At 44.7% G+C, this 115,343-nt stretch carries 100 protein-coding genes (1 of these 100 cut by a window edge); 69 read left to right on the top strand and 31 right to left on the bottom strand.

What is annotated here, in order from left to right:
- Nucleotides 1-132: 132 nt before the first annotated feature.
- From SK066_RS06565 to SK066_RS06575, 3 genes are all read left to right on the top strand, one after another.
- The gene (locus SK066_RS06565) at nucleotides 133-1,506 is read left to right on the top strand and encodes a GntP family permease (RefSeq protein WP_320544077.1); all 1,374 of its coding nucleotides are present in this window, start codon (nucleotides 133-135) and stop codon (nucleotides 1,504-1,506) included.
- A 42-nt stretch (nucleotides 1,507-1,548) separates the two neighbouring features.
- Nucleotides 1,549-3,129: a gluconokinase gene (gene gntK, locus SK066_RS06570; RefSeq protein ID WP_320544078.1), complete on the top strand. Its 1,581-nt coding sequence runs from the start codon at nucleotides 1,549-1,551 to the stop codon at nucleotides 3,127-3,129.
- A 512-nt stretch (nucleotides 3,130-3,641) separates the two neighbouring features.
- On the top strand, nucleotides 3,642-4,112 hold the full coding sequence (locus tag SK066_RS06575) for a GNAT family N-acetyltransferase (protein ID WP_320544079.1): 471 nt from the start codon (nucleotides 3,642-3,644) through the stop codon (nucleotides 4,110-4,112).
- Between the two features lie 29 nt (nucleotides 4,113-4,141).
- Here SK066_RS06575 and SK066_RS06580 read toward each other — a convergent pair whose 3' ends face one another.
- On the bottom strand, nucleotides 4,142-4,702 hold the full coding sequence (locus SK066_RS06580; protein ID WP_320544080.1) for a GNAT family N-acetyltransferase: 561 nt from the start codon (nucleotides 4,700-4,702) through the stop codon (nucleotides 4,142-4,144).
- 257 nt (nucleotides 4,703-4,959) lie between these two features.
- Between SK066_RS06580 and SK066_RS06585 the strand changes: the two genes are divergently transcribed.
- The 3 genes from SK066_RS06585 to SK066_RS06595 all read left to right on the top strand — a co-directional run bounded on the left by SK066_RS06585 (nucleotide 4,960) and on the right by SK066_RS06595 (nucleotide 8,987).
- Nucleotides 4,960-6,423 carry a carboxylesterase/lipase family protein gene (locus SK066_RS06585; RefSeq protein ID WP_320544081.1) on the top strand — a complete coding sequence of 488 codons (1,464 nt, stop codon included), beginning with the start codon at nucleotides 4,960-4,962 and terminating at the stop codon, nucleotides 6,421-6,423.
- Nucleotides 6,424-7,212: 789 nt separating this feature from the next.
- Nucleotides 7,213-8,274, top strand: a complete 1,062-nt coding sequence (locus tag SK066_RS06590) for an HD-GYP domain-containing protein (protein WP_320544082.1) — start codon at nucleotides 7,213-7,215, stop codon at nucleotides 8,272-8,274.
- Between the two features lie 149 nt (nucleotides 8,275-8,423).
- Complete coding sequence (locus SK066_RS06595) at nucleotides 8,424-8,987, top strand: GNAT family N-acetyltransferase (protein ID WP_320544083.1); 564 nt, start codon at nucleotides 8,424-8,426, stop codon at nucleotides 8,985-8,987.
- A gap of 374 nt (nucleotides 8,988-9,361) precedes the next feature.
- Here the strand turns inward: SK066_RS06595 and SK066_RS06600 are convergent, their stop codons facing one another.
- Nucleotides 9,362-10,075, bottom strand: coding sequence for an S-layer homology domain-containing protein (locus SK066_RS06600; RefSeq protein WP_320544084.1), 714 nt, complete (start codon nucleotides 10,073-10,075; stop codon nucleotides 9,362-9,364).
- A 440-nt stretch (nucleotides 10,076-10,515) separates the two neighbouring features.
- Between SK066_RS06600 and SK066_RS06605 the strand changes: the two genes are divergently transcribed.
- Nucleotides 10,516-10,692, top strand: coding sequence for a hypothetical protein (locus SK066_RS06605; RefSeq protein WP_188776183.1), 177 nt, complete (start codon nucleotides 10,516-10,518; stop codon nucleotides 10,690-10,692).
- A gap of 114 nt (nucleotides 10,693-10,806) precedes the next feature.
- On the top strand, nucleotides 10,807-11,613 hold the full coding sequence (locus SK066_RS06610) for an alpha/beta hydrolase (protein WP_250344619.1): 807 nt from the start codon (nucleotides 10,807-10,809) through the stop codon (nucleotides 11,611-11,613).
- 404 nt (nucleotides 11,614-12,017) lie between these two features.
- Here SK066_RS06610 and SK066_RS06615 read toward each other — a convergent pair whose 3' ends face one another.
- The 3 genes from SK066_RS06615 to SK066_RS06625 all read right to left on the bottom strand — a co-directional run bounded on the left by SK066_RS06615 (nucleotide 12,018) and on the right by SK066_RS06625 (nucleotide 14,864).
- Nucleotides 12,018-13,100 (bottom strand): mechanosensitive ion channel family protein, encoded by a 1,083-nt coding sequence (locus SK066_RS06615; RefSeq protein ID WP_250344618.1) that lies wholly within the window; start codon nucleotides 13,098-13,100, stop codon nucleotides 12,018-12,020.
- Nucleotides 13,101-13,382: 282 nt separating this feature from the next.
- The gene (locus SK066_RS06620) at nucleotides 13,383-13,643 is read right to left on the bottom strand and encodes a GlsB/YeaQ/YmgE family stress response membrane protein (protein ID WP_320544085.1); all 261 of its coding nucleotides are present in this window, start codon (nucleotides 13,641-13,643) and stop codon (nucleotides 13,383-13,385) included.
- Nucleotides 13,644-13,964: 321 nt separating this feature from the next.
- Nucleotides 13,965-14,864 carry a manganese catalase family protein gene (locus SK066_RS06625; protein WP_320544086.1) on the bottom strand — a complete coding sequence of 300 codons (900 nt, stop codon included), beginning with the start codon at nucleotides 14,862-14,864 and terminating at the stop codon, nucleotides 13,965-13,967.
- 453 nt (nucleotides 14,865-15,317) lie between these two features.
- On the opposite strand from SK066_RS06625, the gene SK066_RS06630 reads away from it, so the two are divergent.
- The 18 genes from SK066_RS06630 (at nucleotide 15,318) to SK066_RS06715 (ending at nucleotide 34,225) form a co-directional block, all read left to right on the top strand.
- Nucleotides 15,318-16,256: a DNA-binding transcriptional repressor DeoR gene (locus SK066_RS06630; RefSeq protein WP_188776188.1), complete on the top strand. Its 939-nt coding sequence runs from the start codon at nucleotides 15,318-15,320 to the stop codon at nucleotides 16,254-16,256.
- Nucleotides 16,257-17,043: 787 nt separating this feature from the next.
- Nucleotides 17,044-17,796, top strand: coding sequence for an RHS repeat domain-containing protein (locus SK066_RS06635; protein WP_320544087.1), 753 nt, complete (start codon nucleotides 17,044-17,046; stop codon nucleotides 17,794-17,796).
- Nucleotides 17,797-17,825: 29 nt separating this feature from the next.
- Nucleotides 17,826-23,339, top strand: a complete 5,514-nt coding sequence (locus SK066_RS06640; protein WP_320544088.1) for an RHS repeat-associated core domain-containing protein — start codon at nucleotides 17,826-17,828, stop codon at nucleotides 23,337-23,339.
- Nucleotides 23,340-23,347: 8 nt separating this feature from the next.
- Complete coding sequence (locus tag SK066_RS06645; RefSeq protein WP_320544089.1) at nucleotides 23,348-23,899, top strand: hypothetical protein; 552 nt, start codon at nucleotides 23,348-23,350, stop codon at nucleotides 23,897-23,899.
- A 209-nt stretch (nucleotides 23,900-24,108) separates the two neighbouring features.
- Complete coding sequence (locus SK066_RS06650) at nucleotides 24,109-25,311, top strand: RHS repeat-associated core domain-containing protein (RefSeq protein WP_320544090.1); 1,203 nt, start codon at nucleotides 24,109-24,111, stop codon at nucleotides 25,309-25,311.
- Between the two features lie 8 nt (nucleotides 25,312-25,319).
- Nucleotides 25,320-25,841: a hypothetical protein gene (locus SK066_RS06655; RefSeq protein ID WP_320544091.1), complete on the top strand. Its 522-nt coding sequence runs from the start codon at nucleotides 25,320-25,322 to the stop codon at nucleotides 25,839-25,841.
- A 499-nt stretch (nucleotides 25,842-26,340) separates the two neighbouring features.
- Nucleotides 26,341-26,919: a hypothetical protein gene (locus tag SK066_RS06660; RefSeq protein ID WP_320544092.1), complete on the top strand. Its 579-nt coding sequence runs from the start codon at nucleotides 26,341-26,343 to the stop codon at nucleotides 26,917-26,919.
- Between the two features lie 181 nt (nucleotides 26,920-27,100).
- On the top strand, nucleotides 27,101-27,820 hold the full coding sequence (locus SK066_RS06665) for a colicin E5-related ribonuclease (RefSeq protein ID WP_320544093.1): 720 nt from the start codon (nucleotides 27,101-27,103) through the stop codon (nucleotides 27,818-27,820).
- A 35-nt stretch (nucleotides 27,821-27,855) separates the two neighbouring features.
- Entirely contained in the window at nucleotides 27,856-28,275 is a 420-nt protein-coding gene (locus SK066_RS06670) for an SMI1/KNR4 family protein (protein ID WP_320544094.1), read from the top strand.
- A 549-nt stretch (nucleotides 28,276-28,824) separates the two neighbouring features.
- On the top strand, nucleotides 28,825-29,373 hold the full coding sequence (locus SK066_RS06675) for a hypothetical protein (protein ID WP_320544095.1): 549 nt from the start codon (nucleotides 28,825-28,827) through the stop codon (nucleotides 29,371-29,373).
- A gap of 79 nt (nucleotides 29,374-29,452) precedes the next feature.
- The gene (locus SK066_RS06680) at nucleotides 29,453-29,890 is read left to right on the top strand and encodes a hypothetical protein (RefSeq protein ID WP_320544096.1); all 438 of its coding nucleotides are present in this window, start codon (nucleotides 29,453-29,455) and stop codon (nucleotides 29,888-29,890) included.
- Between the two features lie 86 nt (nucleotides 29,891-29,976).
- Nucleotides 29,977-30,219 (top strand): DUF6953 family protein, encoded by a 243-nt coding sequence (locus SK066_RS06685; protein ID WP_320544097.1) that lies wholly within the window; start codon nucleotides 29,977-29,979, stop codon nucleotides 30,217-30,219.
- Between the two features lie 232 nt (nucleotides 30,220-30,451).
- A complete protein-coding gene (locus SK066_RS06690) occupies nucleotides 30,452-30,625 on the top strand; it encodes a hypothetical protein (RefSeq protein ID WP_320544098.1) in 174 nt (57 codons plus the stop codon).
- 173 nt (nucleotides 30,626-30,798) lie between these two features.
- Entirely contained in the window at nucleotides 30,799-31,449 is a 651-nt protein-coding gene (locus SK066_RS06695) for a YfjL-like protein (protein WP_320544099.1), read from the top strand.
- A gap of 590 nt (nucleotides 31,450-32,039) precedes the next feature.
- Nucleotides 32,040-32,546, top strand: coding sequence for a hypothetical protein (locus tag SK066_RS06700; protein WP_320544100.1), 507 nt, complete (start codon nucleotides 32,040-32,042; stop codon nucleotides 32,544-32,546).
- A 52-nt stretch (nucleotides 32,547-32,598) separates the two neighbouring features.
- Complete coding sequence (locus SK066_RS06705) at nucleotides 32,599-33,048, top strand: hypothetical protein (RefSeq protein WP_320544101.1); 450 nt, start codon at nucleotides 32,599-32,601, stop codon at nucleotides 33,046-33,048.
- 85 nt (nucleotides 33,049-33,133) lie between these two features.
- Nucleotides 33,134-33,760: a hypothetical protein gene (locus SK066_RS06710; RefSeq protein ID WP_320544102.1), complete on the top strand. Its 627-nt coding sequence runs from the start codon at nucleotides 33,134-33,136 to the stop codon at nucleotides 33,758-33,760.
- A 42-nt stretch (nucleotides 33,761-33,802) separates the two neighbouring features.
- A complete protein-coding gene (locus SK066_RS06715; RefSeq protein ID WP_320544103.1) occupies nucleotides 33,803-34,225 on the top strand; it encodes a hypothetical protein in 423 nt (140 codons plus the stop codon).
- A gap of 81 nt (nucleotides 34,226-34,306) precedes the next feature.
- Here the strand turns inward: SK066_RS06715 and SK066_RS06720 are convergent, their stop codons facing one another.
- The 3 genes from SK066_RS06720 to SK066_RS06730 form a co-directional block, all read right to left on the bottom strand.
- Complete coding sequence (locus SK066_RS06720; RefSeq protein WP_320544104.1) at nucleotides 34,307-35,500, bottom strand: DUF418 domain-containing protein; 1,194 nt, start codon at nucleotides 35,498-35,500, stop codon at nucleotides 34,307-34,309.
- Nucleotides 35,501-35,731: 231 nt separating this feature from the next.
- On the bottom strand, nucleotides 35,732-37,552 hold the full coding sequence (locus tag SK066_RS06725; RefSeq protein WP_320544105.1) for an ABC transporter ATP-binding protein: 1,821 nt from the start codon (nucleotides 37,550-37,552) through the stop codon (nucleotides 35,732-35,734).
- On the bottom strand, nucleotides 37,527-39,278 hold the full coding sequence (locus SK066_RS06730) for an ABC transporter ATP-binding protein (protein ID WP_320544106.1): 1,752 nt from the start codon (nucleotides 39,276-39,278) through the stop codon (nucleotides 37,527-37,529). The genes SK066_RS06725 and SK066_RS06730 overlap by 26 nt, the downstream gene beginning before the upstream one ends.
- A gap of 136 nt (nucleotides 39,279-39,414) precedes the next feature.
- Between SK066_RS06730 and SK066_RS06735 the strand changes: the two genes are divergently transcribed.
- The 8 genes from SK066_RS06735 (at nucleotide 39,415) to SK066_RS06770 (ending at nucleotide 47,668) form a co-directional block, all read left to right on the top strand.
- Nucleotides 39,415-40,239: a MerR family transcriptional regulator gene (locus tag SK066_RS06735; protein WP_320544107.1), complete on the top strand. Its 825-nt coding sequence runs from the start codon at nucleotides 39,415-39,417 to the stop codon at nucleotides 40,237-40,239.
- Between the two features lie 302 nt (nucleotides 40,240-40,541).
- Complete coding sequence (gene deoC, locus SK066_RS06740; RefSeq protein WP_188776198.1) at nucleotides 40,542-41,207, top strand: deoxyribose-phosphate aldolase; 666 nt, start codon at nucleotides 40,542-40,544, stop codon at nucleotides 41,205-41,207.
- Between the two features lie 122 nt (nucleotides 41,208-41,329).
- A complete protein-coding gene (locus tag SK066_RS06745) occupies nucleotides 41,330-41,728 on the top strand; it encodes a cytidine deaminase (RefSeq protein WP_250344605.1) in 399 nt (132 codons plus the stop codon).
- A 248-nt stretch (nucleotides 41,729-41,976) separates the two neighbouring features.
- The gene (locus SK066_RS06750; RefSeq protein ID WP_188776200.1) at nucleotides 41,977-43,158 is read left to right on the top strand and encodes a NupC/NupG family nucleoside CNT transporter; all 1,182 of its coding nucleotides are present in this window, start codon (nucleotides 41,977-41,979) and stop codon (nucleotides 43,156-43,158) included.
- Between the two features lie 154 nt (nucleotides 43,159-43,312).
- On the top strand, nucleotides 43,313-44,494 hold the full coding sequence (gene deoB / locus SK066_RS06755; protein ID WP_320544108.1) for a phosphopentomutase: 1,182 nt from the start codon (nucleotides 43,313-43,315) through the stop codon (nucleotides 44,492-44,494).
- A 242-nt stretch (nucleotides 44,495-44,736) separates the two neighbouring features.
- Nucleotides 44,737-45,444, top strand: a complete 708-nt coding sequence (gene deoD / locus SK066_RS06760) for a purine-nucleoside phosphorylase (RefSeq protein ID WP_188776202.1) — start codon at nucleotides 44,737-44,739, stop codon at nucleotides 45,442-45,444.
- Between the two features lie 264 nt (nucleotides 45,445-45,708).
- Complete coding sequence (locus SK066_RS06765; protein ID WP_320544109.1) at nucleotides 45,709-47,010, top strand: pyrimidine-nucleoside phosphorylase; 1,302 nt, start codon at nucleotides 45,709-45,711, stop codon at nucleotides 47,008-47,010.
- 484 nt (nucleotides 47,011-47,494) lie between these two features.
- Nucleotides 47,495-47,668, top strand: a complete 174-nt coding sequence (locus SK066_RS06770; RefSeq protein ID WP_320544820.1) for an aspartyl-phosphate phosphatase Spo0E family protein — start codon at nucleotides 47,495-47,497, stop codon at nucleotides 47,666-47,668.
- Between the two features lie 58 nt (nucleotides 47,669-47,726).
- Here the strand turns inward: SK066_RS06770 and SK066_RS06775 are convergent, their stop codons facing one another.
- Nucleotides 47,727-49,226 carry an RICIN domain-containing protein gene (locus tag SK066_RS06775; protein WP_407673753.1) on the bottom strand — a complete coding sequence of 500 codons (1,500 nt, stop codon included), beginning with the start codon at nucleotides 49,224-49,226 and terminating at the stop codon, nucleotides 47,727-47,729.
- 499 nt (nucleotides 49,227-49,725) lie between these two features.
- On the opposite strand from SK066_RS06775, the gene SK066_RS06780 reads away from it, so the two are divergent.
- The gene (locus tag SK066_RS06780) at nucleotides 49,726-50,757 is read left to right on the top strand and encodes an FIST signal transduction protein (RefSeq protein WP_320544110.1); all 1,032 of its coding nucleotides are present in this window, start codon (nucleotides 49,726-49,728) and stop codon (nucleotides 50,755-50,757) included.
- 11 nt (nucleotides 50,758-50,768) lie between these two features.
- Nucleotides 50,769-51,755, top strand: a complete 987-nt coding sequence (locus tag SK066_RS06785; RefSeq protein ID WP_188776206.1) for a methyl-accepting chemotaxis protein — start codon at nucleotides 50,769-50,771, stop codon at nucleotides 51,753-51,755.
- Between the two features lie 275 nt (nucleotides 51,756-52,030).
- On the opposite strand, the gene SK066_RS06790 is transcribed toward SK066_RS06785, so the two are convergent.
- Nucleotides 52,031-52,738, bottom strand: a complete 708-nt coding sequence (locus SK066_RS06790) for an MgtC/SapB family protein (protein WP_320544111.1) — start codon at nucleotides 52,736-52,738, stop codon at nucleotides 52,031-52,033.
- A 431-nt stretch (nucleotides 52,739-53,169) separates the two neighbouring features.
- Here SK066_RS06790 and SK066_RS06795 point away from each other — a divergent pair, with 431 nt between their 5' ends.
- The 4 genes from SK066_RS06795 (at nucleotide 53,170) to SK066_RS06810 (ending at nucleotide 57,121) form a co-directional block, all read left to right on the top strand.
- A complete protein-coding gene (locus SK066_RS06795; protein WP_320544112.1) occupies nucleotides 53,170-54,015 on the top strand; it encodes an amino acid ABC transporter substrate-binding protein in 846 nt (281 codons plus the stop codon).
- A gap of 226 nt (nucleotides 54,016-54,241) precedes the next feature.
- A complete protein-coding gene (locus SK066_RS06800; protein ID WP_320544113.1) occupies nucleotides 54,242-54,910 on the top strand; it encodes an amino acid ABC transporter permease in 669 nt (222 codons plus the stop codon).
- Between the two features lie 129 nt (nucleotides 54,911-55,039).
- Nucleotides 55,040-55,792 (top strand): amino acid ABC transporter ATP-binding protein, encoded by a 753-nt coding sequence (locus SK066_RS06805; RefSeq protein WP_250344599.1) that lies wholly within the window; start codon nucleotides 55,040-55,042, stop codon nucleotides 55,790-55,792.
- 309 nt (nucleotides 55,793-56,101) lie between these two features.
- Complete coding sequence (locus SK066_RS06810; RefSeq protein WP_188776211.1) at nucleotides 56,102-57,121, top strand: Gfo/Idh/MocA family protein; 1,020 nt, start codon at nucleotides 56,102-56,104, stop codon at nucleotides 57,119-57,121.
- A 337-nt stretch (nucleotides 57,122-57,458) separates the two neighbouring features.
- Here SK066_RS06810 and dctA read toward each other — a convergent pair whose 3' ends face one another.
- A complete protein-coding gene (dctA, locus tag SK066_RS06815) occupies nucleotides 57,459-58,853 on the bottom strand; it encodes a C4-dicarboxylate transporter DctA (protein ID WP_320544114.1) in 1,395 nt (464 codons plus the stop codon).
- 539 nt (nucleotides 58,854-59,392) lie between these two features.
- Here dctA and SK066_RS06820 point away from each other — a divergent pair.
- The gene (locus SK066_RS06820; RefSeq protein ID WP_320544115.1) at nucleotides 59,393-59,623 is read left to right on the top strand and encodes a hypothetical protein; all 231 of its coding nucleotides are present in this window, start codon (nucleotides 59,393-59,395) and stop codon (nucleotides 59,621-59,623) included.
- Here the strand turns inward: SK066_RS06820 and SK066_RS06825 are convergent.
- The 3 genes from SK066_RS06825 to fabV form a co-directional block, all read right to left on the bottom strand.
- Nucleotides 59,620-60,921 carry an MFS transporter gene (locus SK066_RS06825; RefSeq protein WP_320544116.1) on the bottom strand — a complete coding sequence of 434 codons (1,302 nt, stop codon included), beginning with the start codon at nucleotides 60,919-60,921 and terminating at the stop codon, nucleotides 59,620-59,622. The genes SK066_RS06820 and SK066_RS06825 overlap by 4 nt on opposite strands.
- Nucleotides 60,922-61,499: 578 nt before the next feature.
- The gene (locus tag SK066_RS06830; RefSeq protein WP_320544117.1) at nucleotides 61,500-61,823 is read right to left on the bottom strand and encodes a DUF3817 domain-containing protein; all 324 of its coding nucleotides are present in this window, start codon (nucleotides 61,821-61,823) and stop codon (nucleotides 61,500-61,502) included.
- An 823-nt stretch (nucleotides 61,824-62,646) separates the two neighbouring features.
- Nucleotides 62,647-63,840, bottom strand: coding sequence for an enoyl-ACP reductase FabV (gene fabV / locus SK066_RS06835; protein ID WP_320544118.1), 1,194 nt, complete (start codon nucleotides 63,838-63,840; stop codon nucleotides 62,647-62,649).
- A 445-nt stretch (nucleotides 63,841-64,285) separates the two neighbouring features.
- Here fabV and SK066_RS06840 point away from each other — a divergent pair, with 445 nt between their 5' ends.
- Nucleotides 64,286-64,708 carry a LysM peptidoglycan-binding domain-containing protein gene (locus SK066_RS06840; protein ID WP_188776217.1) on the top strand — a complete coding sequence of 141 codons (423 nt, stop codon included), beginning with the start codon at nucleotides 64,286-64,288 and terminating at the stop codon, nucleotides 64,706-64,708.
- A 500-nt stretch (nucleotides 64,709-65,208) separates the two neighbouring features.
- Here the strand turns inward: SK066_RS06840 and SK066_RS06845 are convergent, their stop codons facing one another.
- From SK066_RS06845 to fdhF, 3 genes are all read right to left on the bottom strand, one after another.
- Nucleotides 65,209-65,940 carry a hypothetical protein gene (locus tag SK066_RS06845; RefSeq protein WP_320544119.1) on the bottom strand — a complete coding sequence of 244 codons (732 nt, stop codon included), beginning with the start codon at nucleotides 65,938-65,940 and terminating at the stop codon, nucleotides 65,209-65,211.
- Nucleotides 65,941-66,483: 543 nt separating this feature from the next.
- Complete coding sequence (locus SK066_RS06850; RefSeq protein WP_320544120.1) at nucleotides 66,484-66,975, bottom strand: helical membrane plugin domain-containing protein; 492 nt, start codon at nucleotides 66,973-66,975, stop codon at nucleotides 66,484-66,486.
- Nucleotides 66,976-67,136: 161 nt separating this feature from the next.
- On the bottom strand, nucleotides 67,137-70,079 hold the full coding sequence (gene fdhF, locus SK066_RS06855) for a formate dehydrogenase subunit alpha (protein WP_320544121.1): 2,943 nt from the start codon (nucleotides 70,077-70,079) through the stop codon (nucleotides 67,137-67,139).
- Nucleotides 70,080-70,432: 353 nt separating this feature from the next.
- On the opposite strand from fdhF, the gene SK066_RS06860 reads away from it, so the two are divergent.
- The 4 genes from SK066_RS06860 (at nucleotide 70,433) to SK066_RS06875 (ending at nucleotide 74,061) form a co-directional block, all read left to right on the top strand.
- On the top strand, nucleotides 70,433-70,780 hold the full coding sequence (locus SK066_RS06860; RefSeq protein WP_188776221.1) for a Na-translocating system protein MpsC family protein: 348 nt from the start codon (nucleotides 70,433-70,435) through the stop codon (nucleotides 70,778-70,780).
- Nucleotides 70,781-70,784: 4 nt separating this feature from the next.
- Complete coding sequence (gene fdhD / locus SK066_RS06865; RefSeq protein ID WP_320544122.1) at nucleotides 70,785-71,612, top strand: formate dehydrogenase accessory sulfurtransferase FdhD; 828 nt, start codon at nucleotides 70,785-70,787, stop codon at nucleotides 71,610-71,612.
- A 119-nt stretch (nucleotides 71,613-71,731) separates the two neighbouring features.
- Complete coding sequence (gene moaA / locus SK066_RS06870) at nucleotides 71,732-72,745, top strand: GTP 3',8-cyclase MoaA (RefSeq protein WP_320544123.1); 1,014 nt, start codon at nucleotides 71,732-71,734, stop codon at nucleotides 72,743-72,745.
- Between the two features lie 440 nt (nucleotides 72,746-73,185).
- Nucleotides 73,186-74,061: a formate/nitrite transporter family protein gene (locus tag SK066_RS06875; RefSeq protein ID WP_320544124.1), complete on the top strand. Its 876-nt coding sequence runs from the start codon at nucleotides 73,186-73,188 to the stop codon at nucleotides 74,059-74,061.
- A gap of 174 nt (nucleotides 74,062-74,235) precedes the next feature.
- Here the strand turns inward: SK066_RS06875 and SK066_RS06880 are convergent, their stop codons facing one another.
- Both SK066_RS06880 and SK066_RS06885 read right to left on the bottom strand, forming a co-directional pair.
- Nucleotides 74,236-76,023 (bottom strand): methyl-accepting chemotaxis protein, encoded by a 1,788-nt coding sequence (locus SK066_RS06880; protein WP_320544125.1) that lies wholly within the window; start codon nucleotides 76,021-76,023, stop codon nucleotides 74,236-74,238.
- Nucleotides 76,024-76,065: 42 nt separating this feature from the next.
- Entirely contained in the window at nucleotides 76,066-77,079 is a 1,014-nt protein-coding gene (locus tag SK066_RS06885; RefSeq protein ID WP_373289138.1) for a BMP family lipoprotein, read from the bottom strand.
- A 253-nt stretch (nucleotides 77,080-77,332) separates the two neighbouring features.
- On the opposite strand from SK066_RS06885, the gene thrC reads away from it, so the two are divergent.
- The 5 genes from thrC (at nucleotide 77,333) to SK066_RS06910 (ending at nucleotide 84,014) form a co-directional block, all read left to right on the top strand.
- Nucleotides 77,333-78,733 carry a threonine synthase gene (thrC, locus tag SK066_RS06890; protein WP_320544126.1) on the top strand — a complete coding sequence of 467 codons (1,401 nt, stop codon included), beginning with the start codon at nucleotides 77,333-77,335 and terminating at the stop codon, nucleotides 78,731-78,733.
- Between the two features lie 225 nt (nucleotides 78,734-78,958).
- Nucleotides 78,959-80,272, top strand: coding sequence for an SMI1/KNR4 family protein (locus SK066_RS06895; protein ID WP_320544127.1), 1,314 nt, complete (start codon nucleotides 78,959-78,961; stop codon nucleotides 80,270-80,272).
- A 55-nt stretch (nucleotides 80,273-80,327) separates the two neighbouring features.
- Complete coding sequence (locus SK066_RS06900; RefSeq protein WP_320544128.1) at nucleotides 80,328-80,732, top strand: GNAT family N-acetyltransferase; 405 nt, start codon at nucleotides 80,328-80,330, stop codon at nucleotides 80,730-80,732.
- A gap of 218 nt (nucleotides 80,733-80,950) precedes the next feature.
- Nucleotides 80,951-82,360 (top strand): aspartate ammonia-lyase, encoded by a 1,410-nt coding sequence (gene aspA, locus SK066_RS06905; protein WP_188776228.1) that lies wholly within the window; start codon nucleotides 80,951-80,953, stop codon nucleotides 82,358-82,360.
- Between the two features lie 376 nt (nucleotides 82,361-82,736).
- Nucleotides 82,737-84,014, top strand: a complete 1,278-nt coding sequence (locus SK066_RS06910) for a hypothetical protein (protein WP_320544129.1) — start codon at nucleotides 82,737-82,739, stop codon at nucleotides 84,012-84,014.
- Between the two features lie 180 nt (nucleotides 84,015-84,194).
- Here the strand turns inward: SK066_RS06910 and SK066_RS06915 are convergent, their stop codons facing one another.
- A complete protein-coding gene (locus tag SK066_RS06915; RefSeq protein ID WP_320544130.1) occupies nucleotides 84,195-85,148 on the bottom strand; it encodes an FUSC family protein in 954 nt (317 codons plus the stop codon).
- Between the two features lie 269 nt (nucleotides 85,149-85,417).
- Here SK066_RS06915 and SK066_RS06920 point away from each other — a divergent pair, with 269 nt between their 5' ends.
- Together SK066_RS06920 and SK066_RS06925 are read left to right on the top strand one after the other, a co-directional pair.
- Nucleotides 85,418-85,849 (top strand): MarR family winged helix-turn-helix transcriptional regulator, encoded by a 432-nt coding sequence (locus tag SK066_RS06920; protein ID WP_320544131.1) that lies wholly within the window; start codon nucleotides 85,418-85,420, stop codon nucleotides 85,847-85,849.
- Between the two features lie 40 nt (nucleotides 85,850-85,889).
- The gene (locus SK066_RS06925; protein ID WP_188776232.1) at nucleotides 85,890-86,537 is read left to right on the top strand and encodes a nitroreductase family protein; all 648 of its coding nucleotides are present in this window, start codon (nucleotides 85,890-85,892) and stop codon (nucleotides 86,535-86,537) included.
- A gap of 260 nt (nucleotides 86,538-86,797) precedes the next feature.
- On the opposite strand, the gene SK066_RS06930 is transcribed toward SK066_RS06925, so the two are convergent.
- From SK066_RS06930 to SK066_RS06940, 3 genes are all read right to left on the bottom strand, one after another.
- Nucleotides 86,798-87,559 (bottom strand): YdcF family protein, encoded by a 762-nt coding sequence (locus SK066_RS06930; RefSeq protein WP_320544132.1) that lies wholly within the window; start codon nucleotides 87,557-87,559, stop codon nucleotides 86,798-86,800.
- A 248-nt stretch (nucleotides 87,560-87,807) separates the two neighbouring features.
- Complete coding sequence (locus SK066_RS06935) at nucleotides 87,808-89,094, bottom strand: amino acid permease (protein ID WP_320544822.1); 1,287 nt, start codon at nucleotides 89,092-89,094, stop codon at nucleotides 87,808-87,810.
- A gap of 241 nt (nucleotides 89,095-89,335) precedes the next feature.
- Nucleotides 89,336-90,109, bottom strand: a complete 774-nt coding sequence (locus SK066_RS06940; protein WP_320544133.1) for an exodeoxyribonuclease III — start codon at nucleotides 90,107-90,109, stop codon at nucleotides 89,336-89,338.
- A gap of 438 nt (nucleotides 90,110-90,547) precedes the next feature.
- Between SK066_RS06940 and SK066_RS06945 the strand changes: the two genes are divergently transcribed.
- Nucleotides 90,548-91,534, top strand: a complete 987-nt coding sequence (locus tag SK066_RS06945) for a hypothetical protein (RefSeq protein WP_320544134.1) — start codon at nucleotides 90,548-90,550, stop codon at nucleotides 91,532-91,534.
- 91 nt (nucleotides 91,535-91,625) lie between these two features.
- Here SK066_RS06945 and SK066_RS06950 read toward each other — a convergent pair whose 3' ends face one another.
- Complete coding sequence (locus SK066_RS06950) at nucleotides 91,626-92,555, bottom strand: helix-turn-helix transcriptional regulator (protein WP_320544135.1); 930 nt, start codon at nucleotides 92,553-92,555, stop codon at nucleotides 91,626-91,628.
- A gap of 656 nt (nucleotides 92,556-93,211) precedes the next feature.
- On the opposite strand from SK066_RS06950, the gene SK066_RS06955 reads away from it, so the two are divergent.
- Nucleotides 93,212-93,910, top strand: coding sequence for a cell wall hydrolase (locus tag SK066_RS06955; RefSeq protein WP_188776239.1), 699 nt, complete (start codon nucleotides 93,212-93,214; stop codon nucleotides 93,908-93,910).
- A gap of 351 nt (nucleotides 93,911-94,261) precedes the next feature.
- On the opposite strand, the gene SK066_RS06960 is transcribed toward SK066_RS06955, so the two are convergent.
- On the bottom strand, nucleotides 94,262-95,695 hold the full coding sequence (locus tag SK066_RS06960; protein WP_188776240.1) for a glycoside hydrolase family 1 protein: 1,434 nt from the start codon (nucleotides 95,693-95,695) through the stop codon (nucleotides 94,262-94,264).
- Nucleotides 95,696-95,908: 213 nt separating this feature from the next.
- On the opposite strand from SK066_RS06960, the gene SK066_RS06965 reads away from it, so the two are divergent.
- From SK066_RS06965 to SK066_RS06975, 3 genes are all read left to right on the top strand, one after another.
- Nucleotides 95,909-96,877 carry a LacI family DNA-binding transcriptional regulator gene (locus tag SK066_RS06965; protein WP_320544136.1) on the top strand — a complete coding sequence of 323 codons (969 nt, stop codon included), beginning with the start codon at nucleotides 95,909-95,911 and terminating at the stop codon, nucleotides 96,875-96,877.
- A gap of 219 nt (nucleotides 96,878-97,096) precedes the next feature.
- Nucleotides 97,097-97,408 carry a hypothetical protein gene (locus SK066_RS06970; protein ID WP_320544137.1) on the top strand — a complete coding sequence of 104 codons (312 nt, stop codon included), beginning with the start codon at nucleotides 97,097-97,099 and terminating at the stop codon, nucleotides 97,406-97,408.
- 201 nt (nucleotides 97,409-97,609) lie between these two features.
- Entirely contained in the window at nucleotides 97,610-98,686 is a 1,077-nt protein-coding gene (locus SK066_RS06975) for a DUF4236 domain-containing protein (RefSeq protein ID WP_320544138.1), read from the top strand.
- Nucleotides 98,687-98,866: 180 nt separating this feature from the next.
- Here the strand turns inward: SK066_RS06975 and SK066_RS06980 are convergent, their stop codons facing one another.
- The 4 genes from SK066_RS06980 to SK066_RS06995 form a co-directional block, all read right to left on the bottom strand.
- Nucleotides 98,867-99,625 carry an SDR family NAD(P)-dependent oxidoreductase gene (locus tag SK066_RS06980; RefSeq protein WP_320544139.1) on the bottom strand — a complete coding sequence of 253 codons (759 nt, stop codon included), beginning with the start codon at nucleotides 99,623-99,625 and terminating at the stop codon, nucleotides 98,867-98,869.
- A gap of 729 nt (nucleotides 99,626-100,354) precedes the next feature.
- Nucleotides 100,355-100,732: a PilZ domain-containing protein gene (locus tag SK066_RS06985; RefSeq protein ID WP_320544140.1), complete on the bottom strand. Its 378-nt coding sequence runs from the start codon at nucleotides 100,730-100,732 to the stop codon at nucleotides 100,355-100,357.
- 338 nt (nucleotides 100,733-101,070) lie between these two features.
- Nucleotides 101,071-102,222, bottom strand: a complete 1,152-nt coding sequence (locus SK066_RS06990) for a glycosyltransferase family 4 protein (RefSeq protein ID WP_320544141.1) — start codon at nucleotides 102,220-102,222, stop codon at nucleotides 101,071-101,073.
- Between the two features lie 15 nt (nucleotides 102,223-102,237).
- The gene (locus tag SK066_RS06995; protein ID WP_188776246.1) at nucleotides 102,238-102,867 is read right to left on the bottom strand and encodes a YfbR-like 5'-deoxynucleotidase; all 630 of its coding nucleotides are present in this window, start codon (nucleotides 102,865-102,867) and stop codon (nucleotides 102,238-102,240) included.
- A 170-nt stretch (nucleotides 102,868-103,037) separates the two neighbouring features.
- Here SK066_RS06995 and SK066_RS07000 point away from each other — a divergent pair, with 170 nt between their 5' ends.
- The 5 genes from SK066_RS07000 to SK066_RS07020 all read left to right on the top strand — a co-directional run bounded on the left by SK066_RS07000 (nucleotide 103,038) and on the right by SK066_RS07020 (nucleotide 107,443).
- Complete coding sequence (locus SK066_RS07000; RefSeq protein WP_320544142.1) at nucleotides 103,038-103,835, top strand: hypothetical protein; 798 nt, start codon at nucleotides 103,038-103,040, stop codon at nucleotides 103,833-103,835.
- Between the two features lie 43 nt (nucleotides 103,836-103,878).
- Complete coding sequence (locus SK066_RS07005; RefSeq protein ID WP_320544143.1) at nucleotides 103,879-104,679, top strand: hypothetical protein; 801 nt, start codon at nucleotides 103,879-103,881, stop codon at nucleotides 104,677-104,679.
- Nucleotides 104,676-105,455, top strand: coding sequence for a hypothetical protein (locus SK066_RS07010; RefSeq protein WP_320544144.1), 780 nt, complete (start codon nucleotides 104,676-104,678; stop codon nucleotides 105,453-105,455). The genes SK066_RS07005 and SK066_RS07010 overlap by 4 nt, the downstream gene beginning before the upstream one ends.
- A gap of 69 nt (nucleotides 105,456-105,524) precedes the next feature.
- Entirely contained in the window at nucleotides 105,525-106,064 is a 540-nt protein-coding gene (locus SK066_RS07015; protein WP_320544145.1) for an SMI1/KNR4 family protein, read from the top strand.
- A gap of 179 nt (nucleotides 106,065-106,243) precedes the next feature.
- Nucleotides 106,244-107,443: a DUF2625 family protein gene (locus tag SK066_RS07020; RefSeq protein WP_320544146.1), complete on the top strand. Its 1,200-nt coding sequence runs from the start codon at nucleotides 106,244-106,246 to the stop codon at nucleotides 107,441-107,443.
- 435 nt (nucleotides 107,444-107,878) lie between these two features.
- Here SK066_RS07020 and SK066_RS07025 read toward each other — a convergent pair whose 3' ends face one another.
- Nucleotides 107,879-108,931 carry a 2,3-butanediol dehydrogenase gene (locus SK066_RS07025; protein WP_188776251.1) on the bottom strand — a complete coding sequence of 351 codons (1,053 nt, stop codon included), beginning with the start codon at nucleotides 108,929-108,931 and terminating at the stop codon, nucleotides 107,879-107,881.
- 643 nt (nucleotides 108,932-109,574) lie between these two features.
- Between SK066_RS07025 and SK066_RS07030 the strand changes: the two genes are divergently transcribed.
- The 6 genes from SK066_RS07030 (at nucleotide 109,575) to SK066_RS07055 (ending at nucleotide 114,671) form a co-directional block, all read left to right on the top strand.
- Nucleotides 109,575-110,612 (top strand): LacI family DNA-binding transcriptional regulator, encoded by a 1,038-nt coding sequence (locus SK066_RS07030; protein WP_320544147.1) that lies wholly within the window; start codon nucleotides 109,575-109,577, stop codon nucleotides 110,610-110,612.
- A 318-nt stretch (nucleotides 110,613-110,930) separates the two neighbouring features.
- Nucleotides 110,931-111,677 (top strand): SDR family NAD(P)-dependent oxidoreductase, encoded by a 747-nt coding sequence (locus tag SK066_RS07035; RefSeq protein WP_320544148.1) that lies wholly within the window; start codon nucleotides 110,931-110,933, stop codon nucleotides 111,675-111,677.
- A gap of 47 nt (nucleotides 111,678-111,724) precedes the next feature.
- A complete protein-coding gene (locus SK066_RS07040) occupies nucleotides 111,725-112,300 on the top strand; it encodes a TetR/AcrR family transcriptional regulator (protein WP_320544149.1) in 576 nt (191 codons plus the stop codon).
- A gap of 35 nt (nucleotides 112,301-112,335) precedes the next feature.
- Nucleotides 112,336-112,908, top strand: coding sequence for a P-loop nucleotide/nucleoside kinase family protein (locus SK066_RS07045; RefSeq protein WP_320544150.1), 573 nt, complete (start codon nucleotides 112,336-112,338; stop codon nucleotides 112,906-112,908).
- 469 nt (nucleotides 112,909-113,377) lie between these two features.
- Entirely contained in the window at nucleotides 113,378-114,022 is a 645-nt protein-coding gene (locus tag SK066_RS07050; protein ID WP_407673811.1) for a FusB/FusC family EF-G-binding protein, read from the top strand.
- Nucleotides 114,023-114,140: 118 nt separating this feature from the next.
- Nucleotides 114,141-114,671 (top strand): DNA topology modulation protein, encoded by a 531-nt coding sequence (locus SK066_RS07055; protein ID WP_320544152.1) that lies wholly within the window; start codon nucleotides 114,141-114,143, stop codon nucleotides 114,669-114,671.
- Between the two features lie 262 nt (nucleotides 114,672-114,933).
- Here the strand turns inward: SK066_RS07055 and SK066_RS07060 are convergent, their stop codons facing one another.
- Nucleotides 114,934-115,343 carry the 3' end of a hemolysin family protein gene (locus SK066_RS07060; protein WP_320544153.1) on the bottom strand. It continues 658 nt past the right edge of the window, so 410 of the gene's 1,068 nt are visible here — the last part of the coding sequence; its start codon lies beyond the right edge, outside the window — the gene reads right to left on this strand; the stop codon is at nucleotides 114,934-114,936.

Raw genomic sequence — 115,343 nt, forward strand, 5'->3', positions numbered from 1 at the left:
ACCAAATAAATAAGGGTAATAAGGCAAAGGCAATATGCCTTTAATGACATGGTATTACGTACTACAGCTTATAAAAATGCTGTATACATAGCACGTCATGCACTATATATTCGGAACGGAGGACATGGTCGTATGTATTCTATTTTTGGACTAAGCCATGAATGGACGTTGCTTGTATGGGCGCTGGTGGCAATAGCGATATTGATTGTAATGATTGCCCGGTATAAATGGAATCCATTTGTCGTCCTGTTAATGGCGTCGTTATTCCTGGGATTGATCATCGGAATGAAGCCGCTGGATGTGGTCGATTCCGTACAAAGTGGATTAGGTGGAACGCTTGGCTCGATTGCGATCGTTATTGGACTGGGTACGATGCTCGGTAAAATGATGGCGGAATCCGGTGGAGCAGAGCAGATTGCGACGACGCTGATTGATCGTTTTGGAGAGAAGCGTGTGCCGTGGGCAATGCTGGTAGTCGGCTTAATCGTCGGAATGCCGGTCTTTTTTGAGGTGGGCATTATTTTGCTCATTCCGATTCTATTTACCGTTATTCGGAAAACGAATATTTCACTGCTCAAGGTCGGGATCCCGATGCTGGCAGGTCTTTCTACTGTACACGGTCTATTGCCGCCACACCCGGCACCGATGATCGCGATTAATGCGTTTCAGGCGAATATTGGGACGACGATTATGTATGCACTCATTGTCGGGATTCCGACTGCGATTATTGCCGGGCCATTGTTCGGTACATATATCGGCAATCGGATTGTTGTACAGCCAGCTGCTGGACTGTCCGAGCAGTTTTCCTCCAGTCGGCAGGATCAGCCGGAGCGTAAGCTGCCAAGCTTTGGGCTTACACTGTTGACGATTCTAATGCCGGTTATTCTGATGCTGACCGGCTCGATTACAGAGATTGTTGCACCGGATAGTGGTAGTGGCATTGCGGTCTTTTTCCGCTTTATCGGTAATGAAGTGGTGGCGATGTTTATTGCAACGGTATTTGCCTTTTTCTCATTGGGGTTTGCCCAGGGCTTTACTAAAGAGCAGATTTCCAAGTTTGCAAGTGAGTGCCTGGCACCGACGGCTTCGATCATTTTGATCATTGGTGGCGGTGGTGCATTCAAGCAGGTGCTGATCGATAGCGGTGTAGGCGATGCGATTGCGCATGTGGCGACAGCAGCCCATGTGAATGTGGTTGTGTTTGCCTTCCTCGTGGCGGCATTGATCCGTGTAGCTACAGGCTCAGCAACGGTCGCAATGACTACGGCTGCTGGTATTGTCGCGCCTGTGCTTGCACTCACCCCGGGAGCGAATATCGAGCTGGTCGTACTGGCAACGGGTGCGGGCTCGCTCATTCTATCTCATGTGAATGATGCCGGCTTCTGGATGGTCAAGGAATTCTTCAATATGTCCGTCCCACAGACGCTCAAATCATGGACGGTGATGGAGACGATTCTATCGCTGGTAGCATTTGTATTGATTTTGCTTTTAAATAGTATTGTATAAGCTAGAGGACGAGCCATAGTATAGGAGAGGCGGGAGCAGACAATGAGCACAGGCAAATATATGATTGGTGTCGATATCGGCACAACGAGCACGAAAGCTGTTTTATTTGAAGAAAGCGGGAAAATTGTTGCACAGGGCAGTGTGGAGTATCCGCTGCACACACCGGTTCCTTCTGTAGCAGAGCAGGACCCGGAGCAGCTATTTCGAGCGGTAATCAATTCGGTGCGTCAGGTGATGGATAAGAGCGAACGTAACACGGACGATATTTTATTCGTATCGTTCAGCTCGGCGATGCATAGTATGCTCGTCGTGGACGATCAGGGAAAGCCGCTTACACAGGCGATCACCTGGGCAGATAATCGTAGTGCCGCCTACTGGCGTAAGCTTAAAGAAAGTGGCAAAGGTCAGGAAATCTACATGCGTACCGGTACACCGATTCATCCGATGTCACCGCTGACGAAGATCATGTGGATTACAGCAGAGAAGCAGGAGATCGCGAAGGCGGCTCACAAATACATTTCGATCAAGGAATATATCTTTTTGCGATTGTTCGGTGAATATGTTGCTGATCACTCGATGGCATCGGCGACTGGATTGATGAATCTGGAAAAGCTGGATTGGGACGAGGAAGCATTGGAAGTAGCAGGCATTACGCGTGATCATCTGTCCAAGCTCGTGCCGACAACGCAGGTGATGAATGGTCTGCACGGCACCTATGCCTCGGAAATGGGATTATCGCCGTCCGTTCCATTTGTACTCGGTGCAAGTGATGGTGTGCTGTCTAATCTGGGTGTCGGCGCGATTGATCCGGGCGTTGTTGCCGTAACGATTGGTACAAGCGGTGCGATTCGTACGGTAACGGATAAGCCGGTTACCGATCCGAAAGGGCGCTTTTTCTGCTATGCATTAACCGAGGATCGCTGGGTCATCGGTGGACCGGTCAATAATGGTGGGATCATTTTCCGCTGGATTCGTGATGAATTTGCGGCGTCCGAGGTGGAGACAGCGAAGCGGCTTGGACTGAGTGCGTACGAAGTATTGACCCGAATTGCGGAAAAGGTTGACCCTGGTGCAGACGGGCTACTGTTCCATCCGTATCTGTCTGGCGAACGTGCGCCGCTCTGGAATCCGGATGCACGCGGCTCATTCTTCGGACTGGCACTGCATCATAAGAAGGAGCATATGATTCGTGCAGCACTGGAGGGCGTACTGTTTAATCTGTATACGGTTATGCTGGCCATCGAGGAGCAGATCGGAGTACCGAAAAAAATTCACGCTACAGGCGGCTTTGCTCGCTCAGAGCTGTGGCGTCAGATGATGGCGGATATTTTTGATCAGCCCGTCATTGTACCAGAAAGTATTGAAAGCTCCTGTCTGGGTGCAGCAGTGCTCGGTCTGTACGCAACAGGTCGAATCAAATCACTCGATGCGGTATCCAGTATGATCGGTACGACATATGAGCATCGACCATATAAAGAGCATGCTTCGATCTACCGCGAGCTGCTGCCGATCTATATTCGTATCTCACGTAAATTTGCTGAGGATTATGAGGATATTAGTGAATTCCAGCAACGTATGCTGGAGAAGCGTGGAGAGAAGGAGCCGGAAAAGAGTGATCTGTAAGAGAAATAAACGGGGGCGCTTTTATACAGCTATTCTCTAGAAAAAGGGTGTTGTTACGGTAGTTATTTCGAGGTCGCTACCGTGTAAACAGCAGGCATTAGCTCTAATGAAACAACGGTTACTTGGCTTATGAGCTGGCAACTGAGTAAGCATAGAAATAGAATAAGTAATAATAAAGACGGGCGATCGACAGACGATAAAGGACTGTAGATTGCCCGTCTTTAGATTAGTAGGAAGATAATTCAGATGAGAGTGTACAAGCTCTTTTATAGAATCATAGATATGAAATGCAGAGCCGAGAGTGAGATCATGAAGCGCGATATATGAAGTCTAATTTGTGTATCCTCCATGCCATATCACTTTCCAAGCTCGCTGGATTTATGATGACGGTAAAGCTACAATGAATAAAGGAATACCAGCTTAGCTATACAGATTTCGACGAGGCGGTACATAGTTATTTTCTACAATTGAATATCCCTTACAGCATGTGTAGACGAGAGGAGCTAGAGCAGATGATCGAATTAGTACCGATGAATACAGAGCAATTTATGACATTTCGGGAGCAATCGATGCATGATTTTGCAGCAGAAAAGGTTGCTGCGGGTGAATGGCAGGAAAGTGATGCGTTAGAGCAAGCGATCCAATCCTTTGCCAAATATTTGCCGAATGGTCTGGAGACGGAGGGCGCCTTTATTTATAATGTGCGCGATAGCCAGAGTCAGGAGGATGTGGGCTATTTGTGGGTACAGGTGAATGAGACACCACGGGGTAAAATTGCCTTTATTTACGATATTCTTATTCATGAGCAGTATCAAAATAAAGGCTATGGTACAGGGACGATGCTCGCGCTAGAACAGGCGATGAAGGAGCAAGAGGTGCAGCGTATTGATCTGCATGTGTTCGGGCATAACGATCGTGCGCTGCATGTGTATCAAAAGGTAGGCTATCATATCACCGATTACCATATGTCCAAAGTATTATAGTATATAGTACACATCAAACAACCGGAGGCTTATACGCTCTCCGGTTGTTTGATCATACGCTCGTAAGCATGACCGCCGATCTCGATAAAGCCGTCTGGCACATAGCCAAGTCGCTCATACAAGGCTCTGGCTCTGCTATTCTCTACATCCACGATCAGTAATACTTTAGGATGTCCCAGCTGCACTGCTTGCTGCTCAAATTCACGAATAAGCCGTGTACCGAGTCCCTGTCCTTGAAAGGAAGGATGTACTGCAACTGAATCGAGATAGTATTCATCTGCTCTTGCTTCGGGGATGATGCCGTCATCTGGCAAGCCAAGCTGTTGCAAACGCTGCTTGATCGGCGCATCCAGCTGTTCAATATCTTTTCCGTGATAAGCAAGCACAAAGCCTGCAATTGTGCCATCACGTTCCAGCACACTTACCTGATCATGACTTAAACGATTCCCCTTTTGACGGAAAAAGGATTCCAGTACGTCCAGCATCTCTGCTTCATCTGTAGCGCCAGTAAGTACATAACCAATCTCACCAATCGCGGAGCTAATCAGCGGAATGACAGCTGATGCATCCTGAGGTGTAGCTTTACGCATTGCATTCCCTCCTCTGCTTTGTTGTGGCATGGATCACCATCATTTTTCTATGTAAGCTGAGCATTATCGAACCAGCTCAAATGCCACTTTTTATTATATCACAGCCCATGTCATAGTCTTCAAAGACAATCGTCATGACGACAGCTAACAGCGTTTATTTATATCATAATAAGCGGAATTTGTGACGCTTCGTCTCTATATGTTTAAATGAATATATAGGCATACGCACTTATAAACCGGAAGGATGGAGATCAGTCATGGAAAATACGCTCATTCGCACGCAGTATGGAGAGGTTCAAGGGATCCGTCAAGATGGTGCTGTTATTTGGAGAGGCATTCCGTATGCTGAACCCCCTGTTGGAGATTTACGCTTTCAGCCGCCACAACCACCCAAGCCGTGGCAGGAGCCGCGTGATGCGACGCAATTTGGCCCGGTATGTGAACAGCCGGATAGCGAGCTGGAGCAAGCTTTTCCTGCTCATGTTCGTCCTGTGAAGTCAGAGGATTGTCTGTATCTGAACATCTGGGCTTCGGATACCTCCACACCGGATCGTCCGGTCATGGTCTGGATTCATGGCGGCGCGTTCGTCACGGGCGCAGGTAGTCTGCCATTTTATGATGGGACATCCTTTGCGGTAAATGGAGATATGGTCGTGGTGACGATTAACTATCGTCTAGGACCGCTTGGCTTCCTTGATCTATCTTCGTATGGTATGCCCGACTCAGCGAATCTTGGATTACAGGATCAGATCGCTGCACTTAACTGGGTACGTTCTAATATTGCTGCCTTCGGCGGTGATCCAGAACGAATTACAGTGTTCGGCGAATCAGCTGGAGCGATGAGTGTGGCTTCACTACTGGCCATGCCAGCTGCAAAAGGCTTGTTCCGCGCTGCGATTATGCAGAGTGGCGCTTCCCAGGTGCTGGCGCCAAGCACAGCGCGCGGCGTAACCGAGGCGATGATTCGCACGCTCGGCGGTCAATCAGGTGATGCCTCCGTATTGATGCAAGCATCCGCACAGCAATTGCTGCAAGCCGCTTCGCGTTTACATGAATCGAGTGAAGCGGGTCTGCTCACGATGCCATTCCAGCCTGTACTGCATGCACAGACTTTACCTGTAGAGCCTGTACGAGCGATTCAGGATGGCGCAGCCAAAGGTGTTGCGCTAATGATCGGAACGAATCAGGATGAAGGACGCATGTTCATCAATCGCTCAGAACATATGATGGATAAAGGAGTAGCGGGACAACGACTCGAAGCGATGACTGGTCAGGACGTCGCCCTGCTGCTAGAGCGTTACCCGGAAACGATAGAAGGTCAGGCGCAGATTTTGACCGATCTATTCTTCTGGCGTGCAGCGATCCAATACGCTGAAGCCCAGCTTACGCATGCACCTGTATGGATGTATCGCTTTGACTGGAACCAGCCTGGACATGAATTTTTCGGCACAGCCACTCATGCAACCGAAATACCGTTCGTATTTAATAATGTCGCTATGCTAGAACGCTCCGGCGTGAAGCTAGATGAACAGACCGTTAATCTGGCTAATCAAATGCAGCGAGCATGGATTACCTTTGCCCATACGGCAACACCAACCACATTGGAAATTCCATGGACGGATTACAATAAGCACGACCGCACGACCATGATCTTCAACCGTGAAATCGAACTTGCCCACGACCCGGACGGTGAAAAGCGTCTTGCATTGATCGGCGAGTAAGCACAGATAGCGATGAGTACGTGTAGATAACGATCAGTTACATGTATGATTAGCCTATTCACTTAAAAGCTTGATAAGAAAAAATAACTTGGAATGATAATGCCTTGCGCTAGTAGAGTTGTTATACAACACCGATGCTCACAGAAGTTGCTTACGTTACTTCGCAAGTATAAAAGAGTAGTGCCTACGGGTGCTGCTCTTTTGCTATATATCCGAATATACGCTAGATGAATAATACCGTAGGAATTAAAAATGATATCGTAGGAATTGAAGTAAATACGCCATAGAAATCTTCAGCTATGCAATGAATCGAGCAAAGCTTTTTATGCAATGAGTATAATACTTATCTACGAATAACGCAGTATTCATCCCATTATGCTAAACTGGAATTTGGACTTCGACGAAGGTAGGTTCTCATCTATATTGCATATAGATGATGTACTTGAATTATACATAAACTTGTATCGATGCGAGATGTAGAGAACAGAGAGAAGGAAATCCGTGAGTTCGTTCACTGGTTGCTTAGCGGAGTGGTCAATATTGCCAATCAATGGGTTCGTTTGAGCCTAATCTAGTGCAAAAGGTAACCAACCTATGCGTAAACATGTACACATTCTTTGTATGATTGAGCAGTAAGTTCTATAACATTCCACCTCTTTCTATCCGATAAAGAGTATTATTTAGCAAGCGTCAAAACATGCCGAATTGTTACATAGTTAGCGCTTTATCTGTATATTTTGCATGATTGAAGCTGCATCCGATCCAGCATAACGAATGAATAACGGAGGGATGATTTTGCTCATACATATTGATGAAGTCAAACAGGGAGACCGTCTGTCTGCCGATGCATTTAACCGTTCCGGTGTACCTTTGCTCAAGCAGGGCACAATTTTATCACTGGACGATATTACATTATTGATGCGCCATCGCCTTGACTATGTAGATATCGATCATAGCGCTACCGCAGTTAGTGTAGCATCTACAGCTACTGTGACAGACTTGTCAGCGATGCCGAACGTTTTGCGACAAAGTATCGAAATGTCATTACAGACGTATCAGTCTCTATTTTTAGAATCGCTAACCAAAGGACGGTTCAGCGCCGATCTGACGGATCGCTTGCTTGATCCGCTGTTGCTTGATGTGGATCGCAAAAAGGATGTCGTTTCCCTACTGCTAATGCTAGAAGAAGAGGACGATCATATTTATAGCCATTCTCTCAAAGTAGGCTTGCTTAGCTATTATATTGCAGGCTGGCTGGGGCACAGTGAGGAAGAATGCTATCGGATTAGTCGTGCCGGTTATTTACATGATATCGGCAAAAGTAGACTTCCTTCGATCTTACGTAACGGCAAGGCGAATATGAATCCGTCCGAGCTCAAGGAATATCGTAAGCATACACAATACGGCTACGATCTGATCATGGATTCGCTCAAGGATAAGGTGACCGCACTGGTCGCATTGCAGCATCATGAGCGCGGAGATGGCAGCGGCTATCCGCAGCGATTGTACAAAAATGGTATTCATGCGTACACTCGCATCGTATCCGTGGCCGATGAATTTATTAATATGGCTGTTGTGAATGAGGATGGTAGCAAGCAGGGTTTGATTCGTATTTTGCAAAATATTTATGAGCTGGGCTTCTCCAAGCTGCATGAGCAACCTGTACAGGCACTGATCTATCATATGTCGCCGAATCTAGTCGGCAAGCGAGTGGAACTCGATAATGGTGAGAACGGTACAATTGTGCTGGCGAATCAAACCGATCTATTCCGTCCACTTGTGCAAATTGGTGAGCAGTTTATTGATCTAGCGAAGCAAAGACAGGTTAATATTCGTAAAGTGTTCATTTAAACACATCGATTAAACAACGGAATGGGCAAGTATAAAGTAATCACCCCGCATATATCTAAAATAGTCATTGTCCTGGGGCAATGGCTATTTTTTTATAGGTGCTCATATTACAATGGTACCAACAACACAGTCATAGCATAGGAGGTATTATGGATACCATTCAACGATACGAGGATGGCCTACTTGCAATCCGACAGATGACAGAAGCAGATACACACCGAATATGGGAGCTAGCTTTTCAAGAGGAAAGTCCGCAATGGAAAAAATGGGATGCTCCTTATTATGCTCATCAAGCGCTAACTTATGAACAGTTTCTCGAACAGAAAAAGGCACAAATGATCGATAATCCAGCACGCTGGGCGATTGAAGTGGATGGAGAGCTGATCGGAATGGTTAGCTATTACTGGGAGCATGAGGAATCGTTGTGGCTGGAGATGGGCATTGTGATTTTTCAGCCAGACTATTGGAGTGGCGGTTATGGGACGCGTGCACTTCGGTTGTGGATCAATCATTTATTACAGACGATGCCGCTTGTGCGAGTTGGTTATACGACATGGTCAGGCAATGAGCGTATGATTCAGGTTGGCTATAAGCTAGGTATGACGATGGAAGCACGTTTGCGTAAATGTAGATTGTATGAAGGCGTCTATTATGATTCGATTCGGATGGGGATGCTGCGTGAGGAATGGGAGCAGCAAACCGAGCAGAAATAGTTATAGTGTGGTAGTCACAGATGAGGACTAAGGATTAGCCTGCGATGCATAAGTGCCGCAAGCTTTGCAATTCACAGAGAAGAATGGATAAAACGGATTATTATATTAAGATAGATAACGAATATACGAATGCCATAAATAAAACGCTACAAGATAACGGTATACGTACAAGACATACACATAATAAATCATGCACAATAATAGTACATGATTGTATTGACTGCAAAATGAAAAGACCGCGTGCCCGATATCCGTCTGGATGATGGGGCACGCGGTCTTTTTACATATAGTATAGCTTATACTATACCGACATTAGCACATACAGCTATACAACTTGCATCATACCGATATCAGTACATACAATATAGCGCGTATTATTTGCTTTCCCCTGTGCCATCACTTGGCTCAAACATTCCACCGCTATTTTGAGCCTGATTCGTCAGCTCCGGGTGCTTTTGCAGGTAGTCGAGGGCATTGTAGATCATAACAGCTGCTTCCGCACGAGTGATCGACTCTTTTGGATTGAATTTACCGCTACTATCCAGCGCGTTTACCTTGAGCGCGAGTGAACGCTGGATTGCACCTTGATAGTCTGCGGTAATTTTGGATTCATCGGCAATGGCAACTGGATCAATTTTGAACATGGGCAGATTGCCTGCTTTTTGCATCGCTTCCATCAGGTAATTGGTGAACTGCTCCCGCGTAAGCTTGGCAGCTGGATCGACTTCACGTGGAACATCGATGCCATTTAGCGTTGCAATAATGAACGCATCCGAATACCATACGCCATCCTTCACCTTGGTATAGGAATCGCTCGCTTGCGGTGCTTTGATAAATTGGAATTCTGCCAGACTCAGCTGGAAGCTCTTCACGAGCATCTGTACGCCCTGTGCCGTGTTCAACGTTTGCTCTGGTTTGAATTGCGTAGCGGTTACGCCGCTAATGAAGCCACGTTCCTGCAACGATTCAATCTTTTCTTTTCCATCCACCTTTGCGATATCGCTGAATTGACTGGCTGCCAATGCATTCACCCCGATCGATAGTGTTAATACGGATGCCGCAGCTAGTGAAGCCCATTTGTATTTCATTGTTATTCCCCTCTCTTTTTTCGAATTATATTCCTTATTCTTCCTGCTTACTCTATTAACGCTTAGCTCGTTCAGATTGTTGCACACGTTCGATACTTTTAATTATAAATCATAAAAATACGAATCAGTCTATAGTCACATGTAAAGAATGCTAACTAAGTGGTACTTTGGCATAGAGCTGTTACCGAACTATGTCGAAGGTTATGGGAAAAGTATCCGTGCTAAGACCCAGTAGGTTGGGTCTATTGATTCATTTATAGGAATTAATCCAAAATATGTATTTAAACTATTTTCAATAGGAAGATTTGGGGGTATAACTATAGTAACTTAAATGACATACGGTACTACCGGATAGGACTTCCTAGGAAGTGCTCCTACACATTCAATAATAAAATGAAGAATATAAAAACTGCGCATGAGCGAACAGGAGGGTGAACGATATGATTATCAACTTGAGCGTGCATCAGATGACACCATACAATCACCAGCAATTCAGACCGCAGACAACATCTGTCGAAACGAAATCGGCAAACACACATGGTGGTCAAAGCTTTGAAGAATTGCTGAGTGCACAAATGGCTGGTAGCACAGGCATTACGACTTCTCGCAAACGCTAAAACAATGCACACATGAATACGATATACGTCTGATTACATATGGACAGCTACCTTTGCGGTAAGCTGTCCTTTTTATTATGATAGAAGAGAATACAAATTCAGGGAGGTTACATAATGGCGTTGATTCAATGCGACTTTTATTCAGAAGTGCTCGGTTTATCTACATCGATGAATGTTATTTTACCGCAGGAAACACAAACCCAGATCGGTATGGAGGGAAAAGCCAGCAGTGGTAAGCATCCAACCTTGTATTTGTTGCACGGGCTATCTGACGATCATTCGATCTGGTTGCGCCGTACATCGATTGAGCGTTATGCAGCAGCCTATGGTATTGCTATCGTGATGCCGAATGCGCATCGGAGCTTTTATACCGATATGAAGGAAGGCGGACAATATTTTACGTTTATGACGGAAGAATTGCCGCGTCTGGCAGAATCCTTTTTCCCATTGTCCACGCTTCGTGAAGATCGTTTTGTTGCAGGCTTGTCCATGGGGGGCTATGGGGCGTTCAAGCTAGGCATGAGCCTGCCACATCGTTATGCAGCCGCAGCGAGCCTGTCTGGTGCAACGGATCTCAAGCATATGTATAATGTACGTGCTCAAGGTGATCCCGTCTGGAAAGCAGAGGTATATCGTATGTTCGGTACGCTGGAAGAGATGCAGGGAGGACCCAACGATCTGTTCCATCTAGCAACCGAGCTGGCGAAGCTCAAGTCTGCGGACATTCCGAAGCTCTATCAGTGCTGTGGTACAGAGGATTTCCTATACGAGGGTAATATTGAGTTCCGTGATCACGTACGTAAGCTGGGACTGGAGCTGACGTATGAGGAAGAGCCAGGCACGCATGAATGGGGCTACTGGGATATGAAGATTCAGAATGTGCTGGAATGGTTGCCAATTCGTCAACAGCAGCGTGTGTAAATAAAAGTGGAGCTAGCTTGTCTATCTGGCATTCTTATCCTTAATGGTTGAAATATGTAGTAGGCGGTTGCAAATGGATTCTGATCGTACACAATGAGTAGATAAGGTGAAGAGGTAGATATGATGTGTACGCTTCATGCCTACGATCCAATTGAAACCGCGGGCAAGCGATTCCAGTGAACCTGAATGCTAATAGTATTATTTTGTGAAACTATTTTATTAAGCGCTTCCAAAAAAACGACAAGCTCTAAGCATAAGCGAAATGGTTTGGCTACGGATGCGCGCATGATATTCATAACAAAATATGCATAATAAAAGCCAGAGCCCGCATGTAACCATACGAGTTCTGGCTTTATTATAGTGAAGTAAGCCTCAATCAATACCCATCACAATAACAATACCTATTACGCTTGCCCCAATCCCGTCTCTGGCTCCTGTACAAGCACGCGCTGCGTTGGATACGCCAGCTTCACATTCTCTTCCTCCAGAATCTGCATCACATACAGATTCAACTGCTGACGATATTCGAGATTGTCTCCCCAGCCTGGCGAGCGTGTAAAGCACTGTACCATGATCCCAAGACTGCTTTCGTAAAACTCATTAAATTTCACCATTACCGTTCCTGGCGCTACAGCTTCGTCCTGCTCCAGATGCTCGGTTAGACGAGTTACCACACGTTTGATTCGATCACCAGGCGTGTGCAGGGAGACTTTAATATTAAAAAAGATTTTCCTTTTCCCCATCTGACTACCGTTTGTAATCGCTGAGGCAGCCAGCTTGGAGTTAGGCACAATGACGAGCGCATCGGTAAAGGTACGAATTTTCGAGCTGCGAAAGGTAATATCCTCTACGATCCCTTCGATATCCGGCGTCGAGATCCAATCTCCTTTTGAAAAGGGCTTTTCCAAAATAATAATAATGCCTGCAATCACATTACTTAGCGATTCCTGCGCAGCAAGAGCGATGGCGAGACTGCCCAGCCCCATTCCAGCGACGACACCGTTAATGCTGAATCCCCATTCGGCGCCAACAATTGTCACCACAAGTAAAATAATAATAAATCGAACGACCTTGGACAGAAAAGGAATAATCATACTGGACGCATCCAGTCCAAAGCGCTTGCCTGCGCCTTCCAGCAGGATAGAGGAGGCAGCAGACACATTGTACAAGCCCCAGCCGAGCAGCGCGATACTGATGCTACGATAAATTTTGTTCACATCAATCACAAAGCTCCATTGCTCATGCATAAAATAGCGTAGTGCCAGATACGTGCCAATCAAAATAAAAAAGTATTGGAGCGGCTTCTCAAATGCCTGTGCCCAGCGAATCAGAGCAGGGTGCTCCTTAAAGCGACCGATCACAAAGGCGAATAAATATCGTGTGAACAGCTTACGAAAGGCGAGAAACAGCAGCAAAATTCCGATCGATACAAGTAGATCAATCCAGCGTATGTTGTAATACCATTGAATGAGCCAGTCAAAATTCATACATCCCATCCTTTATCTATAGGTGATATGAGGTTATTCATACGGCGCTCCTATTAAAACGTTCTTCTTATGTATTACCCATTTCCATTCAAGCCGACCTGTGTCTTCGTAATATCCCAATCGACTGATGTAAAATAGAGCCGATGATCGAGCTGCATACAAAAAGACCTGCTCCATTACGGAACAGGTCTTCATATTGTACAGCGGATTGCTCATCATTCCACTGAAGTAAAATCAGGAGCAACTAGCTGTGATCGTATCTGTGTACGAAATGTAATTCTGTTAGCTACGTGTACGACGCATCGAATGCATAACGAGACTAACTACGAATACAAGGATAACCGCACCGATAATTGCCTGGATTAAGTGGAAGCCACCCAGCTCTGGGCCCCAAGATCCCAACAGCATGTCACCCAACCAACCGCCGATGAAGCCGGCGATAATATTACCGATAACGCCACCTGGAATATCGCGACCGACGATCATACCTGCGATCCAACCAATAATACCACCAACGATTAATGCCCATAACCATCCTAACATATCATTCGCCTCCTCAATGAAGTCAATAACTTTGTTGCGATCGTTGAATGGATTCACCGCATATCCCGATGGCCATCGTTGTCGGATTGGATATGCTGCTCAACTCACTCAACAATCTGTCTCGATTATTAATTAACCAACCATAACCAATTTAAACATTATGTTAAAAATTTAATAAATAAATCGCTTCGAATCTGGCATTTTTAGCAGGATAGCTCTGGGATTGTAGCGTTCCATATTGCTACGTTAGCATCATCGCTAACAAGCGATTTTCCCTTTCATATCAATGCTTGCTCGGTAACCTGCTATGCTCTAAGCAGATTATTTAATATTGGCGCCTTCTTTTAAACGCTTGGCAATCGCATCGAATTCCTCCTGTGAAATACCAGGTGCAAATTCTTCCTCAACTTCCGGATATTCGGGTACAGGTACGCCCTCTGGGAAGCCATGAATAACCTCAAGCGGCTTACCATCCTCCGGGTGCGTTCCTTTCCAGATCTGGTCAATCGCTTTGAAATCTTCCGTGCTGTGTGTGTACAGCTTTGTATGGACACCTTTTTCCTCGTATTTGCGTGCTTCATTAAACGCCTTGTTGCTGAGAGAAGGAACAGGCACGAGCTTCGTTATGTTGACACCGGTCGCGATTTCAAGTGCTTTTGCATAAGCAACGACATGCACGCCACCACGCACAAGCAAAAATCCAACAACCTCACGTGCAGCCGGATGATCTGTCATTTCATATACTTTCATCTTGTGCGTACGTGCGCCGCATTCAAGAAAGAAGTTATGCAGCAGATCCTCGACCAGGTTTCCGCTATTAAATACATGATCACCTGTCCATGGACGACCCATCGAATCGCGTGGCATCGCTCCCTGTGCGCCAGCAAGATAAGGGTAACTGAGACGCATGTTTTTAACCGATTCCAGCGGTGTATCGTCCGGTTCCTTATACGTGGTAGAGCCGGCTTGAATCTTATTAATGCCGTGCGCGACGAGCTCTACGTGTCCGAGCTCCTCTGCGGTAATGCTGGTGACAAGATCGTAAAACGGTTTGAGCTTGGACTTGTTGCGGAAGTTAAAGGACTGGTATAGATAGTTGTTCAGGGTCGACATTTCACCAAATTTACCACCCAGTAGCTCCTGCACCGCAGCGGCTGCATTCGGATCGGGACGATCTACATCCGGTATTTGGATCATGATCTGGTCAAGCCGTGTAAACATAAGCAATACCTCCATGTCGTTCAGATAGGTCATACCAGCAAAGGTGACAGGTGACATCGGCAGGTGAGTTGGACCGCAAGCGGCAAGATTTTGTATGGGAACCGCATCGGTCTATTCATACACGAACCTACACAACCAATACCCTTAAATTACATTAATAAACATTAATTAAAATCATTTACCAATTTATGAAGAAGGAGTGATCGACCATGATGTAGATGCAGTCAGGCTTTAGTAACAGGGCAGCATCGGTAAAATTAGAAGGGGTATAGAAATAGCGAAAGGCAGCGGATCGATTCACCTGAAGACAGCAATAAGCCAGCATTTTCATCGAAATTGTACCGATAACCATGTATAATATGTAAACGGTATAGAGATAGAACGACGGTTCCTGAAGCCTCTCCTTATACGCGACAGGCATATTATTTAATATAGAGATGTGGGATGAGACGTATGGACAATGACAAGCAACGATTAAGCGTAGAAGCAGCACGACTATACTATTTATCCGACTATAGCCAGCAGGAGATTGCGACACGTCTGGGCGTGTCACGTCCGACGGTATCCAGACTGCTCCAGCTTGCAAAAGAAAAGGGCTATGTGCGCATCGATATCGTTGATCCATTGGAGGATCTGGATGCGCTGGGGGAACAGCTACGCAAGCAATATCGTTTGGAGGCTGTGCAGGTATGCTATTCACCTGCTAATGAATATAAAGAAATCCAGCGACATATTAGCAAGCGTGCCGCTGAATATTTGTATGAGATCGTTCAGGATTCAGATATTATCGGTGTAACCTGGGGGCGCACGATGTATTCCGTGGCGCGCCAGCTGGAGCAAAAGCAGGTGCGTGGCGTCGAGGTCGTGCAGCTCAAGGGTGGAGTGAGCCATTCGCATATTAATACGTATGCGGCGGAGACGGTGAATCTGTTTGCCGAAGCATTTCATACGAGCGCGAGGTACTTACCCCTGCCTGTTATTTTCGACAGTATTGAAGTGAAGCGTATGGTCGAAGAGGATCGCCATATTCAGCGTATTATCGAGCTGGGTAGACAGGCGAATATTGCGATCTTTACGGTAGGGACGGTTAAGCAGGATGCGCTGCTGTTCCAGCTTGGTTATTTTAATGAGGAAGAGCAGCGATTGCTACAACGTACAGGCGCAGGCGATATTTGCTCACGCTTCTTCGATGCGAATGGTGAAATTTGTAGCCCGGCGATTAATGAGCGGACGGTTGGTATCGATCTGCCTGATTTGCGCAAAAAAGAGAAGTCGATTCTCGTAGCAGGCAGCCAGCGTAAAATCGATGCGATCCGCGCTGCGCTCGTGGGGCGGTATGCGAATATTTTGGTGACGGATCAGTTTACGGCGCAGGCGTTGTTGGCGGAGTAGGGATTGGATATAGGAAAAGATAGTTTGTACATGTGATAGAGAATGTGTCTGAAAGCTGTACACTGTACTCCAGTTTGCTGTGGTTTTCGCTAAAAAAGATCCATATTTTGTTTTTTACCAGAATTAAAAGAATAATGCGATTTGAAGGTGGTCACTGCCGAGTGTTCAGACACCACCTGGTAAGGTGAGAATTACTGAAACTGAGCAAGTACTGGGTTTTTAAAATATGGTATTCCCCATTATGTAAGATGAGTCTGGTAATTATGGATATGTAGCTTTGTCTGATTGCGATTCTATCGTATACGATCCGATTCGATATCATAGAAGCTAATAGAGTAAGCTTTCGTATGCTGATATTATCTAAATCTAACTTCAATTTCTTTTAAAATGCATCAAGTAAAATACATCAAGCTTTCAGCCGATCCCAAGCTGGAGGCTTTTTTGTATGTCCGTGATACCGTCGAAGTCGGCACATCTATACAATATAGAGCAGATTTAGAGAAACAGGAGGAAATTGAAGAACATAATAATTTTTGGTTACGTAAATTAAAAACTTCCATTTTTGAAAACACCAGCTATAATCGGATTGTTGGGATATGTAGATAGAGAAGTACATAACGTATAAAAAAGAGCATATGAGTGTGATCTCAATTCTCATGACAACAAATTTACGACAACGGAGGTGTTGATTCGGATAAGATGAGCGAAACCTATCTAAAAAAAGGGAAGAAGTAGACAGTTTGCTTGCTAAGTCGTTACGAATTTGAATTAAAGGAGTCCATTCTCTATGAAAATCAGAAGTTTGCCTATTCAAGCTTCATTGCTGCAAAAAATTATGCTATTGCTATGTATCTCGCTTGTCCTCATACCGGTATTCTCAGCCGCCGCAGCCACCCAGCGCGTCTATCAATATAACGAAAATGGACGCTTGACGGTTATGTATACGGCGACGCAAAAAACAACCTACTCCTATGACAAAAATGGCAATCTGGTCAGTAAGCAGGTTGAGCAGGGAGATTATAGTAGTGTGGTGAATCCGACTGCACCAGCGCCTACACCAACACCAGAACCAACGCCGGCTCCGACGCCTACACCGGCTCCAGAGCCAACACCGGATCCAACGCTGGTTCCTCCGCCTGTACCGACTCCGGCAGCACAGGGATTGAATATTGTATTTACAGTAGACAGCCCTAGTGTAGAACCAACAGAACCTTTAACTATTGCAGGCTGGTATCTAGATCCGGTGGGTATTCAACGTATTCAAGTATATGTGGATGACATATTCATGGGCAATGCAGTAATGGGAATTAGCCGAGAAGATGTATATAAAGCATATCCTTCGTATAACAATCATATATCTGGCTTTCAAATGAAGATTGATCAAACGATACAGACGAGTGGAACACCATACACGAAAAAGAATAAGAAGAATAAAAAAGAAGTTGTACCTGGCAAGTTTTATCATAAATTTAAAATAGTATTCATTAACCGTAACAATCAACAAAATTTTTCAGAGTATTATATCATCTTAAATCATTAAATTAATTGGATAAAAGAGAAGGAGCTATCATGCGAATAATGTTTTGCAAATATATCATCAGTTTTATACTGCTTCTAGCTATGTTCAGTTCTATGTTGGAACCTTACGTTCATGTTTCAGCGGCTGCTACTAATACTTCGGTTCAACATATCTCAGCGCCTAGCCAAGCAGCGCCGGATGATTCAATAGACACGCCTTGGACAGAAGAATCTCCTAGCGTTCAAAAAGATGTTTATCAGCCAGAACCGATCAATCCGGAACTCCAATACATTGAAAATAAACTTGATACATTCATTCTACATTCAGAACAACGTATCATGGTGAATGATGATGAGAATTCGCCTTTATCCAATAATGGAATGAACGATGATCAAGTTCGAGAGTTGATGACATCTGATACCAATATTGTTGATATCTATTGGATAGAGTATCTATACCGCCTAACGAATCAAAATCCACTGCAAATATGGAAACAAAAGAAAGAGTATGCTTTATCATGGAGAGATTTTGAAGCCTATTTCCTAAAACAGAATCAGGTCTCTTCCTCTGTATCTGAAGATGTGTACAGCGCGCCCATTCAAACTACGAGTGCGATGCTACAAGCGAATCAACAAGTCAGTATCGCTTCGACCTCATCATCGTTGTCGAGTAAAATTGATAGCGTGCTCGATGACACTTTAGCTCCGCGAAGTTTAAATCAAACGAATAAACAACAATACTCGGATCAAGATAGCGATGCAGAGCAAATCGATCCTTCTTCAGGCAATTTAAACTGGAAAAAAAATCTGTTGCATCTGTCTGGACGCGATGGAATGGATTTGAATCTAGGTTTAATGTATGTGTCGAGTCAATCCTCACCTTATTTGAGATATTATAATGCTAAGCCTGCCCAGGTAGTGGCGTTTAACTACTTTGTATCTCGCTATAATTTAGGAGTGGGCTGGTCATTTCAATTCCCTTCTGTGCAAACTCCAATGGGGCTTAAAACAGGTGCTATGTTTTATCATGATGGGCACGGCGGTGTGTATGAAATCAATGGAAATGAAAAAGCTGCACCAAATTCTCCGGATAAGTATAGTAGTTTGAGTGGTTATCCTCGTAAAGATTTTAAATTTAGTGACGACTTTAATGGAGAGCAATACACGAATGGTCAAGAAGTGTCCCGATACTATACAACCGATGACGCAGGCCATAAACAGTACTTTGGTGTGAATGGCAACCTTATCGGTCAGCAAGATCGATATGGTAATGAGATTAAATATTTATATGAAAATAAAACGCTCTACGACAAAAGAACTCAACCGATTTTGTCCAAAATTATTGATACCTTGGGCAGAACCATTTCTTTTGATTATGATGACACTCTACAAAACGAACAGGATTTTACAGGTGAGAAAATCACCATCACACTTCATAATCCACAAGGTGAGTCGATCCGAAAACTTTATTTGACAAAGTCACGATATGAAATGACTTCAGGTTACTTGCTTCAAAAGTATGCTCCTGTTTTACGAAGTATTACGGATTCGACTGGAGATGAGACTTCATTCGATTACGATATCCAGTCTACTGGATTCAATTTCAAATCTCGCGATCTTGATTATATGCATACTTTTGCACAACCATATTTATTATTAAAGCAAATTCAGCAACCACGACTGGTAACGAATTATACGTATGAGAAAACACTACGAAATTTTGCAAAAGGTGTCGCAGAAGAATTCCGTATGAAGTCCAGAAATAACCAGGCTTATCAATTTCAAAATGGACAATCGACCCCTATTGGTCAGTATTTCGCGACGACGTATGACTATGAAAATGATTTTTCTGGTTACCCACAATATGAATATCCAGATGATCTACCTGCGGATTTTATATTCTCAACAACAGTTCACGATCTGAATAAGCAATTAGTTAATCGGTTTAATGGGAAACATCAACAAGTATCTAATCAAGTCACCGCCAACAATGGCGAACAAAAAAATACAACGTATGTTGCCTATGATCCGATATTCACCCAGTTTCCGACTCAAACCAAAATCGAATATCAAGATGCCAATGGAAAAAAGACATATATTCAAGATGCAGCTTACACCGATTGGGGCAGTATTCAAAGTCAAACTGATGCTCTAACTGAGGATGACTACAACAATACCGACACCAAAGCTCGCCATACCGTCACGTATGCGTACGATCCAACGTATCATCAAGTCACCAGCAAAACATGGTACCAAAATGGTGGCACTGCATTGACTGAAAAATACGCCTACACTAGCACCGGACGCCTGCAAAGTGCGATCAACGCTCTAGGTGAAACAACGACCTATACCTATGATGCATCGCCAGCGAATCCCAACCAGATTCAGCGTATGACGCAGCAAAAATCGATCCGCAGTGGCGTCACCTCCAGCGTCACCACCACCTACGGAGCCGATTACAGCTATGTCTATCCAACCGAGCAGACGAGTACATTTACAAATGCCGATCAAAGCAAACGTACCGTTCGCCAGACAATGACGTACGATCCTGGCACAGGTCTACTCACAAGTCAAACCGACAGTGAAGGCAACACGACTACTACCACCTATGATGCGCTCGGTCGCCCGATCAAAGTCACCCAGCCTTCCATGACCAATCTGGACGGCACCGTCTATGCGATTGAAGATCAATATGCTTATACCAATCGCGTCTACAGTACCGGAGCAGACAGCACGAATGCAGGCATACTCACGCTGCGTGTCGATAGCATCCGTCAGTACACGAATAAAGCAACCGGTGCAGTTACGGTCTTGAGTCGTCAAGCCGCATATTATGACGGATTCGGCTTCCTACGTGTCATGGAAACGTACAACGACACCAACGGCTGGACGCGCTCGCAATACCATCCCGATGATCTAGGACGTGCAGTGTATGCGATTGATCCAATGGGGAATACCCAAACCGCAGCCTATGATGCATGGGATCAGCAATCTGAGTTCACCGATGCAGAAGGCAATTTGTATATCAGCAAGCCGCTACTCACGAAGCAGCAAACGCAACACTATACCATCGCCGCAGCGAACGTAGCCACCTATCGCTCCAACCCAGATAACACCAGTATCCGCCTGAATCTGCTGGAGCAAAACTTTGATGCCTACGGTCACAAGCTGAAAGTAGTTGCTTATAAAGACGGAGCAGCGGGTCATAGCCAGCCGATTCAAGAAAGCTACACGTATGATCTAGCAGGTAACGTACTCACGTATACCGATCCCAACGGCAACCAGAACAGCAAAGGTGTAACGACAGCCTACACCTACGATGCCCTTAATCGCCTGACAAGCGTACAGGATGCCCTGGATCAGACGAGCAGCTACACGTATGATGGAGGCGGCGGATTATCTAGCGTCATCATCAGCAATCCAAGCGGTAAGAGCGAGACGCTCTACACCAAAAATTACAATGAACAAGGCTTACTCACGGACAAAGCGGATAGCACCAGCAATCACACACAAATGAACTACAATGCTCGTGGTCTCACAGAGCAAACGATAGATCGCAATGGAACCAGTGCAACCTACACCTACGATGAGCGCGGACAACAAACCACGGCGACCTTGAAAGCATCTAGCACCAATACGTTAGCTAGTGGCACGATGCAGGTGAAAAGCATTTACGGCTCCGGTGGCAACATCCTAACCGATCGCCACGAGCTCTATATCAACGATGCGAAAGTGGCGACACAGACGAGCACCAGTGATAAGCTGGATCGCATCACAAGCTTGTCTTCTAGCACGACCGACTATGCCGCACGTCTGGATGCCAGCTATGATCCACTGGATCGTGTAAACAGCCAGACGAGTACCTTAAATGGAACCAGCTTCCTGACAAACTATGGCTATGATAAATCTCGTCTAACCCAGATTCAAACGAACGGCGCACAGGTAAGAACGACAGCAGCCACAGCGAATGTCAATTATGCCTATACCCCATCCGGACAGGTACAGCAGATTACCTTCCCTACCTTGTCTGATGGAACAACGCTGCAAGAAAACATGACTTACGATCCGATGAATCGCCTGACACGTGTGAGTAATACGAAAGGCGATAGTACGCTGTCCGTCTATAGCTACCAGTACGACAACAACGGTAATATTACCTCAGTAACAGAACAGGTCAAGGACGGCACACCGCAAACCTCGACATACAGCTATGATAAGCTCAGTCGTCTGACGGGTGTGAAGCGTGCCGATGGTACCGAAACGGCATATAGCTACGACCTGCGCGGTAATCGCCTGACACAAAAAGATACACGTGACTTACCGGATGAAAAAGCAGCAAATTATCGCTATGATCTGCAAAATACCCTGATCTCAGTGACAAAAGATAGTGTGAATACAGTACTAGAGTACTTGCCAGATGGTCTGCGCTGGAAGAAAACAAACGGCAGTAAGGTGACGCAATATAGCTATAATGGAGCCGATCAGGTGATTGGTGACCAGACGAGCAATGGAACCATCTCCAGCTATATTCGCGGCGACCGCGTCCTGGTGAAAAAGGATCTAACGAATCAGAAGGATTACTACTACCTGTACAATGGACACGGCGATGTCGTGCAGATGGTGGGGACGGACGGTAGTCTGGTAAATAGCTATCAGTATGATGAGTGGGGTAATCTGACGCAGCAGAAAGAAACGATCGCGAATGAGTTCAAGTATGCGGGTGAGAACTATGATTCGGAAACAGGATTATATTATCTGAAGGCACGGTATTATGATCCGAATATGGGGCGGTTTGTTAACGAGGACACGGTGGAAGGGCAAATTAATAATCCGCTGAGTTCCAATCTATATACGTATGTTGAAAATAAGCCTGTTAATATGATCGATCCTACTGGGAATATGGGACAGATGGTTTGTTCTCAAAGTGATGAGGCATGTCAGGCTAAAGCTGAATTCAATAGACAATTGCAAATTGCAAGAGCAGATCAACTTTTTGAGACTATTGGAGATTACGTCAATACTTCAATAGATAATTTAAATGCCTTTGGACCAGCAGGATCGACAGCGAATGTAACCCTAAAGTCTTTGGGATATGGACTTAAATATGCAAGCGGTATATTAAAAGCTGTATTTGCTGAAAAAACAACGATGAAGATTCTAAATTTAGGTTCGGGAAGCTCTCCTATAGAAGGCGTTATAAACATTGATATCAAATCGGGTAAAGGTGTTGATCTTGTTGCGGATGTTACCAAAGCATTACCTTATGCCAGTCAATCAGTAGACGCAATGATTGCCAGAAATCCTTACAAATATGCACCTATAAATTCGTTTACTACAGATGCACTAAAACCTGGTGGTACATTCACAATTACAGGAACATATTCTAACGCCTTTTTTAAAGAATACTATGATGCGACTGTAGAGCAGCTACAAACTTTAGGTTATAAAATATTATATCGGGGTGAAGCACAAGGAGCTTATAAATATAATAATTTTAAATCCGATGGAACATCTATTAAGCCAGAAGCAATGAAACAAATAACATTAGAAAAGCTAGGAGGGTGATTTTAAAAATGAGAATAACATTGGATGTAACAGGTTCTTTATTTAACGAAAGAATTTCTACGGAAATGGCATATACAGCATTCCATGCTAATTTTCACTTACCACATACCATGAATATGGAGATATATGGATGTCATATTATTCAAGAAGAATATCTACTTTTCAAGTCAAAACCATTCGTTATTACAGAATTGGGATCTGCAATGATGAAAGAAGGTGTTTTTATCGCAGGAAAAACAGATATCACTTTTACAGGGGTTCAGTCTGGCAGTTTATCCGTCTATTTATATCATCCAGACAAAAACGAATTTCTACGGGATCATCGAAAAAAATCGGTATGTTTACATCGTAATTGGTCATCCACTACAAATGAATATCGTGGAGCAGAATATGTTCTAGGAGGAACTTTAGAATGGCCTAGAGGACAACAAGAACTGATTTTGTATGCCACAGGCCAAGCGACGATGGAATTTGATACAGAGGATTGTATTACAATTAATGAATATTTAATGAATCCAGACAAATATACACATAAATTAGAAAATGAATTGCTCTCATAAAACAACAAAATGTTGAAAATATGTATGCGATGTTCTGGAACGTTTGTTGTACATCGAATGCCTTAGCTTCAGACAGATGGCATGTAAAAACCTATGCAGTATGTATTTGTCTATAACATTAAAGAATAAGAATGAATAAAGTGACCCCTGTCCAGTAGACGGAGGTCACTTTATCTTATTGACATTGCTATAGGCATAAAATCAAAGTCGTGGCGTACAAAGATGGCGCAGCCAGTTACAGCCAACCGATTCAGGAAAACTACACGTATGATCTGCGTTGGAAGAAAACAAACGGCAGTAAGGTGACGCAGTATAGCTATAATGGAGCCGATCAGGTGATTGGTGACCAGACGAGTAATGGCACGATCTCCAGCTATATTCGTGGCGACCGCGTCCTGGTGAAAAAGGATCTGACGAACCAGAAGGATTACTACTACCTGTACAACGGACACGGGGACGTCGTGCAGATGGTGGGTACCGATGGTAGTCTGGTGAACAGCTACCAGTATGATGAGTGGGGTAATCTGACGAATCAGAAGGAGACCGTAGCCAACGAGTTCAAGTATGCGGGCGAGACGTATGACGCGGAAACGGGATTGTATTATCTGAAGGCACGGTATTACGATCCAAATGTAGGACGGTTTATCAATGAAGATACGGTGGAAGGGCAGATTGATAATCCGCTTAGTTTGAATATTTATGGTTATGTACAGGGTAATCCACTTAGGTATACTGATCCTACAGGAAATCTTATTCAAGAATCGTACAATGATGGTGGATTAAGAGATTTATTACAACAGGCGCGAGAACAAATCACTTCAAAATCTGATCCCTTGTATGCTAAATATAAATCTACCGTAATTGAAACCTACAAACACTTTATAGATCCCAATCGATATAATTATTTATTTGATCTTACTACAGGTACAAGTACGTATGGAAATAGCGCAGGTAAATCCGATTGGGCAATAGCACAGTTAATTAGTGCTTATCAAGATTATGAATTGGCAGAATATATTGCTACACTTTCTATGGGATCACTTGGCGGTGTAGGTAACAGTTATGGCAAAGGAACAGGCAGATTTAATTGGAACTCGATTAGAGGTACACAACCAGTGATTGAGGGTACCAATGTCCCTAAATCATTTGTAATAACAGGACTCAAGGTAAATGGTAACGAAGTATGGGTTGGTGGAAACGCGACCAAACATATTGGTGAATTTATTAATTCTGCTAACAAAAAGGGAGGAGGAGCTCTCTCAGAGAATGAAATTATGAAAAGTTTTATGAACGCAGCTAATCTAGCATCAAAAGAAACGTTGCAAAAGGGAGATAATCGACTTTTTGTAGGTGGTTGGGAAATTGGTATTAATGGAGAAACTGGAGTTATATATCATGCTTTGATGAAGTAGGTGAAGAAATGAGTTTACAGTTAATGAAAACGTATGATGTAAATGCAACATGTATTAAAAGTGTAGAGGCAGTCAGTGAAGATTTGATTTTATTTAATATTGAGATGAGAAGTACATTAAATTTTGACTCGAGACCTTATCATTGGCGTTGTGACTTTGGAAATGTTCCGCCATTGGATCTATCATTAGATTCGGAAACAGGACTCATTAAAGAAATAACTGTTTTTATAAGTAAAAAAACGCTCATACGTGATTATAACTGTAATTGTATGTATTCCAATGAACTAAAGGGTTATCCAAGCTTTAATACAAAAATATGGACTAAACACGAATACTATTATGACGAGTTTTTGGATATCGGTATGTATCTGGACAATTCCATGTTAAATGTTTTATTAAAAGGAAGAGTTGCAAGTGTACGGCTAGAAGTAAATAATGTATTAGATATTTTATTTGATGAGAAAAATTTATTTATCGGCTTTGTTGTGAAAAATTTAGATTCTAAGGAATTATATTTCTTTGAGAGGTAGTAGTTTATTTAGAAATACTGGTGATAAATAATTTGATTCAAGTAGAGGCTGTGATTAATAAAGTTATAGCCTCTATATCTTTCATAGAGAAAATATTAAATGTTGAGTTTTATATAAATAACCCTGAGACTGAATATTTATTAGGGTATAACCACTCAGAATGTTTGATTGCCATACTAGCTAGAGAACCACGAAGGATATAAGTAAATCAAAATAAAGAGCTTTTTTTGCGCATGTCGATTTATTGGCGATTATATCATCGAGAAATTTCATGGGCAGTAGCAGGTCGATGAATACCGTGGTCCATATATTAGTCATATTGGAGGGACTCCTACATTCAAGCGATCTCCGCACCGAATGGTAGAATATGCGTTAGATGAGAATGATCCAACATCCTTATTTGAGGAAATTGTTATCATTCAAAATCTTATATAATGGGATTGATTTTGGATTCACTCTGCATTTGAATAGTAAACTAAATTAGAAAGAGAAGAGAAAAATGACTTCACCATATCCAATAATGACATCACCATTTGAAGTTGTGGGCTTTAAAGAAATGAATAAAAAACAAGCTCAGCAGTGCTTTGAATGGTTTGTAAGCGAAATTCCATCAAGATTAGAAATTTTAAAAAATGCCATAGAAGAGTCAGGTGTTCAAAAAATAGAACCATTTGACATGACGCCTCAATCTTTAACACCACTTTGGGATTGGCTGAAAGTACGTATCAACACTATACCTTATTCTCCTGATGAAAAAAAAGAATTACAGGATGGATTACCTCCATGGATAGCGGAGGATATTAGAGACTGGAAACTGGACATTTCTACGATGGCGTTAGCAGTGGATGTATCTATATATTTTGCCCAAGTATTCATAACAAAATACCCTTCACTAAAGTGGGACTTCTTGAAGAAACCTAAGTCTCATGTTTATTTCAATCAACCTATAGTAGCAGGGTTTAAAAATGGACCACTCCACTCGCCTACAATCGTTACTAATTTGTGCACTTCATATGTAGATAGAAAATCAGAAAAAACATTGTTATCTGTATTTGAATTTTGGGAGAAATTTATTTAGTATGCAGATTTAGTAGTCTACCTTGATCAAGCCTGGATGCTTGATCAAGGTTTTTTAATAAGATATAAAGTACTATCAATCCGCTAAAAAAATCCTAACCGATCGCCACGAGCTCTACATCAATGATACCAAAGTCGCCACACAGACGAGCACCAGTGATAAGCTGGATCGCATCACAAGTTTGTCTTCTAGCGCTACTGACTATTCCGCCCGTCTGGATGCCAGCTATGATCCACTGGATCGTGTCAATAGCCAGACGAGTACCTTGAATGGAACCAGCTTCCTGACAAACTACGGCTATGATAAATCTCGTTTGACCCAGATTCAAACGAACGGCGCACAGGCAAGAACGACAGCAGCCACAGCGAATGTCAATTATGCCTATACCCCATCCGGACAGGTACAAATGATGGAAAAGTATGGTTTTAAGAGCAATATAGCAAAAATAACACAGTGCGAATGTTTTACTGCTGTAATCAAGGTTCAAACAGATAAAGGAGAGAAGAATATCAAGGATATTAAAGTCGGAGATAAGATTCTTTCCAAAAATGAACAGACTGGCGAAATATCTTATAAAACAGTAATGGTTACGTTTAACCATCTATTCTATGTAAGTGATAAGGATGGGGTATTTGTTAAAGATCTTAAAGTTAGAGATTTACTTGTACAGAATGATGAGAAAAAAATTGAAATTGAAAGTATAGAGTTACTGAACAAACATGGTACAGTATATAATTTGACTGATCAAAGAAAAGGTATGAATAGTGCTCCTGTAACAGTTTACTATCATAAAAATGGTGGTTATGTTGCTCGAAGGAATGATACTGGAGAAATCATACAAGCTAGTGATGTTAATGATCCTAATTGGAGTACCTATTGGTCACCAAGTAATATTAAATGAAAGAAGTAAGTATTAAAATAAAAGGTGAGTGAGAAATGATAGTTTGGAATACGGAGTATGATAAATTGCCTTTGGAAAACATAAAGATTGTTGAAGAGCGATTGTCTCAAAAATTTCCAAATGATTATGTAGAATGTGTAATTGAATATCAAGGGGGTAGACCATCTTTATGCAATATCAAGATAACAGAGAACGAAACCATACAGTTTTGTTGTTTGTTGACATTTTTAGCTTTTGATGATTTAGATATTCTTGAAGTTTATAATTCAATAAAAAGAAAAATCCCATCATCATTAATTCCTTTTGGATTGGGATCGGATAATTATTTGTTTTGTTTTGATTATCGTTTCGGTGCTCCCCCAGCAATAGTGGTATATAAACCGAATGAGTCACTCCAGCTGGAACCTATTTATATTAGTGATTCATTCAAAAATTTTATAAACAAGTTGTTTTGACTTCTAACCTTGAGGAGTAAGATCCTCGAGGTTTTTTAAAAAAATTAGCATGCGATTAAATAAAATGGATAAATATATTCGAATGCTCACTCTATATGTACGCAAGCAACCCGACTTAAGCGTTTTAGAGCAAAAATTGAATGAGGTGTCTGAGGATTTTACAATAACACATAAGGAAGATTCCATTTGTATCGAGTGGAGAGGTAAGAAAGTAGTTGTGAACGTGGAACCATGAGATATCATCAATTCAAAAGAAGTAAAAGGAATCATAATAAACAATAGTAGTGGTTATGATGAATCAGCTGTTAGGATCAAACTTAATAATACAGTCAGAAAAAAGGGTTCAAAAGCGGGACAACCACGGCTGTTGCATTGAAGTTGGGAAAGCCAAGTACGTTATAGTATGTATAATCCTCCGTTAGCTAGTGGGACGATAAAGAAGATAAGTTTTTTTCATAATTCACGGTATGCAAAAGAAAATAGAACATCTATTCAGCCAGAAGCAATGAAACAAATAACATTAGGAAAGCTAGGAGGCTGATTTTAAAAATGAAAGTAACATTAGATGTAACAGGTTCTTTATTTGACAGAATCGATATGGAAGTGGCGTATACAGCATTCTATGCTAATTTTCACTTACCACATACTGTGAACATGGAGATATATGGCTGTCATATTATTCAAGAAGAATATCCACTTTTCAAGACAAAACCATTCGTCATTGCAGAATTGGGATCTGCAATGATGCAGGAAGGCATTTTTATTATAGGAAAAACAAACCTTACTATTACAGGAGTTCAGTCCGGTAGTTTATCCGTTTCTTTATATCATCCAGACAAAAACGAATTACTACGGGACCATCGGAAAAAAATAATCCATTTACATCGTAATTGGTCATCCACTACAAATGAACATCGTGGAGCAGAATATGTTTTAGGAGGAACTTTAGAATGGCCTAGAGGACAACAAGAACTGATTTTGTATGCAACAGGCCAAGCAACGATGGAATTTGATACAGAGGATTGTATTACAGGTAGTGAATATGTAATGAATCCAGAAAAATATACATATAAATTAGAAAACGAATGGCTATCATAAAACAACAAAATGTGTATGTGATGTTCTGAAAGTTTGAATTTACAAGATCAATAAATAAAATGAAAGGTAGATGAGCCTGTTGATAAAAGTAACTGACATTAAAGAATCTGAACTTATATTTGAAGCAAAATATATCAAAGAAGTACGTAATTATGACATTTTGACGAACTACATGTCGGATGATTGTGTACCTTATCCAATACATCAAGCAACGATGTTATGGATTAGTGAAGCAGGAGAATTAGGTGAGATTGAATGTATTTATCCTATAATGGTAGAGAGTAAAGAACCGCTCGAATTATCTGGCGTCCCTCAAAAGCATGGCGTACCTATATTGGAAGTGGTCTCAAGTGAGGATGCTGAAGTATGGATAGAGTACCAGAAGAATACATTTATAATTTGGCTAGCAGCTAATAAATCTATACAGTCATGTATAGAAGCTGCAAATATTAAGTTCTTGGTGACAGCAGAATCTGAATTAATAGGAATCTTGTGCGAAAGAGCTACAATAGAATGAGGAATGATCACTTAGAAGAAAGAATAATAGTGATCTACCTGAAATAACATTCAGTCGTTTTCACGTAAACAAAGGAGACAAAACCAATGACAGACACAACAACCGAACAACGCATCGCGGAATGGATGATTGAGCAGATCAAAAATCAAGGCACATTAAAGCAAGAAGATGCGATCGCTTATGTACGCGCAGAGCATGGAGAAGCATATTTATTTACAAGCGAAAGTGGAAATATATCACTATCCAAAGAGATCAAAAAAGCGTTCCGCAAGCAGCATAACGGCCGGATCGCCTGGGATCGGGATGGCTTTTTCTGGGCATGGACTTAAACGGTCTTATAAACGGATGAAGCTGTTAAAAGCAGCATCGTGATGTAATTGTAAGGACAGGCGAGATGAGCAGGAGTCATGCTAACTGAGCCGATATCTGACCTATTGTGGCGTGCTGAGACTATTTTGCATCTGTAGCGATATTCGATATACTTTACTCTAGTTTGATTGAGATGATCGTGAGATAGTAGCTGACGTACAGATCATCAATACCAATTTGGAGGGAAAACTATTGAATTCAACAGCAGTGTTAGAACGCCAAAATGAGATTTTACGACGCAATATTGAAACGATGATCATCAAAAACAACAGGGACGGATTGAGTCGCCAGGAAAATGGCTTTTACCATACAATGGTGAAAGAATGGCATCAGAATCAATACGAAATTAATCAAATGCGTGACTAGATCACGTAGCTGCAATTGCATATCGTTTGAATGAGAAGTGTCTACCAGGGGTAGGCGCTTTTTTCGTATCGTTTGGAAAATATATTTTGCGAGGCATATGATAAAAGGCATGATTATGCTACATTTTGTATATAAGAATGCATCAATGTAAATACCTATTTTATGTGACAGGAGTGATCTTAATTATTAGTCAACGCATACTGCTTGCAGCCGTCATATTGATCTGGGCGGGTGTCTATTATTTTAATAGTGGTAATCCAATTCAGCGATATGAATTTAAGCATGCGACAGAGCAATATTTAACCGAAGTATATAGCGATCATAGCTGGAAGGTTCAAGCGATTGACTATTCCTTCAAAGAAGGTGACTTTAGAGCAAGAGTAAACATGGATGGAAAGGTTGACTTTTCAGTGTTTGGAAACAATCTCGATGCTCTGAAGGATAACTATTGGGTATCTAAATGGAAGAATGAGATAGCAAAGTCTGTTGAGGAAAAAGTACAGGCAATCCTTGGATCACAAGCGGATGTAGTCGTAAATATCTTAATAGAAGGTAGCGATGTCATTCAGAAACGTTCCAATACGCTATACTACGCAGATATTGCTAATCAATCCTCAACTCAGACTACCATATTCCTAAAAGCTACGTTTTCACCAGATAAGATGGATCAGCAGATCTTTGAGATTGTACAATGGGCTCAAGACAAGCAATATAATGCTACACTCTTTTTTCAAACAGAGGATGATAGTATACATATTGAAATTCCCGCGCAACAACTAAAAAGCATTCGAACTTTGAATGATCTTCATCCATTTATCCAGTAGTAATTTCCTAAGCTAAATTACGATTTATTATCTGTACTGCAATAGATACGAGATGCTGTCTATACCATTGAAGTAGCCTGCTGCAATAGAGACATCTTTTAACAACAGGAATAGAGGAGTGCCTATGCTCAAGAAGTGGGTTGGATGTAATCTGGCTTTGCTAGCGACCGTATTGTGCTTTATCTTATTCAAGCTTTTGGTGCATCACGAATATCATGGGCAGCTATTAGCGGGAGGCGTGTTTTTTGTGATTGTTTACTCGGTTCCATTTATTATATTAGGTGGCTTAACATCGTTTATATTGGAGAAGAGTCGTCTCAACGTATCGAGAGATGTATTTTATTTTTTCGTGGGAGTGATCTTAGCGGGTATTGTTATATGGACGTTTCGATTTACTACTATCGATATCGTGCTATTTATAGTAGTAACTTGTATCGTAGGAAGCTTTGCTTTTCGTTGTAACTACTGGATTCAGAATAATATAATCAATTATTGTATCGGGCTTGCAGTTCCGATCGGTGTAGTGATTTTTATGGCAGCTATATAAATCGAATCTGTCTGCATACACGGGTGAAAGGATGAACTGATACATGATGTATTCCAGGTATAAAGGATATAACGGCGAATGGTACTATGAGTCAGATCAAGAAGGCAATGTATATAGACAAATATCCAAAGCGCAAGATCAAATTGTAAAGCTCTCAAACCAAAGACAGTCTCTATATGAGATGCTGGAGCATCCAATCGACCTGCACGATGATGATCTACTAGGCATTTCACAAGCTGATTTTGAAGCAGAATGGTTGAGTTGTAATGCTGACTATATGAGTGAATGGGAAGAAGCCAAAGCAGCAAACGAAGTAGGCAATACAGTGATGGGTAAGATTGAGGTGATCTTTCCGCAAGGAATCATTATCCATTTGAACGGGATTCAGTATCCAGGTTTGGTAGATTATTGGAAGTTTGCTCAACATGCTCAAACTGAAAATATTTATCCGAGCGTCCAGTTGATCGGTACTATTGCTGGGTACGATGAAGATAATGGCTGGATTAAACTTGAGGATGCAAGGTTATTGGAAGAACGAAAAGATGATTGAGGATCAGTTAATATTGCTTGAACAAATAAGTGATACAGATTAGAGGTGAGATATGACCAGAAGGAGAATTACGTTTATTTTTTTATTAGCGCTCGGCATGATTGCTGTTATTTTAAGTCTATTGATTCGTTTTATAAACGTGGATTCCACAACTTCATACAGTATGGAAATCCAACCAATTGTAGATCGTTTTCCTAGACTGGAAAAAGTAGATCAGGTCTATTGGAGCTCTAATACCGTTGGTGATCAAAGCTTTGGACCGTCTACTTACACTATGCAGGGTTATGTTAAATTGAACCAAAATGTAGCTCGGAAATTCGCAAATACATATAATTGGAATAATGTGAACTTCCATCCCAAGCTACAATTAGACCATGATAAGGCTACACATCTATGGTCATCCAGTGAGGAGTTTGATAGCTATATTAAGCCTGCTAATTATGTAGGAAAGTTTTATTTTGATCTTGATCATGAACTGGTATATTTTGAGGTGGAAAAGTAGCTTCAAGGGTAGAAAAATCAATATAGAAGCAACAATACAATTTAAATTATATAACTAATATGTAATAAGCAAAGCGAGGAAATATATGAAACTATATCTACGCGCGATCATCCTACTCATCCATATCGAAGGTCTGGTATCTTCGATATGGTTTCTATTAGGCGCTACTCATTATTTTCAAAGAGGACTGGATCTGATAGCGACTGCTTACTTTGCTGGTCTGGCTATTCCGATGCTGATCTTCATCCTGATCTTCATCTATTTACTAGCTAAAAAGTGGACTCCACGAGATAAAGAACAACGCAGACTATTATATACTTTAGCCATAATCAATACTTTATTTGCCGTTGTTCTGGTAGGTAGCCTGTATACAGAAGGTTGGACGAATACATATACACAAACGGATTCACTTCAAATGACGGATGATCAGAAGTATGAGTATCAGATCGAATTAGTGAATCTATTTCAACGTAATAGCTATGCACAGCTGCATTTGAGAAGGATAGAATCTAATACACAGTCTTCGATTCGAATCGATATGAATACGAATGACATTAAGGCACTGGGTGTCGGAAAAATAAATCACTGGATCAAGTTGAAATCAACAGCCTCTAGTGGCAAATACATTCTCCGAACGACAGAAGATCTAGGTATTCCAGAAGAATCATTCATGATCGATATGTATACGCAGAGCGCTCAAGCTGTAGATTGAAGATAGCAGTAATCCACAATTGCAGGTATAGGAGGGAGAGACATGAATCTTAGTGATATAGAAAAACAACCAGATGTTATGGATATACAACAATTGGCAACTTTATTTCAACAGGCAATATTGGAATTCGAATGCAAGCAACTCCAACAAAAGGAGTTTTTAGACATCTTAATTGAGCTGGCAGATCGGCAAGCGAGGACATATGAATTGCTAGAAATGCACACGAGGAATCCATTGGATCAACTGCTATGTGAGCTGTGGAATACCGATTGTTATGAAGATGTAGATAGCATACTTTATATTGTAGTAAACCTTGGTTTACGCAAATGTTTCCAAAGAATCAAGCAGTCTATTCAGGAAAATAAACATATTGATGAAGCCATATTACAGGAGATCAACGAGACGATTGTCGAAGTTGGCGAGCATATTTCCAATCCTTATTTTGATCTAGAAAAATACAAGTAATCTCAAAAGAAAAAGAGGGCAATCTCCATTGCCCTCTTTCCCCAAAGCTCACCTTATACCCTTTCCCCAAATCCTACCTCATCAACGAACCATCGACCGATTAGCACTTGCATTCCCACCTCGCAAGCCATCCATCTTCCCATAGGTCAATTTGCGCCATAGCCATTCTACCGGCCCATATTTAAAATACTTCATCCAAACTGTGCTAAGTACGATCAGCAATATAAATACACCGAATCCTACAGAAGCAACGCCAGCAGGTGGCAGCATTTTCCCCAACCCTAATCCATAATCGAAAAACAGAAATGTTCCAATCATAGAGTGCAGCAGATAACACGTGAGCGACATTCGTCCGACATTACCGATCAGCATTAACAACGGACGTAGCTTGCCCACATACAGGAACAGCATCGCCAGCGAGCTCATGTAAAATAGACTACCTACGATCCCACTAACCTGACTGACCAGATCAGCAGCACCGAAGCCGCTCATTTCATTACTGGAGCCTTGCCATGTACTCCATATCGTAAACGCCTGTATAGCGACAAATAAAATGGTGAATACAATCCAGATGCGTGTCCACTGTTTCTTTTTGCTTTCCATCTGGTGGAAGAGTCCTTTTTTGACAAAATACATACCAACAAGGAACATCATCAGCATAGGAATAAGCATCGTATAGGATGTGCTTAGCATACCAGTCACCTCGGAAAAGCGTTCACCAATCGAGACGAGGTACGATGTGTTAGTCGCTTCTGCGGCAAAGTCTGTACCTTCCAGAAAGTTAGGCTGTAGCATCCAGCTTAATGAAAACAGGCTGGATGCTAGCAGCAGCACCGCTGCCCAGATGAGCAGGGTGGCAGGACGACATTTGTAGAACAGAAGTAGTAGCAAGCCGGCGACAGCATAATAAGTTAAAATATCGCCTGACCAGATAAATGCAATATGCAGCAAGCCGAAGCCAAACAGTGCGACCAGTCTGCGTACAAATACGATACGTGGCGATTCAAATCTGGCTTCTGCCCGGTTCATAAAGATGATAAAGCCGATGCCGAATAGAAAGGAGAACAGGGTGTAGAACTTGCCTTCTGCAAACCAGTGTACAAGCGATTGCGTTATCGTTTCACCGGACGATGACGCAAATGCACCTGAACTGGCGATCAGAAAATAGTTGACCATGATAATACCGAGCATAGCAAAACCACGTACAATATCCAAAAAATGAAGGCGATCACGGACAGCTACAGGAGAAAGCTGCGTTTGGGCTGGTAGGGTCATTGTTCTTAGCTCCTTTATTGATTTGGTTATACAGTTACTGTTGATGGATGTGTACGCCCATCTATTGAAAATAAAGCATGCTGGCTAGTGACCTGATATGACGCGACATTCAATAGGAACAGTGTAATGTTGCGTATTAATGCGTATTAATGCGAAGTCATAGGTTATTATTACGTTTGATAGTATGTTGTTAGTAGAGTGCGACCAGGTTTGCTTATGAGGAAGCGCACTTTACTGCCATTCAAACACCCCCGTATATAGCTGATAATAATTGCCCTTCAACTGGATCAGCTCATCATGATCCCCCCGTTCCGTAATTCTTCCTTGCTCCATCACCAGGATGGCATCTGAATTGCGCACCGTAGACAAGCGATGGGCAATCACGAATACGGTTCGTCCTTGCATCAGATTATCCATACCGGATTGCACCAGTGCCTCGGTTCGCGTATCAATTGAAGAGGTTGCTTCATCCAGAATCATGACTGGCGGATTGGAGATGGCGGCGCGAGCGATAGCCAGCAGCTGACTTTGCCCCTGAGATAGTCCGTTTCCGCTACCATCCAAGCGTGTATGATATCCATCTGGTAAACGCTCAATAAAGTTTGCTGCATGAGACATGCGCGCCGCCTGCATCACTTGCTCATCGCTCGCTTCCAGATGACCATAACGAATATTGTCAGCTACGGTGCCTGTGAACAGATGCGTATCCTGCAATACAATGCCGAGTGAACGACGCAGATCGGCTTTGCGTATACGTTGAATCGAGATACCATCGTATAGAATTTCGCCGTCGCTAATTTCATAGAAGCGATTAAGCAGATTCGTTACGGTCGTTTTCCCCGCGCCAGTTGCACCGACAAAAGCGAGCTTCTGTCCCGGCTGAGCGGTAAGTGTCATATCGATCAGTACTTGCTTTTTGCCATTGTAGGAGAACGACACCTGCTTGAACTCGACCTTGCCCTGTAGTGGAACGATGGAGCCATCCTCCAGCTTCCATGACCACGGATGATCTGCATCGTTCTTTTGTAATGTGACTAATCCGTGATCCTCTTCCGGTTGCTCATCCATCAGGGTGAAGATACGCTTAGCTCCTGCGAGTGCCACGACGAACATGCTCACCTGTGAGGAGATTTCAGCGATAGGCATCGTGAAACTGCGAGATAGACTCAGAAAGGCAGCAATGCTACCAAGCGTCAATGATTGATCCCAGCCCGATATCGCCATTGCGCCACCGATAATGGCAACAGCGACATACGTAAGCGTGGCTAAGTTTTCATTTAATGGCATTAATAAGTTGGCATATTTATTCGCTGTCGCGGAGCGTTGGAACAGATCATCATTCAAGCGTGCGAATTGCTGGGTGACATGCTCCTCGCGACCGAAGACCTGAACGACCTTTTGTCCGTGCATCATTTCTTCAATATAGCCATCTACTGCACCAATCGATTCCTGCTGCTGGAAAAAGTGGTCTGTCGCCTGCGTGCCTATTTTTTTGGTCGTCCATAGCATTGCACCTGCGCCTAGCAACACAATGATCGTTAGTGGAATATCGATATACAGCATCGTTCCCAGCACAACGATTAATGTAACAACAGTGGACAGGATTTGCGGCAGGCTATCCGTCAGCATCATATTTAGCGTGTCCACATCATTCGTATAATGACTCATCACATCGCCATGTGCTTTACGGTCAAAATAACGAAGCGGAAGCTTCTGCATACGGCGGAATAGCTCGTCTCGAATATGCTTCATAATGCGCTGCGAGATCGTGATCATCAGTCGCTTCGAGACAAACGTACTGAGGATACCCGCCACATAGATGACAGCGAGAATAACGAGTGCTTGCAGCAAGGCATGAAATACCGGATTTTGGTTGCCGATCAGCGGCACGATAAAGTCATCAATGAGCAAGCGTAAAAAGGCAGCGGAGACGACAGATACGGCTGAGCTGATCAGGACGAGTAGCAGCACGAGCAACACCTTGAATTTGAACGGTTTAAAATAAGCAAGTAGGCGAAGTGTAGTTTTACCGTAGCTGATGTCGTTCGGCATCTTCTTCACGTCCTTTCATTTGTGTAATATAGGCTTCCTGATAAATCACGCATCGTTGCATAAGCTGTGCATGGGTGCCGATATCGACAAGCTTGCCGTCATCCAGCACAATAATCTGATCCGCATCTTCTACTGAAGCAATCCGCTGGGCAATAATAATTTTGGTTGTTAGCGGAATCTCACTTCGAAGCGCCTGGCGAATCTGCATGTCGGTTCGTGTATCGACAGCACTGGTGGAGTCATCCAGAATCAGAATTTTCGGCTGCTTCAGCAGGGCGCGTGCGATACAGAGCCGTTGCTTTTGACCGCCAGACACATTCGTGCCTCCCTGATGAAGCGGTGTATCGTATCCGTCTGGAAAAGACATAATAAAGTCATGCGCTTGAGCTGCTTTACACGCTTGGATGATCTGCTCATCGGTCGCTGCTTCATTGCCCCAGCGCAAATTATCTTTAATCGTGCCTTCGAATAACACGTTCTTTTGCAGCACCATCGCCACCTGGCTTCGTAGGGTATGAAGCTCATAGCGCTTCACATTAATGCCGCCGACCAGCACCTCACCCTCGCTAGCGTCATACAATCTGGGAATGAGCTGCACCAGGGAGGACTTGGCACTTCCGGCTCCACCAATAATGCCGATCGTCTGTCCTTCACGAATATGAATGTTGATTCCAGATAACGCATATTTATCCGTCAATTCGGAATAACGGAAAGATACATTACGGAATTCGATATCTCCGCTATGCAGTTCCTTTACTGGAATGTCTGGGCTTGTAATAGTGGGCTGTTCTCGCAGCAACTGGTCGATTCGACCTGCTGACGCACGAGCGATAGCGATCATAATGACCACGATACCGAGTGTCATCAGACTCATTAAAATTTGCATCGAATAAGCAAAAATACTCGTTAGCTCACCTGTTGTCATCGTTCCCCCTACGACCAGCTTCGCTCCAATCCACGAGATCAATAGCATGACTGCATAGATCATCATTTGCATGAGTGGTAGCTCATAGGAGAGCAGACGCTCCGCGCTAACCATTTCGGTGAAGATTTTCTGCGATACCGCCTGAAATTTGCTAATCTCATGCTCCTCACGCACATACGATTTCACCACACGGATGCCGCGTACATTTTCCTGTACGACCTGGTTCAGCTCATCATAGCCACCAAAGGCACGTTCAAAGATCGGAAACGAATACTTCATAATCAACAGCACACCGATCGCAAGAACAGGCACAACAATCAGGAAGTAAGAGGCGATCGTTGGACTAATCTGAAATACCATCACCGTAGCGAAGATCATCATAATCGGACTACGAAAAGCGATATGCAAAATCATCGCAAACGCATTTTGCACATGTGTAATATCTGTCGTCAACCGGGTGACGATTCCTGAGGTGGAAAATTTATCGATATTAGAATAGGATAGTCGCTGCACATGGCGAAATAGATCATAGCGCAGATTCTTGCCAAATCCCGACATGGCAATCGCGGAGTATTTACCGCCAAGTGCACCAAATACAAGTGCGACAAGTGCATAGATAACCAGAATCAGACCATACTTCGTAATCTGATCCATTTGCCCACCTGTGATGCCCTGATCGATCAATCGGGCGATAAATAGGGGAATCGCTACCTCCATCGCGACCTCGCCGAGCAGGAACAGAATCGTCAGCCATGCCTGCTTACGGTAGCTCCTCACGCTGTTTAATAATCTTCTTATCATAGGATGTTCACCTCTTGTCGTACTGACTAGCTCGAATTTTCATGTTGCTTACATAAGCCAGCTTCATGAATCGGTGTTATCATAAAGTGTATAGTAACTATACAGTCAACATTATTTTTGAATGGAGATGAACGGGGTGAATCGAGCGGAATTAGTACCGATCAGTGCCTTTTCGAAGATGGCAGAAATTACACGACAAACGCTGATTTACTATGATCGTATCGGTCTGTTCAAGCCAGCACGCGTCGACGATAATGGCTACCGGTACTATCATTTGGATCAATTGGATACGATTCTAGTTATTAGTATTCTCAAGGGACAGGGGATGTCGCTTGAGCATATTCGCGAACATCTGCACGACCGCAACCCTCAGAGCACGCTGGAGCTGTTACGCAAGCAGGAGCAATTGATTCAGCAGCAGATGATGAAGCTACAGCGCACCCTACAGATGATTAGCATACAGGCAGAGAATATCGAGCACTCTTTTCAAGTGGATACGAGTACAATGCACGTGATCTGGCAACCGGAGATTCCTTTGTTAAGAAGTGAGCGAATGCGTGTATCCAAGCAGGATTTTGCGGAGCAGCTATGGGATGATTTTCAAATGCGTTTGCAGAGAGAGCAGGCGCCAAGTGGCTATCCAGCGGGAGTCATTGTGGAGCAGGAGGATCTGTTGAACCGTAATGGAGATCGGATGTCGTATATGTTCAGCCGGATGCAGACGCATGTGGAGCCGCAGCATCATATGCCAGCAGGCTATTATCTAGTTTCGTATGCGAGAGCTGATTACGGAGATACAGATAAGATTTATCCGCGTATTTTCGATTATATCGAGCAGCAGGGCTATATCATTAATGGTCATGCCTATGAAGAATATGTACAGGACGAGATTTCACTACACAATCCAGATGAGTATCTGGCTAGAATTATGATTGGGATCGAAAAGCCAGCATTCATATGAGCAACTAACATACGATGAACGAATCACATACAGTAAAATCAGCGGCAATGTACCTTATGAAAACGAGCCGAAGAAGGATCCGACAGAACTGAAATTCCATCATCATCCAGCCTGTGCAGAATAAGGACGTTACATTATACACGATATGTGATAACATACATTCGTTTGCCCCGTTTTGTCCGTACGAACTATCTTGAACAAAAGTTCAAAAACGATTTTACATTTGTTCAATCGAGTGCTATGATAGGTTTATGGTTAAAACAAAAGTGTGGCATGAATGTATATAAAAGGAGCGATAATAGATGAATGTAGCAAAGCTGATCGATCATACGCTGCTGAAGGCAGACGCGACGAAGGCTGAGGTTGCGAAGCTGGTAGAAGAAGCGAAGAAGTACGAGTTTGCATCCGTATGTGTGAATCCAACATGGGTACCGTTTTGCGCACAAGAGCTGAAAGGTACAGGCGTGGATGTATGTACAGTTATCGGTTTCCCACTGGGAGCGAATACACCGGAAGTCAAAGCATTTGAAGCTTCCAATGCAATCGCTAACGGGGCAACCGAGGTCGATATGGTCATCAATATCGGCGCATTGAAGGATGGCGACGATGCACTCGTGCTGCGCGATATCCAAGCGGTCGTCGATGCAGCAAAAGGTAAAGCACTGGTGAAAGTAATCATCGAAACATGTCTGCTGACAGATGAAGAGAAGGTTCGTGCATCCCAGTTGTCCGTACAAGCAGGTGCTGACTTTGTGAAAACATCGACTGGCTTCTCAACTGGTGGCGCAACAGCGGAAGATGTAGCCCTGATGCGTAAAACAGTAGGCCCAGACGTTGGCGTAAAAGCATCTGGCGGTGTACGTAGCGAAGAGGATCTGAACGCAATGGTCGCTGCTGGCGCAACGCGTATCGGTGCAAGCTCTGGCGTGAAGATTATGGAAGGCGGACAATCCTCGTCCTCTTACTAAGCGCCTGGATCTGACCGAGTGCAGGAGTGAAGGACGATTATCGCCTTGCATTCCTGCATGAGCGGGCAGACCTTCGTCATAACGATATAGCAAGATGAACAAATGGGGAGGCCAAATATACGATGAAAGAACAATTGATTCAGGCAGCGATTGACGCAAGAAACCATGCCTATGTGCCCTATTCCCATTTTCAAGTAGGGGCTGCTCTACTGGCTGATAACGGTAACATTTACGGTGGAGCCAATATTGAGAATGCATCCTACGGATTGACGAACTGTGCAGAGCGTACTGCAATTTTCAAGGCGGCTTCGGAAGGTGTGCGCCGTATTGAAGCGATTGCGATCGTAGCCGACACAGAAGGCCCTGTATCTCCATGTGGAGCATGTCGTCAGGTTATCGCCGAATTTAGCGATGAGAATACACGCATTTATCTGACGAATCTGAAAGGTGACGTTAGCGAATGGAGCATGTCCGAGATTTTGCCAGGCTACTTCCAGGCGAAGGATATGGAAAAGGACTGAGCTCCTTTACAGCAAAGATAGACGGAGACGCGATCATGATGACCGATACCGATAACAGGTTGGTGTTATGAAGACAAGGCTCCGTTTTTAAAAATGATTTTGGTAAAATCGCTATGCTTAAGTAAATATTGTAAGCGCTTTATGATTGTAAATCAGCATTTTCATGACTATCTTTACTGCCGTCTCGATATGTGAAACCAGAAGGTTAAGCATACGAGACGGCATCACAGAACAGGAGCTAAACGCGCATGAAGTATATTATCGCTATTATCGGTATTCTGATCGTATTCGGTCTGGCTTACATCGCCAGCAATGATCGCAAAAATATTCGTTATCGTCCACTGCTTATCATGGTTGTGTTACAGGTTATTTTGACGTTCTTATTGTTGTATACACCTATTGGTGCAAAGCTAGTTGGAGGCTTCTCCGCAATATTTGAGCATTTACTTAGCTATGCTAAAGTCGGAACGGATTTTGTATTTGGTGGTCTGGTCAATGGAGAGGGCTCGATTCCATTCTTCTTCAACGTATTGATGCCAATCGTCTTCATCTCCGCACTGATCGGTATTTTGCAATACATTAAAGTGTTGCCATTCATTATCCGCATTATTGGTTGGATACTGAGTAAAGTTAATGGCATGGGTAAGCTGGAATCGTACAATGCGGTAGCATCGGCGATTCTGGGTCAGTCCGAGGTGTTTATTTCGGTGAAAAAGCAGATCGGTCTGCTACCTAAGCATCGTTTGTACACATTGTGTGCATCGGCCATGTCGACCGTGTCCATGTCGATCGTTGGCTCATACATGCAAATGCTGGAGCCACGTTATGTGGTAACTGCACTTGTACTGAATCTGTTCGGTGGTTTTATTATTGCTTCGATTATTAATCCGTATCGTGTAACAGCGGAAGAGGATATACTGGAAGTACAGGAAGAAGAAAAACAAACCTTTTTCGAAATGCTAGGCGAATACATCATGGACGGCTTCAAAGTTGCCATTACCGTTGCAGCGATGCTGATCGGTTTTGTTGCTTTGATCGCGATGATCAATGGCCTGTTCGATCTGATCTTCGGCATCACGTTCCAGGATGTACTGGGTTATGTATTTGCACCATTTGCATTCATCATGGGTGTACCTTGGGCAGATGCGTTTACAGCAGGTAGCCTGATGGCAACCAAGCTCGTATCGAATGAATTCGTTGCGATGCTGGAGCTGGGTAAACATCCAGAGATGAGTGCGCGTGCAATCGGTATCGTATCCGTATTCCTTGTATCGTTCGCTAACTTCTCCTCAATCGGTATTATCTCCGGTGCGGTGAAGGGTCTGAACGAGAAGAAGGGTAATGAAGTAGCGAAGTTCGGTCTGCGTTTGCTGTATGGTGCAACACTGGTCAGCGTATTGTCTGCAACGATAGCAGGTCTGTTCCTGTAAAAGGGAGCTACAAGCACGATGCTTACGTGTACGTAATCCGTATACGTAAGCCGCTTTATTTCCAACGCTGCGGATTTGTTGTAAAATAGATTTTTGCATCATTTTGCAGAGCGACTACACATGAAGTTGCTATAACGGAAGGAGCTATAAATCAATGACACCATTTAAACGTATACACCTGGTAGTTATGGATTCGGTTGGTATCGGTGAAGCACCGGATGCGGCAGAATTTGGAGATGTAAATGTAGATACATTCGGACATATCGCCCGCGAAAATGGCGGCTTGAATATGCCGAATATGGCGAAGCTCGGACTGTCCAACATCCGTGAGATCGAGGGCGTTCCAGTAGCAGAGCAACCACTGGCGTATTACACCAAAATGCAAGAGGCTTCCCGTGGTAAGGATACGATGACAGGTCACTGGGAGATCATGGGTCTGTACATCGATACACCATTCCGCGTCTTTCCAGATGGCTTCCCGGATGAGCTGATTCAGCGCATTGAGCAAAAAACGGGACGTAAGGTGATCGGTAACAAGCCTGCCAGCGGTACGGAAATTATCGATGAGCTTGGTGAGGAGCATGTGAAGACAGGCGCTCTCATCATCTACACCTCCGCAGACTCTGTATTGCAGATTGCTGCACATGAAGAAGTTGTACCACTCAAAGAGCTGTATGAAATTTGTGAGTTCTGTCGCGAGATTACACTGGATGATCCGTACATGCTGGGCCGCATTATTGCACGTCCATTTGTCGGTGAGCCAGGTAACTTCTCCCGTACATCCAACCGCCATGACTATGCACTGAAGCCATTCGGACCAACAACGATGAATGCTTTGCAGGATGCAGGTCTGGACGTGATCGCAATCGGTAAAATTTCCGACATTTATGATGGTGAAGGCGTAACCGAATCGATCCGTACGAAGTCCAATATGGACGGTATGGACAAGCTGGTAGAGGTTGCAGCTAAGCCATTCCACGGGTTGAGCTTCCTCAATCTGGTAGACTTTGATGCCCTGTTCGGTCATCGTCGTGATCCAAAAGGCTATGCCGAAGCGCTGGAAGAGTATGATGCACGTCTACCTGAGGTGTTCGAGCAGATGAACGATGATGATCTGCTGATCATTACAGCTGACCATGGTAATGATCCGACCTATATCGGTACAGATCATACACGTGAATATGTACCCCTGCTCGTATATTCCAAGCGTTTTGCTAACGGTGGCAAAGAATTGCCACTGCGTACGACATTCGCGGATATCGCTGCAACGGTAGCGGAGAACTTTGGCGTGAAGATGCCAGAGTACGGTACAAGCTTCTTTGCGGATCTGAAGTAATTGGTAAAGTGATCTATGAAGTGATGGGTGCTAAAGCAATTTGAGCGTCGGAACCTTCTAATCGCTTAGGAATCGAACGTTAAAATGAGGTGGACATCACATCTCCACGGCGCTCGATGTAAGTTTACAACCTATTCTATCCATTCCGGTAGCTGTATAGAGCTATTCCGGAATGGATAGAATACTACACATAAACAGGCGTCCTCTACTGACGCCTCAATTTCCATTTGGAGGTATATATTATGAGTGTTCATATCGGAGCAAAACCCGGCGATATCGCTGAAACGATCCTACTGCCAGGTGACCCACTGCGCGCGAAGTACATCGCAGATACGTATCTGGAGGATGTGACCTGCTACAACGAAGTGCGCGGTATGCTTGGCTTTACTGGCACATATAAAGGACAACGCGTATCGGTACAGGGGACAGGTATGGGTCTGCCTTCGATCAGCATCTACGTGAACGAGCTGATCAGCGAATATGGCGTAAAGAACCTGATTCGCGTCGGTACATGTGGCGGCATGCAGCAGCATGTGCGTGTACGTGACGTGATTCTGGCACAAGCAGCAAGCACTGATTCCAGCATGAACAACCATATTTTCGGCGGATATACATTTGCGCCGGTAGCAAGCTTCCCGCTGCTCAAAGCCGCTTATGATCGTGGTGTGGAAAAGGGTCTGAATATGCACGTAGGTAATATTTTCAGCTCGGATTCGTTCTATCGTGATGATAAAACGATCACAGGTCTGATGATGGACTACGGCGTACTTGGCGTAGAGATGGAAACCAGCGCATTGTACACACTGGCTGCTAAATTCGGTGTGAATGCACTGACGATCCTGACGGTAAGTGACCACCTGTTGACAGGTGAAGAAACGACTTCCGAAGAGCGCCAAACAACTTTCAACGAAATGATGGAAGTGGCACTGGATACAGCAATCTCGCTGTAAGCTATAAGGATAACGACTGCATATCATCAAACGATGATAAAACACGATGACAAAATGCAATCAGCATAAGCAGTATGAAATCAAGCATAATGGGATATGCTGTCAACTGACAGTTTGGCAGCATATCTATACTTTGCACATTTTTTAGCCGTCCAGATCAGGCAACCGACGAAGCCGACTGGCGTGAAAAAATGAAGCAAATGTGCATGATGCCAGATTTATATGTTAGGTTTGTGTTAACTTTTAATATAGGAGCTGATCCATATGAGAATGGTAGACCTGATTGAGAAAAAGCGTGATGGCAAAGAACTGAGCACAGAGGAAATCAATTTTATTATTAAAGGGTATACAGATGGCGAGATTCCTGATTATCAGGTTAGCGCATTTGCAATGGCAACTTTCTTCAAGGACATGACCGATCGCGAGCGTGCGGATCTGACCATGGCAATGGTAAACTCCGGTGAAACGATCGACCTGTCCGCAATCGAGGGTGTAAAGGTTGACAAGCACTCCACAGGCGGCGTTGGTGACACCACTACACTCGTACTGGCTCCACTCGTAGCAGCACTGGATATTCCAGTCGCGAAAATGTCCGGTCGTGGTCTTGGTCATACAGGCGGTACTGTGGATAAGCTGGAATCGGTAGAAGGTTTCCACGTTGAAATTACGAAGGATGAGTTCATCAAGCTCGTTAACGAAAACAAAATCGCGGTTATCGGTCAAAGTGGTAACCTGACACCAGCAGATAAAAAGCTGTATGCATTGCGTGATGTAACAGCAACAGTGAACTCGATTCCACTGATCGCCAGCTCAATCATGAGTAAAAAGATCGCTGCTGGCGCAGATGCAATCGTACTGGACGTAAAAACAGGTGCAGGCGCATTCATGAAAACTCCAGAAGCTGCAAAAGAGCTGGCACATGCGATGGTAAGCATCGGTAACAATGTAGGTCGTAAAACGATGGCGGTTATTTCCGATATGAGTCAGCCACTGGGTCTGGCGATCGGTAACTCGCTGGAGATTCAAGAAGCGATTGATACACTGAAAGGACAGGGACCAAAGGATCTGGAAGAGCTGTGCTATGCACTGGGCAGCCAGATGGTCTATCTAGCAGGCAAAGCGGACTCACTTGAGGATGCGAAAGCGAAGCTGCAAGAAGTGATCCAAAATGGTAAAGCACTTGAAAAGTTCAAGCAATTCCTGGCAAGTCAGGGTGGAGATGCTTCCGTTGTCGATCATCCAGAGCGTCTGCCACAGGCTCAATACCGCATTGAGCTGCCTGCGAAGCAAGATGGTGTGGTAGCTGAGCTGGTAGCAGATGAGATCGGTACAGCTGCGATGCTGCTCGGCGCAGGTCGCGCAACGAAAGAATCTGAGATCGATCTGGCAGTCGGTCTGATGCTGAACAAAAAAGTAGGCGATACAGTCAAAGCTGGCGATTCACTCGTAACGATTCATGCAAATCGTGAAAACGTAGATGATGTTATGGCGAAGCTGTATGATAGCATTCGCATCGCAGATCATGCAGATGCACCAACACTCGTATACGGTACAGTAACCGAGTAATATCAGATCATAGCCATAGAAATAGCCTGTCGGATAAGCAGCACAGGTTTGTGACAGGATCATCGTAATTAAATCCATATTCAACTGGATATTCCGTGGATCAAAGGTCGCCTGCTCGGTGGCTTCGATTCACGGAATTTTTTTGTTTGGCAAGCCGGAATGCTACCTGTATCGGCTAATGGATTGATGAGAAATAATGGGATTTAATTACATATTTATCATAAATAGAACTAAAGTCTCTGTATGTTTAAAGTGTTATAACCGATACATAATTTTATATGGAAGAGCTTCCAAACATATCGCATGGTCATGTTCCATACAGTTTACCGCAACATTCTTTTATTTTGATAACAGGTTGTTATCATCATAAAAATTTTTATATAATTCCTTAATTTGGAAGTGAAATGGAAAGCAAACAGGGTATATAATGTAGACGAAGGAATAATTTACAATTTTATATTTAAGGAAGGGATGGCGTTTGGATATGTTCTGGTGCTTGCGGCGTATCGAGCAGGAGCGTAAAGAGCTGCATCTGCTCGTGGAGCTGTATGGATTCTCCGATGACCGTGTAATTATCAAGTCGCAGCAATTAGACCAGACGCTAAATGAATACGATCGGCAACGTGTATTAGCAGCCGGTCTTGAGACTCAGCAATGAACCCCGCAGCTTATATTAAGCAACGGGGTTCAGATTTTTTAAAGGATCATTTAGAGGATTAATTGACTTTAACGATCTGAAAATGCTGGTTTGTGCCGCCATTATCTGTCCATTGAATCGCCTTTGCACCATCATTAAGCGATTGATCCGAAATATCGAGCAGCTTGCCGGTTTCGCGATTTTTCAGCTTATAATAGCCTCCGCCTACACTAATCGGCTGCCATTGCTGACTATTCCAGCCGCCATCACTCCATTGCTCGATCGTTGCGCCATCGGTCGTACTACCATTTTCTACACCGATCAGCTTGCCGGAAGCACGATTAATTATTTTCACATAGCCATTGCCTGCACTTACGATCTGCCATTGCTGAGTCGTTGTTCCGCCGTCTGTTCGTTGCTCCAGATCGGCACCATTAGCAGAGGAGTTGTCGACTACACTTAATAGCTTGTTGCTTTTGCGACTAATCAGCTGATAGGAAGAGTTAGCGTCCCAGCTATTCGTATTCGTGCTGCCGGTGATCGTACCTGCCGCCGCATCGATAGTCACTGTGTCATACCAGTTCATAGCAAGGCTCGTTGCACTTGGGAAGGAGAGAGGGAGCCATACATATTTAGAGTCCTGTACAGGGCCGCTCCAGGCACCTGCCCAGCGATCCCCCATATACAGATAGGACGTTCCCTGAGTACCCTCTACTGGAACGACATAGGCAGATTGTGAACCATACGTCGTGTTATCGGCAAAATTGCTCAGTCCGCTCCATGTGCCGGTAATGCTCGTCGCAGTAGCGTATTTCGCCTGATTCGGATTCCAGCCCGTTGCTCCGGAGGTGACAAGGAAGTACACACCGTCCTTTTTGAACATAGCAGGGGCTTCACGATACTGACCAGACCAGAGTGTAGTGACGAGTGATTCTACACCGAGAAAATCTGGAGTGAGCTTGTAAATGTTCAGGTCTGCATTCACCCGCGTCGCTGAGATCAGATATGCCGTGCCGTTATCATTGTAGACAGTCATATCACGTGAGTCGTAGTCAAGCGGACGGAAGCTACCTTTATAATCGTAGTTGCCATCCACCGTGCTGGAGGTTGCTACAGCTACGCGTGCTTCGCCATAGTCCTTGCCATTTTCCTTATGCATCCAGAGGACGAACTTCTGGGTTGCACTATTATAAATAACCTTCGGACGCTCAATATTCGATATATTCAGTTCGGCTGCCGAGCTGCTTGTGAGCACGTCATTGCGGAATTCCCAGTTTTTCAGATCAGTAGAGCGATAGACCGATACGGCTTTGAACGTACCGTCCTGATTGCGATTCTCCCCAAACCAGTAGTAAGCACCTGCTACCTTAATCATCCCACCGCCATGCGCATGAATCACATTACCATTCGTGTCTTTGAACTGTGTACCGTTCGTGATCGTCACGGGTGCAGCAGATACCTCCTGTCCGGGTAGCCCCAGTGTACTAATGGTCTGCAAGAGTAGCAGGGCGATTAGTCCCTGACTGCAATAGCGCAACATACGTTTAACTGAACTGCTTTTTAACCATGAATTCATCATGTAGACACCTCTGTTCATATAATATAAAGCGCTTACATTAAAATGAACGAAAATGACGATATGTAGATCATTTTGCTCATCATCCCGTTTGCTCCAGTACAGGTACTAAAGCTCTGCTTACCAGTACGGACATATAAGCAGTTTGTTCACCTCCTTATGGAACTATTGTATCAATGATTCCTGTTTATGGGATATAAGTAAATAATGAGAGTGTATAACAATAGCGAACAATGATGATTAAAATCATTTTCGTGCGAAAACCCGCAATTAACTGTTACAACAAGCAGACCAGTAAAGAGCCACGTATATACTAGACGTTACATATGAATTAAACTATCAAATATTGCGTAAATTGTCGAAATATAGGTTTTTATGTTATAAAGAAATGCTGGATACTATCCGATAATGAATTTAGTTACTTAACGATTCGATGAGCGATATCCATAAGAGCGAATAGTTTATAGCAGATCAAATAGCGAATAGAAAAGAGGTTACCAGTATGGAGTCCTTATATTTTACAAGCACAGCTCAAGCGCGTGCATATATGGAGCAGCACCCTGACCGTGGCATTGTCTTATTTGCAGGTGTGGAAATGGTGCAGGAATTAAGCGCAGTTGCCGGGCCGCATGTGGTGCTATCATCAACGGCAGGTGAATATACATCGAAAGGCTTTCAGGAGGGCGTAATCAGTGGCTTTACGTATCCGATTGATCAGGTAGAGGTCGTTGAGGTGGAGTCGCCTGCAATCCTAAGTGTACACGAGCTTCAGGCTGCCTATACACGCGTGAAAAATAACAAAAATGCGTTTATGTTCATTCTTTATGATGGCTTGTCCGGACAGGAAGAGAGCGTAATGACGACGCTGTTTTTTGCAGATAACGATTTTAAGGTAGTCGGCGGTAGTGCTGGCGACTATGTGCAATTTAAAGAAACCGCGATCTATATTGGAAAACGGCGTGTAGCAGGTGCTGCACTGTTTTTCAATTATCATAAGCGTACACAGGTGCTCAAGGAGAACATTTATTATACGACCGGGCAGCGCCTGCTAGTAACGGATGCCGATCCGCTTACAAGAGTCGTGCATTCCTTCAATAACCGTCCGGCTGCTACAGAATATGCGGCAGTGCTAGGTATCCAGGAGCATGAGCTGGAACGTGCTTTTATGAATAATCCACTTGGCAAGGTGATTAAAGGACAGACGTATATCACATCACCGATGAAGGTCAATCCAGATCGCTCGATTACATTTTACGCACAGGTGGTACCGAATACGTTTTTGGATGTGCTACAGCCGTCGAAGCTACAGGAAAGCTTTCAGGAGACGCTCGATTCACTTGCGTTTCGTCCATCATTTGTGTTGTCGGTGCACTGCATTTTGCGCAGTCTAAAGTTCAAAAGTGAGAACACATGGAAGCTGCTAGACAACGCTCTGCTAGGCGTCTGCTCGAATCAGGCTGGCTTTATCAGCTACGGAGAACAGCTTCAGGATAAGCATTTCAATCAGACGATGGTGCTGATCGCATTTGAATAGGAGGAACACCGATGCTAAAACAATTATTCAAAAGTAAAGCTACACCGTCATCCGATATGGCAGTGTCCACAGCATCTGCGGATGCCGCTATAACGACTCCCGTTGAGCGCGAGCTGGATACCTTGCCTTATGTATATATGCTGACCGATGAAGTTGAGAAAAATATTAAGCGCCTGCTACAAGAGGAAGGCAATATTACACATGGCTTCCGTGCAACAGCAAACTCTCTCAATGATACAACATCTGAAATCAAGCATATTGAGCATGTACTACATGATCTGGACAGCGAGACAGCGGTCATTATTAACGATGTCGCACGCAGTATCGAATTCTCGCAGCAGACGATCACAGGTACCCAGGCACTGGTGCATCAGTCTGCTGATCATATGAATGAAGTATCATCCGTATTTGAGAACTTTGTAACGGTATTCAATGCAATTGAAGAAAAGTATAAAGAAATCAGTCAATTTGCCAATACAATTACGAGCATTGCAACTCAGACGAATCTGCTGTCACTCAATGCATCGATTGAAGCTGCACGGGCAGGAGAAGCTGGCAAAGGCTTTGCCGTGGTTGCCTCTGAGATCAAATCGCTGTCTGATACAACGAAGCAAAGTGCGACGGATATTTTGGATTTGCTCGGAGATATGAGCCATATTCTGGAGTCCATTCGTTCCGAATCGCAGCAGGGTAAGGAAATTGTTCGAACTGCCGCAGATACGATGCAGCAATCGACACAGAGCTTTAATAGCATTATGGATGCGGAGGCAGAGGTAAAGCGTCAGCTGGATACCGTCAAATCCTCGCAGCTGACCAGTATCAACAATATCGCTCGTAACATTTCTAATATCGTACAGCTATCCGATCAGCAAAATCGAAATCTGGATGATCTGATCTATAACGCGGATAAAAAGTCCGAAGGATATATGTACATTTTGAATCACCTGAACCAGATTCATATGCTCAAGGAACGTAAAGTGGCTCGTCCGAAGCATTAAATAATATAGACGGATACAGCTTGATCGTAGTTATTTGTAGATGATCCAATTACGGTGTTAGCGATTTCCTAAGGTAGAGTTCAATGGAACATGATTTTTGTGACAGCTCAATATCTTATAGTTGTACTGCCTGAATTCACTAATAAGGAGCCTACTCCCTTCATATAGATGACAAGAAAGACTGTGCTTGCTTACCCATTGGAGTAAGCGAGCACAGTCCTTTTTGATGAGTTATTTTCTTGAAATACCAGTACTAACAGCCGCAAAGCGAATGCCTATTCCAGATGAACACGGCGCACGTCCGGTTGAGCCTGCACAATTAATAGCACATCAGCAACCTTCATCGCAGCAGGGAATTTAATCTCAAGCACCAGCTCAATCTGAGATTGTAGCTGATGATCGTGAATATCGCTGTTACTCTGGGTCGCTTCATCGGTACGCGATTGAATACTTTGCACCTGTACAGAATTTTCCTCCAGTACTTCTAATAGATTTTCTACGGGATCGGTATGATTTACCAGATGGACGGTCAGCTTATGCGAACGAGAGCTCATCGCAGGTGAAGAGTGCCCGTGCATCGCAAATTGTATGAGCAGGATTAATGCAGCGACACCAATGCCGACCGCATACATACCTGCACCGACTGCCATCCCGACACCAGCCGTAGCCCAGATTCCTGCTGCTGTAGTCAGCCCCTTGATACGCTGCTTATTCATAAAGATCGTACCTGCACCGAGGAAGCCAACACCGCTAACAATCTGTGCTGCGATCCGAGAAGGGTCAAGCGATACATTCTCCCAATTGCCCATATCCATAAAGCCGTACTTGGAAATGACCATCATCAGCGCAGCTCCGACCGACACGATAAAATGAGTACGAATGCCTGCTTCCTTGTGACGACTTCGACGCTCATAGCCGATCATCGCTCCGCACAGACCGGCAATAATGACTCTTAGAATATGTTCTAATGTGATCCATATCATTGCATAGTCCTCCTTTTTTTATCCTTTTCCTGTAAGTGCAACCGCCTACATGGGAAGCCGATAAATACTATGAAATGAAGGTTTGATTAAAACCAACTAATTTTATCGGAAAAACAGTTGACGTAGCATGGAAGACGGTGTACTATTCAATTTGCAGTTCGTTATTTTTTGAGACCAGATTAAAAAGGGTACGTCACTTAATGGAACTGGTTTATAAAAAAACGAAATTATATTGCTACTGGAACGCATATACAATATGTCGTAATCAGGGCATTTCATAACCGATACCGGAAGAGAAATAAGCATGGCAGGATAGCGCTAGCAGCAGTGAAATTGGCTGGATCTGATTGTGAACTTCCTGATATGTGTATTAAACGGATAGGGACGGTTATAAACGAATGATTCATATCACCGAGGGGAGTCTTATAAAGATGAAAAAATGGAGTTCTTTAACACTAATGCTGATTCTAACCATGCTCGTCATTGCAGCATGTGGTAATAATGCGAATACAGCTACAACAGGCAGTGGAGAGCAGCAAGCTCAATCCGAAAGCAGCACATCCACCTCCGGTGCAGCGACACTGGAATCGGTAAAAGCAAGCGGCAAGCTGCGTATCGGTACAGAAGGTACGTACGCACCATTCACTTACCACGATGAATCCGGCAAACTGACTGGCTTTGATGTGGATATCGCGACTGAAGTGAGTAAGCGTATTGGCGTAGAGCCAGAGTTTATTGAAACGAAATGGGATAGCATGATCGGTGGTCTGGATTCCAAGCGTTTTGATGCGGTATTTAATGAAGTAGGTATTACAGAAGAGCGTCAGCAAAAATACCTCTTCTCTGATCCTTATATCGCTTCCAAAGCTGTACTGATCGTACCGGAGAGCAATACAGACATCAAATCGTTTGCTGATCTGAAAGGTAAAAAGTCTGCTCAATCGCTGACAAGTAACCTTGGTAAAATCGCGCAACAAAATGGTGCTGAGCTGGTATCTGTTGATGGTTTTAACCAGGCAATTGGCTTGCTAAGCTCCGGTCGTGCGGATGCAACGATCAATGACAATCTGTCCTATCTGGATCTGAAAAAGCAACAACCGGATCTACCAATCAAAATCGTAGCAGAAGAAGCTAATGCTTCCCAAAGTGGCGGTATGTTCAACAAAGGTAGTGAAGATCTTGTGAAGGCAGTGGACAAAGCGCTGAGTGACATGAAAGCAGACGGGACGTATCTGAAAATCTCCGAGAAATACTTCGGTGAGGATGTTTCCAAGTAATCAACTAGACTACGTATAATGTTAAAAACGTATCTATATGAAGCAGAACCATTTCGTCAGAGCTAATTAGAATGACGAAAGCGAACAAGCTGTAAACCAATATCCTGGTGACCATCTGGTATCAGGATATTGGTTTTTATGCTGAACTGGAATGAAAATTGAAATATAGTATAAATTAAGCTTACATTATTTGTGAAAATAGTGCCTTAACATTGGAGGTTGGGTCATGACAGATCGTCAAATACAAATCCTTATTGATTCTTTTTGGCCGATGTTAGAAGCAGGGATCAAATTTACGATGCCGCTGACAATTTTCTCGTTTGCACTTGGTCTAATTTTGGCTGTATTAACAGCTTTAGCGCGACTATCATCGGTATTTGCTATAAGACAGGTTGCCCGTTTCTATGTGTGGATCATTCGTGGTACACCATTACTTGTACAGCTCGCTATTATTTTTTACGGTTTGCCATCGATTGGAATCGAATTTGATCCATTTAATGCGGCTTTGATTGGTTTCTCACTTAGTGTTGGTGCTTACGGTTCTGAAATTGTACGTGCAGCTATTGAGTCTATTCCTAAAGGGCAATGGGAAGCTGCCTATTCGATCGGTATGACACGTGCACAGGCATTACGCCGAGTTATTTTGCCGCAGGCTGCAAGAGTTTCTGTGCCGCCGCTGGGTAACTCGTTTATTAGTCTTGTTAAGGATACTTCTCTTGCTGGAACAGTAACGTATGTGGAATTGTATCGTACATCAGAGCAGATTGTAGCAACTACGTATGAATACTTGCTTGTTTATAGCGAAGCGGCAGTAATTTACCTGATTTTTACGACTGTATTGTCTGCGCTACAAAACATATTGGAGAAAAGGCTGGCTCGTTCCTCGGCAAGCTGATGAAGCTAAGTGTAGCTACTCATTATAAGCATGATATAAAGTATCAAAATCTATTCGGAAAATAATCTCATATATATGTAAAGCATTGTATTCACACGTTATCTTTGAATAAGGGAGTGACATTCCATCATGCTTGAAATTCGCAATCTACACAAAGCATTCGGCTCACTTGAAGTACTCAAGGGGATCGATGTGGATCTGGAAAAAGGTAAGGTGCTTGTGATCATCGGCCCGTCAGGTTCAGGTAAAACAACGCTGCTGCGTTGTATGAATCTGCTGGAGCTACCGGATCAAGGATCGATGAAGCTGAGTGACCGTAAGCTAGAATTCAAGTCCGGGCGCAAGCTGCCGACTCGTGAAGTGACCGAGCTGCGTAAGCGTACCGGTATGGTATTCCAGTCATATAATCTATTTCCTCATAAAACGGTAATCGAGAACATTATGGAAGGCCCGGTCATCGTCCAGAAAAAAGACCGTACGGCTGCGCGTAAGCATGCACAGGAGCTGCTGGCTAAAGTAGGTCTGGCAGATCGCGGTGATTATTATCCGCATCAGCTATCCGGTGGACAGCAGCAGCGTGTCGGTATTGCACGTGCGATGGCGATGGAGCCGGATGTATTGTTGTTCGATGAACCGACCTCTGCGCTTGATCCAGAGCTTGTAGGCGAGGTGCTGCGCGTCATTAAGCAGCTTGCACAGGAAGGACGTACGATGGTCATCGTAACGCATGAGATGAAGTTCGCGGCAGACGTAGCGGATCATGTGATTCTGATGGATGGTGGTTACATTATTGAGCAGGGGCCACCTCAGCAGGTCATTAATAATCCGCAGAGTCCACGTGCTCAGCAGTTTATGAATCGTATTGCAGGTGAAGATATTTAATAGACGCTTTTACCCATTTCGCCTGCTTTGCTATACGATCATGCTATTTTTCTAAAAAATTTTATTGAATAGATTGGAAATCAATCATCCATTTATTTCACCTGATTCAGCCTATATATGGGGCAATTGCATCGATGCTTGCCTATATATAGGCTGAATTTCATATAGAAGTGAAGTGTTCTCATTCGCTGTTGTCCGTTTTCTATTATGGTTACGCATACAAAAGCTGGATAATTGGTTGCATTTTCGTTAAGATAACTGTGGAACATATCATTGTAACCAACTTCAATCGTGGGAGGAATGGGATTCATGAGTAAAGTCAGAGTAGCAGTAGTGGGATGCGGAAGTATTTCGGAGCGTCGCCACATTCCTGAATATGCAGCACATCCAGATGTAGAATTGGTAGCTTTTGCTGATCCAATTGTGGAGCGTGCAGAAGGCTATGCGAAATTGTACAATGCGAAAGCCTATAGCGATTATAAAGAGCTGCTTGCGGCTGGTGGGTTCGATGCTGTAAGCGTATGCACACCGAACGCGCTGCATGCAGAAGTATCGATTGCGGCTGCGAATGCAGGGGCACATGTACTGGTTGAGAAGCCGATGGCGGTATCGAATGAAGAAGCACTGGAGATGATCGCAGCAGCGGAGAAGAACAATGTGTTCTTGATGGTTGCGCATAATCAGCGTCTGATGCCTCCACATGTGAAAGCGAAGGAAATTTTGAAGCAGGGTCATCTGGGCCGTGTACTCACATTCCGTACAGCTTTTGGTCATAGTGGTCCAGAAGGCTGGAGTATTGATGGTAAAAATAGCTGGTTCTTCCGTAAAGGTGAAGCCGTTATGGGTGCGATGGGCGATCTCGGCGTACATAAGTCCGATATGATCCGCTGGCTGCTGGATGATGAAGTTGTTAGCGTAAGCGCATTTATTGGAACGCTTGACAAAAAAGATACAGATGTAGATGATAACGCAATCTGCTTGCTACGTATGGGCAGCGGTGCGATCGGCTCGCTCGTCGCTAGCTGGACATCTTATCGTGGTGAAGATAATGGTACTGTGCTCTGGTGCGAAAATGGCGTGATGAAGATCGGTACAGATCCAGTAGATCAGGTAATCGTGGAACTCACCAATGGCTCGATTGAGCGTTATCAAGTTGGTGCAATTGCAACGAACGATAAGCAGGTAACAAGTGGCGTAATGGACGAATTCATTAGCTGCATCCAGAACAATGTAGCACCGATCATTTCCGGTGAAGAAGGTCGTCGTTCGCTGGAGGTTATTCTGGCAGCATTCCGCTCACAAGAAGAAGGACGTACGATCGATCTGTAATAGGATAGTAGCTATAGTGTGCTGTATAGATAGCAGGTGTGAGGAAGAGGATAGAAAGGTAAGCTTAATCGAATAGGATATTATTTATCCGATTCCGATCCAAGCTGCTATTCTATGATTTATTCCATCTTCAGCCAGCAATCCAGCAGCGCATACCGATAAAAAGCCGACAGGAGCGTAATTCTGTCGGCTTTTGGTTATGGAGTTAGTTTTGGTTATGGTGTTAGATAGTTGCTTTTACGCTTGAGCATAGCTCTATTTATATGGACATGTCAGCAAATACACAGGTGTGTCTTTATATGACTATAGCTGTACATCAGCAGGAGGCTGTCATCCTTTAAGACTTATTAATCACTGGCGTACGGTACACGGTGCTCGCAGACTCCTCAGTAGCCAATCGATGACTGGCTACTTTATGATCGGCAGGCTCCAGTTTGTCCTGTCTCGTAGCTACTGCCTCTGCTGATAACTCTTCCTCACTCATCGCTCCGGACAGAACAGCCTTCATGCGATCGGTATCCAGCATGCCTTCCCATTTGGCGACGACAAAGGTTGCTACACAGTTACCCATTAAGTTCGTAAATACACGCATCGTATCCATAAAACGATCGGCTCCGAGCAGTAGTGCAACGACTGCAACCGGGAATGCATTGAGTGCCGCTGCGGTCGCGGATAGAGCGAGGAAGGCAGAACCAGGCACACCAGCCATCCCTTTCGAGCTAAGCATCAGTACAGCTAAAATTGTAATTTCCTGCATCAGGGTAAGCTCGATGCCAACCGCCTGTGCTAGAAATACGGTAGCCAGTGACAGATAGATCGAGGCACCGTCCAGATTGAAGGAATAGCCTGTCGGTACAACAAGTCCAACGACAGCGCGATTACAGCCCGCGCGAGTTAGCTTGTCCATCATTCTCGGCATAACGACCTCTGAGGAGGCTGTACCGATCGCTAGCATAATCTCCGAGCGAGTATAGCGTACGAATTGCAGCAGATTCATTCCGGTAATCCACCATGCCGCCAGTCCAAGACAGACGAGGAAGACGAGTGCAGATACATAGCACGCGATAATGAGCATTCCATACGAAGCCAATGTTGATGCGCCATAAGCGCCTACCGTATAGGCAATCGCACCGAATGCACCGATTGGAGCCAGCTTCATAATATAGCCGATCACCTTGAAAATAAGCTCCATGATGTTATCGACGAGTGTCAGTACATTTTGCTTAACTGCTCCTTCGCTAGCCGCCAGCGCTGTACCGAACAGACAGGCAAGGAGAAGCACCTGCAACAGAGCATTTTGAGCAAAAGCATCGACCGCGCTTGTTGGGATAATATTCATAATAAAATCTACGGTATGCGGCAATTCCGCCCCACCTGTTTTCGCAGCAATAGCATTAGGATCGAGCGTAGCTGCATTAATATCCATACCTGCACCCGGACGCATCCAGCGTGCAGCGACCAACCCAAGCACAAGAGCAACCGTCGTTGCAATTTCAAACCAGAGAATCGCTTTAAGCCCGATTCGACCTACTGCCTTCAGATCGCCTGCTTTGGCGATACCAGCGACTACAACAACGAAGATAAGCGGAGCGATTAGCATTTTGATCAGCTTAATAAAGCCGGTTCCGAGTGGCTGGAGCATTTCGCCAAAGTTAGGCCAGACGATCCCTACCCCAATACCAATAATAACCGCCACCACAATTTGAAAAAACAACGACTTGAAAAATGACATAATCAACCTCCTCCATAATGGTCATACGTAAATGTCAGTTATGAACATAAAGCCTGCTATAGTTGCCTGGTTATATAGGTAGACTGTGGATGCTGATAAAATAGAATAGGATGACAGCATAGCTATCAAAATCACGATCTATAGGCTACAATCTCTACGCAATCCACAGTATTTTTAGAATCCTTTCTATTTTATTCACTGCTCAGGTTAGGTTTTATATACATTGGCTTTCTGTCAAAACCTTATGTAGCTTTTTATAACATGATCATAGTTCGCATAACAGCAGATTTGATATCTTTTAATCCCATGCACAATCCATATTGCGAAAATTGAATCTGAAAACAAAAAAATAACGAACAACATGTAAAATTAATTTACAAATTGTTCGTTATTAATTGAACGAGACTATATATTTTTATAATGAAAGGAAGAAGTAAACTGCAAAATCTATAATCTATTGATTAATGCTCACATCCTGTGTTATTTTAAAAAAGTAAAATAATCTAAATATTGATCTACAGACAAGGAGAATGTTCATTATGGCACGTACACAAACACAAAAAGCCGTGCGCAAAGCACAACGCAGCGGCAATCTGGCACCTGATTTTGGTCGCAAAACAAATGAAGCCTATGGAGCGATATCCCAGCATACACGCATCAAGCCAGGCAAGCAGGAAAAATTACAAAAGCTCAAGCACAAGAAGCAGATCCTACGAGATGATGCTTCTTTTTTATGCTGTAGAATGAGTGCGTGTAGAATCAGTGCTTAATCAAAGTTACGAATCCCTTTTGTACATAACCCTGCAACGAGCAATAGCATACCGATAATCGAAAACAAAGCAATCGTCCATATTCCACCCCTATAATCAGCAAGCCAGCCAACGAGCAGATAACCGAGTGGCAATAATGCATACGAGCCGAGTAAGTCCAGACTGGATACACGTCCAAAGCTTTCAATCGGAACTAGCTCCTGTAGACTCGTCTCCCAGATCAGCGCAAACATCATCATGCCGAATCCCTCCAGCACCATGACAAGCACCAGTCCGGGCGCCCACGAAACGATCGAGAGAAGTAGTAGCGCCACACCACTCAATATTGCCCCACCATACCCGAGCCAGCCACGATGACGCCAGTGACTGCGGGAGCCGAACAGTAATGCAGCCAGCACGGCACCAACTCCTGTACCTGCCATTGCTAATCCGTACACAACCGGAGAAAAGCCGTAATGAATTTTGAACAGCCACGGCACGAGTATGGCGATAATCCCTTGAAAGCAAATATTAAGGAGCGAGAAGATGACAATCGTAATCCATAGCCACGGATGCGATTTTAAAATGCGAAACCCTTCCAGCAGATCGGACATCATCGAGCTTTTTGTCATTTTATCCTGTGTAAGGGTCTGCTGTTTGGTATGCTTACGAGAGGAAACGTAGAATCTGCCGAGCCCAATAAAACAGGCTAAGGAGATCAGATACGTGAGTGAATCAAGTGCAAATCCGCTTCCTGGCGATGTGAACGTCACGATAAGTCCACCTATGGCTGGGCCGAGTAAGCGAACCGCCTGAATGCTCATCTGACTGAGCGCATTGGCTGCATTTCGAATATCTGGCGTGAAGATTTCGGCGCGTAGGGCAGAATAAGCTGGAACGAAAATACCATCCATTAATCCATACAGAGCAAGCCCCACATACAAGACGGGCAAGGACAATTGATCTATAAACACTAGCACCGCAGCGGTCAGCATGATCAGAAAACGAGTCGCATTCGTTAACCAGATTAAGCGCAGCCGATCCGTACGATCTACAATCCAGCCGGATACAGGTAAAATGAGCACATTGGGCAACATATAGATCGTCATAGCCAATCCCATCATTGTGGACGAACCCGTCAGATTATAAATGACAATCGGCAAAATAATCATCGTAACCGAGCTGCCCAGCATCGCAATCCATTGACCTAGCCACAGATACGTGAACGCTCTGGATTGACGAATCGGAGAAAGTAGCTTGGCCAGCGCGGAGCTGGCAGTAGCTTCAGGTGGTGTAGAGATGTAGCTATCGTTTTGCATGATACCTCCTTATGATACCTGTTGTAGTATGGATGGTGGATGGAGAAAAACGAGTATGGAGCGGAAGAAGCGAACAATCCATATAGAACGATCCATATGAAGTTTTGTTCGCAGCTACAGCTCCACTTCAAGCTAAATATCCAACTAAACAATAAAGCTGTGGTCAAACTCATAGTAGGTAGTTCTGGTTACTGCTTATTATGTACTCCATGCAGTGTACCCCGACTGTTCGATTCAGACAATCCCTTACATAAAAAAAGCTCCTCTCACAGGAAAGTGAAGGGAGCTTCAGGTGCAATACGTAGTCGGAGCAGAGCAATGATTTCAAATGATGCGTTAAATAGAATGGGATGCGCTAATTAAGAACAGATACTTTTAGTTGAGAAGCAGCCATACGGTGTGTATTTTGACTACAACGACGGTATCGATGGTGAGTGCAGATCAATAAACACTGAACATGACAGGCAAGTGAATACTGGAACAGCATAAAAAGTATAGCCCATGATCCACTCGTATGCTTGTATCTGACATTTAGCCGATCGAGCTTAAACCCATAGCTTGTAAGTATGAGAGTGTAATCAACCTTTTTGTACTTCGGTTGCAGGTAGCTCAGGTGCAGTATGACGCTGTAAGTAGCGATCAAATACAAATGGACCGAAAGGCAGCAGTGAAGCGATAAACGCTAGAACAGATTGCTTGAATGTGATTTTGCGCAGGATCAGTGTAACAGCGATCGCAGCGACATAAGCGACAAATAGGATACCGTGAATCATCCCTACGTATGTAACCATTAGCGGCTGCTTAGCCAGATACTTGAGTGGCATTGCAACTAGCACGAGAAGCAGATACGAGATCGCTTCTACATGACCAACCGTGCGAAGCGTTTTGAGCATATTTCCCATGTGGAGACTCCTTTTTCCATCTGTATGAGTAAGCACAGATTTGATGTACACATTTTAACTGGCTATAGTTGTTTAATAATTGTATATGAGTGCGTACATTCTCGTCTGGCTTGCAGGAGACAGATGGCTGAATATAGTAGATTAATTGCAATTTGAATAATTTAAATATAGCGTAAATTCACATCCGATAGGTAGGCTTAAAGTTACAATATTTTGAACCTGTAAGCGATTATATTTAGTGATATAAGGTTGTTAAAAGAATTTAATGAAACAGATATGACATTATTAAAATATCGAATGTGTCGCTTCTGTAATGGTGATGATCTAGTTGAACAGGTTTAAGCAGTGTCTCAATTTCCTGTATGTGTAGTGTAATGCATCGAGTATACTTTTTCGAGATACGAGATACGAGATACGAGATACGAGATACGAGATACGAGATACGAGATACGAGATACGAGATACGAGATACGAGATACGAAGCATAAAACCATTATAAGAATTTGTTGAAAATAACAAGATAAAAAAGCCTGATGCTCCGTTGCTAACCTCACAACGTAAGCATCAGGCTTTTGAAAATACGATATTGATCATGAGTTTTCACTACTGGCAGGCTATGATACAATTCGCCAGGCATGTTAAACAATAGACATGCTAACGAAGAAAAATAAGCAGACATGCATAACGTGACTGTAATCGCACAGTCAACATCATAAAAAAGCACGAGGCATCATTTGCTTCATTAACTATGTTCCGATAATTACGTCTTCAATAATTATCTTTCAATGACTATCCTTTGATAGCCATCCTTTAAAAAATCTTCTTAATACTTCGCGTTAGGCACCTTCACATCCGGATCAAGATCCGCTTCGTAATCGACACCATCGGTTTCAAAGCCGAATAGCTGGAAGAACTCTTTGCGATAGCCTTCCAGATCAGTCAGCTCGTATACATTATCAGTAGTGAGTTGATTCCAGATTGTAGATACCTCGGACTGTACATCATCGCGCATTTCCCAATCATCCAGACGCAGGCGATCTTTCTCGTCAACTGGAGTGTCCCCTCCATTGTACAGACGATCCGCGAACATACGGTACATCTGCTCAATACAGCCTTCATGGATGCCTTTTTCTTTCATTACCTTATACAATGCGGACATGTAAAGAGGAACAACTGGAATAGCGGAGCTAGACTGGGTTACCAGTGCTTTACATACGGCTACATACGCTTGGCCGCCTTTGGAGCCCAGCTCTTCGTTCATCTGACGAGCGGTTGCTTCCAGATGATCCTTTGCCTGACCGATTGAGCCTTGACGGTAGATGGCCTGTGTAATATTCGAGCCAATATAGGAGAAGGCTACAGTTACAACATCATCTGTCAGCACATCCCCAGCGCTCAGCGCATCGATCCACGATTTCCAATCGTCGCCGCCCATCACACGTACGGTTGCTTCGATCTCTTCTGGCGTTGCTGGCTCGATGCTGATCTCGCTCACTTCACCAGTATGGAAGTTAACGGTTTTATTCGTGTATGTTTCACCGATCGGCTTGAGTGTGGAAGTGTACGTTTCGCCTGTATTTGGATCGGTACGACGCGGTGCAGCTACACTGTAGATGACCATATCAACTTTACCAAACTCTTTGCGGATCGCTTCAACGGTATCTGCTTTCAGCTCGTTCGTAAATGCATCACCGATCACGCTAAATGATTTTAAGCCAGCTTCCTGTGCAGCCTGTTCAAAAGCAGCAGAGTTATACCAGCCAGCCGAAGCCGTGCGACCTTTGACAGAACCGCCATCACGGTATACACCAATCGTGTTTGCACCTGCACCAAATGCTGCCACAATACGTGCAGATAGTCCGTAGCCAGTCGAAGCGCCGATCACGAGCACATTACGCGGGCCTTTTACCGCAGGCTTTGATTTTACATATTCGATCTGCTCCTGTACCTGACGTGCACAGCCAGCAGGATGAGCAGTCGTACAAATAAAACCACGCGTTCTCGGTTTAATAATCATGAGTATAATTCCTCGCTTTCGTATATATAGGGATATTAAAGTCATTGTTATGCATACTCGCCTATTGTAGCATTTTTTCGGTCATATAGCACCTGGTACCAAATGGAGAAGAATGGAGGTAGGAGAATCTGTTGGTGAATAAGAATTGGCACGATATATGCGGATGTGAAGGGTGGATGAGGCAGGTCATTCTTTATGTAGATCCACGATCATGTCCAAATTTTGAAAAATTGAGAAATAGCGTTTAAAATGTAGATAGGTTGGTTAACTATATATCGGAAATATTAATTTTGCAAAATATAATGAATTTATTATTAGATAGGCTTGCAATATTCTTTAATTAGTTGTATATTAGATTCATAAGGTTACGAAGTGGTTATAAGTTACCTATGGAAAGTTAATTACGTTTTAAAAAATATAAAAAATTGAAGAGGAGCCATTACTCATGAACACAAAATTCAGTAAAATCCTGATGTCCGCTACTTTAGCCGCTACACTGGGTGCAGTTGCCATTGCCCCAATCGGAGGTAGCCACGCATACGCTGCAACTGACGATCAATCGAACCATGACAAACGTAAAGACAAAGAAGAGCGTATTGCTGATAACGCAGCATTCCTGGCTGCACAAGAAGCTCAATTCCAAGCACTGTTTGGTACACAGGAAGATAACAGCAGCACAACAACACAGGAGCCTGCCAACTCCCAAGCACCTGCTACTGATGCAACAAACAAAACAATTACTGTTGTTGTTCCACAAGGTGCCAGCCTGACTGATCTTGCTGCTCAATATGGTGTAACTGTAGACGAGCTGGTTGCTGCCAACAACCTGCTGCCTGCTGGATTCCAACTGACTGTTCCACAAAAATAAGAACGTTTTGCTAGACAATGATCACTAAATACTATTTAGTGCATAAAGCTTATCTATAAAAGATTCCCCACTTGTATCGATAAGCCAGCTACATCCTTGATTGGATGCAGCACCGTTTGTACAGATTCTGTGTATACTCCTGTGTCGGAGAACTCATCCCCTTGTTTCTTCTGGAGCGCAGGAGTATCACAGAATTGCAATGATTCAATGAAAAGTTCCCCTTTTCAATGTTGAAATCGGCCAAAAACCCCTTGTCCGCTGCATCTGCCAAATGCAGCCGGGCAGTTCACATAAAAAGCTGACGTCCTCCCCTGAACGTCAGCTTTTTTTGCGTGTATAAAATTAAATAAATAGGGTGTTCCGCAGCATGGAGTTGCCAAGCTGCAATAGTACAATTGAGTCAAGTCATACAATTACATTCCACTACACTCCATGCAGGCGATAATGGATTTTGTACAAGCAGCTCATCGTGTAACTGATCTAACTCCCTGGGGTTTGGTTTAACGAACCAGATAGGAAGTAGTCAATGGTACGAATAATACCGAGCCTGGATCATATTCTGTGCTTTCTACAAAGACAGCCTTAACGCCTTTGACATCAACATCAACACCGGTCATGCCTTGATCAGCTGTCAGAGATAAAGTTTTGAGTACAGTGCGATCGCCGTCATAGATCGTAATTTTCTGATTACCGCTTAGCAGAGCCATCTCAAGATGGAGCGTGCTGTATTTGTTGTCTGTCATGACCTGGAAGTCACGGAAGGATTCCGGCTTATCGTTAATATAAACCTCTTTGTAGTCTTTACCTTTGTAGACGGTTTTGGCAGGATCTTTGGTACGCAGTGAAGAGCTTTCCATTGCAGTAGAGCCAAGCTGGCTTAATGTTGGTTTACTGGACGAAGGTGTTGTCGTTGAACCGCCACCAGTACTGCCACCTGATGTGCTACCGCTACCGATGCTGATCGATGAGTTAGCGCTATCATAATTGACCGGAATATCCATCAATTGACCAACGGCGCGAACCGGCAGGTAGGTTGTACCGTTGTACGTAATAGGCAGAACCTTTTTACCATTCGCATCGGTAAGCTGAGCGGATGTACCATTCACGGTAAAAGAAAGTGCACTGTTGAGATATGCGCGAATCGGCTGGAGGCTAGTTGCCGCGATTGCGCCTGTTCCAATCCCCAACGTCAGTGTAGCCGTAATAAGTAATGCGGTGCCTTTTTTAATCATTATTATTCCTCCTTAACAAGTTGAATTCAGACTTCACTGCAACCATGTAGAAAGAGTGCAAAAGAGCGACACGCAACGAGATCGGGGAGTGTATACTGCGCGATAGTGGAAGTATGTTGTTAGGTGTATGTAAAAAGCAGTAAGTCGGATACTTTATATTTACATAGGCTTGTAAACATTGTCAATTACTGATAGCAAGGCTCACATGAGGCTAGATTAGGTATCAGCATTTCCATGATGTTATATGAGTCGGTTATTGGGGCGATAAGAGTGTACTATTTTTATGGAAGGAAAATATCTAGAAATGTATCGATACAGGTGCAAGAAAACGTAAGAAAAGTTCTAAGAAATATCTAAAAAAGTTATATCTGTACATGTACATACCTCATAGGAATAATTACCGCTTATACGGGTACATCTAAAGAAATTACAATGAACGACAATTATCATTAAAACAAAATAAAACAACGGAGGCGCTACATCTAGCGGTCTCCGTTGTTGATAGTATAGATCAGATCGATGCCAATCCGTTTTTGGTATCGTTTAATGCTGAGAAGGCGTATCCTTTTTCAAGCCTTTGCCAAGCCCCTTCATAAAGCGCAGACCAAATCCGAGCGCGCGCTGGATGTCAGGGTCCTTGAGTGCACTGAGCATCGTCATTAAGCCGATCTTTTCCGTTTGTGGACGAGCGGCTTCCTGTAGTCCTGACTGTACACTGTTCATGAGCTGGGCGGTCTGTGCAGGATCAACAGCAGTTAATGCACCTGCTGCTGCCATCCCGTTATTGATCAAGTTCGTAATTTCTTTACGTGATACCTGACCAAGTACGATTTCGGCAATTTCAGCTTTAGCTTTGAGCATCGATTCAGCGGCTTCCAGCATGCCGCTGCTTTCTAGCTCACGTAAAATGGACAACGAGCGCTCCAATGCTGCATTGGACGCAGCCAGCTCCTTTTGCAACTGTTCAATTGTCTGTTGCTGTTGCTCCTGCTCAGTTAGCGTCTTCTTGCGAATTGCTGTAATGGGTGCAGCCATGTGCAATGCTCCTTTTATTCCGTATTGATATCATGAGGCGAGTCGATACGAAGGCATACGTGCAAACAGTTTGGATGGAATGGCCACCAGGTGGCTGACCACGTATACACGTTTGCGTATGCCCTCGTTCATCCGTATTTGCAACCCGTTAGGGCGCTTTGTTACATATCCACGAGCGATACGTAGTCAGGACGATCCCATTTCCGCTGCACTTCAACGCCATGTTGTGGGTGGCGCTTTTTGTAGCGTGGATTAATTTCCGGTAACGGGTTTAGGCCTTTGACATTCAGAATTTGCATGCGTACCTTGGTCTGCTTGTATGCAGGTGTATGAGTACGCACATCAACCGCAGAGCCTGTCAGCAGATTGACCGCTGTCTCGTGGCTAACCGAGTGCATCGGTACATAAATTTCCTGTCCACGCACACGATCCGTAACGACCGCACGCAGCTTGATGGCTCCATATGGAGATTCAAGACGTACAAGTGTGCCATCCTCAACGCCGCGCTCTGCCGCCAGCTCTGGAGATACCTCCACAAATACCTCGGGCAGCTTGCGGTTAATTCCCTGTGACTTGTTCGTCATATTGCCTTCATGGAAATGCTCCAGCAAGCGACCATTGTTCAGAGTTAGATCGAACTCGGCAGGATATTCAACGGGCGGTACATAGTCCACCAGTGAGAAGCGCGCTTTTTTATCTGGGAAATGGAAGCCGTCTGTATACAGAAGCGGCGTATTCGCACCATCGGACGCGCCCCAGTGGAAGCTACCCCAGCCTTCCAGTACATCATAATCACATTGTGCAAAAAATGGCGTTAGACTCGCCATCTCTGCGAAAATCTCGGATGGATGCGTATAGCCCCAGTCAAAACCAAGCTTCTTCGCTAGCTGTGTCGTGATCCACCAGTCTGGCTTGGAATCGCCGAGCGGCTCCAGCACCTGATACAGACGCTGTACACGACGCTCCGTATTGGAGAATGTACCATCCTTCTCCAGCGATGGAGACGCAGGCAGGATTACATCTGCGAACTGAGCGGTTTTAGACAGGAATACATCCTGCACGACGAAAAATTCAAGCTGGGATAGCATCTCATGCACATGGTTTACATTGGAATCGATCCATGCCATGTCCTCACCAACCAGATACATCGCCTTCATCTCACCACGAGCGATACCATCCACCATTGCGATATTGTCCTTACCTGGAACGGGTGAGATCGGTACACCGTAAGCCTGCTCAAACTTGGCACGTGCTTCGTCATTCGATACATGTTGGTAGCCCGGCAGCCATGGTGGCAATGTACCCATATCGCATGCACCCTGTACATTATTATGTCCACGCAGTGGGTATGCACCTGCACCAGGGCGCATATAGTTGCCTGTAGCGAGCAGCAGATTGGAGATCGCGGCAGATGTATGGGAACCCGCGATATTTTGTGTGACACCCATGCCCCAGCAGATCGCTGTTCCATCGGCATCGCGAATCATTTCTGCAATGTTGATCAATTCTGCCTGAGCGATACCGGTCACTTCTTCTGCATAAGCGAGCGTATACGGCTCGATCAGCTTCAAGTAATCCTCATATTGATTCACATGTTGCTGGATAAAGTCTGGCTGATGCCAGCCCTGCTGGATCATATAGTTCGTAATTGCGGTAATCCAGACAAAGTCTGTGCCCTGCTTTGGACGGATGAACAGATCGGAACGCTCTGCCATCTCATGTTTGCGCAAATCGGCAACAACCAGCTTTTGTCCGTGCAGCTTGTGCGCGCGCTTGATGCGAGTTGCCAGTACCGGATGACCATCCGCAGGAGCGCAGCCGATCAGAATAACCAGACCTGCCGCAGCGATATCCTTGATTGTACCTGCGTCACCACCGATGCCAACTGTCGACATCAGACCATCGGAAGCTGGAGATTGGCAATACCGAGAACAGTTATCCACATTGTTCGTCTGGAAAATTTGGCGAGCGAGCTTCTGGATCACGTAGTTTTCTTCGTTTGTAATTTTGGAGGACGAGATAAAGCCGACTTTATCACTGCCATGCTCATTGCGAATAGCATTCAGGCGGTCAGCTACATAGGTTAATGCTTCATCCCATGTCGCTTCCACGAATTCTGCACCCTGACGAATGAGTGGTGTCGTCAGACGCTGATCACTATTGACGAAGTCCCAGCCGAATTTCCCTTTCACACAGGTCGAGATGGCATTGACCGGCGCATCATGGGTAGGCTGTACCTTTAGAATTTCGCGACCTTTGGTCCAGACTTCAAAGGAGCAGCCTACGCCGCAGAAGGTGCAGACTGTTTTGGTTTTGCGTGTGCGTGTATCACGCATTGCCGCTTCAACCTCGGAGATTGCAAAAATGCCGCTATAGCCCGGTTCAACCTCTTTGATCACATCGATCATCGGGTTCAGCATATTTTCACCGATACCGGACATAAAGCCAGCCTGACCGAGCATGGATTTTTCCATCAGTGCATTACATGGGCAGATCGTGACACATTGTCCGCAGCTTACACAGGATGATTCATTGATCGCTACGCCATCATCCCAGACGACGCGAGGGCGATCCGCTTCCCAGTCAATGGATAGCGTTTCGTTTACCTGCAAGTTCTGGCATACCTCTACACATTGACCGCAGGCGATACACTGGTTCGGATCATAGCGGTAAAAGGGATGTGACATATCGACTTCATTAGCAGGTGCCTTGGGCTTGTAAGGGTATTTCTGATGCTCGATGCCCATCGCTTCAACGGTATTGTGCAAGGTACAATTACCGTTATTGTTATCGCAGACGGTGCAATACAGCATATGGTTTTCAAGCAGACGATCCATGCCTTCCGTCTGTGCCGCTTTGGCAGAAAGGGAATCGGTCTGTACGCTCATGCCTGCGGTTACAGGAGTAGAGCAGGCGCGAGTTAGCTTGCCATCGATTTCGACGATACACGTATCGCAGGTCTGAATCGGATCAACCTCAGGCACATAGCAGACCTGTGGATGCTGAATCTGTGCTAGATTGATCGCTTGCAGGACAGTCATGCCTGGCTGGGCTTCATAGTCTTGTCCGTTAATGATAAGTTTGACGGATGAGGATTCGTTCATGTGGAGACTCCTTCGTTATCAATTTGCAGGTGCATTATCGGGTTCGGGGTGAAAACGGCATAAAAAAACTCCACCTTAAAGTCGACGCCTGGATCAGGCAGCAAGTTTAAAGTGGAGTAATCCGTTAGCAATGACATACTAACCAATCAACCCAAAATCATTGACAATCATGTGACTAAAAATATTATACTCCTCCTGTAAAGAAATTCAAGACACAACTTGTTCAAACTTAACATGATAGGTGATACACAAGTCGTAAATCTTCAGAAAATAAAGCAACACTTGAATTTCAGAGGATCAGGTGTATGATCATTAACGTACTGTTGAGCAACAACAGGCAGGGAGGAACGGCGATGAAAAAAGAGGCAGCATTTAACGAGATTGTACGTAAAGTGCGTAAGGATACATTTGGCAAAGGGCCGGAGCGCATTCATACGACCTTTGTTGATAATATGGCTATTACGAAGATGTGGGGCAATTTTACACCGACAGAGAAATTTATTGCCGGGACGGCAGAGGGCAAGGAGATGGTGCACCGCGCACGTACTCAAATGGTGCAGAAGCTATATGAGCAGCATGTACCGGACGGAATGGAGGAGCTATGCGGTTCAAAGCTTCAACATCTGTTTACCGATATTAAAGTGGAGGATGATTTTGCCATCTCCGTGTTTGTGTTTGAAAAAAATATTGAACAGGGATGATATCATGGACGCGGAGTTTAAGCAGCAACGCACAATGATCCGCTATGAAGGCGGACGATTCGAGGAAAAGCAGGATCTAGTCGTATCGGAGCAGCCGATTACCGTCAAGGTGAATGGTGAGGAGTTTGTCACACTTGTATGCACACCCGAATATGTGGAGGATATGACGATTGGCTTTCTCGCATCAGAAGGTGTGATTCAGCGATATAGCGATATTAACGAGCTGTGGATGCAGGAAGAGGAAGGCTTTGTGCATGTGCGTACCGATCGCTGGAAGCCACAGCATCGGCAGCTATTCACCAAACGGTATATTACATCCTGCTGTGGAACAAGCCGTCAGGGGTTCGTTTTTTTCAACGATGCACGTACAGCGAAGCGAATGGATGAAGTTAAAGTACAGCTTACTTTTCAGCAATGCTTTGCGCTGATGGATGAGGTGCAGCAGCAGAGTGAGCTATTCAAGCAGACCGGTGGTGTACACACGGCGGCATTATGCGATCCAGATGGAGTGGTACTGGCTCGTAGCGATATCGGTCGTCACAACGCACTGGACAAAATTTACGGCTGGTGTCTGAAAAATGATATGAATCCACAGGGGAAAATTATCGCCTTTAGCGGACGGATTTCCTCGGAAATTTTGACCAAGGTATCGAAGATTGGCTGTGAGGTTATTTTATCCAAGTCGGCACCTACTGAGCTGGCGCTTGATCTGGCAGATCATCTTGGCATTACGACAGTAGGTTTTATTCGCGGCGACAGCTGCAATGTGTATACACATCCCCAGCGTTTGAAAGAATATGCGGACAAGCAGGAAAGCACTGTGTTATTCTAAAAGGAATCACTTTCAGGCGATATCGCCCTGAATCGCCAGCGCAATGACGCGTCTGGCTGAAGCAGGCGGTAGGCGCCTTATTATATATCGGGCATGGAGCGAGGATTGGAGGAGAGACGATGGCTATCTATGATCAGCATAACCGTATCATGCGGGATTTACGGATCTCCGTCACAGACCGCTGTAATTTCCGTTGTCGGTATTGTATGCCGGAGGAGATTTTCGGCAAGGACTATGCTTTTTTGTCCAATGAGCATGTGCTAAGTGAGGAAGAGATTGGGCGTATAGCAGCGATCTTCGTTGGACTCGGCACGCAAAAGCTGCGCATCACAGGCGGCGAGCCGCTATTGCGTAAGGATCTTGCTAGCATTATTGAGCGATTGTCATCACTCGGGGCAGAGGATTTGTCGCTGACGACGAATGGCAGTCTGCTTGCGCGTAAGGCAACCGAGCTGAAGGCAGCCGGACTACACCGGATTACGGTCAGTCTGGACAGTCTAGAGGACGATCTATTCCTGAAAATGAATGGTGGACGTAGCCGCGTGAAGCCCGTGCTGGAAGGCATTGATGCCGCAGCAGCCGCCGGATTATCGGTCAAGGTCAATATGGTCGTTCAGCGTGGCTTTAATGAGGATGCCGTCGTACCGATGGTGAATTATTTCCGGGAGCGCGGTCATATTTTGCGCCTGGTTGAATATATGGATGTAGGGAATACGAATGGCTGGAATCGCGAGCATGTGGTCAGTAAGCAGGAGCTACTGGATCGGATTGGCGAGCATTGGCCGCTAGAAGCGATGGCGCCGAACTATGCTGGAGAGGTAGCGACTCGTTATCGTTTTACCGATGGAAAAGGGGAGATTGGCTTTATTTCCTCTGTAACTGAAGCTTTCTGCGGCTCCTGCACACGAGCGCGATTGTCGGCAGAGGGCAAGCTGTATACATGCTTGTTTGCGACTAAGGGGCATGATCTGCGCGCCCTGCTACGCTCCGATATGACTGATTCAGAGCTTGCACAGCATGTATCCGATATCTGGAATGGTCGACATGATCGGTATTCACTTGATCGCGGAACTGAAGCAGCGCCAGATCGTCAGGGTGGCAGCAAGGTTGAGATGTCTCATATTGGCGGATAAATCTGGAAAGCAAGCCCTTCAGCAGGTAATGAAAATAACAGCTATACGATAGCAATGGAAAATAGAGGGCGACTGCCTTCTATTTTTTTGTCACAAGATTGACAAATAAAAGGTAGTCCATTACTCTTAGAAAGCAGCTAAAGCTGGCTTGGAGCGGATTCATGTATTGTCTCGGCTCTAAGCGTGAATGCAATACCGTTGATTGATGACCTTATACGTGAAAATGTAAGGGAATTAACCAGCATTACCGGTTCCTCTGTATGTTATGACACATGTCTTATGTCAGCAGGATGAGGGCTTGTTATGGTGGTTTTTTGTGCTGTAATGATTCGCTGTTTGGCATTGCAATCTGGCGCCGGAAATGTAATCACAATGAGCGAGTCCCTGTCTGCACACAACCGTATGCTAACAACGAAGATGACATGGATGGAGGATATACAATGGCTTATTATACACCGCAGGAAATTATGAAGATGTCCGCTGAGGTTGGCTTGAAAAAATCCAAGCTGCCAGTATGGACGGTACTGATTCTTGGTTTTCTGGGCGGAGCCTTTATTTCACTAGGATTTCTCGCGGATATTCGCGTAATCGGAACTGCTCCCAAGGAGCTTGGCTCGATCGCTGGATTTTTCGGAGCAGCTGTATTTCCAGTTGGCTTGATGCTGACTGTACTGGCAGGAGCAGAGCTTCTGACGGGTAATATGATGACAATGGCTGCGGCACTATTTTCCAAAAAGATCGGTATTGCTCAATTGCTGAAAAACTGGGTGCTGGTACTCGTTTCTAACTTTGTCGGTGCCATTGCAGTTGCCTACTTTTTCGGGCATGTGGTTGGACTGGTAGAAGGAGATTTTCTCGCGAAAACACTGTCGATCGCACATGCCAAAGTTCACGATGGCTTTGTGGAATCCTTTATATCAGCGATTGGCTGTAACTGGCTCGTTTGTCTTGCCGTCTGGATTGCTTATGGCAGTAAAGATTCGTTTGGCAAATTTGCAGGCATCTGGTTCCCGATCATGGCGTTTGTCGCGATTGGTTTCCAGCACGTTGTAGCTAACATGTTCATCATTCCGGCAGCGATTTTTGCAGGCTCGGACATTACATGGCTTCAATATATCGAAAACTTTGTACCTGTATTTCTCGGTAATGTCGTTGGGGGTTCGATCTTTGTTGGACTGGCGTATTTCCTGGCTTACCGTCATACGTTTGATAGCGCGGCAGCTCCAGCGGAACAGACGACGGCAACGACAGCTTCGGCTTCCACACGAGCGATTCCAGACGCTAACTTGAATAATACGCGTGCAGTGAAGCACTAGATTATATTCCCTTTTATCAAAAGGGAGCGATGACATGATCGACGATCGGATCAAGCTTCTCTACACAATAAAGCACAACAGATAATCAAAAATCCCCGTTTCTGAAATTCAGAGAACGGGGATTTTTCTATTGCAGATACCATGTATTACGTTTATTACGAGTTATTTTAAGGATTAAACAGCGTGCTTATCTGTTGGAATGCTGTCCGACGCTTCTTCGTTACTACCCGCATCGTTAGATACTACGGGAGTAAGTGGTGACACCGAAGCCGATGCTACAGAGGACTCACTACCAGATGCAGCATGCTCGTCCAGCTGGAAGCGATCAAGCTCGTGATGCATTTCGCCGCGAATTTGACGAAGCTGCTTCACCTGCTCGCTCGATTGCTGGAAGGCATGGCGCTGCTCGACAGTAGAAGCAGTAATCTCCTGACTACCTGCCGCAGACTGCTCGGTAATGGCACTAATATTTTCAATCGCTTGCTGTACCTGATTACTCAGCTCATGCGAGCTTTGCATATCGTCAGACAGGCGATGAATATGCGAAGCAATCTGCTGAATTTGCTGACTGATCTCGGCAAAGGAGGCATCGGTAAGCACAGTTGCCTGTTCCTGCTGTACAAACAGGTCTACGCTGTTCGTGACGGAAGCATGTACCTGACCTACCGCTGAGGTGATCGCTTCAACCGCTGCAAAAATTTGACGTGCAGCTTCAACGGATTGATCGGCTAGCTTCTTCACTTCACCAGCTACGACCGCAAAGCCACGTCCAGCATCGCCAGCGCGAGCTGCTTCAATAGAAGCATTCAGGGACAACAGATTCGTTTGCGATGCGATATCCGATACGAGCTGCGTCATACTAGCGATCTGTCCGGCGTTTTGCTCCAGCGATTGTACGGTTTGCTGCAATTCACTCATCGCTTGACGGTTATTCGTTACGATCGCGAGCTGTTGCTGCATACGACTGCTGCCTTCCTGAATCGAACGTAATACTTCATTGCTGTAAGCGGCTGATTCGGATGTCGTTTCCAGATTAGAGCGGAATTTATCCTGCATCTGATCGACAACTTCAACCGTTACACTCAGATCCTCAGCAATCTTCTGACTGCCTACCGCCAGCTCCTCAATCGATTGAGCAACCTGACTTACGATATCCTGCATACGATCATTACTACGGTCAATATCCTGCGCCATATCGTCTACACGGTTACCCGCCTGGCCAATGGAGCTGACGATACTGCGCAGATTAGCAATCATCTGGTGGAACGCACGATTCAGCTCGTCCAGTTCATCGCGTCCTTTGGCTGCCTGTAGCTTCACAGTCAGGTCGCCGCCTGCGATACGCTGCGCTGCATCCGTTAATACCTGAGTACGACGTGCCAGTTGTCTTGCTGTATAGGTGTTGAAAATACCTACAGCAATAACGAGAATGATCGCGCCTATGAGTGCGATTTGCCATGTTAGCGTGATGCTGGATGTCAGCTCGGCAGTATAATTTTCATAGTCTGCTTTGGTTTGCAATTTCAGCAGGTAGACATCGTTTTGAATACCTTCGATTCGAATGCTCTCACGTTTGGCCTCGGCACCATTCTGATTTTGCATCGCGGTTGTACTGGCTGTAGCGAGTTGCTTGAATTTGCTCTGAACCCGCGCTAAGAGCTGTGTTTCTGCCGGCTCAGGTAAGCCAGCTGCTTGTAGCGTATCCAACGTTGTTTGTACTTTTGTCAGCTGTTTCTCTACAATTGCGCGATTACTTTCCGATATAGAAAAGGAATAGTTGTTCAGCGCCTGACCGGTGGACACCAGATCACTGTCCAGCTGCTGTACATTCAGCATATTAGGCACCAGATCGCTCGTTTGTGCGTTGATGCTTAATAGCTGGAAGATGATATAACCGACCAGTATGAGCGAAGCGAGTAGCGAGATGAGCGCATTTCGCACCAGTTTTCCTTGTAATTTCATGGGGGATTTCCTCCAGTAGTTAAAAAGTAAGGGCCGTGCGAATTACGAGCCTTGCAGCGTGATTTTGATATCACCCGAGATCAGCTTTTGCTTCAGGTCCTCCAGCTGCTTTTGCTGGTCATCCGATAGCTCAACGAGATGAATTGGAGCCAGACCGACACCGCCATCTTGCAGACCGAATACCATGTCTTTTTTCGGGAATGTTTTATTGCTTTGAATATACGTTTGTGTCGCATTATATAGTGCGACATCGATATTTTTGACCATCGAGGAGATGACCGATTTTTCAGCTAAGAAGAATTGATCGCTATCTACACCGATCGAGTAAATGCCTTTTTTCTGAGCTTCTTCTAATCCACCGACACCGGTCAGACCTGCAACGGTATAAATCACATCGGTTCCATCATCATCAATCATTTTGGTAGCAGCGGCAGAGCCAAGCTCTGGCTTACCAAAGTCTCCGGTGTAATTCACAACGACGCTGGAGGATGGATTGACTGCAAGTGCACCCTGTTCAAAGCCACTTTGGAATTTATGGAGAAGAGGAGTTTCGATTCCGCCAATAAAGCCGAGCTTACCTGTTTTACTAGCCATTGCTGCAAGCGCACCGGCAAGGAAGCTGCCTTCTTCTTCTTTAAATGTAATCGAAGCAACATTGGGCAAATCTGATTTTTCGTCAATAAGTATAAACTGACGATCTGGATGACTCTTGGCAGCGGTTTCCAGACTATCCTTTACAGCATACCCAAGTCCGATAATCAGGTCATTGTTATTTGCAAGAAGCTGATTAAAGCCTTCGTCATACGTTTTGGTATCTGAAATCTCTCTGTAGTCAAACAGAATCTTGCCTTCATCGCGAGCACGAATAAGGCCATTAAAAGCACCGTCACTGAAGGACTGATCACCAAGTCCGATATCAGATAACACGATACCAACTTTGAGCCTTCCCGTGTCTGCCGAAGCGACAGGTTGTTTGTTCGAGCAGGCACTAAGAAGCAGAACTGCGGCTAGAATGATAAGCCCGCTAATTTTTTTCCAATGATTGTTTGTATACACTGGCGATTTCCTCTCTGATTCGAAATACGTTTCAAAGGGTATATCGGATATCCAAGTCAGTTAGTTAAGATGCTACACCAATGTAAACGCTAACAATTCAAAAGTTAATCTTCCGATGACGCTTTAGGGTAACTTTATCAAATTAATGCTTGGATGCAGACCTGTGACAGGGTATGATAGGAGTTAATCAATTTTGCAACATCTGCATATGCGATGCATAGGGATGAATACTATCGTTAACTGGGGGAAGAGTATGAAGTATATCAGCACGAGAGGACAGGTTGAGCCAAAGGGCTTTATCGATACTGTACTGATGGGACTTGCCGATGATGGCGGTTTGATGGTGCCAGAGAAGGTGCCGACCGTTTCGGAAAGCACGCTTCAAGCATGGAGCAAGCTAAGCTATATTGACCTGTTCCTGAATATATTTGCTCTATATGTAGAGGATGAGATTCCGGCAGACGATCTACGTCAGCTTGCAGAACGCAGCTATGCGAACTTCCGCCATCCAGAGGTTGCTCCGGTGCGGCAAATTAACGATTCGCTTCATATTATGGAGCTGTTCCATGGCCCTACCTTTGCGTTCAAGGATGTAGCGCTCCAATTCATGGGCGAATTTTATTCTTACATTTCCAAAAAATACGGTGAAGTCATTCACATTCTAGGTGCTACCTCCGGCGATACCGGTGCAGCAGCCATTCAAGGTGTACGTGGTAAAGAAGGCATCAAAATCTGTATCCTGCATCCACACAATCGGGTGAGTAAAGTACAGGAGCTGCAAATGACGACAGTAGACGATCAAAACGTGCTCAATCTGTCGGTCAAAGGCAACTTTGATGATTGCCAGAAAATTATTAAGGATCTGTTCGCTGATCTGCCATTCAAAAAGCAGCATCATCTGCGCGCGATCAACTCCATTAACTTTGTACGGATTCTGGCACAGACGGTGTACTACTTCTACGCTTACTTCCGCGTGGAGGAAGCAGCGACAGGTCGCAAAATCAATATCTGTGTGCCATCCGGTAACTTTGGTAACATCTTCTCTGGCTTCCTGGCGCAGAAGATGGGACTGCCGATCCACAAGCTGATCATTGCTACGAATGAAAATAATATTCTGGAGCGCTTCGTGAAAACAGGCGAATATAAGCCTGGTGATTTCCGTAGCACGCATAGCCCATCGATGGACATTCAGGTGGCAAGTAACTTTGAGCGTTATCTGTACTATTTCCTGAACGAGGATGCTTCCAAAGTAGCGGCGTACATGCAGCAGCTACAACGTGAAGGTCAAATCGTACTGTCCGGTGCCGATCTGGAGCAGGTGCAGCGTGACTTTGTCGCACATGGCGCATCCAATGCAGAATGCCTGGACGAGATTCGTAAATATAAGCAGGAATATGACTATCTGCTTGATCCACATACTGCCTGCGGTATTGCGGCATACGAGCAATACAATGGTGAAGATGAAGTGTGTGTAACACTGGCAACGGCGCATCCTGCCAAGTTTGACGAGGCGATCATCCTATGTGATATTAAGCAGGAATTCCCTGCACCGATCGCTGCGCTGTTCGATATGCCACAGCATCAGACGGTGATCGATCATGATAAGGATGAGGTTGTACGCCAGCTTGAATCGTTTTATACATTGCAGCTGTAATCACGAAAGATAAGTATTCCGAAACCGTAGCCTATGGCTGCGGTTTTTTGATTTGTAAATAGAATGGATGAATAACAGATAACGATTCCAACTCTGTTTGGGTGAACATCTTCATAATATTGTGTTTTCACAAAAAACTAGGCATAGTAGATGTAGAAGCCGTAAAACGCATAAAAAATAAACTGATTCATAGGGATTTGTGCAGAGCATGAAGGGATGAGACAAATGACATTTCAACATCAACTGGAACGCTTGAAACTACAATGGAATGATCTGTTAGAGACGTTGCAGCATAAAGGTGCAGACGTAATCCATATATATGAAGAACCTGTAAAAGATAATCAGCTTGCTGAACTGGAGCAACAGCTTGGGATAGAGTTACCTGATGAGCTAAGACAGATGCTGGCTATGGCATCTGAAGCAAGAATGGGATGGACGCTGCCACATGAATCTTTGGTGCCATTTGGTGCCAATGGAGATTGGGGATGGTCGTTTCAGGCAATATACTGGCTGGATGTGTGGCAACTGGAGGAAGCCGTGAATCCTACACGCTATCTTACTTTTTGCCCTGGCTACAATGGAGATAGTCTTGTGCTTGATATGCACGCACCATCCAAGCAACATGCAGTGTTAAGCTGGAATCATGAGACAGGCGATTTTCAATTTCTTGCACCTTCACTCGGTGAATTTTTTGAGCGTGTGACAATCATGTATGGAATTGGAGCAGAATCATGGCAATATGAACCGTTTATCGATTATAGCGGCTTGAACGTCGATCATCCTCATTCACTAAAGTGGCGTGCTTGGATGCATGATTATGTGCATCTAACACTCGAAAAGGCACAGGCAACATTGGAGGGACTTATTCGTTATACTGAGGTGTCTGGTGTAGTAGACGTTTCATTGCGCTCAGCGTTTCATCATTTTGCACCGGAACTTATACTTCAAGCATGGCAGAAACGCATTAATGAGGAATCAGATCGTGGTATACGTGAGACATTGATGAAGTACATCGGTGATATTTGTTATACACATGCGGCAGATTGGGTACGTTCGCTGTGGAGATCACACGCTGAGGAGCGAATCAATGCGTCCGTGTTGACGTATTTGACAGTACGATGTTTACCAGAATCTGAAGGTTTGAAACTTGTGTTCAACGAGCTAGAGCAGATGGAGCAGACAAGTCGCCTCAATGGATATACGGCATGTGCATGGCTGAAGCCTTTTACAAGTCGTAAGGTGATTGAGTGGATGTTCCTTGGTCAGCGTGTCAGCTATCCCTATGATGGCTGGGATCGTCTCTTTGCCTGTTCTGCACCGTCAGCGGAGGATATCTGGCAATGGCTCGGTGGGAGTACGGTGCAGCGACAAGTCGTCATTAGTGCACTGGCAATGCTAGAAAATGTACAGACGATTTTTCCAGAGCAGGCTCAGTTGCAGCATACGCTGGTATTGCTGGAACAACAATTAGACAAAGCCGTTACGAAAAAAGAAAAAAATCTGGTGAACGGTGCTGTTCACGCGCTGAACAAACTATAAATACAGTCTTATTATAGACACGACAACATTTCATACATCAAAGGTGGTCATTACATTGGAAATTCAGCATCGTATTCCGTCAATCGACGAGTATTTGCATTTGCGCAAGATTGCTGGCTTGAGTGAGATGAGCCGGGAAGGTGCGGCAAAGGGACTACCGCTCAGTCTGTTTGCAGTCGTACTGGAAGAGCAGGGCGAAGCGATTGGTATGGGACGTGTAGTAGGCGATGGCGGTTTATTTTTCCATGTAACCGATATTGCTGTGCATCCCGATCATCAGGGGAAAGGCTATGGAAAAGCTATCATGGGCGAGATTAGAGATTATTTGCAACAACATATGCCACCGCGTGCAATGGCTACATTGTTCGCCGATGTACCTGCAGATCGACTGTACGCGCAATTCGGATTTGAATACGCGGCACCGGCATCGCTGGGCATGTGGCTACGGCAGTCTCCATAAAGAAATGATGGTATAGCCTGACAGCGATAAGAAGTCGCATGAGCAGAAGCCATATAAGAATAGGAATGATTTGACTTTTTACTGGAACGTTATGCAAGGCAGACGTATAATAGGACTGTTGTTGCAAAATGAAAACCGTTCGGGGATCGGTAGCCTGAAATGGACATGAATGATGTGCCGTCAGACTGCGCTGCCCCGCACAGTCGGAGGAATGAGTAGTGAGAATAGAGAAAGATTTTCTGGGCACCAAAGAAGTTCCCGATGAGGCGTATTATGGCATTCAGACCCTGCGTGCAGTAGAGAACTTTCCGATTACTGGACAGAAGCTGCATCCTGAATTGATCCGTGCGATGGCAATGGTCAAAAAAGGAGCGGCACTGGCGAATATGGAGCTGTCCCGTCTGTATGGACCAAAAGGCGAAGCGATTGTACAGGCAGCCGATGAGATTCTGGAAGGTCGCTGGATTGACCAGTTTATCGTCGATCCGATTCAGGGTGGTGCTGGAACATCGATCAATATGAATACGAATGAAGTGATTGCGAACCGTGCGCTTGAGATTATGGGTAAGGAAAAAGGCGCATACGTTGATATTAGTCCGAATAACCATGTGAATATGGCGCAATCTACCAATGATGCATTCCCGACAGCGATTCATATCGCTACACTGTCTATGATCGAGAAGCTGCTCGTAGCGATGCGTGAGCTACAGCAATCGTTCCAGACCAAAGCAGATGAATTTGATACGGTTATTAAAATGGGTCGTACGCATTTACAGGATGCTGTGCCGATTCGTCTTGGTCAGGAGTTCCAATCTTATGCACGCGTGCTTGGTCGTGACATTCAGCGTGTAGAGAATACACGCGAGAATCTGCTACATATTAATATGGGCGCAACCGCAGTCGGTACAGGTCTGAATGCGGATCGCCGCTATATTGTGCGTGTAGCCGAGATTCTAGCAGACATTAGTGGCTTCCCACTGGCAGCATCCGATCATCTGGTCGATGCTACGCAAAATACCGATGCCTACACCGAGGTATCGGCTGCACTAAAAATCTGCATGATGAACATGTCCAAAGTGGCAAATGATATTCGTCTGATGGCTTCCGGCCCCTATGCAGGCTTGAATGAGCTGAACTTGCCAGCACGTCAGCCAGGCTCCTCGATCATGCCGGGTAAAGTCAATCCAGTGATGTGTGAAGTGATTAACCAGATTGCCTTCCAGGTCATCGGTAACGATAATACGATCTGCCTTGCATCTGAAGCTGGACAGCTTGAGTTGAACGTTATGGAGCCAGTACTGGTGTATAATCTGTTGCAATCGCTGGAAATTATGAAGCAGGGCTTCACCGTGTTCCGCTTGCATTGCATCGATGGTATTCAGGCCAATGTCGAGCGTTGCCGTCAGTATGTGGAGCGTAGCGTCGGTGTCATTACTGCACTCAACCCACATCTGGGCTATGAGGTGGTATCCCGTATTGCGCGTGAAGCGATTCAAACGGGCAAATCAGTACGTGAGCTGTGCTTGCTGTACAACGTATTGACCGAGGAAGAACTGAACATTATTCTTGATCCGTATCAGATGACCGAGCCGGGTATTGCTGGCGAAGAGCTGCTGCATAAGGATTAAGACTAGCGATAGCATCATATTTTGCTAAGCCATGTATACGGTATTGCTTAGCCAATACAGTTTGCTTTCAGGCAAGCTATAGTGAATAAAAGTATCCTATACAGGCACTCGTCAAAAGGCTATTCCTTCAATGGAATAGCCTTTTTTACATGGTTCTGTCATTTTCGCATCTTACTGGCAAATATGTTATAGTGCATGTAGGCATCTGGCTGTATACGTTTACTTGCACAGATCATGCATGTCATTTTATCGAAAACGTATCGACAAGCCTTATTTTACGTGCCCTGTGCAGTATTCTATCATTCAGAACGGAGGGATAGCTAAGTAACTCATTGAAACAGAGCTTGTACATTGTGGACAGAGAGGAAGGATATTAATGAAGATGAAACGTTACCTGCTACAATCAACGATTGGAATTGGCGTGAGTGCAGCACTGCTAAGTGGAAGCGTATGGCTTCCAGCTGCAAGTCATGCACCGGTTGCCAGTGCCGCGGCATCCTCCGGCGTCGATGTAACCTCCAGTATGGAGAAATTAGGACAGCCATTCAAGGGCGGTCCTTATGCACGTAATGTATGGGATATGCAGGTGTATGATGGCAAAATCTATCTGGGTAGTGGGAACAGCAGTAATTCCGGGCCGTCGCCTAATGCTGGGCCTGTGCCGATTATTTACTTTGATCCATCCAGCAATAAGTTTGTAACCGAAAAAGTGGTATCGACAGACAGCAAGACAGGCAAGTCGGTCACACGCGAGCTGACTGCGGATGAGCAGATCGATACGTTTAAAATTTTGAAGGGTAAGCTGTACATACCGGGGAACGATTCGGTCGTACCGGGCTGGAAATACGGCAACTTCTACGAATTAGGCAAGGATAGCTGGACGGAGTATCAAAATATTCCTGATGCCCTGCACGTTTACGACATGGCGTACTATCAGGGGAAGATGTTCGCTGCTGTTGGCACGGAGGATAGCCCGGTCGTGATGATGTCCGGTGATGACGGCAAGACATGGGAGCAATTTGCCCGTATTGATGGTTATGGTAGCCGTGCGTATAAATTCTTCCAATTCAAAGGTAAGCTATACGCCGCCGCGATCATTATGCCAGACAACAAAATCTGGGGTGACGAGACCCATGTACTCGCAATTGATAAAAATCTAAAGGCAACACAGGAAAAAGTAAATGGTAAAAATATCTTGCCTGGCATGACCTTTGTGCAGGAAGCAGGTAAAACGCCATACAGCCGAATTAGTAAAACGGTCGTTGTGAACAATAAGCTCGTCTATATTGCTGGTGAGTTATACAATGATTCACAAACGATGCCAGAAGCGTTAATCGCAGCTAGTGATGTGAATAATGGCAAGCGTGTAGAGCTACCAGATGCCAAGGCAATTCCAACCGATATGATCGTGCGTAATAATGTACTGTATGTGCTCACGTATACGAAGCAAGCGGATGGAAGCTATATGAATCGTGTGTACAAAACACGCAATGTAAATCAATGGTATCCGGTGCTGCAATTCAAGCAGAGTACCTATGCCAAATCACTTGAAGAGCTGAATGGCGACTTTTACTTTGGTCTTGGTACAGATACCGAGCCGCTTGCCGAATCAGCTGGTCAGATTCTGCGTGTAAAGGCTGCTGCACTGAAATGATCAAGAAGCTGTGATGCATCTTTATGGAATACATCTTTATAAATGATTTAGATTCGCTATCTTTGACTGAGCTATACGCTTTGAATGAATAATCGGTACAGGATATCAGATCGTTCCGTTACTAGAGCATATTATCTTATGTATCGACAATAGAATAGACGAACAATAAGCCGTCTGTTGTCACATTTTATTGTGACAGACAGACGGCTTATTGTTATTATACTGCTGCTTGCCCTCAGGATGCAGATTAATCGGCGGTGCAATTTTACGTGGCAGCATAAGTCCAAGTCGCTGTAGCTCCTGCAAAATGCAGCGCACATGATAACGATAGATCATTAGTAGGTCTTCACCATGAGAGGTGAGCGGGCGAGAGGACGTAAACTGCACATCCAGCTTATTCGCTGTCTCTAATGAAGGCTCATCTGTTAGCAGCCTGAGCTGACGCATATGAGAGTACGTATTATGATAAATATCGATCTCTTCCTCCAGATGCTCCATCATCGTGCGCTTTTTCTTATTCAGATGGAATTCAGACGTATAGGTGTCATACACCTTTTCCAGCTCGGACATGTCCGCTTTCAGTGAGCTAATATGAACACCACCACCCTGACCGAGTAGCTCATGTGCAAGCTGAGTTAAATGCCGACGCAGAATTTTGCGTCGATGCTCCATTTGACGCTCATGCTTGGGCGGAAAGACGAGATAATTCACCGCCACTGCCACACCGATACCGATCAGCGTATCGATCACCCGATTCATTCCATAAAACCATGGACTTTCACCGGGCTGCAAATTGAGCATAATTGCGAGAAAGACGATACTGGCGATCGAGATTGATTTATTCCATTGCAGCAGATTACAAATATAAATCACAACGACAATCCCAATCGCCGAGAAGAAGGCACTGTACGGATCGATCAGCGCAAAGGCAAGGCCGCAGATCGCACCTACAATCGTACCCATCACTCGATTTTTGCCGACCGTGTAGGAGTTGGTCACTGAATTTTCCATGGCAATGATCGTAGCGATTACCGCATAAAATGGATATTGCAGATGAAGTGCCTGTGAGATGAACAGACAGATAAACACCGCAAGTGCTGTTTTAATATTGCGCATACCAATAGCGTATTTCATAGCAACAATCGTTTCCTTCCTATATTCCGTTTATTCCGTTTGAATCATGAGGATTTATACTATAAAGGATTACCCGTTTATTGTCTATGTGGTTAATCTCAGTGTAGAATATTTGTGTAAAATTGATATTTTTGATTTTTAGCAATTTAATTTACATAAAGGTAATTGCAATTTTTACATAGGTATGTTATTATTTGATATGTCAATGATTGATGGGTCACATAATATGGACTGCATCGATCAGGCTGGCCAGAAAGGAGTGGAGACTTGTGTCAACTTCCACCACAGATGAGGTTTTCAATCAGATACAGAGTCTTCAACGTCAACTGGCCTGCACCTTTGAGAAATGCGCGGGCATTAGCGCTTCGCGCCTGCAATTGCTCTGTCAGCTATCCCATACTGAAGAGATTAGCCAAAGCTCGTTGCAGAAGCTAGTCGGTATTGATCATGCCGCGATTACGCGACATCTCAAGCAATTGGAGGCTGAGCAGGTGGTCGTACGTCGGAATAATCCAGACGATAATCGCATCACACTCGTACAGCTGACTGATCTTGGTCGCGAGCGTATCATCGCTTTTCGTGAAGAACGAGAGCAGTTTGTTGCGCGCATGTTTCATGGCTTTCATGCAGGGGAGCAGGAGCAGTTGCTGGATATGCTACAGCGCTTGAACGCTAATATTAGCGGAGCGATGAAGCTGTAAGCAGCATCCCACAGAATGATAAATAGAGGAGAGAATTCATATGACAACAACTAATACTGTAAACAAAACCAATGATTTTAACAAAATCGCGCTGGAACGCCGTTCCATTAAGAGCTACGATCCATCCGTAAAAATTAGTCGTGAGGAAATGAACGAAATCCTGACTGAAGCTACACGTGCACCATCTTCGATCAACCTGCAACCTTGGCGCTTCCTTGTCATCGAAAGTGAAGAAGCTAAAGCAAAACTGCTGCCACTGGCGAAATTCAACAGCCATCAAGTGGAAACAGCAGCAGCTGTTATCGCTATTTTCGGCGATCTGAAGCATGAACAAAATGCAGAATACATTTTTGACAAAGCGGTAGAACTGGGCTATATGCCAGCAGAAGTAAAAGAACGCCAGCTTCCATTTGCACTGGGTTACTATGAAAACCTGTCTGAGCAAGCTCGTAAAGACATCGCTATGATCGACAGCGGTCTGGTTGCGATGCAAATGATGCTCGTTGCACGTGCACACGGCTACGATACAAACCCAATCGGTGGTTATGAAAAAGACCAGATCGCAGAAGTATTCGGTATGGACAAAGACCGTTATGTGCCTGTCATGCTGCTAAGCATGGGTAAAGCAGCGAACGAAGGCTACCCTTCGATGCGTCTGCCACTGGATATGGTTGCTGAATTTAAATAAGAGTGAAGTGATCCTAAGCTGATCCCCTTCATCTTGGAATAATAAAACGCCCTGCTATGGCTAGCTTGCGCTCTGTTTCTGGATATCCAGAAATGGAGCACAAGCCGCCAGGCAGGGCGTTTTTGCTATTGAGAAAAGAGTGGGCAATGATCGAAAAGGTCGAGTAGATGTATTACAAAAATGAATACGAGGACAGCTCATCATACACAATAAAGTCACCGTACAGAGTAGAGCGCCGATCATGCTAAAGATGCTATAGGCTATACTAGCGATTTTATCCAGATCACTAGCATACCGACATACTCTTTGCAGGCTGTTCCAGTCGAGCTTATGGAACTTCCAGATGGGGAGAACTTGCCTGCATACATTGAACCAGGCTGACTCACCCAGTAATCCGTCGGATAAGGCTGCACCTTCATGCCAGCGCGCTCAAATTCCATCACAGATCGTGGCATATGAAAGGCAGAGGTGATCAGCAGCGGCTTACTCCAGCTATGCTGCTTTAATAGCTGCGCTGTATTATCGGCATTTTGCGCCGTATTCAGTGAACGATTTTCTGCGTATACATCCTGTGGAGGAACACCCATACCGATCAGCTGACGCCGCGCAATATCGGCTTCATTGCCGCTATCCGCAAATACCTGCCCACCAGAGAAAATAATCGGTAGCCCTGTTTGTCGATACAGTCGTACCGCTGTAATCAGACGATTGCCTGCTGCACCTGACAGATTGCCTTCGCCATCGATATCCGGTGTACCACTGGTAGCACCGCCGCCCAGTACAACGATCACATCGCTTTGTATAGTAGTCGGGGGCGTATATTGGCGCTCCAGACTGCCAATAAATGCATCCGATACAAGTGGCGTCATACTGGCATATAGTAGCAGGTTAATGATCAACAAGGCGAATGCCTGCCTTGCTTGACGCTTGATCCCTAGCCAGACAGAGAGTGCTAATAGAAGCAATACGAATAGACCGGGTGGAAGCAGAAAGCTATAGAGAAATTTGATTATGTAGAGCATGAGCGCGTAGACACCGCCTTTGATAAGTTGTTCATGTGAGACGCTGTGGCCTGCTTATCATTGTACAACAAATAGAGGCTAAATAAAGTTTAGGATAGGCTGAGCGTGATGGAGAGGAGAAGGCTGGATGTACTGTACGGGTAAGTAGTATACACAAATAATGCTCTTAGCGATGGATAGCAAATCGAAGTATACTTACAAAAACAGCCTGTCCTACATCGTGTAGAGGACAGGCTGTTGAATGATCATTACGCTTGTTTTTTACGGAATTTGAACAGTGCGCTGATCAATAGCACGATCAGAAACGCTATACATGTACCAATACTAATCCGGTTATTCGCATCGAACAGGAACAGCACTGCAATCACTGCCAGTGTCAGAGCGGTTAATCCAGAAATGTAAGGATACCCCCAGATGCGGAACTGCGGCTGAACTGGATAGTTACGGCGCAGCTTGAGCTGGGACAGGCAAATGCTGATCCAGACGAGCAATACGACAAAGCCTGGTACAGCGATTAGAATGCTGAATACCTGATCCTGTGCAATATAGGCGAGCCATGCACCGATTAGCAATACGATCGCACATAGCACAAGACTGTTGATCGGTACGCCGCGTCGATTGGTACGAGCTAACAGAGCAGGCGCTTCATTATTGGTTGCCATCGAATGCAGCATCCGTGTGGCACCGTAGATACCAGAGTTGGCAGCCGACAATACGGCTGTAACCAGGATAAAGTTCATAATATGAGCTGCACCCTTCAAGCCTGTAGCTGTCAGCACCTGCACGAACGGGCTTTCCTGTCCGCTCAGCTGATTCCACGGAATCAATCCACAGATGATTAGAATCGGCAGTGTGTAGAACAACACGATCCGCAAAATAAAGCTTTTCACAATGCGAGGCAATACTTTAGCAGCATCCGGTGTTTCATTAAGCGTGAGACCAATCAGCTCGGAGCCACCATACGAAAACATAACGACTAGAAGCGCCGATACGATCGCCATCCAGCCATTTGGCAAAAAGCCGCCGTGTGCCGTAAAGTTGCTCAAATATGGTGTATCATTACTTGGAATAATGCCAAACAGCAGACATGCACCAAGGATAATAAACACAATAATCATCGCAATTTTGATACCGGCAAGCCAGAATTCTAGCTCACCGAGTCGTCCTACACTCAGCAGATTGACGAGCAGAACGAAGATCGCACTTGCAAGACTGAGCACCCAGAGTGGTGTGTCGGCAAACCAGAACTGCAAAAAGCTCCCGGCAGCGATAACCTCAATCACGCAAACCGCCAGCCACATAAAGCAGTACAACCATCCGACGATAAATGCCAGACGCTGACCGAAGGCAAGCGAGATAAAGTCTTTCATATTGCGGTTCGGGTACACGGTTGCCATCTCGGCAATCGCACCCATCACGACCAGCAGCAGCAAGCCAGCAAAAATATACGTGAAAATAACGCCGGGCCCTGCGAGACCAATCGTGTCGGAACTACCTTTAAAAATACCAGTTCCGATGACTCCACCCATCGCCATAAACGTAATGTGACGAGGCAGAAGCCGTTTTTGTAATGATGCTTCCGGGGTTGCCTTCAAACTAAAATCCTCCTTAATCAAGCTACAATAGTAATGCTTTAAATCAATCCAGTAATACTATCTTACCTGATTATCGGTTTTTCTAACACTGAATGAGATATTATTTTTAATATTTAACGCATTGGAATAAATTGGATTAGTCCTAAGTCTTCATGTACCGTGTAGACAATCGGCTGCTAACTCAAAGCTGTGCCAGCTTTTGCTCGTCCAGCTCTAAAAGCACCGGACAATGATCACTGCCCATAATTTCAACATCAATCTGGGCATCAACCAGACAAGGCGCTAACCGTTTGGAAGCAAGGAAATAGTCGATACGCCAGCCAATATTGCGTTCGCGTACCTTTGCCATATATGACCACCAGCTATATACATCGCTACGTTGGGGGTAGAAGTAGCGGAACGTATCGATAAATCCAGATTCCAGCAGCAAAGACATTTTGCCGCGTTCTTCATGCGTAAAGCCGGAATTGCCAATATTAGAACGTGCATTTTTGAGATCGATTTCCTGATGAGCTACGTTTAGATCGCCGCAAATGATGACAGGCTTGATCTGATCAAGCTGTATCACATAATGGCGAAACCGATCCTCCCATTCCAGACGATACGGTAGACGCAGCAGATCGCGACGTGCGTTAGGTGTATACACATTAATCAGATAAAAATGCTGAAATTCCAGTGTCAGCATGCGTCCTTCTTCCTCATAATCCTCCTCCATCCCGTAGCGCACAGATAGGGGTTCCACACGCGTAAAGACAGCGGTGCCGGAATAGCCCTTTTTCACGGCATAATTCCAGTAAGGAAAATACGCGTCACCATGATCTAGCTCAATCTGTCCAGCTTGCAGCTTCGTTTCCTGTAGACAGAAAATATCCGCATCTATTGCGGTGAAATAATCGTTAAATCCTTTTTTAACAGCGGCACGCAGGCCGTTTACATTCCATGATACGAGCTTCATTATCTAACTTCTCCCTTATGCATACAATCTATAGAGCCTATTTTAGATGCAGACAGAGCTGCATGTAGACCGATTGGCTTATTGTAACATGTCTGCGTGATCGTCGAAATGAAGGATCGGTGAAGATGAATGGGGGAACAAGCGTGTCTGGCGAATAACAAAAGATAATATAAAATAACAGGGAGTAGCAAAAGAGTAGTGCGAGGGTAATGAAGGAGTAGTGAAAGAGTAGTGAAAGAGTAGTGAAAGAGTGGGAACACATGCTCTTATTTTTATTGACAATGTTGTAAGGCTCGGTTATAGTGAAATCAAATTGAATGCTGAGCGGGAGAAGCACCTCGCAGAAACGGTATAATGCCGATTCTGGAGGTGCTTTTTGTCGTTTATATGCTCAGATTCATCATGATGATGGATGATATTAAAGGAGGAATAAGCACCATGAAAATGAATTTGAAGTCGATGAAGCTTACGGAGACGGAGGCGCAGCAGGGCACGAATGAAGTAAGCATTCACCAATGTGACACGCAGAAAGAGCAAAAGATCACAATGCTACCATCCGCTAATTCAGCTACAGCCGCAGGTATGACCGGTGATCATATAATGAACAGAAGCAGCAGTATCAAAGCTAAAGCACGAGTAACGAGTCAAAGTCGTTTCATACATAAGCTAGCTATAGCTAGTCTATGCCTCATATTCTTTTTGACAGGTATGCCGCTTTCCGGAGTTCAAGCTGCCAGCTCTAGCTCAGCGATGAGCAGTATAGATACGCTGTACGATAGCATTACCGCCCTTGAGCGTGTGCTGGAGCTGCAAAATGTTCAAATTCGTGCGCTACGTCAGCAGAATAACGCCAGCCTGAAGGGCGTACAGGAGCGTATCCGTCAGCTGGATACATCTCGTCTGGCTACGATGCAGACCGCATTGAAGCAATTAGAAAATCGTCATGCACCGCTACTCAAGCGCTATGCCGATCTGGGCAAAAGAATTGCAGATGCACGTAAGAAAAAGGATGATCGCCATGTACAATCGCTATTATTAGAACGCAATGGGATTAAAACACAGGTCGAAGCAGCCCGCGCCGAGCTGAAAAATAAACGAATAGAGCTGGCAGCCGCACGCAAAGCAAGCACGGTTCGCAAGCAGCAATTACGAAGTCTGCTACAGCCTGTTCAAACCTTGAAGAAGCAAATCACCTCTGAAAATAAAGCCATCACTGCCGCATGGAAAATTCGTACCTCTGCACGCAAAGGTTATCATGCAGCTGTGCGTCAGGGGAATGCAGTAACTGCACTTGCTCATCTCACTGTAGTATATAAGCAGCTTGGTCAGGTACAGACATCACGTCAAAAAATACTAAACTGGGAGCAACAAATAACGAAGACGATTCAGACGGTTGCTTCTCGTCCAGATCTGACGAATGGATAGACTTCCAGCTAACAATATCGAATCCTGTGGATCACATCCGAGCTGCCATAGCCACCAATCTCAAGTTTCTAACCTGTGAACTGTGCAAGCATTATTGCTCAAAGTCCAGATTTTGCGGTGCTGCGGGTAGGTCAGCATCGGGATCAAGATGGGTCAGTGGCACATCTAGTCCGACCTCTTCAAAGCGTAAGCTGTCAATCCATACATGCCCTTTACCGACCAGCATCACGCCAAAGGCGATAATTGTACTTTCCGGTGGAATATCCAGTACAATCGCATAATGATTCCAATCACAGTCACCTGTGATCGGACGATTATGCATATTATCGAATTGCAGTACATTTTCATAGCGATCATCGACTCGCATCCATAGCCCACAGCTTTGCTGTACCGCACTTGTTTTCACAAAGCCAGAGAAGCGCATACGCTGCCCACGATAGGTATGGGCTTGAAATTGCTGCATCAATGTGCCAAACTGCTGCTCCTGTGTTGCCATCGAGAGAGCCTGATCCGTAGAAGGCGCGTACAGGTGAGCCGATTGGCGTCCCGTGTGAACCTGCGCTCCATCTAGCTCGATAGCGTAATGGTGCATAGAGGTTCCGCTTAAAAACCAGCCTTCAATCGGGGATTCAGATGGGGAAGTGTATGTCATGTTCATAGTCGATTCTCCTTTGCGATAGGTGAGAGTAGCGTCTTGCTGGAATAGCTTGCGATAACGTCCTGGGGGCAGAGCATATTCTTTTTTGAAGGCACGAGTAAAGGCTTCCTGACTTTCAAAGCCACATTGCATAGCAATATCCAAAATGCCCTGCTCAGTAGTGATAAGTAGCAGTGCCGACTGACATAATCGACGCTGCCGAATATAGTCAGCGATGCCTCTGCCTACCGCCCGACTGAACAAATGATGAAAGTAATTTGGGGCAAAGCCAACCTGTGCAGCAATATGCTGTAGACTAAGCTGCTCATGCAGATGGGCTTCGATATATTCGATACTATGCTGAATATGTTGGGTATGCTTCAATGTGCTCCACCTCCTTAGGCTGCTGGTGATGAGTCGAGTGATCAGATCGACGTTAACAGTTGATTAGACGATCAGCATGCAAAATTATAGCGGAATCTTTGCATGTAGAGCGGCTTTGCTACGAACAGCATATCAAAGCGATGTTGCTCAATTTTGATTATTTTTACGGAAAATAGAATCAATTTGTTCTTTTCGTGTTAATACATGATGGATACATAGAGATGCTGTAATTTTGCTTTTGGAAAAAAATCTGCTATACTGCTTTATGTTAATGACAAAATTGAAACTATTACGTGGGCATATACCTATTCAAACGTCCTTGAAAAATGTAACTACAGCCCCAGTTTAATTTGTCAATTTGCGGATAATGCTTGAAAATGATAGATAAACCAAGAATTGTTAGGTCTGTGGCAGGGAGATAGATGTATAGGGCTATGCTATACTGCTACCAGTAGGAGTACTTTACTGGCTCCATGATTTGTTCTTGAAGTTACAATATCGTCATTTTTGATTTCCAATTGATTAGTGAAGCTAGTGGCATTACGATTGCATGTATTGTAGCAGGCAAGTTCCGCTAACGGCGAATTTCGTATCTTCACATCCAGAACACAGCCAATCCGCACATTTATTACTGAATATGGAGGTTATACCGAACGATGAGAAAACTACCCGCTTTGATTGCATCCTGTGCCTGTGCAGTAGGCATTACTTTTTTAGCAGCTCCGGCAGATGCCGCTTTGCTGACGCAGGGAATGCGTAGCTCGGATGTGGTGCAATTGCAACGTCAGCTTGCTAATCATGGTTATTTTTATGCCAATACGACTGGCTATTATGGCAGCATCACCTCGAATGCTGTAAAACAATTTCAGCGTGACCATGGATTAAGTGTAGATGGTGTGGCTGGCCCTGCAACATTGTCCAAGCTGGGCACGAAGAGCAGTAGCGGCATCGTCACTGCAAGTGCATCCGCAAGCTCTGGCTCCAAAGGTACATATCGTGCTGATCAGGATTCACTCGATATTCTGGCCCATATTATTTATGGTGAAGCACGTGGGGAGTCCTTTGAAGGACAGGTAGCGGTTGGAGCGGTTGTGTTGAACCGTGTACAATCCGGTGAATTCCCGAATACGATCTGGGGTGTTGTGATGCAGCCTGGACAATTCACAGCTGTTGCTGATGGACAATATTACTTGAAGCCTAACAAAGCTGCCTATGATGCTGCAAGACAGGCGCTTCGTGGTGTTGATCCAACCAATGGCTCACTATATTACTATAACCCGCGTATCGCTACCTCTGAGTGGAGCATGCGCCGTCCGGCTGTGATTACGCTGGGACAACATATTTTCACTAACTGATATCATTAGCACCATCTAATGTGCAGTAGCAGGAATGATCTGCTCAAACTCAATTCATAAGCGTTATCCTAAGTGATTATGTATTACTTATATGTATTACCTAAACGATGTGAATGAATTTGTTGCATTGTATAATAGATTTCCGCCTCAGCTTTAGAGGTTATACGAAAAGGCCTTTCGTCCATGTGAAATATGGAGGAAAGGCCTTTTTTGTGATCCGTATTCAGTGATCCGTATTCAACCGATATCGCTAGGATGGATCATTTGTATGGATAATCCGTAGCTCTGATTAACTGCAATCACAATGAATCCATGCTAATTAGCTTCCGATCACCGTATTAGCACATCGTATTAACGCTTCAGGCTACGACCGTTGGTGCTGATCACTTCTTTATACCAGTGGAATGACTTTTTGCGATAACGTTCCAGTGTGCCTGATCCATCATCATGGCGATCAACGTAGATGTAGCCGTAGCGCTTTTTCAGCTGGGCAGAGGACGCACTGACAACGTCGATACAACCCCATGATGTAAAGCCCATCACTTCAACGCCATCTTCTACCGCTTCAGCAACCTGCACCAGATGGTCGTTCAAATATTGGATACGATAATCGTCTTCGACTGTTTTCTCGCCATCCGGGCCGGTTACCAGCTCATCGACGGCACCCAGTCCATTTTCAACGATAAAGAGCGGTTTTTGATAGCGATCATAAAACATATTGAGTACATAACGCAGTCCTTGTGGATCGATCTGCCAGCCCCATTCGCTTGCTTGCAGATAAGGGTTAGGCACGCCGCTGAACAGATTGCCCTGTCCTTCTTCTTTTTGGGAAGGATCAGCCGTTTCACAAATGCTGACATAGTAGCTAAACGAGATAAAGTCTACCGTATGCAGCAGCGTTTCCTCGTCGCCAGCTTCCATTTTGATCTCAATACCGTGCTCACGGAAGTAACGCTTCATGTAGCCAGGGTAGCGTCCACGTACATGTACATCGCCGAAGAAATAGTTTTTATGCTCTGCCTGCATTGCCGCAATCACATCATCCGGGTTCGGTGTAAGCGGATAAGTTGGCATACTCAGAATCATACAACCAATCTGTGCATCTGGAATGATCTCGTGACACAGCTTCACTGCTGTTGCACTGGCTACCAGCTCGTGGTGAATCGCTTGATACAGATCCTGCTTGCTCAGTTTATCCTTCGGAGTGTAAATACCGCCGCTCATAAATGGTGCTTCCAAAATCGAGTTGATCTCGTTGAATGTGAGCCAGTATTTTACTTTATCCTTATAGCGACGGAATACCGTTTCCGCGTAGCGTGCATAGAAGCCGATCAGCTTACGATTGACCCAGCCATCGTATTCTTTGGATAGATGCAGTGGTGTCTCATAGTGGGAAAGAGTAACAAGCGGCTGAATACCATATTTCAGACACTCATCAAATAGATCATCGTAGAACTGTAAGCCTTCTTCATTCGGTTCGGTTTCATCCCCTTTTGGGAAAATACGCGACCAGGCGATCGAAGTACGGAACACCTTGAAGCCCATCTCTGCAAACAGCTTCACATCTTCTTTGTAACGATGATAAAAATCAATACCCACTAGCTTCATATTGTCTTCTGTTGGAGTTTCAGTAATTGGCCCCATAACGCCCTTAGGTGCGACATCCTGGGTAGACCAGCCTTTACCATATTGATCAAATGCGCCTTCTGCCTGGTTGGCTGCAATCGCGCCACCCCAGAGAAAGCCATCTGGGAAATTCAGTACATTATTGTGAGAGTTACTCATGCTCAGCACTCCATTCATGGTCTGTTTTTTGTGCTACACTAATTAGCAGCACCGCATAAAAAGCGTAATCGTTGTAACGGGTTACATGTCAAGTATCATTTTGCGGTAAAATAAAAATGACCTGTGGAGTGCGATGACTATAGATTGTGACACCTCACCAAGTGGACGTATTTCACAACATACGTGATAGCAATAATTAAAGGAGATTGAGCAATGTCCAAGTTTGATCAAATTATAAAATTATCAGGCTACTCCAGAGCAACCGTCTCACGCGTCATTAATCATTCTCCTCATGTGAGCGATGAGGCAAGAGAGAAGATTACAGCGATTATGGAGCAGCTTAACTATATTCCGAACCGTAATGCAGTCTCATTATCGACCGGACAAACAAAGCAAATCGGTATGGTAATGGCGAATACAAGCGAGGTCGTGCTAGCATTTTTGGAGCGATTTATTGATATTGCGATGGATTATGGCTTTCAGACGATCATTTATACGACACGTGAGGATAAAGCGAGTGAGCTGCGTGCATTTGAGGATTTACGTAGTAAACGAGTGGATGGGCTGGTGATTATCACCTGTGTGAACGATCCGAAAATGCTAAAAACCTACTGCCAGTATGGACCCATCGTATCGTGGCAACGGATGGGCAATGATGAGATTCCATCAATTGCGATGGATCAGGGGATGGGCTATACGCTTGCGTTAGAGCATCTAGTAGCACGCGGCTATACGCGTATTGCTAATATGTTTGGTCGGTCAGACAGTCTGAATACGCGTAGCCGCCGCGAAGCTTATGAGCGCTTTATGGAAAGTCAGGGATTGCCGATAAGGCAGGATTGGTATCATTATTCGGTATTTACGAGCGCGAATGGAGAGCAGATGGTACACAAGCTTATGGCTGAGGGAGAGCTACCAGAGGCTGTATTATGTGCGAATGATTATGTAGCGATTGGCATGCTGTCAGAAGCGCGACGACAGGGACTACGTGTGCCAGAGCAGCTAGCGATTGTAGGATTTGACGATAGCGAGCTATCACGCACGCTGGGCATTACTACGATCCGTAATCCGATTGGCGATCAGGCAGTGCATGCTTTTTATCGATTATGGGAAGTGCTTGGACGTGAGCACATGGAGCCGAAGCGATTGGAATACGAGCTGATTGCTAGAGAGACAACATGATCGGTAGCTAGCAGATTACAGGCTCATATTCCCTCTAATTTATTATTTTTGCAATTGAATCAAGAAATCTGAAATTTTTGGCATCTTTTTGGGTAAGTAGACATTATAAATGATGCGCTTTTGTCGATATTAATAGTATTCGTTGCGGCAATGGTGTGTAAATGTCATGATCCAATATCAGCTTAAGAGACCGAATACGATTTCTTGAAGAGGGCGGGGATGTATGTGAAGCCGATTGCTGTACAGCCATACTACAAAATTGAGCGCAAACTGAATAGCACTGGACAGCAGTATTTAACTGACGAACGTGAGATGGTGCTATATGAGGATCGGCTCATCACCCATCGTCGCGAATTTCCTCTGATGGACGTTTTCGATATGTCCTATCGCAGACTCGGTGCTGGAGAAGGATTGTTCTACCTGCATACGAGCAAAGGTGTATTTTCATATACAATTCGGCATGATCCAGCACGATTCATTCGCGCATTTCAAGATCATGAGCGTTCGAAGCAACAGGTTAGAGTAAGGTGATTATTTTATAATCTAATAAGATCAATTTCGTAAATCATTTTAGAAGGCTTTTATTTCTCTATTTAATGTGGAGAGATAAAAGTCTTTTATTGTTTAATACTGCAATATACATATGATGATAGCATGAATAAAAATATATGGTTATTTTACACTTTAATTCCATATAATATATATCATCATATGAAGAAATGGGGTTATCACATGGCAGCACGATTTCGTAAAAGCTTTAAAATTGCTCCGGGTATTCGATTAAATGTAAGTAGTAAAAGTACAGGGCTGAGTTTTGGGGGCAAAGGTTTGCGTTATAGCATTAATTCGAGAACAGGCGCAAGAACTACGATAGGTGGCGTAACATTCTCATCTTCTAAACGAAAATATAACAGTAGTGCTTATAAAGCCAGAGAGCAATTACGCAAGCAGAAAGAACAGCAACGGGTTGAACAGTTGCAGCAGGCGCGTTATGAGGTAGCTCTGTTTGAAAATCAAATCGAACTTATTAAATCTATACATAAAGAATGCGATGAGATTATTCATTGGCATGATATTGCTGTATCATCAGCTCCTTTTACAAAAGGCATGGAGGGTCCTAATGAATCTCAGGCTCAACTGCTTCTCAATCAATATAAACCGAGTATGTTTAATAAAATTTTTAAAACAGAAGAGAAGCAAAGAAATAAGCTCGCCGATCAGGTGCAAGCTGCACGTCTTCAAGATCAGGAGGATTATGCAGAATGGGAAAAGATCAATCAGCTTGCGAAAAAGATCATAGTAGGGGATGAGGATTCTTTTTTTGTGGTTATTGAGGAAATGGCACCTCTTGACGATTTAAGTGAATTTGGCAGTGGCTTTGAATTTTTTGCAATCGATAAAGATACTATGGAAATCGATTTTCAGGTACATGGAGAGCATGTTGTACCTAAAGAACAGAAAACATTAACCAGCACAGGGAAACTGTCTGTGAAACCAATGAGTAAAACAGCCTACTATGATCTGGAACAGGACTATATATGTAGCTGTGCGCTTCGAATTGCAAGAGATATGTTTGCGATCTTACCTTTAAAATATGTATACATTAATGCTATTGATGAGCGTATGGATGCAGCTACTGGTCATAGCAAAGAAGTAACATTATTATCTGTGAAAATTGAAAAAGAAATACTAAATCGCTTGAATTTTGAACAAATTGACTGCTCAGATTCGATGCAAAATTTCGAACATCGTATGGTCTTGAAAAAGACACAGGGTCTGCAGCCTGTGAATCGACTAATTGAAAACTGAGCGTAAGAAAAAGCAGCCAGAACGATGCTTAACTCTCTGGCTGCTTTTTGTTCAATCAACACTACAGGCTTTTTATATAGAAATTCCAATATGCAACATTCCCCACACACTGTTCCATCATCCAAGCCCCAATACTTCTCACAAAATAAACCTGTTAGCAAGCTACCCTAACGCTCATTGTTACTGCGCCGTAAAGCCTCCATCAATCGGCACAACGACACCATTAATATAGCTTGCACGCTCGCTCAGCAGGAAAGCGACCAGGTCAGCGATCTCTTCGGGTTGACCGAGGCGGCGCTGAGGAATAGCAGCTTCGACGGCTTGGAAGGTTTCTGGATTGTCCTGACGATATTGCTTCACCATTGGCGTTTCGGTTGTACCGGGAGCGATTGCGTTAATACGGATATTTTGAGCTGCGTATTCGACTGCAATCGTTTTGGTGATACCAATCAAGCCATGCTTGGTTGCAGAATACGAGCCCACTGTAGCTTGACCGACTAGACCTGCTGTAGAGGAGGTGTTCACGATCGCACCGCCACCGTTTTGCAGCATAACCTCCAGTACATATTTCAAACCGTACAGACCACCGAGCAAATTAATACCGATCACCTGCTCAATCTGTTCGATCGTATTATCGGCGAATTTGGTACCAGGGCCAGAAATTCCGGCATTATTGAAAAACATATCGATTTTGCCAAATGTAGCTACTGTCTCATCAACATAACGCTTCACATCTTCAGCCTTGCTCACATCAGCTTGTACAAATAGCGCCTTCACGCCTTTGGCTTCCAGCTGAGCGACTGCGGCAAGTCCTGCTTGTTCCGAAATATCGACGATGGTTGAGTTCACTCCAGCCTCAGCTAGCTTGAGTGCTGTCGCTAATCCAAGACCGCTCGCCCCACCGGTAATGATTGCTACTTTGTTTTGAGTTGTATCCATATGTATAGCCTCCTATTCCAATTATCCATCCAATTGAGTAGTCTTCCGTAGCACATCGAGTATGAATCGTATCCACCGATCTATATGACTCGATTCACAATAAGCGAGGTCATACTTACTACGAAATAACGATATGTATATTATGAAAGACATGGTCTTAAAATACAAATAAATATGCAATTACATTAGTTGCATTACTAAGCCCCATTATGAGTATATCTCTATAATTTCTATAAAATACTTTATAACAAGTTGTTAGATGAATTGAAAAGGGGATGATCTATGTAATCGATTAGAAAGGTCTATACAATTAACTGGCAACATGTATACCTATTGATTAGCCTTAAAACCTTTTTTTATCACGAATGCTTTTTTATAAAAAATGTTCAGAAAGAATGGACTGTACAATCTAGCCAGTACAGCTATATACAGAGGAAAAATGATCACACGAGGCGAACAGAAAGGCGAGAGAGAGAAAATCGTCATACCCTACATGAAGACAGCGTACTAAAACAAGCTGTCAAAACAATCTGCATAAGCTACCAAGACAAGCCGACAGACTCATTCACAAAACAACTCATCAAACAGCCGACCAGCCATTTGTTCATTCGTATCATTTCGTGGAATACAGAAGGATAAAGCACATTGCCGAACGAAGCAGAGGTAGGATGCAGATCCATCGCTTCGACTTGTCTATCTTATACGAAAGGTGAACGTATACTAGCACATTCAGGTAATAATAATCCGATCCTTGCTCGCCAGTAAACGTAGCTCACGCAGGAGCTGATCGCGGCTAAAGGATAATACATCCAGATGCACACCATAGTGGAAGCGTCCCGCTTCTTCCCGATGCCATTGCAGCTTGCCTTCCATTTGAAGTGGCTGTTCATGCAAAAGCATGCTGATGCTTACATGGACTTCATTATCTCTGGCTGGAATTTCTACGGGGAGTGAGATGCGACAACCGGAACGACTGAGATCCAGTAACATCGCCTCGATAGGCTTGGATGTGACATGCTGATTATTCATTTTGAGAATAAATAGCTCAAAGGCTACAGGCTGCTTTAACACATATCGAAATGGTGATTTTCTGCGATTGTGTAACATATAGACCCCTCCAATCCGTGTGAGAATCGTAATGCACTGATATGTTCATTGTGTTTATATTTTGTTATGTATGTAACTTACTATCGACATTTCAGCTAAAGATTTGAAGTGTTGCTATGTAAATATGCATAAATTTCAATAATTACAGAGGTTACAACACTATATTTACAAAATGACAAAACGGAGTGAATATGCACAAATCCTGCATATCACTCCGCAATTTATCGTTATACTTATCTTCATATTTCATCCATCCTAATCCATTGCGACTCTATCCCTTGTATATTCTATTGGGTCCGAAGGGTATCTACAATCCAGACCCAGGCTCAAGCTCATACTCAGACGGAGTCGCGGCTAGTCTTATTGCGTGGCATGGCTTTTTCAGCAGCTTGCTGTAATAACGAATCGTAAAAGGATAGTAGCTGCTGACTTGGCCCATCCCAGCCTAATTGAAGCGCAGACTGTCTAGCCGCTGTGCCAAGCTTATGCCGAAGGGACTCATCGACCAGCTCTAGCATAAGCTCACGAAAGGATTCGGGTACTTTCGGATCATACAGCATTCCTGTTACTCGATGCTGCACCTGTTCCAGTGTAGGGCCACTTTGAGCGGCTACGATCGGCAAGCCTGCTGCCATAGCTTCTAGCAGTACAAGCCCTAACGTTTCTGTTGTCGATGGGAAAATAAAAATATCGCTGGACGCATACGCCTCGGATAACTCGTCACCATGCAAAAATCCAGTAAATATCGTAGCTGTCCCAGCAAAATATCGCTCTAACGCTGCGCGATGAGGCCCATCGCCCACAATCGCAAGCCGAAAGCGATCTGAGTGCTCCAGCACATCACGAATCCGCTCGATTTGCTTTTCAGCAGCGAGTCGGCCCACATAGAGTAACAACACCTTGTCTGGCTCGCCATCGCTTAATCGTTCACGCATCGACTCACTCTGGAAAGCAGGATCAAAGCGCTCGGTATCTACGCCGCGTTGCCATAGCTTTATCCGATGAAATTGCTGGCTGTGCAGCTCCTGCATGACGGTATCCGAGGTACACAGATTCAGCTGTGCCTGATTATGCAGTAAACGTAAATACCACCACAGCACTGGCTTCATCCAGCCGACGCGATAATGATCCGCATAATGGGGAATATGCGTATGATAGGAAGCGACCAGAGGCCATTTTTTCCCAAACAAAATACCGGCAGCACCAAGTACAGCCGGGTTCACAACGTGTACCAGATCAGGCTCAAACTGACGGAGCAATCTGGCGATGCGGGGAAGGGGAAGAGCGAGTTTTTTCGAACGATAGAGGAAGAAGCGATAGGCCGGAATGCCTGCGATGGTAGCTCCTTCAAATTCGTGCAAGTCAGACTCAGGAGCGATAATCAGCACATCATGTCCCTGCTTGCGGAGCCAGCGAATCACAGCGGTCAGGCGTGTGACGATACCGTCTGTGGAAGGAAGAAAGGTTTCGGTAATCATAGCGATTTTCATGCACAAGCGCTCCTTTTACTGGGCCAGCGCCTCCTCGGTAATACGTTTAATATCGATGGTAGAGAAGGTGCCCTCGTGAACCATATCCGGCAAAATGTGCTCCAGAAAGTAGTCCACACAGTGCAGCCGAATATTTTTGATTTTGACGATGGCGTTGCGATACATCGCGATAAATTCCTTCTCCGTATTACCGCGCTGGAGCTCAGAAAATGCTTCGTAGACCTGATCCATTTTATCAGCGACTTCAAGAATTAAGCCTTCGGTCGAATCGTCCTTGCCCTCGTGTAGCTGATGACGGAAGATCTGCTTGAATTCCTCGGGTATATTTTCTTCAATAAAGTGCTCGATCATGCCCTCTTCCACCTTTTGCAGAAGGGAGCGCAGTTCGAGAGAAGAATGCTTAACCGGAGTTTTAATATCACCGATAAAAATTTCGCCATAGTCATGGCTGCTTGTGATCTCATATAGCTTTTTCCAATCGATGGATACGCCGTGCATTTCCTCAATATCAGCAAGTGTTTTAGCGTACTGAACGACTTTCCATGAATGGGCAGAGACGCTATGCTCCTCGAACTTGAATTTGCCCGGGCAGCGAATGATCCGTTCCAGATCGTCGAGTGAACGGAAGTAGGTATGAATTCCCATAAGACTAACCATCCTTTGATTACAGTGAGTTGTATGAAATAATAACAATATCTGCTTACATGAAGTGGAGAAGATATCATGTCCAGCATAGTGCTTCATTGTTAACGATACATTAAACAGGCGTCAATTCTTGTGTAAACACACGAAAGCGCTATTTTAGAAGGAGGAATATGATGATCGAGAGCTGGGTGAAGGTGGAAGCATTGCTGGACTCTCTTGAACGTAATAGTATGGCACATACCATTTGCGTCTGGGCGCTGCCGCGACTGGAAGCACTACTGTTGGAGCTAGACGACATGATCGAGAGTCAGGATTCGAGGGAGGGAAAGGAAGAGAAGATTTCTGATCAGGTGCTAGATGAGCATCCCCAACAATCATTAAATATGACTCTGAACAGGCAGGCGATTGAGCAGGTTCGGAAGTTGATTCAGCGACTGGTTATTATGGTTGATGCTACAGAGAAGACAGTGATCCGTTCATTACAAGGGCAATTGCATGAAGATACACGGCAGCTCAGAAAATGGATAGAGCAGCATTGTACGTATACGATCGATCAGCTCCAGCCCTGGCTGATACAAGAGCAGATTGAGGATTTTTACGTGTTGCGTCAGACAGAATGGGGTCGGCTGGTGATCGCAGGTAGCCGAGATTATAGCTATTATCACAATGTAGAGCTGATCTTTCATGAGGTACAGTTCCTAATGTTACCTACTCAGGTGTTTACAGTGGAACGGATACGACTGGCGACAGCAGAAGAGCGAGCAGATCTGAATCGATCAATGCATGGACATGAGCAGATGGGACGTGTATTTTGTTTGGAATCATCATTTGAAGGAACTCGCTATTATGTCGTTGCTCGTCAACTGGAGTACAATACAGATACCGTATATTACTACAACCGTCCAGAGCTTGGACAGGGTGAGCGTATTGCTGAATATTTACTCGATCCGAATAAGCCTGACATGTAGCTTGTAGCATGAAAGGATAAAGTATAGTAGCAGGAGGATACACATGGATAAAAAAGCACAACAAATTCTAATCAAGACATTCTGGCAAAGCAGTGGCTGGAAATCAGGGCCGAAGGTGTTTGCTGGGCCTGATTTTGAATATGCGCGTAGTCAGGGTGTGATGTTTGATCCGATTACGATTACATATGATGAGTTGTTAAGTGAGCTACGCACGCTACATGAGGAGATCACATGGGAACAGGTGAGCGAGGCATTTTTACATAGCTTATCTACCCGAAAGGTACATCTACGAAGTGCATTGTCCAGCTGGGTATTGACGCGCCGACTGTTGGCGCATACCGATGGGAGCGAGCGCTGGTCGTTGCCGCTAGCAGCGCAGCATATACCAGAGGTTGAGTGGATGCATCCGCAGCAGCAATATACTACAGAGGATTTGAATGTATTGAATTTTGAACGGATCAAGTGGGGTGGCGTAAGGCTGACCTGGCTGCTGTATTGCTGGCTTGATCTGAAGCTTTTTCATCTGGAACAGCCTGTGCGCTGCACCGAGGAAGATGTGAATATGCTCCAGCATATGCTGATGGAAGCTACATGCTGCGCGCCTGCGGATAGTGCTCGGAAGCTGGAGAAGCGCTGGAAGGATATTTTTCCATCCAATAAAAATGAGCGTGATGTGGTCATGGAAATTCTCGGCTATATTGGTGTGCTAGCAACAACGGATGCGCCGCGCATCGGGCGAGGGCATGATAGTGATATGGTGTCGATGGCTACGTGGCAGGGACAGGACGGCTATAATATTGATGCAGTGTCCGCATATTTTGGCAGATGGGGGATAGGAAAATGAATGGAGAATTTCATCAGATGCTACTGGTAACGGCGCTTGGGAATGGTTATTTGATCAGTGGCACTGAGCCGTCCAGTAAGGAGCTGGAGCAGACGAGTACACTGGAAGTGAGCTTTACCGAGGGTGGAGATCAGCCGCACTATAGCTGGCGAGAGTGGATTGAGCAGCGCCGTGCAAATGGCGATCAGCGGTTAATGATGGTTAGCGCGGCGATGGAAGGCTCCGAATGGCAGACAAGCGGCTTTTCGGGAGGCGGTGCACCGAGCGCGATTGCCACACTCGGTACCGATCGTCCATTATTGTGGCGCCCTGAATGGAAGGTGGAGCGTCACCGCTCACAGTCACGTTGGCGTGTTGTGTATACGGGCTATGAATATACGCCAGCGATGCAGGCAGGGCATGAATTTATTTCGATGAGTGATATGTTTGTACGGCTCGGCAAGGCGCTCTGGCAGATTGGACAGCTAGCCGAAGAGATTGGGGAAGGCTTTTGGAAGCAGAATTTTTTCGATCCGGCGATTGAAATGCTGGATGATCGTACGCCATCTCGTAAATTTGCGTTTGAGCTGCCGCCTGTATATACGGATGATTCCTGGCGTCTGCTGAATGCTATTTATAAAAGCTGGGTATTCGGCGGCATGGGATCATGGAATGATGTACCTCCTGCTTCTGCACATGACTATGGTAAAGGTGCGGAGTATGATCGTTGCTCTGGTGAATTGTATGCGGCTTTGCTGCAAGGGGCGAGAACAGCGGTAAATTCGGTTATTTTTTGATCGAATAGATCTGGCGGTAGTGCTACGCGAGCGAACAATCACAGATGATAGCCAATAAGGAGAACGGATATGAACTGGGCATCGATATTTGAACGTGTATTTACAACGAATGAGGGTGCAACAGAGGAGCAATTGCGTCAATGGGCTGGGGATTGGAATAGGGCACTTAGCGAAGAGGAGATTAAGCTGGTTCATGATCAGCAACGGAATCCGTTCCCGCCAACCTCTTCCTTGTATGAACAGTATCAACCGCTAGATGCAACACACTGGAGCTTTCCGCAAAAGCCGTTGCCTGACAGCTACCTTGATCTGTTGCGCTGGTCTACTCGTGGAGAATATCAGACGGGGGAGCGGTCATTTCAATTTTTCAGTATAGATGAGCTACGCGAAATGAATTTGGTGTATGAATTTCCACATTATATGCCAGGAGCGCTATCATTCGCTATGGATGGTGGCGGCTATCATTATGTATTTGATATGCGTCAGGCTCCTGTGAATGGGGAGTATCCCATTTTACTCGCAGATTCGGGTAATCTGAATTACGAGGATGCCCTGCATGCGGCGGATTCGTTGGTGGAGCTGTGCAGTCATGGTGAGGAATTGGTATAGTTCATTCGCTCCTATTTATCCCCTTTGGTATACTGGTAGGATGAATATCCAGACTTATCCAGCAGGATTCTATGCTATAGATATCGAATCGACATAATCATAGTCCATATAGTCAAACGCGATGCTTCTTTCCCGTATTAGCCAATGCTCATTACATTAACGATAAAGGGGTTAGACTTATGCATTCATTATCCGCAGATCAACTGATTGACCATGAACATCATGCCTGGGATGAATTGATGCAGCTGTTCACAGGCGGCATACATACATATGTGATTTTACCTGTTGATCGAGAAGAGAGTAGACAGACGCTGGAGCGACTACAGATGAGTACTCGTTCCTATCTGGGCGCGATCGCCTACGAAACGGGTGGTGTACTCGTCGATCATGGCTGGATCAAGCTGCTCGGCTCGGGAGCGCCGGGAATTTACGGTAGCTTGCGTTCGTGGAATGGATTGCATGATCAGCCTGTATTGACGGAAGTGCCGGGTATGCTGACTGTTGCATATGATGCGGCGGGTGGCTTTTTTGCACTGGATACAGGGCGGTTTGGTCAGACGGGGCATATTTATTATTTTGCACCAGATACACTGGAATGGGAGTCGACTGAGCTTGCGTATTCTGGCTTTATCAACTGGCTGGCTGTAGGGGATTTGCAGCAGTTTTATGAGACATTTCGCTGGGAAGGCTGGCAGCAGGAGTCGGCTCAGCTGGGTGCTGAGCGTGTATTCTCGTATTATCCGCCGTTATGGACAAAGGAAGGTAGCGGTATAGCAAGCTATAAATCGCCAGTGCCTGTACGTGAGGCTTGGAGCTTCGTATTGGAGCAATTTGAAGATACACAGACCCATGCGGATGAGCCAGCCGATACGCCCGTTCATGCAGAGCAAGCGCAGCAAAGTCTGGAACAGCATATCGATCGGATTGAGAAGCATTATGGTATTTGCTTTCCACTGGATTATTTGAATCAGCTTCAAGATGCGGTGAAGCGGGAATATCAGTATGCAGATGCAGAGGGGCATGTCGATTGGAGTATTCATTTTGCGAAGCTGGATGATCGTTTTATTGCGAACAATGAGGCGCTCGTCGATGAGATGAATCCGAATCCACAGCGTATCATTCCATTTGCTTGGAGTGTGAGCAGTGGGAATTATTATTTACTAGATTATCGTCAGCATCCCGAGCAGCCTGCTGTACTGCTGATGGAGCATGAGGAAGCGATCGTGCGCGAGGATGCAGAAGCCGAAGCAGAATATCCAGAGCAGGTTCAGGAAATGCTAGAGGGTAATGTACGTCAGATTGCGAACAGCTTTGAGGAGTTTGCGGCGAATCTGAAGGAGCAGGAGCAAACGATGCTACTGGATGATGAAGAGGGATAGAGACAGTAAAAGCACGAAAAGCACGAATCAGCTTGAGCACGTTCAGTAAGCTGGATATAAAAAAGAAGCCCGCGAAGAATCTTTCGCGGGCTTTTCAGCGCATCGATACAGCCATAGCTATATATCGCGCTGAATGGTACTACTGAGGATGAAGAAACAGATACAGCTTATGCATAATCACACCTTTAACCAGCAGACATTGTAGACGGATGCCTGCTGGAATCATATGTCCATGACAGACTGAATAATAGGGTGTGGGTTTGCCATCGTAAGCAGGCTATTCATTCATAACATCATGAATATACCTTAATAGAATAGGATACGTAGAGGGCATGAGTGGCTTTCATCACTACTCACATATACTCTCGTTTGTTAGCTCAGATGCACCGAAATAGTCCTTTCCATGCAATCCATGCTCTAATCCACAGTGATGTATTACTCGTTTGGCGAAACGAGAATTTTCACCTGATTTTTCTCCTTCAGCAGTGCTTCAAAGCCCTGCTCTACAATGCTGCTCAGTCCGATACGCTTCGTAACGAGCTTCTCAGGAGCAAAGTAGCCCTGACTCATCAGGCTAATAACAGCTGGGAATACATCGCGATAACCGATAATACCGGTAATATTGCGCTCCTGCATAACAATGCGGTTCGGATGAATCGGTGCTTCTTTTTCAAAAATGCTGACGATCATAATCTGTCCACTCAGCTTTGTTGATTCGATCGCCTGTGTCAGTACAACCGGTACACCGGTTACCTCAAATGCTACATCGGCTCCACCATCTGTCAAACGATGAATTTCCTTCACTACGTCCACCTCAGCTGGATTCAAGCCAATCGCACCAAGCGATTCTGCTGTGCTGCGGCGTTCTTCAGACAGCTCAACTGCATAAATATCTGATGCGCCCGAAGCCTTGAGTGCTTCAATTACAAGCAAGCCGATTGGGCCTGCGCCGAACACAACTGCACGATCGCCAACTTTGAACTGGCTTTGACGTACAGCATACAGTGCTACCGCGGAAGGCTCCACAAGTGCGCCCTGTTCAAACGATACGCTATCTGGAATCTGGTGAACCATATGCTCGTCGGCAGTTACATATTCAGAGAAGCCACCGCCACCGCCGGCAAGTCCGAGAAAGCCCATTTTTTCGCACAGATTGTATTTGCCCTGCTTACAGGCTGTACACTGACCGCACGCAAAAATAGGCTCCACTACAACGCGATCGCCAGTCTTGAAACGAGTAACGCCCTCGCCAACTTCAACGACCTGTCCGGAAAATTCATGACCCATCACGACAGGAGCTTCTTCACCAGTGAGTGGATGCTTACCGCCCTGCGGAATGAAAATTGGGCCTGCTGCGTACTCGTGTAGATCACTACCACAAATACCACACCATTGCACCTTGATCTTTACTTTTCCTTTTTGTACATTCGGTTCTTCAATCTGTTCTACACGTAAATCCTTTACACCATGCCATCGTAATGCTTGCATCGAAGTCATCTCCCTATACGGCTATAAATTGAGTTTGCATCTATGGCTGGAGCAGGTTCAGCTACGGCACAGTGGATACGCTCCTCCTTATCTCATAACAAAAAAACAGTATGCTCGATAAAGCAGAAGGCTCGACTGCGGCGACTGAAGATGCTTGAACCAGCGGAATAATAAAACAAAACAGGAAACGTTTCCGAAATAAATCATGTCATATTTTTGCGTGGATGTCAAACGGATATCCGGTGTAAAAGAAACACTTCATATCCTTCGTGTATTTTACTTCATACTTATAAAATTGAAGCTGATATAACGGTAGGAGATGGATCGAAGATAGGTTGTATAAGGGCAGTATAGGATATTCGGCAGAAGCTAATGATATCTGGTCACTTACCTGATCGTTATTGCTAATCATCTTGCCATGGAGCGAATCGAATCGAATCGTCAATCGCTAATCACCTAGCAAAAGTAACCAATCAGCAGAAGATCCCCCTCTTCTGGTGCAATTAAATTTCCACCGCCAGCATCACCCTAACTCAACCAATTCTCCATTACCGAACATCTATTCTATGCTATAATGTAAGCAAAGTATGAAAATTTCAACTTGATTCGGAAACATTTCCGGTGTGAAGGAGAATCATCCAGAATGGCAGACAAGAAGAAGGTAACGATCGAGGATGTAGCGCGTGAAGCCGGTGTAGGTATTGCAACGGTTTCGCGTGCCTTGAACAATAGCGATGGGATCAGCGCGAAAACAAAAGCGCGTATTTTAGAAATTGTCGAGCAAATGGGCTTTATCCCAAACACGTCCGCTCAAAGCTTGAAAATTCGTCAAACGCGCCAGATCGCACTCGCAGTACCGGATATCCGCAATGCGATTATTCCCGATATTGCCTGGTCCGTTGAACAGGCAGCGAAGCAGCATGGCTATCGTGTTGTGCAGATCAATATGCTCGGTAATGCACGTCTGGAGCTGGAGACACTACGTGAGGTGAAAAAGCTACATGTGGATGGCTTGGTCATGATGCCACTTGCTTATCCGAAGTCTCTGGAGCATTTGATCAATCAATCCAGTCTGCCAATCTCGGTCATTAACTACAGTAAAAAGCTCAGCCCAGACCTAAAAGCCGACATTGTCGGTATGGCAAGACCGGAGGGTAGACTCGTTATGGAGCATTTGCTACAGATTGGTCGTACACGCATTGCCTATGCTGGAGCGCCAAAGGATAAGATTGAAGAACGTTATCTTGCCTATGAGCAGGCATTGCCGCATGTGGATACCTCACTCGTTTATTTTGGTGAGGACTTTAACTTTGAAACGGGCAGACAGGCAGCCGATTATTTTTATAATCTCAAGCATATGCCGGATGCGATCTATGCCGTTAATGATATGGTGGCGATCGGGATCGTGAATCGATTCAAGGAGCTAGGTGTACAGGTGCCCGATGATGTCGCTGTAGTGGGGATCGATAATAACCTCTGGACGACGATTACAACACCGCAGATTAGCTCGGTATCGATTATGGGTGCGGAGGTAGGACGACTTGCAACAGAACTGCTACTCAAACGTATCCAGTCCACAGACCCGTTACCTTATGAGCGTGTCGAATTCGAGCCGCGCTTAATTGTGCGTGAGTCGAGTCTGGCGGCGCATCGCTATACACATACGGAACATGAATCCTAAATAAACATATCACATGTAAATGCACCGATTTACACTATTCAATATAACGTACTTGCAAGTGCAGCTATGAAAAGGCTGTGCTTGTTTTTTATTTGATGCAGATTATGATTACGTGTATAGAATAAGATAAAGACCTGCACAGCATCCTATTTGTAGACAGTCTGTATTATCCTCTTTAAAGCCGACTCCTATATTGAAATAGAAGCTAGAAAAATAGTTCTTTACCGATCGTTCTATAAATGATATGATGATCGCGAAATCAAATCTGTACAGCTACATCGATTATAGAATGATCGTTCTAAAAAAGGAGAGATAACAATGAAATACACCGTAATTACAGGAGCTAGCTCAGGGATTGGTTATGAAAGTGCACTGGCATTTGCCGCAAAAGGAAAGAATCTGATTCTGGTTGCCAGACGTTTAGAGAAGCTGGAGCAACTTCAGCATCAGATTATGCAATCTCATCCGCAGCTGGATGTGAAAGCTGTACAGAGTGATCTTTCGTCGACGGAGCAGGTGTACGCATTATATAATGAGCTGAAGGCGTATGAGATTGAGACGTGGATTAATAATGCTGGACTTGGCGAAACTGCATTGGTAACAGAACATCGTCTGGATACGATTGAGACGATGCTACGCGTTAACATTGAAGCCCTGACGATTCTATCCACACTCTATGTAAAAGATTATGCTAATGTAGAAGGCACACAGCTAATTAATGTCTCCTCCGCGCTCGGTTATATTATCGCCATAGGTTCGGTTGCCTATTCGACATCCAAATATTATGTGAGTGCCTTTACAGAAGGATTAGCGAAGGAGCTTCAGCTGAGCGGTGCCAAGCTTCAGGCTAAAGTGCTGGCTCCAGCAATTACAGACACAGAATTTGCTCAAAAATCGATGCACCATCCAGGTGATGATTATCATTTCAGTTCACCCAAGCATCATACAGCTCAGGAAATGGCAGCATTTATGGTGCAGCTTTATGATAGCAATGAGGTCGTTGGCATTGTGGATCTGGAGTATCAATTTAATCTTAGAGCTCCCATTTATCCTACAATCGGTTAACCTGAAGCAAAGCCTGCTGTCTGCAATGCACAGATAGGGGGAGAAGAATGGCTAGACCAAAAGAATTTGAAATTAATGAGGTGTTGGATCGAGCCTTGCTTCTATTCTGGGAGCAAGGCTATGAGAAAACATCCATGCAGGAGTTAGTCGATACAATGGGCATTCATCGCAAAAGTATATATGATACTTTTGGGGATAAGCATGCCTTATTCATTCAGGCGCTCCAGCTGTATATTAAGCGTCAAAGCGAGCATTTGAAGAAGCCTGCTCTAGCGGAGCAATCGGTGAAAGAAATCATTCGCCAGGCTTTAGAGGTGAATAGGAATAATGATGAGACACCGATCGGCTGTTTTATGGTCAATACTGGTGTAGAATTAGGTACGCTTGATCCGCTTAGTGCATCATTAGTGCAAGATGGTTATGGGAGGATTGAAGAATTTTTTCGCTACCTGATTGAATATGGGCAGAAGCGCGGTGAATTGAATGCGACACTGGATGCGACCATGCTATCCCATTATTTGATGAATGCCTGGCTAGGCATACGCACAATGGCGAAAACAAACTATGATCCGCAGCAAGTAGCTAATACGATCGCAATGACCCTGAGTGTACTGGATTCGTAGACTCAGGGATATACATATGCAGGGAGAGGCTTACGATGAGATTCGTTATTTTATTTGGGCCACAGGCCGTAGGCAAGATGACAATCGGACAACAGCTAGCCGCTCGTACAGGCATGAAGCTGTTCCACAATCATATGTCGATCGAGCTGGTAACGGCTTTGTTTGAATATGCTTCACCGTCCGGTCAGCGCCTGATTGAGCTCATTCGCCGTGAGGTATTTGAAGAGGCATCGCGGAGTGAGAATGGGCTGAGTGGACTGATTTTTACTTATGTATGGGCATTTGACCTGCCGAGTGAACGTGAATATATCGAGGGAATCAGTCGTCTATTTAGAGAGCGTGGAGCAGAGATATGCTGGGTCGAGCTGGAAGCAGATGTAGAGGAACGTCGGCGTCGTAATACGACAGAGAATCGCCTGCTTCACAAACCAAGCAAGCGCAATATCGAATGGTCAGACAATGAGCTCATGGAGAGTCACCAGAAGCATCGACTGAACTCTCTACCCGGTGAAATTACAGAGCCCTATTATATGCGGCTGAATACGACTCAGATCGAGCCAGATGAAGCAGCAGCACGAATTATTGCTCATTTTAAAATGGACAAGTAGAGGGAAGGCATACATAATTTGAGCAACAAGCAACAAGCAACAAGCAACAAGCAACAAGCAACAAGCAACAAGCAACAAGCAACAAGCAACAAGCAACAAGCAACAAGCAACAAGCAACAAGCAACAAGCAACAAGCAGTTCTTGCTGTTTGCTCGATCTATACACTACCCATATAAACGAGCACCGCACCAAATCCTCTCCAGCCGTTGCGCCTGCGCCCGGACTACTGGTATACTTTGGATACTCTATGAACTGGGGGGTTATGCCCGTGGCAACAGCCGTACTGGATTGCTCGTTAGCTAGAACCGCCTTACGCAGAGCCTAAACGGGGCGAGCTTTTGCGTAGGGCGCGGTCAAAATTGTAAAGCTTGATCGCCCTTCACACGTATATGTTGGACCTGTTGCGGCTTTGCACCTTATTGAATGATCCAATACAAATAAGGGGCTGAATGTCATGCAAACACCATCTATACTGCAACCATTTATTCATAATCATCAATTGAACAATATTCAAAAACAGGCTAATTTTCTACTGAAAACGATGCGTAGCGTAGCAGACCGCAAGGTACTCGCTACCGTGCGAGATACTGCCGTGAACAATGTGGTCGATGCTTTTGGAGCGTTGACGCCAGAGCAGTACGAGCTGTTAGAGCAGCTATCTAGCTTCGAAGCTGCTCATGAGCTACAGCAGTATGTCGATCAGCTGGATCGCTATGTTGTTCCTTTTCCAGCGGTATCGCCTCAGCACATTCAGAAGCTGTTTCCTAAGACCAAGAAGCTCAAGGTGCCGAATCTGGAAACGATCGATTGGCTGCATACGACCTATTTACGCTGGATCGATATTGCGACGAACCGACTGTATATCGTCTATCCGTATGAAGGCAAGCTGATCGGAATGGAAGGTCAGATTACACCGATGAACAAAAATGGCTTTTGCATGTTCTGTCATCGTAATCAGGAGCTGGGCTTTTTCAATGTTAAAATGAAAAAGGGGAGCTCGCCAGACAACTTTGCTTCTCTCGGTCAATATGTCTGCATGGATAATGAAGCGTGTAATCACAATATAACCAGTACATTTGCGTTAGAGCGATTTATTCAATCTGCTAGCAAATGATTAATGATCATCCGAATGGGACTGCTTACATGAGCAGTCCTTTTCTGGTGCCTGGGTATTTAACTGGATCAGGCAAACTATCAAGCAATATATATATATGAAATGGAGGGATACACCAATGCAACGCGTACTCATTATAGGCTGTTCTGGCTCTGGCAAATCAACCTTATCTACACAATTACAACCGATATTGAAGCTACCGCTCATTCATTTGGATCGATATTTTTGGAAGCCAAACTGGGAGGCGACACAGGATGAGGAATGGGATCAGCGTGTTGCCGAATTCGCGGCAGGGGAAGAATGGATTATCGATGGCAATTATTCCAGAACGCTTGATTTGCGACTGCGGCGAGCCGATCTGATCATATGGCTCGATATGCCCAGGCGAGTCTGTCTGTATCGCGTGATCAAGCGGTGGATTCAGTATTACGGTCGAACACGCCCGGATCTGAATGAAAGTTGTCCTGAAAAGATCGATTGGGCTTTTTTACGCTGGATCTGGAACTATCCTACACGGACACGTTCTCGTACAATAGGAAAATTACAAGAGCTTGAACCACATCAACAGGTCATTATCATTAAAAATCGTAAACAGCTGCATGCCTATATTGAGCAGCTGCGACAGCAACATACAGACACTCACACATAGAATAACTACTCCTATACACACTAGCTGCAAAGAAGCTCCACCACCCGTCTGCGTATCGTGTTTCTAATTGCCTGCCTGCTACAACCATATCAATACATCGCATGAGCAGAGCACAATATCCAGATGTTAGTCTTAATTGTTGTTATAGCCTACACGTATTTGAATACTTTTTAAATGAAAAAGCCATTCTCTGTCACCATAGGGTGAATCAGAGAATGGCTTTTTACGTTCCAGCTTCATTCTGGTTTAATCTACTTGCACATTACAATGACAACGTCGGAGCCTTAATATCGTCTGCTTCATCACGAATATCACCGACGATTTCCTCCAAAATATCCTCCATCGTAACCAGACCTGCCATGCGTCCGTCGATACCGTTGATTGCCGCGATATGCACACGATGCTGCTGCATGCTGAGCAATACTTCACGTAACGACGCTGTCTCTACAAAACGAGGCAGCTTATGCAGGAAGCCTGATAAGTCACCGGAGCGTCCAGCCGCAATGGCAGTCAGCACTTCTTTGCTATGGATAAATCCAATCAGCTTATTGCTGTCAGCGGCAGAAGTCACCGGATAACGTGTGTATTCATACTGGCTCAAACGAGACACCAGCTCTGCTTGTGGCAGATCGGCAGCGATTGTAATGACTTTGCTAGCAGGAATCATAATTT

Source organism: Paenibacillus hunanensis, from assembly GCF_034055775.1.
In the GTDB taxonomy this organism is placed as follows: domain Bacteria; phylum Bacillota; class Bacilli; order Paenibacillales; family Paenibacillaceae; genus Saccharibacillus; species Saccharibacillus hunanensis.

Coding starts and splice junctions, on each gene's coding strand:
- SK066_RS06565 (WP_320544077.1), top strand. CDS start 133: ATGTATTCTATTTTTGGACTAAGCCATGAATGGACGTTGCTTGTATGG.
- gntK (WP_320544078.1), top strand. CDS start 1,549: ATGAGCACAGGCAAATATATGATTGGTGTCGATATCGGCACAACGAGC.
- SK066_RS06575 (WP_320544079.1), top strand. CDS start 3,642: ATGATCGAATTAGTACCGATGAATACAGAGCAATTTATGACATTTCGG.
- SK066_RS06580 (WP_320544080.1), bottom strand. CDS start 4,702: ATGCGTAAAGCTACACCTCAGGATGCATCAGCTGTCATTCCGCTGATT.
- SK066_RS06585 (WP_320544081.1), top strand. CDS start 4,960: ATGGAAAATACGCTCATTCGCACGCAGTATGGAGAGGTTCAAGGGATC.
- SK066_RS06590 (WP_320544082.1), top strand. CDS start 7,213: ATGATTTTGCTCATACATATTGATGAAGTCAAACAGGGAGACCGTCTG.
- SK066_RS06595 (WP_320544083.1), top strand. CDS start 8,424: ATGGATACCATTCAACGATACGAGGATGGCCTACTTGCAATCCGACAG.
- SK066_RS06600 (WP_320544084.1), bottom strand. CDS start 10,075: ATGAAATACAAATGGGCTTCACTAGCTGCGGCATCCGTATTAACACTA.
- SK066_RS06605 (WP_188776183.1), top strand. CDS start 10,516: ATGATTATCAACTTGAGCGTGCATCAGATGACACCATACAATCACCAG.
- SK066_RS06610 (WP_250344619.1), top strand. CDS start 10,807: ATGGCGTTGATTCAATGCGACTTTTATTCAGAAGTGCTCGGTTTATCT.
- SK066_RS06615 (WP_250344618.1), bottom strand. CDS start 13,100: ATGAATTTTGACTGGCTCATTCAATGGTATTACAACATACGCTGGATT.
- SK066_RS06620 (WP_320544085.1), bottom strand. CDS start 13,643: ATGTTAGGATGGTTATGGGCATTAATCGTTGGTGGTATTATTGGTTGG.
- SK066_RS06625 (WP_320544086.1), bottom strand. CDS start 14,864: ATGTTTACACGGCTTGACCAGATCATGATCCAAATACCGGATGTAGAT.
- SK066_RS06630 (WP_188776188.1), top strand. CDS start 15,318: ATGGACAATGACAAGCAACGATTAAGCGTAGAAGCAGCACGACTATAC.
- SK066_RS06635 (WP_320544087.1), top strand. CDS start 17,044: ATGAAAATCAGAAGTTTGCCTATTCAAGCTTCATTGCTGCAAAAAATT.
- SK066_RS06640 (WP_320544088.1), top strand. CDS start 17,826: ATGCGAATAATGTTTTGCAAATATATCATCAGTTTTATACTGCTTCTA.
- SK066_RS06645 (WP_320544089.1), top strand. CDS start 23,348: ATGAGAATAACATTGGATGTAACAGGTTCTTTATTTAACGAAAGAATT.
- SK066_RS06655 (WP_320544091.1), top strand. CDS start 25,320: ATGAGTTTACAGTTAATGAAAACGTATGATGTAAATGCAACATGTATT.
- SK066_RS06660 (WP_320544092.1), top strand. CDS start 26,341: ATGACTTCACCATATCCAATAATGACATCACCATTTGAAGTTGTGGGC.
- SK066_RS06670 (WP_320544094.1), top strand. CDS start 27,856: ATGATAGTTTGGAATACGGAGTATGATAAATTGCCTTTGGAAAACATA.
- SK066_RS06675 (WP_320544095.1), top strand. CDS start 28,825: ATGAAAGTAACATTAGATGTAACAGGTTCTTTATTTGACAGAATCGAT.
- SK066_RS06685 (WP_320544097.1), top strand. CDS start 29,977: ATGACAGACACAACAACCGAACAACGCATCGCGGAATGGATGATTGAG.
- SK066_RS06700 (WP_320544100.1), top strand. CDS start 32,040: ATGATGTATTCCAGGTATAAAGGATATAACGGCGAATGGTACTATGAG.
- SK066_RS06705 (WP_320544101.1), top strand. CDS start 32,599: ATGACCAGAAGGAGAATTACGTTTATTTTTTTATTAGCGCTCGGCATG.
- SK066_RS06710 (WP_320544102.1), top strand. CDS start 33,134: ATGAAACTATATCTACGCGCGATCATCCTACTCATCCATATCGAAGGT.
- SK066_RS06715 (WP_320544103.1), top strand. CDS start 33,803: ATGAATCTTAGTGATATAGAAAAACAACCAGATGTTATGGATATACAA.
- SK066_RS06720 (WP_320544104.1), bottom strand. CDS start 35,500: ATGACCCTACCAGCCCAAACGCAGCTTTCTCCTGTAGCTGTCCGTGAT.
- SK066_RS06725 (WP_320544105.1), bottom strand. CDS start 37,552: ATGCCGAACGACATCAGCTACGGTAAAACTACACTTCGCCTACTTGCT.
- SK066_RS06730 (WP_320544106.1), bottom strand. CDS start 39,278: ATGATAAGAAGATTATTAAACAGCGTGAGGAGCTACCGTAAGCAGGCA.
- deoC (WP_188776198.1), top strand. CDS start 40,542: ATGAATGTAGCAAAGCTGATCGATCATACGCTGCTGAAGGCAGACGCG.
- SK066_RS06745 (WP_250344605.1), top strand. CDS start 41,330: ATGAAAGAACAATTGATTCAGGCAGCGATTGACGCAAGAAACCATGCC.
- SK066_RS06750 (WP_188776200.1), top strand. CDS start 41,977: ATGAAGTATATTATCGCTATTATCGGTATTCTGATCGTATTCGGTCTG.
- deoB (WP_320544108.1), top strand. CDS start 43,313: ATGACACCATTTAAACGTATACACCTGGTAGTTATGGATTCGGTTGGT.
- deoD (WP_188776202.1), top strand. CDS start 44,737: ATGAGTGTTCATATCGGAGCAAAACCCGGCGATATCGCTGAAACGATC.
- SK066_RS06765 (WP_320544109.1), top strand. CDS start 45,709: ATGAGAATGGTAGACCTGATTGAGAAAAAGCGTGATGGCAAAGAACTG.
- SK066_RS06770 (WP_320544820.1), top strand. CDS start 47,495: ATGTTCTGGTGCTTGCGGCGTATCGAGCAGGAGCGTAAAGAGCTGCAT.
- SK066_RS06775 (WP_407673753.1), bottom strand. CDS start 49,226: ATGATGAATTCATGGTTAAAAAGCAGTTCAGTTAAACGTATGTTGCGC.
- SK066_RS06780 (WP_320544110.1), top strand. CDS start 49,726: ATGGAGTCCTTATATTTTACAAGCACAGCTCAAGCGCGTGCATATATG.
- SK066_RS06785 (WP_188776206.1), top strand. CDS start 50,769: ATGCTAAAACAATTATTCAAAAGTAAAGCTACACCGTCATCCGATATG.
- SK066_RS06790 (WP_320544111.1), bottom strand. CDS start 52,738: ATGATATGGATCACATTAGAACATATTCTAAGAGTCATTATTGCCGGT.
- SK066_RS06795 (WP_320544112.1), top strand. CDS start 53,170: ATGAAAAAATGGAGTTCTTTAACACTAATGCTGATTCTAACCATGCTC.
- SK066_RS06800 (WP_320544113.1), top strand. CDS start 54,242: ATGACAGATCGTCAAATACAAATCCTTATTGATTCTTTTTGGCCGATG.
- SK066_RS06805 (WP_250344599.1), top strand. CDS start 55,040: ATGCTTGAAATTCGCAATCTACACAAAGCATTCGGCTCACTTGAAGTA.
- SK066_RS06810 (WP_188776211.1), top strand. CDS start 56,102: ATGAGTAAAGTCAGAGTAGCAGTAGTGGGATGCGGAAGTATTTCGGAG.
- dctA (WP_320544114.1), bottom strand. CDS start 58,853: ATGTCATTTTTCAAGTCGTTGTTTTTTCAAATTGTGGTGGCGGTTATT.
- SK066_RS06820 (WP_320544115.1), top strand. CDS start 59,393: ATGGCACGTACACAAACACAAAAAGCCGTGCGCAAAGCACAACGCAGC.
- SK066_RS06825 (WP_320544116.1), bottom strand. CDS start 60,921: ATGCAAAACGATAGCTACATCTCTACACCACCTGAAGCTACTGCCAGC.
- SK066_RS06830 (WP_320544117.1), bottom strand. CDS start 61,823: ATGGGAAATATGCTCAAAACGCTTCGCACGGTTGGTCATGTAGAAGCG.
- fabV (WP_320544118.1), bottom strand. CDS start 63,840: ATGATTATTAAACCGAGAACGCGTGGTTTTATTTGTACGACTGCTCAT.
- SK066_RS06840 (WP_188776217.1), top strand. CDS start 64,286: ATGAACACAAAATTCAGTAAAATCCTGATGTCCGCTACTTTAGCCGCT.
- SK066_RS06845 (WP_320544119.1), bottom strand. CDS start 65,940: ATGATTAAAAAAGGCACCGCATTACTTATTACGGCTACACTGACGTTG.
- SK066_RS06850 (WP_320544120.1), bottom strand. CDS start 66,975: ATGGCTGCACCCATTACAGCAATTCGCAAGAAGACGCTAACTGAGCAG.
- fdhF (WP_320544121.1), bottom strand. CDS start 70,079: ATGAACGAATCCTCATCCGTCAAACTTATCATTAACGGACAAGACTAT.
- SK066_RS06860 (WP_188776221.1), top strand. CDS start 70,433: ATGAAAAAAGAGGCAGCATTTAACGAGATTGTACGTAAAGTGCGTAAG.
- fdhD (WP_320544122.1), top strand. CDS start 70,785: ATGGACGCGGAGTTTAAGCAGCAACGCACAATGATCCGCTATGAAGGC.
- moaA (WP_320544123.1), top strand. CDS start 71,732: ATGGCTATCTATGATCAGCATAACCGTATCATGCGGGATTTACGGATC.
- SK066_RS06875 (WP_320544124.1), top strand. CDS start 73,186: ATGGCTTATTATACACCGCAGGAAATTATGAAGATGTCCGCTGAGGTT.
- SK066_RS06880 (WP_320544125.1), bottom strand. CDS start 76,023: ATGAAATTACAAGGAAAACTGGTGCGAAATGCGCTCATCTCGCTACTC.
- thrC (WP_320544126.1), top strand. CDS start 77,333: ATGAAGTATATCAGCACGAGAGGACAGGTTGAGCCAAAGGGCTTTATC.
- SK066_RS06895 (WP_320544127.1), top strand. CDS start 78,959: ATGACATTTCAACATCAACTGGAACGCTTGAAACTACAATGGAATGAT.
- SK066_RS06910 (WP_320544129.1), top strand. CDS start 82,737: ATGAAGATGAAACGTTACCTGCTACAATCAACGATTGGAATTGGCGTG.
- SK066_RS06915 (WP_320544130.1), bottom strand. CDS start 85,148: ATGAAATACGCTATTGGTATGCGCAATATTAAAACAGCACTTGCGGTG.
- SK066_RS06925 (WP_188776232.1), top strand. CDS start 85,890: ATGACAACAACTAATACTGTAAACAAAACCAATGATTTTAACAAAATC.
- SK066_RS06930 (WP_320544132.1), bottom strand. CDS start 87,559: ATGCTCTACATAATCAAATTTCTCTATAGCTTTCTGCTTCCACCCGGT.
- SK066_RS06935 (WP_320544822.1), bottom strand. CDS start 89,094: ATGGCGATGGGTGGAGTCATCGGAACTGGTATTTTTAAAGGTAGTTCC.
- SK066_RS06940 (WP_320544133.1), bottom strand. CDS start 90,109: ATGAAGCTCGTATCATGGAATGTAAACGGCCTGCGTGCCGCTGTTAAA.
- SK066_RS06945 (WP_320544134.1), top strand. CDS start 90,548: ATGAAAATGAATTTGAAGTCGATGAAGCTTACGGAGACGGAGGCGCAG.
- SK066_RS06955 (WP_188776239.1), top strand. CDS start 93,212: ATGAGAAAACTACCCGCTTTGATTGCATCCTGTGCCTGTGCAGTAGGC.
- SK066_RS06960 (WP_188776240.1), bottom strand. CDS start 95,695: ATGAGTAACTCTCACAATAATGTACTGAATTTCCCAGATGGCTTTCTC.
- SK066_RS06965 (WP_320544136.1), top strand. CDS start 95,909: ATGTCCAAGTTTGATCAAATTATAAAATTATCAGGCTACTCCAGAGCA.
- SK066_RS06970 (WP_320544137.1), top strand. CDS start 97,097: ATGTATGTGAAGCCGATTGCTGTACAGCCATACTACAAAATTGAGCGC.
- SK066_RS06975 (WP_320544138.1), top strand. CDS start 97,610: ATGGCAGCACGATTTCGTAAAAGCTTTAAAATTGCTCCGGGTATTCGA.
- SK066_RS06980 (WP_320544139.1), bottom strand. CDS start 99,625: ATGGATACAACTCAAAACAAAGTAGCAATCATTACCGGTGGGGCGAGC.
- SK066_RS06985 (WP_320544140.1), bottom strand. CDS start 100,732: ATGTTACACAATCGCAGAAAATCACCATTTCGATATGTGTTAAAGCAG.
- SK066_RS06990 (WP_320544141.1), bottom strand. CDS start 102,222: ATGAAAATCGCTATGATTACCGAAACCTTTCTTCCTTCCACAGACGGT.
- SK066_RS06995 (WP_188776246.1), bottom strand. CDS start 102,867: ATGGGAATTCATACCTACTTCCGTTCACTCGACGATCTGGAACGGATC.
- SK066_RS07000 (WP_320544142.1), top strand. CDS start 103,038: ATGATGATCGAGAGCTGGGTGAAGGTGGAAGCATTGCTGGACTCTCTT.
- SK066_RS07005 (WP_320544143.1), top strand. CDS start 103,879: ATGGATAAAAAAGCACAACAAATTCTAATCAAGACATTCTGGCAAAGC.
- SK066_RS07010 (WP_320544144.1), top strand. CDS start 104,676: ATGAATGGAGAATTTCATCAGATGCTACTGGTAACGGCGCTTGGGAAT.
- SK066_RS07015 (WP_320544145.1), top strand. CDS start 105,525: ATGAACTGGGCATCGATATTTGAACGTGTATTTACAACGAATGAGGGT.
- SK066_RS07020 (WP_320544146.1), top strand. CDS start 106,244: ATGCATTCATTATCCGCAGATCAACTGATTGACCATGAACATCATGCC.
- SK066_RS07025 (WP_188776251.1), bottom strand. CDS start 108,931: ATGCAAGCATTACGATGGCATGGTGTAAAGGATTTACGTGTAGAACAG.
- SK066_RS07030 (WP_320544147.1), top strand. CDS start 109,575: ATGGCAGACAAGAAGAAGGTAACGATCGAGGATGTAGCGCGTGAAGCC.
- SK066_RS07035 (WP_320544148.1), top strand. CDS start 110,931: ATGAAATACACCGTAATTACAGGAGCTAGCTCAGGGATTGGTTATGAA.
- SK066_RS07040 (WP_320544149.1), top strand. CDS start 111,725: ATGGCTAGACCAAAAGAATTTGAAATTAATGAGGTGTTGGATCGAGCC.
- SK066_RS07045 (WP_320544150.1), top strand. CDS start 112,336: ATGAGATTCGTTATTTTATTTGGGCCACAGGCCGTAGGCAAGATGACA.
- SK066_RS07055 (WP_320544152.1), top strand. CDS start 114,141: ATGCAACGCGTACTCATTATAGGCTGTTCTGGCTCTGGCAAATCAACC.